Origin of the sequence: Duganella levis, assembly GCF_009857605.1 — a bacterium.
Classification (GTDB): Bacteria; Pseudomonadota; Gammaproteobacteria; order Burkholderiales; family Burkholderiaceae_D; genus Rugamonas; species Rugamonas levis.
This window is the reverse complement of the sequence record NZ_WWCT01000022.1, coordinates 1-115,343: the sequence shown is the minus strand read 5'-3', so window position 1 is coordinate 115,343 and position 115,343 is coordinate 1. Positions and strand designations below refer to the sequence as shown.

Annotated in this window: 93 protein-coding genes, 1 tRNA gene and 1 pseudogene (1 of these 95 running past the window's edge); 43 read left to right on the top strand and 52 right to left on the bottom strand. The window is 62.5% G+C overall.

What is annotated here, in order from left to right; translation table 11 throughout:
- The 4 genes from GTP69_RS23515 to GTP69_RS23500 all read left to right on the top strand — a co-directional run.
- Window positions 1-719, top strand: the 3' portion of a protein-coding gene (locus tag GTP69_RS23515; protein WP_161057144.1) for a DUF2169 family type VI secretion system accessory protein. 610 nt of this gene lie to the left of the window's left edge; the window shows 719 of its 1,329 coding nt (coding positions 611-1,329); the start codon falls outside the window, past its left edge; the stop codon is at window positions 717-719.
- Window positions 720-725: 6 nt separating this feature from the next.
- The gene (locus GTP69_RS23510) at window positions 726-5,855 is read left to right on the top strand and encodes a PAAR-like domain-containing protein (RefSeq protein WP_161057143.1); all 5,130 of its coding nucleotides are present in this window, start codon (window positions 726-728) and stop codon (window positions 5,853-5,855) included.
- Window positions 5,843-6,328: a hypothetical protein gene (locus GTP69_RS23505; RefSeq protein ID WP_161057142.1), complete on the top strand. Its 486-nt coding sequence runs from the start codon at window positions 5,843-5,845 to the stop codon at window positions 6,326-6,328. Before GTP69_RS23510 ends, GTP69_RS23505 begins: the two co-directional genes overlap by 13 nt.
- A gap of 97 nt (window positions 6,329-6,425) precedes the next feature.
- Window positions 6,426-8,369, top strand: a complete 1,944-nt coding sequence (locus tag GTP69_RS23500) for a GAF domain-containing sensor histidine kinase (RefSeq protein WP_161057141.1) — start codon at window positions 6,426-6,428, stop codon at window positions 8,367-8,369.
- Here GTP69_RS23500 and GTP69_RS23495 read toward each other — a convergent pair.
- Window positions 8,356-8,733, bottom strand: a complete 378-nt coding sequence (locus tag GTP69_RS23495; protein WP_202424540.1) for a helix-turn-helix domain-containing protein — start codon at window positions 8,731-8,733, stop codon at window positions 8,356-8,358. The two genes, GTP69_RS23500 and GTP69_RS23495, sit on opposite strands and share 14 nt — an antisense overlap.
- A gap of 234 nt (window positions 8,734-8,967) precedes the next feature.
- On the opposite strand from GTP69_RS23495, the gene GTP69_RS23490 reads away from it, so the two are divergent.
- The 4 genes from GTP69_RS23490 (at window position 8,968) to GTP69_RS23475 (ending at window position 11,673) form a co-directional block, all read left to right on the top strand.
- Entirely contained in the window at window positions 8,968-9,609 is a 642-nt protein-coding gene (locus tag GTP69_RS23490; protein ID WP_110846526.1) for a hydrolase, read from the top strand.
- Between the two features lie 94 nt (window positions 9,610-9,703).
- Window positions 9,704-9,988 (top strand): nuclear transport factor 2 family protein, encoded by a 285-nt coding sequence (locus tag GTP69_RS23485; RefSeq protein ID WP_371868084.1) that lies wholly within the window; start codon window positions 9,704-9,706, stop codon window positions 9,986-9,988.
- Between the two features lie 78 nt (window positions 9,989-10,066).
- Window positions 10,067-10,642, top strand: a complete 576-nt coding sequence (locus tag GTP69_RS23480) for a hypothetical protein (RefSeq protein ID WP_161057140.1) — start codon at window positions 10,067-10,069, stop codon at window positions 10,640-10,642.
- 125 nt (window positions 10,643-10,767) lie between these two features.
- Entirely contained in the window at window positions 10,768-11,673 is a 906-nt protein-coding gene (locus GTP69_RS23475; RefSeq protein ID WP_161057139.1) for an AraC family transcriptional regulator, read from the top strand.
- A gap of 33 nt (window positions 11,674-11,706) precedes the next feature.
- Here GTP69_RS23475 and GTP69_RS23470 read toward each other — a convergent pair whose 3' ends face one another.
- The 4 genes from GTP69_RS23470 to GTP69_RS23455 all read right to left on the bottom strand — a co-directional run bounded on the left by GTP69_RS23470 (window position 11,707) and on the right by GTP69_RS23455 (window position 17,156).
- The gene (locus GTP69_RS23470; RefSeq protein ID WP_161057138.1) at window positions 11,707-12,612 is read right to left on the bottom strand and encodes an SAM hydrolase/SAM-dependent halogenase family protein; all 906 of its coding nucleotides are present in this window, start codon (window positions 12,610-12,612) and stop codon (window positions 11,707-11,709) included.
- A gap of 13 nt (window positions 12,613-12,625) precedes the next feature.
- Window positions 12,626-15,061 carry a TonB-dependent receptor plug domain-containing protein gene (locus tag GTP69_RS23465; protein WP_229261117.1) on the bottom strand — a complete coding sequence of 812 codons (2,436 nt, stop codon included), beginning with the start codon at window positions 15,059-15,061 and terminating at the stop codon, window positions 12,626-12,628.
- An 83-nt stretch (window positions 15,062-15,144) separates the two neighbouring features.
- Window positions 15,145-16,650: an HD domain-containing phosphohydrolase gene (locus GTP69_RS23460; protein WP_161057137.1), complete on the bottom strand. Its 1,506-nt coding sequence runs from the start codon at window positions 16,648-16,650 to the stop codon at window positions 15,145-15,147.
- A 248-nt stretch (window positions 16,651-16,898) separates the two neighbouring features.
- Complete coding sequence (locus tag GTP69_RS23455) at window positions 16,899-17,156, bottom strand: hypothetical protein (protein ID WP_161057136.1); 258 nt, start codon at window positions 17,154-17,156, stop codon at window positions 16,899-16,901.
- A 357-nt stretch (window positions 17,157-17,513) separates the two neighbouring features.
- On the opposite strand from GTP69_RS23455, the gene GTP69_RS23450 reads away from it, so the two are divergent.
- Complete coding sequence (locus GTP69_RS23450; RefSeq protein WP_161057135.1) at window positions 17,514-17,894, top strand: hypothetical protein; 381 nt, start codon at window positions 17,514-17,516, stop codon at window positions 17,892-17,894.
- A gap of 27 nt (window positions 17,895-17,921) precedes the next feature.
- On the opposite strand, the gene GTP69_RS23445 is transcribed toward GTP69_RS23450, so the two are convergent.
- Both GTP69_RS23445 and GTP69_RS23440 read right to left on the bottom strand, forming a co-directional pair.
- On the bottom strand, window positions 17,922-18,995 hold the full coding sequence (locus GTP69_RS23445) for a PQQ-dependent sugar dehydrogenase (protein ID WP_161057134.1): 1,074 nt from the start codon (window positions 18,993-18,995) through the stop codon (window positions 17,922-17,924).
- A 168-nt stretch (window positions 18,996-19,163) separates the two neighbouring features.
- A complete protein-coding gene (locus GTP69_RS23440) occupies window positions 19,164-21,092 on the bottom strand; it encodes a PhoX family protein (RefSeq protein ID WP_161057133.1) in 1,929 nt (642 codons plus the stop codon).
- Window positions 21,093-21,342: 250 nt separating this feature from the next.
- Here GTP69_RS23440 and GTP69_RS23435 point away from each other — a divergent pair, with 250 nt between their 5' ends.
- Window positions 21,343-21,834 carry a DUF3016 domain-containing protein gene (locus tag GTP69_RS23435; RefSeq protein ID WP_161057132.1) on the top strand — a complete coding sequence of 164 codons (492 nt, stop codon included), beginning with the start codon at window positions 21,343-21,345 and terminating at the stop codon, window positions 21,832-21,834.
- 6 nt (window positions 21,835-21,840) lie between these two features.
- On the opposite strand, the gene GTP69_RS23430 is transcribed toward GTP69_RS23435, so the two are convergent.
- On the bottom strand, window positions 21,841-22,284 hold the full coding sequence (locus GTP69_RS23430) for a thioesterase family protein (RefSeq protein WP_110846536.1): 444 nt from the start codon (window positions 22,282-22,284) through the stop codon (window positions 21,841-21,843).
- Between the two features lie 120 nt (window positions 22,285-22,404).
- Between GTP69_RS23430 and GTP69_RS23425 the strand changes: the two genes are divergently transcribed.
- Window positions 22,405-22,908, top strand: a complete 504-nt coding sequence (locus GTP69_RS23425; RefSeq protein WP_161057131.1) for a DUF2306 domain-containing protein — start codon at window positions 22,405-22,407, stop codon at window positions 22,906-22,908.
- On the opposite strand, the gene GTP69_RS23420 is transcribed toward GTP69_RS23425, so the two are convergent.
- From GTP69_RS23420 to GTP69_RS23410, 3 genes are all read right to left on the bottom strand, one after another.
- Window positions 22,905-23,606, bottom strand: coding sequence for a dienelactone hydrolase family protein (locus GTP69_RS23420; RefSeq protein ID WP_161057130.1), 702 nt, complete (start codon window positions 23,604-23,606; stop codon window positions 22,905-22,907). The two genes, GTP69_RS23425 and GTP69_RS23420, sit on opposite strands and share 4 nt — an antisense overlap.
- A gap of 78 nt (window positions 23,607-23,684) precedes the next feature.
- Window positions 23,685-26,936: a DUF6701 domain-containing protein gene (locus GTP69_RS23415; protein ID WP_161057129.1), complete on the bottom strand. Its 3,252-nt coding sequence runs from the start codon at window positions 26,934-26,936 to the stop codon at window positions 23,685-23,687.
- A gap of 68 nt (window positions 26,937-27,004) precedes the next feature.
- Entirely contained in the window at window positions 27,005-28,612 is a 1,608-nt protein-coding gene (locus GTP69_RS23410; RefSeq protein WP_161057128.1) for a M28 family peptidase, read from the bottom strand.
- Window positions 28,613-28,676: 64 nt separating this feature from the next.
- Between GTP69_RS23410 and GTP69_RS23405 the strand changes: the two genes are divergently transcribed.
- The 3 genes from GTP69_RS23405 to GTP69_RS23395 all read left to right on the top strand — a co-directional run bounded on the left by GTP69_RS23405 (window position 28,677) and on the right by GTP69_RS23395 (window position 30,072).
- A complete protein-coding gene (locus GTP69_RS23405; protein ID WP_161057127.1) occupies window positions 28,677-29,480 on the top strand; it encodes an SDR family oxidoreductase in 804 nt (267 codons plus the stop codon).
- Between the two features lie 108 nt (window positions 29,481-29,588).
- On the top strand, window positions 29,589-29,798 hold the full coding sequence (locus tag GTP69_RS23400) for a hypothetical protein (protein ID WP_161057163.1): 210 nt from the start codon (window positions 29,589-29,591) through the stop codon (window positions 29,796-29,798).
- A gap of 43 nt (window positions 29,799-29,841) precedes the next feature.
- Window positions 29,842-30,072, top strand: a complete 231-nt coding sequence (locus GTP69_RS23395) for a hypothetical protein (protein ID WP_161057126.1) — start codon at window positions 29,842-29,844, stop codon at window positions 30,070-30,072.
- Between the two features lie 90 nt (window positions 30,073-30,162).
- Here the strand turns inward: GTP69_RS23395 and GTP69_RS23390 are convergent, their stop codons facing one another.
- Window positions 30,163-31,143 carry an alpha/beta fold hydrolase gene (locus tag GTP69_RS23390; protein WP_161057125.1) on the bottom strand — a complete coding sequence of 327 codons (981 nt, stop codon included), beginning with the start codon at window positions 31,141-31,143 and terminating at the stop codon, window positions 30,163-30,165.
- 69 nt (window positions 31,144-31,212) lie between these two features.
- On the opposite strand from GTP69_RS23390, the gene GTP69_RS23385 reads away from it, so the two are divergent.
- Window positions 31,213-31,707, top strand: coding sequence for an OsmC family protein (locus GTP69_RS23385; protein WP_161057124.1), 495 nt, complete (start codon window positions 31,213-31,215; stop codon window positions 31,705-31,707).
- A gap of 21 nt (window positions 31,708-31,728) precedes the next feature.
- Here the strand turns inward: GTP69_RS23385 and GTP69_RS23380 are convergent, their stop codons facing one another.
- From GTP69_RS23380 to GTP69_RS23345, 8 genes are all read right to left on the bottom strand, one after another.
- The gene (locus tag GTP69_RS23380; protein WP_161057123.1) at window positions 31,729-32,610 is read right to left on the bottom strand and encodes an AraC family transcriptional regulator; all 882 of its coding nucleotides are present in this window, start codon (window positions 32,608-32,610) and stop codon (window positions 31,729-31,731) included.
- Between the two features lie 89 nt (window positions 32,611-32,699).
- The gene (locus GTP69_RS23375) at window positions 32,700-33,200 is read right to left on the bottom strand and encodes a hypothetical protein (RefSeq protein ID WP_161057122.1); all 501 of its coding nucleotides are present in this window, start codon (window positions 33,198-33,200) and stop codon (window positions 32,700-32,702) included.
- Complete coding sequence (locus GTP69_RS23370; protein ID WP_161057121.1) at window positions 33,197-33,751, bottom strand: nucleotidyltransferase family protein; 555 nt, start codon at window positions 33,749-33,751, stop codon at window positions 33,197-33,199. The genes GTP69_RS23375 and GTP69_RS23370 overlap by 4 nt, the downstream gene beginning before the upstream one ends.
- A gap of 185 nt (window positions 33,752-33,936) precedes the next feature.
- The gene (locus GTP69_RS23365; RefSeq protein WP_161057120.1) at window positions 33,937-34,452 is read right to left on the bottom strand and encodes a DUF4304 domain-containing protein; all 516 of its coding nucleotides are present in this window, start codon (window positions 34,450-34,452) and stop codon (window positions 33,937-33,939) included.
- A gap of 456 nt (window positions 34,453-34,908) precedes the next feature.
- Complete coding sequence (locus GTP69_RS23360) at window positions 34,909-35,448, bottom strand: hypothetical protein (protein WP_161057119.1); 540 nt, start codon at window positions 35,446-35,448, stop codon at window positions 34,909-34,911.
- A gap of 925 nt (window positions 35,449-36,373) precedes the next feature.
- A complete protein-coding gene (locus GTP69_RS23355; protein ID WP_161057118.1) occupies window positions 36,374-36,586 on the bottom strand; it encodes a hypothetical protein in 213 nt (70 codons plus the stop codon).
- A gap of 10 nt (window positions 36,587-36,596) precedes the next feature.
- Complete coding sequence (locus tag GTP69_RS23350; protein ID WP_161057117.1) at window positions 36,597-37,067, bottom strand: DUF4844 domain-containing protein; 471 nt, start codon at window positions 37,065-37,067, stop codon at window positions 36,597-36,599.
- A gap of 407 nt (window positions 37,068-37,474) precedes the next feature.
- The gene (locus tag GTP69_RS23345; RefSeq protein WP_161057116.1) at window positions 37,475-37,813 is read right to left on the bottom strand and encodes a hypothetical protein; all 339 of its coding nucleotides are present in this window, start codon (window positions 37,811-37,813) and stop codon (window positions 37,475-37,477) included.
- A 288-nt stretch (window positions 37,814-38,101) separates the two neighbouring features.
- Between GTP69_RS23345 and GTP69_RS23340 the strand changes: the two genes are divergently transcribed.
- The 9 genes from GTP69_RS23340 to GTP69_RS23300 all read left to right on the top strand — a co-directional run bounded on the left by GTP69_RS23340 (window position 38,102) and on the right by GTP69_RS23300 (window position 51,367).
- Window positions 38,102-40,312 carry a DEAD/DEAH box helicase gene (locus tag GTP69_RS23340; protein WP_161057115.1) on the top strand — a complete coding sequence of 737 codons (2,211 nt, stop codon included), beginning with the start codon at window positions 38,102-38,104 and terminating at the stop codon, window positions 40,310-40,312.
- Between the two features lie 344 nt (window positions 40,313-40,656).
- Window positions 40,657-42,480 (top strand): TnsB C-terminal domain-containing protein, encoded by a 1,824-nt coding sequence (locus tag GTP69_RS23335; RefSeq protein WP_161057114.1) that lies wholly within the window; start codon window positions 40,657-40,659, stop codon window positions 42,478-42,480.
- A gap of 335 nt (window positions 42,481-42,815) precedes the next feature.
- Window positions 42,816-44,315 (top strand): flavin monoamine oxidase family protein, encoded by a 1,500-nt coding sequence (locus GTP69_RS23330; protein ID WP_229261122.1) that lies wholly within the window; start codon window positions 42,816-42,818, stop codon window positions 44,313-44,315.
- Window positions 44,312-44,725, top strand: coding sequence for a c-type cytochrome (locus GTP69_RS23325; RefSeq protein WP_161057112.1), 414 nt, complete (start codon window positions 44,312-44,314; stop codon window positions 44,723-44,725). The genes GTP69_RS23330 and GTP69_RS23325 overlap by 4 nt, the downstream gene beginning before the upstream one ends.
- Before the next feature lie 11 nt (window positions 44,726-44,736).
- Window positions 44,737-45,234: a RidA family protein gene (locus GTP69_RS23320; protein WP_161057111.1), complete on the top strand. Its 498-nt coding sequence runs from the start codon at window positions 44,737-44,739 to the stop codon at window positions 45,232-45,234.
- Window positions 45,235-45,296: 62 nt separating this feature from the next.
- Window positions 45,297-47,744 carry a TonB-dependent receptor plug domain-containing protein gene (locus GTP69_RS23315; protein ID WP_161057110.1) on the top strand — a complete coding sequence of 816 codons (2,448 nt, stop codon included), beginning with the start codon at window positions 45,297-45,299 and terminating at the stop codon, window positions 47,742-47,744.
- An 87-nt stretch (window positions 47,745-47,831) separates the two neighbouring features.
- Complete coding sequence (locus GTP69_RS23310) at window positions 47,832-48,737, top strand: alpha/beta hydrolase (RefSeq protein WP_161057109.1); 906 nt, start codon at window positions 47,832-47,834, stop codon at window positions 48,735-48,737.
- Window positions 48,683-49,396, top strand: a complete 714-nt coding sequence (locus GTP69_RS23305; protein WP_161057108.1) for a hypothetical protein — start codon at window positions 48,683-48,685, stop codon at window positions 49,394-49,396. Before GTP69_RS23310 ends, GTP69_RS23305 begins: the two co-directional genes overlap by 55 nt.
- 81 nt (window positions 49,397-49,477) lie before the next feature.
- Window positions 49,478-51,367 carry a DUF3857 domain-containing protein gene (locus GTP69_RS23300; RefSeq protein WP_161057107.1) on the top strand — a complete coding sequence of 630 codons (1,890 nt, stop codon included), beginning with the start codon at window positions 49,478-49,480 and terminating at the stop codon, window positions 51,365-51,367.
- Window positions 51,368-51,376: 9 nt separating this feature from the next.
- On the opposite strand, the gene GTP69_RS23295 is transcribed toward GTP69_RS23300, so the two are convergent.
- Window positions 51,377-53,260, bottom strand: coding sequence for a sensor histidine kinase (locus tag GTP69_RS23295; protein ID WP_161057106.1), 1,884 nt, complete (start codon window positions 53,258-53,260; stop codon window positions 51,377-51,379).
- Window positions 53,260-53,622: a nucleotide pyrophosphohydrolase gene (locus tag GTP69_RS23290; protein WP_161057105.1), complete on the bottom strand. Its 363-nt coding sequence runs from the start codon at window positions 53,620-53,622 to the stop codon at window positions 53,260-53,262. Before GTP69_RS23290 ends, GTP69_RS23295 begins: the two co-directional genes overlap by 1 nt.
- A gap of 127 nt (window positions 53,623-53,749) precedes the next feature.
- Here GTP69_RS23290 and GTP69_RS23285 point away from each other — a divergent pair, with 127 nt between their 5' ends.
- A complete protein-coding gene (locus tag GTP69_RS23285; RefSeq protein WP_161057104.1) occupies window positions 53,750-54,616 on the top strand; it encodes a GIN domain-containing protein in 867 nt (288 codons plus the stop codon).
- An 8-nt stretch (window positions 54,617-54,624) separates the two neighbouring features.
- Here GTP69_RS23285 and GTP69_RS23280 read toward each other — a convergent pair whose 3' ends face one another.
- The 3 genes from GTP69_RS23280 to GTP69_RS23270 form a co-directional block, all read right to left on the bottom strand.
- Complete coding sequence (locus GTP69_RS23280) at window positions 54,625-56,124, bottom strand: methyl-accepting chemotaxis protein (protein WP_161057103.1); 1,500 nt, start codon at window positions 56,122-56,124, stop codon at window positions 54,625-54,627.
- Between the two features lie 25 nt (window positions 56,125-56,149).
- Complete coding sequence (locus GTP69_RS23275) at window positions 56,150-58,417, bottom strand: putative bifunctional diguanylate cyclase/phosphodiesterase (RefSeq protein WP_161057102.1); 2,268 nt, start codon at window positions 58,415-58,417, stop codon at window positions 56,150-56,152.
- A gap of 97 nt (window positions 58,418-58,514) precedes the next feature.
- Window positions 58,515-59,150, bottom strand: coding sequence for a GIN domain-containing protein (locus GTP69_RS23270; RefSeq protein WP_161057101.1), 636 nt, complete (start codon window positions 59,148-59,150; stop codon window positions 58,515-58,517).
- A 177-nt stretch (window positions 59,151-59,327) separates the two neighbouring features.
- On the opposite strand from GTP69_RS23270, the gene GTP69_RS23265 reads away from it, so the two are divergent.
- Window positions 59,328-60,602, top strand: coding sequence for an MFS transporter (locus GTP69_RS23265; RefSeq protein ID WP_371868078.1), 1,275 nt, complete (start codon window positions 59,328-59,330; stop codon window positions 60,600-60,602).
- An 18-nt stretch (window positions 60,603-60,620) separates the two neighbouring features.
- Here the strand turns inward: GTP69_RS23265 and GTP69_RS23260 are convergent, their stop codons facing one another.
- Window positions 60,621-63,062 (bottom strand): chemotaxis protein CheW, encoded by a 2,442-nt coding sequence (locus GTP69_RS23260; protein WP_229261116.1) that lies wholly within the window; start codon window positions 63,060-63,062, stop codon window positions 60,621-60,623.
- 220 nt (window positions 63,063-63,282) lie between these two features.
- Window positions 63,283-63,573: a PsiF family protein gene (locus GTP69_RS23255; RefSeq protein ID WP_161057100.1), complete on the bottom strand. Its 291-nt coding sequence runs from the start codon at window positions 63,571-63,573 to the stop codon at window positions 63,283-63,285.
- A 133-nt stretch (window positions 63,574-63,706) separates the two neighbouring features.
- Here GTP69_RS23255 and GTP69_RS23250 point away from each other — a divergent pair, with 133 nt between their 5' ends.
- On the top strand, window positions 63,707-64,240 hold the full coding sequence (locus GTP69_RS23250; RefSeq protein ID WP_161057099.1) for a superoxide dismutase family protein: 534 nt from the start codon (window positions 63,707-63,709) through the stop codon (window positions 64,238-64,240).
- A 13-nt stretch (window positions 64,241-64,253) separates the two neighbouring features.
- Complete coding sequence (locus GTP69_RS31755; RefSeq protein ID WP_161057098.1) at window positions 64,254-64,997, top strand: MGMT family protein; 744 nt, start codon at window positions 64,254-64,256, stop codon at window positions 64,995-64,997.
- On the opposite strand, the gene GTP69_RS23240 is transcribed toward GTP69_RS31755, so the two are convergent.
- Complete coding sequence (locus tag GTP69_RS23240; protein ID WP_161057097.1) at window positions 64,994-65,737, bottom strand: SDR family oxidoreductase; 744 nt, start codon at window positions 65,735-65,737, stop codon at window positions 64,994-64,996. The two genes, GTP69_RS31755 and GTP69_RS23240, sit on opposite strands and share 4 nt — an antisense overlap.
- Before the next feature lie 109 nt (window positions 65,738-65,846).
- Between GTP69_RS23240 and GTP69_RS23235 the strand changes: the two genes are divergently transcribed.
- Window positions 65,847-66,737, top strand: a complete 891-nt coding sequence (locus tag GTP69_RS23235; RefSeq protein ID WP_161057096.1) for a LysR family transcriptional regulator — start codon at window positions 65,847-65,849, stop codon at window positions 66,735-66,737.
- Window positions 66,738-66,822: 85 nt separating this feature from the next.
- Here GTP69_RS23235 and GTP69_RS23230 read toward each other — a convergent pair whose 3' ends face one another.
- The 5 genes from GTP69_RS23230 to GTP69_RS23210 form a co-directional block, all read right to left on the bottom strand.
- The gene (locus GTP69_RS23230) at window positions 66,823-68,337 is read right to left on the bottom strand and encodes a tryptophan halogenase family protein (protein WP_161057095.1); all 1,515 of its coding nucleotides are present in this window, start codon (window positions 68,335-68,337) and stop codon (window positions 66,823-66,825) included.
- Window positions 68,338-68,347: 10 nt separating this feature from the next.
- Entirely contained in the window at window positions 68,348-69,361 is a 1,014-nt protein-coding gene (locus GTP69_RS23225; protein ID WP_161057094.1) for a cupin-like domain-containing protein, read from the bottom strand.
- Entirely contained in the window at window positions 69,345-70,046 is a 702-nt protein-coding gene (locus GTP69_RS23220; protein ID WP_161057093.1) for a SapC family protein, read from the bottom strand. Before GTP69_RS23220 ends, GTP69_RS23225 begins: the two co-directional genes overlap by 17 nt.
- Before the next feature lie 11 nt (window positions 70,047-70,057).
- Entirely contained in the window at window positions 70,058-71,593 is a 1,536-nt protein-coding gene (locus GTP69_RS23215; protein ID WP_161057092.1) for a tryptophan halogenase family protein, read from the bottom strand.
- Window positions 71,594-71,692: 99 nt separating this feature from the next.
- Window positions 71,693-74,596 carry a TonB-dependent receptor gene (locus GTP69_RS23210; RefSeq protein WP_229261115.1) on the bottom strand — a complete coding sequence of 968 codons (2,904 nt, stop codon included), beginning with the start codon at window positions 74,594-74,596 and terminating at the stop codon, window positions 71,693-71,695.
- A 245-nt stretch (window positions 74,597-74,841) separates the two neighbouring features.
- Here GTP69_RS23210 and GTP69_RS23205 point away from each other — a divergent pair, with 245 nt between their 5' ends.
- Window positions 74,842-75,657: a polysaccharide deacetylase family protein gene (locus GTP69_RS23205; RefSeq protein WP_161057090.1), complete on the top strand. Its 816-nt coding sequence runs from the start codon at window positions 74,842-74,844 to the stop codon at window positions 75,655-75,657.
- Window positions 75,644-76,657, top strand: a complete 1,014-nt coding sequence (locus GTP69_RS23200) for a LacI family DNA-binding transcriptional regulator (RefSeq protein WP_161057089.1) — start codon at window positions 75,644-75,646, stop codon at window positions 76,655-76,657. Before GTP69_RS23205 ends, GTP69_RS23200 begins: the two co-directional genes overlap by 14 nt.
- On the opposite strand, the gene GTP69_RS23195 is transcribed toward GTP69_RS23200, so the two are convergent.
- From GTP69_RS23195 to GTP69_RS23185, 3 genes are all read right to left on the bottom strand, one after another.
- Window positions 76,611-76,907, bottom strand: a complete 297-nt coding sequence (locus GTP69_RS23195; RefSeq protein WP_161057088.1) for a HigA family addiction module antitoxin — start codon at window positions 76,905-76,907, stop codon at window positions 76,611-76,613. The genes GTP69_RS23200 and GTP69_RS23195 overlap by 47 nt on opposite strands.
- A gap of 12 nt (window positions 76,908-76,919) precedes the next feature.
- Window positions 76,920-77,204: a type II toxin-antitoxin system RelE/ParE family toxin gene (locus tag GTP69_RS23190; protein ID WP_161057087.1), complete on the bottom strand. Its 285-nt coding sequence runs from the start codon at window positions 77,202-77,204 to the stop codon at window positions 76,920-76,922.
- Window positions 77,205-77,291: 87 nt separating this feature from the next.
- On the bottom strand, window positions 77,292-79,262 hold the full coding sequence (locus GTP69_RS23185; RefSeq protein ID WP_229261114.1) for an alpha/beta hydrolase family protein: 1,971 nt from the start codon (window positions 79,260-79,262) through the stop codon (window positions 77,292-77,294).
- A gap of 236 nt (window positions 79,263-79,498) precedes the next feature.
- Here GTP69_RS23185 and GTP69_RS23180 point away from each other — a divergent pair, with 236 nt between their 5' ends.
- A complete protein-coding gene (locus GTP69_RS23180; RefSeq protein WP_161057085.1) occupies window positions 79,499-80,413 on the top strand; it encodes a LysR family transcriptional regulator in 915 nt (304 codons plus the stop codon).
- A 5-nt stretch (window positions 80,414-80,418) separates the two neighbouring features.
- Here GTP69_RS23180 and GTP69_RS23175 read toward each other — a convergent pair whose 3' ends face one another.
- Together GTP69_RS23175 and GTP69_RS23170 are read right to left on the bottom strand one after the other, a co-directional pair.
- Complete coding sequence (locus GTP69_RS23175; protein WP_161057084.1) at window positions 80,419-81,687, bottom strand: Nramp family divalent metal transporter; 1,269 nt, start codon at window positions 81,685-81,687, stop codon at window positions 80,419-80,421.
- A gap of 83 nt (window positions 81,688-81,770) precedes the next feature.
- A complete protein-coding gene (locus GTP69_RS23170) occupies window positions 81,771-83,027 on the bottom strand; it encodes a cupin domain-containing protein (protein ID WP_110846584.1) in 1,257 nt (418 codons plus the stop codon).
- A gap of 184 nt (window positions 83,028-83,211) precedes the next feature.
- Between GTP69_RS23170 and GTP69_RS23165 the strand changes: the two genes are divergently transcribed.
- Window positions 83,212-83,691, top strand: coding sequence for a hypothetical protein (locus GTP69_RS23165; protein ID WP_161057083.1), 480 nt, complete (start codon window positions 83,212-83,214; stop codon window positions 83,689-83,691).
- 48 nt (window positions 83,692-83,739) lie between these two features.
- Window positions 83,740-84,603: a substrate-binding periplasmic protein gene (locus GTP69_RS23160; RefSeq protein WP_161057082.1), complete on the top strand. Its 864-nt coding sequence runs from the start codon at window positions 83,740-83,742 to the stop codon at window positions 84,601-84,603.
- 46 nt (window positions 84,604-84,649) lie between these two features.
- Here the strand turns inward: GTP69_RS23160 and GTP69_RS23150 are convergent, their stop codons facing one another.
- From GTP69_RS23150 to GTP69_RS23140, 3 genes are all read right to left on the bottom strand, one after another.
- A complete protein-coding gene (locus GTP69_RS23150) occupies window positions 84,650-85,921 on the bottom strand; it encodes an acetamidase/formamidase family protein (protein ID WP_202424536.1) in 1,272 nt (423 codons plus the stop codon).
- Between the two features lie 91 nt (window positions 85,922-86,012).
- Window positions 86,013-87,356, bottom strand: coding sequence for an NHL repeat-containing protein (locus tag GTP69_RS23145; RefSeq protein WP_161057080.1), 1,344 nt, complete (start codon window positions 87,354-87,356; stop codon window positions 86,013-86,015).
- Between the two features lie 234 nt (window positions 87,357-87,590).
- A tRNA-Phe gene (locus tag GTP69_RS23140) sits at window positions 87,591-87,666 on the bottom strand.
- A gap of 122 nt (window positions 87,667-87,788) precedes the next feature.
- Between GTP69_RS23140 and GTP69_RS23135 the strand changes: the two genes are divergently transcribed.
- A complete protein-coding gene (locus GTP69_RS23135) occupies window positions 87,789-89,189 on the top strand; it encodes a M20/M25/M40 family metallo-hydrolase (RefSeq protein ID WP_161057079.1) in 1,401 nt (466 codons plus the stop codon).
- 4 nt (window positions 89,190-89,193) lie between these two features.
- Here the strand turns inward: GTP69_RS23135 and GTP69_RS23130 are convergent, their stop codons facing one another.
- The 5 genes from GTP69_RS23130 to GTP69_RS23110 form a co-directional block, all read right to left on the bottom strand.
- Window positions 89,194-90,162 carry a DUF3616 domain-containing protein gene (locus GTP69_RS23130; protein ID WP_161057078.1) on the bottom strand — a complete coding sequence of 323 codons (969 nt, stop codon included), beginning with the start codon at window positions 90,160-90,162 and terminating at the stop codon, window positions 89,194-89,196.
- Between the two features lie 95 nt (window positions 90,163-90,257).
- Window positions 90,258-91,550: an alpha-amylase family glycosyl hydrolase gene (locus tag GTP69_RS23125; protein WP_161057077.1), complete on the bottom strand. Its 1,293-nt coding sequence runs from the start codon at window positions 91,548-91,550 to the stop codon at window positions 90,258-90,260.
- Window positions 91,551-91,558: 8 nt separating this feature from the next.
- Entirely contained in the window at window positions 91,559-93,928 is a 2,370-nt protein-coding gene (locus tag GTP69_RS23120) for a S9 family peptidase (RefSeq protein WP_161057076.1), read from the bottom strand.
- A 72-nt stretch (window positions 93,929-94,000) separates the two neighbouring features.
- Window positions 94,001-95,446, bottom strand: coding sequence for an MFS transporter (locus GTP69_RS23115; protein ID WP_161057075.1), 1,446 nt, complete (start codon window positions 95,444-95,446; stop codon window positions 94,001-94,003).
- Window positions 95,443-96,552 carry a GlxA family transcriptional regulator gene (locus GTP69_RS23110; protein ID WP_229261113.1) on the bottom strand — a complete coding sequence of 370 codons (1,110 nt, stop codon included), beginning with the start codon at window positions 96,550-96,552 and terminating at the stop codon, window positions 95,443-95,445. The genes GTP69_RS23115 and GTP69_RS23110 overlap by 4 nt, the downstream gene beginning before the upstream one ends.
- A gap of 107 nt (window positions 96,553-96,659) precedes the next feature.
- Between GTP69_RS23110 and GTP69_RS23105 the strand changes: the two genes are divergently transcribed.
- The 3 genes from GTP69_RS23105 (at window position 96,660) to GTP69_RS23095 (ending at window position 102,187) form a co-directional block, all read left to right on the top strand.
- On the top strand, window positions 96,660-98,117 hold the full coding sequence (locus GTP69_RS23105) for a M20 family peptidase (RefSeq protein WP_161057074.1): 1,458 nt from the start codon (window positions 96,660-96,662) through the stop codon (window positions 98,115-98,117).
- The gene (locus GTP69_RS23100; RefSeq protein ID WP_161057073.1) at window positions 98,114-99,310 is read left to right on the top strand and encodes a glutamate carboxypeptidase; all 1,197 of its coding nucleotides are present in this window, start codon (window positions 98,114-98,116) and stop codon (window positions 99,308-99,310) included. Before GTP69_RS23105 ends, GTP69_RS23100 begins: the two co-directional genes overlap by 4 nt.
- Before the next feature lie 96 nt (window positions 99,311-99,406).
- Window positions 99,407-102,187, top strand: coding sequence for a TonB-dependent receptor (locus GTP69_RS23095; protein WP_161057072.1), 2,781 nt, complete (start codon window positions 99,407-99,409; stop codon window positions 102,185-102,187).
- On the opposite strand, the gene GTP69_RS23090 is transcribed toward GTP69_RS23095, so the two are convergent.
- The 3 genes from GTP69_RS23090 to GTP69_RS23080 all read right to left on the bottom strand — a co-directional run bounded on the left by GTP69_RS23090 (window position 102,184) and on the right by GTP69_RS23080 (window position 104,467).
- The gene (locus GTP69_RS23090; protein WP_161057071.1) at window positions 102,184-102,747 is read right to left on the bottom strand and encodes a hypothetical protein; all 564 of its coding nucleotides are present in this window, start codon (window positions 102,745-102,747) and stop codon (window positions 102,184-102,186) included. The genes GTP69_RS23095 and GTP69_RS23090 overlap by 4 nt on opposite strands.
- A gap of 364 nt (window positions 102,748-103,111) precedes the next feature.
- Entirely contained in the window at window positions 103,112-103,819 is a 708-nt protein-coding gene (locus GTP69_RS23085) for an SDR family oxidoreductase (RefSeq protein WP_161057070.1), read from the bottom strand.
- Between the two features lie 69 nt (window positions 103,820-103,888).
- On the bottom strand, window positions 103,889-104,467 hold the full coding sequence (locus GTP69_RS23080) for a TetR/AcrR family transcriptional regulator (RefSeq protein ID WP_161057069.1): 579 nt from the start codon (window positions 104,465-104,467) through the stop codon (window positions 103,889-103,891).
- A 96-nt stretch (window positions 104,468-104,563) separates the two neighbouring features.
- Between GTP69_RS23080 and GTP69_RS23075 the strand changes: the two genes are divergently transcribed.
- From GTP69_RS23075 to pepN, 3 genes are all read left to right on the top strand, one after another.
- Window positions 104,564-104,815, top strand: coding sequence for a hypothetical protein (locus tag GTP69_RS23075; RefSeq protein ID WP_161057068.1), 252 nt, complete (start codon window positions 104,564-104,566; stop codon window positions 104,813-104,815).
- 126 nt (window positions 104,816-104,941) lie between these two features.
- Window positions 104,942-106,999, top strand: coding sequence for a S9 family peptidase (locus GTP69_RS23070; RefSeq protein WP_161057067.1), 2,058 nt, complete (start codon window positions 104,942-104,944; stop codon window positions 106,997-106,999).
- Between the two features lie 85 nt (window positions 107,000-107,084).
- Window positions 107,085-109,706 carry an aminopeptidase N gene (pepN, locus tag GTP69_RS23065; RefSeq protein ID WP_161057066.1) on the top strand — a complete coding sequence of 874 codons (2,622 nt, stop codon included), beginning with the start codon at window positions 107,085-107,087 and terminating at the stop codon, window positions 109,704-109,706.
- Between the two features lie 125 nt (window positions 109,707-109,831).
- Here the strand turns inward: pepN and GTP69_RS23060 are convergent, their stop codons facing one another.
- From GTP69_RS23060 to GTP69_RS23050, 3 genes are all read right to left on the bottom strand, one after another.
- Window positions 109,832-110,248 (bottom strand): LolA-like protein, encoded by a 417-nt coding sequence (locus tag GTP69_RS23060; protein ID WP_161057065.1) that lies wholly within the window; start codon window positions 110,246-110,248, stop codon window positions 109,832-109,834.
- On the bottom strand, window positions 110,245-111,234 hold the full coding sequence (locus tag GTP69_RS23055; protein ID WP_161057064.1) for a hypothetical protein: 990 nt from the start codon (window positions 111,232-111,234) through the stop codon (window positions 110,245-110,247). Before GTP69_RS23055 ends, GTP69_RS23060 begins: the two co-directional genes overlap by 4 nt.
- 72 nt (window positions 111,235-111,306) lie before the next feature.
- The gene (locus tag GTP69_RS23050) at window positions 111,307-112,473 is read right to left on the bottom strand and encodes a TIGR04552 family protein (protein WP_161057063.1); all 1,167 of its coding nucleotides are present in this window, start codon (window positions 112,471-112,473) and stop codon (window positions 111,307-111,309) included.
- A 223-nt stretch (window positions 112,474-112,696) separates the two neighbouring features.
- Between GTP69_RS23050 and GTP69_RS23045 the strand changes: the two genes are divergently transcribed.
- Together GTP69_RS23045 and GTP69_RS23040 are read left to right on the top strand one after the other, a co-directional pair.
- Window positions 112,697-114,511 carry a glycosyltransferase 87 family protein gene (locus tag GTP69_RS23045; RefSeq protein WP_161057062.1) on the top strand — a complete coding sequence of 605 codons (1,815 nt, stop codon included), beginning with the start codon at window positions 112,697-112,699 and terminating at the stop codon, window positions 114,509-114,511.
- Between the two features lie 160 nt (window positions 114,512-114,671).
- A pseudogene (locus tag GTP69_RS23040) lies at window positions 114,672-115,343 on the top strand (GntP family permease); the annotation flags it as partial.

The following is a 115,343-nucleotide window of genomic DNA, read 5'->3' as shown; positions in this document are numbered from 1 at the left end:
ATAAGGGACTGCATGAGGCTTGTCAGGGCAATCCTTTGGGGCGCGGTTTTACGCGGAGCTGGTATTTGAAGAGGCTCGGCGAGACAGCGCTCGCCGCGCCGCAAATATTCTATATTTCGCAGCCGATATCCGCGCGCCAGTTCCAGGATTGTGCGGCTGGAAATGGCGAGCTTCAGCCAGCGGGGATGGGGCCGATTGGGCGCGCCTGGATGCCACGGCGCTCACTGATCGGCGCCATTGCGGAGAAATCGGAATGGCAACGCAATGAGGTACCGTCGTTGCCGGAAAATTTCGACTTTGGATATTGGAACTGCGCGCCGTTCGACCAACAATGCGGTTATTTGCATGGTCAGGAATGCTTGACGCTGACTAATCTCTGCGCGCCAGACGCCGAGGCCGCGCGCGTAGATCATCAAGGCAATACTGTACTGCGTTTCGATTTGCCTCAGCAGGCCATGTTTGTGCTTGTTGCCGACATCAGCAAGCGATTAATCGTGCTGCCGCTCGTCATAGATACGGTGATCATCAATCCGCAAACGCAGCGCGTCGATCTGGTGTGGCGCGGTTGTCTCGCAGCGGATGGGAATTCGGTTGAGGCGCGGCTTATGCACATTGTAAAAAGTGACCAGATAGCGCGCCTCGATCAGCTAATTCAACATCAATGGACGGATCGTCCACAGCATCTTGCAGATCCGCCAGATGATTCAGGCAAGAAGTAAATCGCCATGGCCAAAGAGACAGCTACCCAATCCAAGCGGTTCTATTGTGTCAGCTTGCTGCCGGATATATGCAAGACGCCCATCGGCCCGGCGACGCCTCCCATACCGTATTCGATCATAGGTGAATTCTCGGAGGCGACGAATGTATCCCCAAACGTCAAATCACTGGGAGAGCCGGTAATTCTGTTCCAGCGCAGCACCATACCCAGGGTCAAGGGCGACGAACCTGGCACGGCCGGCGGCATTAAGAGCGGCACCTGTGGCAAGTCCGTGGAAACGAAGACGCGAAGTGCCACGTTAAGGGCGAACGGAACGGCGACCGTGCAGGAGGGGTGCGAAGTTTGGATGAATAATCGCAATACCATCGGCAAAATATACGAGCGTGGCGGCGCCACGCCACGTACTCGGCTTCAGCAAATCGACGCGTTGATTGGCGAGGCAGTGACTGCGGGAACGGCGCAGGTGCGTGAGGTTCTAAAGCCAATTGCCAAGCAATACAGAGACGATATTTCGGCCCCACTACATCAAGTTGGAAGTGAAGCCATGACCCGTGGTGGTCAATTGCTGGCAGGCAGTGCAGTCGTAGGTGTTGCCGGGATAGGGGTCGGTGCAACCGGTATAGGCTTGCCAGCTGCCGCAGCGATGGAGGCTGCTGCTACCACAGGTGGCGCAATAGGTACGGGCCTTGTCGTTAGGGGAGCTGCGGTAGAGATATCGGCGACCGTGCTTGACCAGGCTGCTGATTTCGTTTTGACTGGCAAAACGCCGGGGATGGTGGACGCATTGGTAGGAGCAGGGACCCAACTGCTTGAGAGGGCCGCGATGGCGCGGTTTGGTGGCATGGGGCAGTGGATGATGAAGAAACTCCCCTCATTGGGCAAGCTTTGGAAACATAAGCCAGGTGTGGGCAAAAAACAGTCGCCACCACCAGCGCGTCCACCGGACAAGCCCTCGGGGGGCAAGAGTAAAGGCGCCAGAAAGGAACCGAAGTCGGATAAACCATCGGACTGCTGTCCCAAGAACGCGGCGCCGGCTGGCAAGCCTGTGAGCGGCCGCAAACCCGTACACTTCGGCACTGGCGAAGAAGTGCTCTATCAGACTGACTTTGTGCTGGAGGGACCGAGTCCGCTTGCCTGGACACGCTGCTATCGCTCCGGCTCCGAGCACGAGGATTGGGGATTGCTCGGGGCGCGGTGGGCATCGCCATTTACTTCAGCGCTTTTGCTGACCGCGCGCGGCATAGTTTATGTGGAAGACAGCGGCAGGGGAATCAGGTTGCCTCTGTTGGAGGTCGGGCAGTCGATTGATCGCCGGGATGAGGGCTTCGTCCTGATCCGCGAAACGGCGGACTCTTTCGAGTTAACTTGGCGCGACGGAAGTCGGGATACATTTGCCCGTGACGCCTGCCGGGAACATAGTTGGCTGCCGCACGGCTATGACGGCGTGAACGCCATGCTCGAGCCTGGCGAAGCGATGCGCGCCGAACGCTTCTCCTTGCGTCGCTCCGCTGGTCGTGATGGCAATGGCGTGTTCATTGAGTCGTTCAGGGACGTCCAGCCTGGTTGTCTGCTGCTCCGTGTCCGTCAGAATGACGGGCAAATGCTGGAAGCGATGCGTGAGCAGACTCTAACGCCATTGCACGAGCCTCGCATCGGTCAGGTTGATGAGGTCAGGCCGGACGGAAAGCGTATATGCCGCGTCCGTTATGTCTACGAGGCCGAGGCGGCGATATTGACCGAAGCACCATCTGCGCTGCCGGAACGGTTCAATCTAGTTAGCCAGACGAACATTGCTGGCCATGCGCGCCACTATCGCTATCGGCATCACTTGCTGCAATCCTGCACCAGTTACAGCGGCTTTAGACACATCCTTAGCTGGGTCAGCCTTGAGGAATTGCGTGCGCGCTGGCGTGGCGACAACGTTCAGGACGGCATTGAAAAAATGCTCTTCCCTATTACCCTGGACAACAGTTATCAGGCCCGTGCGACCATGACCGCAGGCGAGGATGGCAGTGATGCTTTGCAACTTGACTATCCGTCCATGGATGCCACTCGCGTTACCGATGCCGTCGGTGACGTGCTTGAATACACTTTCGATAAAAACTGGCTGGCAGTCGAGGTTCGCCGCATCAATCTGGACGGTACTTCGGTCTCATTGGGACGCCGTCAGTGGGACCGTGATGGCATGCTTACGGCCGAGATCAATGCCGCAGGAAATAGCACGCGCTATACCTACGATGCTGCCGGTAATTTGACCAGCAGTATAGATGCCCTGGGGCGTATCTCGCGCATCGACTACGATGAAGACAACCAGCCGATCGCGCTTACAGATCCGTTAGGTCACACCAGCCGACTGCGTTACGACGCAAGCGGGCGCATCACAACCTATGTTGATGCCCTCGGCTGTGTGACCGAATATCTGTACGATGGCGCTGGTCGGCTAACACAGGTCCGTGATGCAAAAGGTGGCATCAAGCGGCTGGACTATAATCCCGTCGGGAGGCTAATCGCCTACACCGACTGCTCCGGCAATCGCAGCGAATATCGGTACGATGCGGAAAATCGTCTGAGCGAAGCTATCGATGCTCGGCAGCAGAAAATTCGCTACGAATATGACTTGCTGGGACGGGTTTTACGCGTAACCCGTGCTGACGGCACCGGCGATGCTTACGCCTACGATGCTGATGGCAATCTACTCACGCATACCGATGCTCTTGGTCATAGCACGACCTACCATTACAACGGTCAAGGGCTACCTCTCAGTCGCACAGACGCGCTGGGCCAGACATTGGGTTACCGTTACGATGCGTCGCTGAGATTAGTCGAGCTCATCAATGGCAACGATGAGCGCTATCTGCTCAAATACAGCAGCGACGGTTGGCTAGCCGCCGAAACCGGCTTCGATGGAAAAACCACTCGCTACAGTTACGACAGCGTCGGTCAGCTGACGGCCAGTGATTGCCTCGGCCAACATGTCGCGCTGCTGCGCGATGTCTGCGGCCAACTGCTCGTGAAGCAGACCGGTAGTGGCGTTACCCGATTTGCCTACGACGCGGGCGGCAGGTTGACGGCGGTAGCCGCCCCGCACGCTGAGCAACGCTTTGTCTATGACGCTCTAGGGCAGTTAGTGGAAGAGCGTACGGCCTACTATCTGAAGCAAGCGGTGATTGCGACCGGACCACGCGTTGCGGACGTCAGCTTCATGATGACGCATGCATACGATGAGTTGGGAAACCGGATTCAGACGATTCTTCCCAACGGCAGACGCCTTGACATTTTGCGCTACGGTGCAGGACATTGGCATGGAACACTTTGGCAAGGCCAGCAACTCGTTGCAATCGAACGCGATACGCTGCATCGGGAAACCGTCCGGCGCATCGGGTCCGGCGTTCGGCCACTTCGGGCAGAACGTCGCTACGACCCACAATCGCGCCTGTCATCAATCACGTTGCGTAACAGCGATAACGAGGATGCGCCGCCATTGCGCGAGCGCTACTTCAGTTACGATCCGGTGGGCAATTTGCTGTCGATCGAGCATGGAGACCGTGCGAGTCTGGATAATCCTGGAACGTACCGTTACACCTATGATCCCATCGGACAGTTGCTATCGGCGGTTCAACCAGGCCTGACTGAGATTTTCGCATTCGATCCAGCGGGGAATCTGATCGAAGCGCCGTCAGCGGCAAAGGTAGCTAGTTCGGAAACCTCTTCCCACGTTGAACACAACTTGCTCAAGTCGTATCAGGGTTACAGGTATAGCTACGACGAACAAGGCAATGTCGTGAGCAAGCGCCCCGACAACGGTAAGCCACGAACATCCGCCCGTGAACTTGAGCTGGCCTACGATGACGAAAACCGCCTGATTCGCTCTGGCTGTCGGGATGCGGGAACGCGCAGCGTCACCAGTTATCTGTACGACGCCTTTAGCCGCCGCATCGCGAAGACAGTCATCAGGGAATCTTGGTTTGGCGATCAAAATCCTGAAATGGATATGCCCGCTCAGACCGAGGAACACGCTGTCAGGTTTGTGTGGGACGGCGATACGATGGTGCAGGAACTTCGTGACGATGGAACTGTCACATACGTATATGAACCGGAAACTTTTGTGCCGCTGGCGCGAGTTGAATCGAAAGAATCCTTGCTGGGCAAGGCTGGCGGGGACTTCGTGGTCGAACAGTTCGTTCATATTTGGCCAGTTGATGACTGGCTCCCGCCAAGTCAGCGGGAAAATCAACAGGAGGGGACACGGAGCGCATCAGATATTTTGCGATGCCGTAGCGGATGGCAGCAATGTGTCGCGGACGCAGAGGTCAAGGCGGCGGTAGACAGCGTCGCTCATTACAATTGCGATCATCTTGGTACGCCACGCGAGTTAGTCGATACTAGTGGTAAGTTGCTATGGAGCGGTCGTTTTCAAGCTTGGGGGAAAATACTTCCTTGGGATGTCGCTAACCTTAGCCGAAGCGCCACTCGAAGCCCGATAGATCAACCAATAAGGTTTCAAGGCCAGTACGAAGATTCAGAAACGGGACTGCATTATAACCGTTATCGCTTTTACGATCCCCACTCAGCGAGATTCGTCGGACAAGATCCGATAGGCCTTATAGGTGGAGAAAATGTTTATGCCTACTCGGGTAATCCCATAGGGGCCACTGATCCACTTGGGCTGTCAAAATGTTCAAAGAACAGTGCTTGTAATCCTTGTGATGGAAGAGATCCCTCTGCGGTGGCAAGGAGCTGGCAAGGACCAAAAAATCATCCTTATATTGGTCAAGATAATTACATCAATACAGTACTTAAAAAAGGTACGGTTTTATATACTCTTTACCCACATGGGCCTGCGCCAGGAAATTATTTTGTAAAGGGTTCGACAGTATTGGCAGCAGATGGAGCAAGAGATTTCAATGATTCAGTTCAAGTTGCTCACAAGGAAAATTATGATAAGCCTGATGTTACAATGAGGGAGATGAGAAGGAAACTTCATGTTTATATACTTGGCCAGGATGTCTGTATGGCAAAAGGTAAGGCTTTGAACAATCCAAGTTTGGGTGCTGGTGGAGAGACGCAGTTTTTTATTGAAAGTCGTGACAAAAAATATTTGATTGATACGGGTAGGATATTATCTTGGAAGAAATGAAAACTATAAATATCAATGTTGTGTCAGGAAGTCTAGATGCTGCCGGAGTAGTAATTGCACCTTTGAACTTAGATATGACTCGTGTCGCTCTTGAAGAGGCGGGAATTGTCTTTAATGAAAATTCGAAAGATGGGGGGTGGACTTCCATTAGTGCTATTGTCTCTATGGCTGGCCAAAGCTTTGGGATGAATATTGAATTTAAAGGAAAAAAATTATTTTCAATTGACTTGAGGTGGCGTGATGGCGCAGCGGAAAAAAAAGGATATGATGCATCTGAAAAAGATTTAATAGCCGATAAAAATTCATTATCTAGGTTAATTGAGAAAAAAATCGCTAAATTTTCGCCGCAGGAACCGAGCTATAATGCGGATGTGTTTAACTATGATTGGGGTTTTATTTCTGCGTCGGCATCAATACGCTCATCAATCGTAGTTATGGGTCTAATGTATATAGATAGTAAAGCTATGTCTTGAAATTATGAATTTTAGCCTTGTATGTTGAAGATGTCTCCCCATACATCAGCCAACCTGCTAGTATTTCCTATGTGCATGTACCAACATAGGAAACCTGATGGAAAGTCGTCTTACCCGGCTGGAAGCCGTTCAAACCATGCTGCTGGAAATCGGACAAAAGTCCAGCAGCTGCACCGATATCAGTGAATTCCTGCAGGCGGTCCATGCGGCGCTGGGCCGCATCATGTACGCCGCCAACTTCTTCGTGGCGCTGAGCGACCACGAAGGGCCGGCCAACCAGGTGCGCTTCGTCTATTTTGTCGACGAGGTCGACGAGGCGCCCAGCCGCGACGAGCTGTTCGAGCTGGTGCCGGGCGAGTCGCCGACGGCGGCGGTGATCCTGAGCCGCGAGCCGATTGTCATGACGGCAGCCGAGCACGTCTCCAAGCGCGAGGACAACGCCGGCTTCGGCATTGGCACCATCGCCGAGCACTGGATGGGCAGCCCGCTGCTGGACCAGAACCATCAGGTGCTGGGCGCGGTGGTGATCCAGAGCTACGACAAGCAACACACTTTCAATGAGGAAGACCAGGCGCTGTTCAAGCTGATCGCCAACCACGTCTCCAGCGCCTTGCAGGGCTTGCAGAGCATGGACCGGCTGGAACGCGCGGTGCAGGAGCGCACCGTGCAGATGCAGCACGAGGTGGCCGAGCGCCGCCGCGCGGAAAACATTCAGCGCGCGCTGTACGAGCTGGCCAACCTGTCGGCCACGGCCACCGGTGGCAGCCGCCTCAACCATCAGCTGCATGAGATCATCAGCCAGCTGGTGCCGGCCAAGAATTTCCTGATGGCGCTGTATCACCCGGACACGCAGGAAATCAGCATTCCGTATTTTGTCGATGAAAAGGATGAGCATGCGCCGGTCAAGCGCTTTGACTATGGCGTTGGCATGTCCTCGTACATCCTGCAGCGCAAGCAGGCGATGTTGCTGGACCGGATCGGCTTCCAGGCGCTGGTCGATAGCGGCGAGATGGAACATCCGCTGGGCAATGTCGAGATTTCCAGCTGGATGGGCGCGCCGATGCTGCTGGGAGATCAGGCCTATGGCGTGATCATCGTCCAGAGCTACGACGACAAGGTGCAGTACACCCAGAACGACCTCGATATCCTGGCCTTCATGGCCAGCCACGTCGCGGTGGCGATTGCCCGCATGCAGGCTGACCGCCAGATCCGCCATGCCAAGGAAACGCTGGAGCAGCAGAACGCCGCGCTGGAAAACGCGCTGACCTCGCTGAAGGATGCGCAGGGCGAACTGGTGCGGCAGGAGAAGCTGGCCTCGCTGGGACGGCTGGTAGCCGGTGTGGCGCACGAAATCAACACGCCGCTGGGCATTTGCGTCACCGCCACCAGCCACCTGGTGGAAGAGCTGAAGCTGACCCGCGAAGACCTGGCCAACGGTGTGCTGGATGAAGACGGCCTGAACCAGTTCTTCGACATCATCGACCAGTCGCTGAAAATCATGACCACCAACACCCAGCGGGCGGCGGCGCTGGTGCGCAGCTTCAAGCAGGTGGCGGTGGACCAGTCGTCGGACGATATCCGCAGCTTCAACCTGCGCAAGTACCTGGACGAGGTGCTGCTGTCCTTGCAACCGAAGCTGAAGGGCAAGCCGATCCAGATCGAGATCAATTGCGACGAGCAGATCAACATGGCCAGCTTCCCCGGCGCGATTTCGCAGATCGTCACCAATATGGTGGTCAACTCGCTGGTGCACGGTTTTGAGGAAGGGCAGCCGGGCAAGATCAAGATCACCGGCAAGGTGGAGGGCGATAACGTCGAGTTCGACTACAGCGACGACGGCGTCGGCATGGACAGCGCCACGCTGGGGCAGCTGTTCGACCCGTTCTTCACCACCAAGCGCGGCTCCGGCGGCAGCGGCCTCGGCGCGCACATCCTGTACAACCTGGTGACCGGCGCCTTGGGCGGCACCGTCAAAGTGGTCAGCGCGCCGGGCATGGGGCTGCACTACAAGCTGCGCTTCCCCAAGGTCAAGCGCAAGTAAGCGGCCGGCGGCGACGCCAGATACCGGGCGTGAGGCCGGACAGTTTGCGGAACGTCCGGCCGAAATGCACCGCGTCGGCGAAGCCAGTAGCGACGGCGATCTCGCTCAAGGGCGCCTCCGAATGCATCAGCATGGCTTGCGCGCGGCGGATGCGCGCATACAGCTGCCACTGGTAGGGCGCCAGCCCGGTGGATGCCTTGAACGCGCGGCTGAAGTGCGCTTGCGACAGGTTGATCAGCGCGGCCAGCGTTTCCAGCTCAACCCGCTGCGGCAGGTGGCATTCCAGATAATCGATCACCCGCCGCAGCTGCCACGGCGCCAGCGTGCCGGGCCTGTCTGGAAAATTTTCCGGTAAAGCAGGCAACGGGGTGGACTGCGTAGAAATGGTTTTCCTTCCAAATGGGCCGAGCGCCCGCGCTTCATCAGATAATTCTACGCATCTTGGCGGCGCATGGCACCCGTGCCTTAAGCAGTAAGGGCGAACAGCAGAATCAGACTGTCAATAGCAGGAACCGTCATTGTCGGGCCATTCATGGGTTGCTATCGTTTTGGCTCCAACGCGCATCCCCGCCGCGTGGCAAAACAAAGGACAGACACCATGAGCAAGACCGGACTCGCTGCACTGTTACGGCCCGAAGACAGCATCCTCGTTCTCATCGATCACCAACCGTTCCAGTTCACCAACCTGCACAGTCATGAGCCGAGCATGATCATCAATAACGTGGTCGGCCTGGCGAAAACGGCCAAGCTGTTCGGCGTGCCGACCATCCTGTCGACGGTGCTGGCGGAGCGTGGTGGCCACATCATCAAGGGCTTGCAGGATGTGTTCCCGGAGCAGAAGCCGATCGACCGCACTTTCATCAATACCTGGCAAGATCCGAACGTGACCGAGGTGGTCAAGAAGAGCGGCCGCAAGCAGCTGGTGCTGGCCGCGCTGTACACCGAGATCTGCCTGGCCATGCCGGCGATCCAGGCGTTGGCGGAAGGCTACGACGTGTTTGTGGTCACCGACGCGTCCGGCGGCGTGACGCTGGAGGCGCATGAGATGGCGGTGCGCCGCATGGTCGCGGCCGGCGCCGTGCCGATTACCTGGATGGCGGTGCTGGGCGAGTGGCAGCGCGACTGGGCGCGCGAGGAGACGGCCGGCGGTGTCGGCGGCATCATCCTCGAACATGGCGGCGGCAGCGCAGTGGCCCTGGCGTGGGAATTGCAACTGCTGGCCAGCGGCGGCGGACACTGATATGGCGACCGATTCCATCGATTATGACGGCTTGATGCAGGCTAACCTGACCGAGGTGTTCGGCAATCGCGACGTGGTCCAGCGGGGCTAGGCCATCAAGCGGCTGTATGCCGAAGACGCCATGCTGTATGAGCCGGAGGCTGCGGTGCAGGGGCATGCGGCGATCGCCGCCGCCGTCAGCCAGTTGCTGGGCGGGCTGCCGGCGGATTTCGTCTTCAGCGCCGTGGCGCCGGCGGACGGGCATCATGGTGCGGGCCGCCTGTTTTGGCGCCTGGGGCCTCCCGGCGGCCCGCCGGCGGTCAGCGGCATGGATCTGGCGCAGATCAGCGAGGGACGCATCCAGTCGCTGTTCGTGTTCCTCGACCCCGCAGGCGCATAGCGCCGGCGTGAGCTTGGTTTAACGAAACAGCTGGTCGTGTCGCCTTTTTGAGTTGACCAGCCTTTCGAGAGAACCGCCATGCTTGCCATATCCGCCTACCGCCCCTCTGTCAGCTTCGATGCTGGTAGTGACGCTTATCAGAACCTGCTGCAAAAGAAACTGGAGATGGCGAAGAAAAACGCGGCCACCATCGATGGTCTGTCACGCCGGGCTGATCTGGATCAGAAAGCAGCGGCGCGCATGCGCATCGACGAGATCAAGAAGCAGATCGAGATGCTGAAAAAGATGCTGGCGATGTTCGGCGGCAAGGACGCCAAGGCAATGTTGCAACAACTGAAACAGTTAGCCAGTCAGCTGAAACAGGCGGCCGGCGTGCTGCGTACCCCTGCCGACAGCAACGTGCCGGATGTGGCCGCCACGCCAGCCGAAGACAGCGCCTCCTCCGCCACCGCCGACGATGGCTACGCCGAGGGACGTAGCGCCTACGCCGCGCAACAGGCATCGGCCAATGTCGACGCGTTCCAGGTACCCACCCTGAGCATCGACCAGCAGGGTGCGGCAGACAGCAAGCTGGTGGAAGGCGCGACGGTCGCCCTCAAATCGCTGCGCGCCACGCTGGAAAAAATCGTCAAGAAACAGGAAGGCCACCTTTGAGGTGACAACGGGCCAGTGGCTGGAGGACGAGGTCATCTGCGGGCGTGGTTGAGATGCTGTATCCTACGGCGAGTGCTGCCGATGCCGGTAGCGCCATCCTCTCAGCCTGATGCCGAATCCTCCAAATGAACCGCTTCGCCGAATTAGCTGCGCTGATCGCCCGCCACGCCGATGAAGACGGCCAGCGCCCGAGCGCCATCGACACCCTGTTCTTCGGCCGCCGCTCGGGCCGGACGGTGCCGGTGCATACTTCTCAGCAGCCGTGCTTTGCGCTGGTGGCGCAGGGCGAAAAGACGCTGACCATCGGCGAGCATGTGATGCGCTACGGCGTCGGCGACTTCCTGCTGGTGGCGATGGACGTGCCGGTCGCCTCGTGCGTCACGCTGGCCACGCCGGAACAGCCGCACCTGGGCGTCGGCATCATCATCGACACCACCAAGCTGAAGGAGCTGATGGGCCGCATCAGCATGCCGCCGTCTGCGCTGGCTGCCGCGCGCGGCTTGAGCGTGACCGTCAACCGCGCCAGCGATGCGCTGCTGGACGCCGTGCTGCGGCTGGTGCGCCTGCTGGACACGCCGGAAGCGATCCCGGCGCTGGCGCCGCTGATTGAACAAGAGATTTTGTATTACTTGCTGACCGGCCCGTGCGGACCGCAGCTGATGCACATCGCCCAGGCTGATACGCCCGGCAACAAAGTCGCCACGGCCGTCAGCTGGCTGCGCGCCAATTTCCGCGAACCGCTGCTGGTGGAGACGCTGGCGGCGCAGGCCAACATGAGCGCGTCGTCGCTGCACCAGCACTTCAAGGCGATCACCGGCATGACGCCGATGCAGTATCAAAACCAGTTGCGCCTGCACGAAGCGCGGCGCCTGATCGCGCTGGAGCACCGCGATGTTGGCACAGCCGGTTATGAGGTGGGCTACCAGAGCCCATCCCACTTCAGCCGCGACTACAGCCGCATGTACGGCCTGCCGCCGCAGCGCGATATCGAACGCCTGCGCGATCCCCAAACCGTGACGGCCAGGGCCTGATCCCGCAAGCAGTCAAACCCCTTCGGCAACGCTTTATTTTTTGGCTTTGGAGATTTCCACTTCCCAATCAACGCCGGACTCGATTTTGTTTTTCTCCGCATAGCTGCCCTGGTTCAGCGCGACCGCCACATCCAGCAGGCTGTTCAGGTAGACCAGCGGCTTGCCCTTGGCGACGCCGCCAAACGTGTGCTCGTACGGCGCTACCACGGTGTTCACCAGCTTCTTGTTATGGAAGAAGCGCACCTGCACCTGCTCGTGTTCTTTCACGCCCAGCTGTTCAAACAGCGCCTTCGGCACATTGGTCCAGACGTTGCCGTATTTGATGTCCAGCACCGGGATGATGCCGCGCAGCTTGCCGTCGCTCAGGGCCGCCTTCTGATACGGGATCTTGATCACGGAGTCGACCGGCAGCGACGGTCCCACCTGCTCATAGGTGATGGTGCCCGATGCCAGCCGCGCGCCGACATAGGCGTACACGTCGCGGCCGTGGAAGGTGTAGGATTCGCCCGAACCGGCGCGGCGGTTGACCTTCTCGTCGATCTCGCGCAGTTCGGCCACGCCGTCGCGCTCGGCGATCAGCGTGAACTGGCCGTTGTCCGGGCCGACGAAGTAGCGGCCTTCCCTGGTCTTCAGCACCACCGACTTGCGCGTCGTGCCCACGCCCGGATCGATCACAGAGACGAATACCGTGCCTTCCGGCCAGTAGTTCGCGGTCTGGAACAGGCGGTAGCCGCCGACCCAGATGTCGTAGTCGGGAATGTTGTGGGTCAGGTCGGCCACCGTCAGGTTCGGATCGACGCCGTAGGCCACGCCGTGCATGGCGGAGACGGCGCCGTCAGACGTGCCGAAGTCGGTTTGCAGTACCAGCGCATTCTTGGCGGCGAAGGCCGGCGCAGCGAATGCAGCGCTCAGGCAGAGGGCGATGAGGATTTTTTTCATGGTGTCCTTTGGGTCAGAAGGTGTAGCGCAGGCGGCCGTAGAAGTATGCGCCATTCACGCCGATGGGGTTGATGAAGTTGTAGGGCAGGGCACCGCCGTAGGTGGCGTTGTTGGTTTCGCGCACGCGCTGCGGATAGCGGTCGAGCAGGTTGTCGGCGCCGACCGCCAGTGTCAGCTGTTTGGTCAGCTTGTATTGCGCTTCCAGGTCCAGCGTCCAGACGGCGGCGAAGCGCTGGATGTGGACGCCGTCTTCCACCGGCGCCTCGTCGTCATACGAGAAGTCCTTCAGTGCGCCGAAGCGGGTGGCGCGCGCCAGCAGGCTCCATTGCGCGGCCTGCCAGTCGGCGCTCAGCACCAGCTTGTTTTTCGGCGAGGCGTTGCGGATGCGGAACAGGCTTTCGTTGGTCAGCACGGTCAGGTCGGGATCGATCTTCGCCAATGCGGCCGAGCTCTGGTGCACGCTGTCGATGCGCGTTTTGTTGAGGTTGAGCGCGGCGTTCAGGTCCAGCTTGCCGCCGGCGAAGGACAGGTCGTGGTTCAGCACCGCGTCCAGGCCGGTGGTGGTGGTGTCCAGCAGGTTGGCCAGGTAGGCCACCGACTGGATATCGCTGCGGCCGATGCCGGCCAGGTAGGCGGTGGCGGCGTCGCTTTGCAGGTCGCTGGTGCGGGTGATGCGGTCCTTGATCTTGATGCGGTAGCCGTCCAGCGTGAAGCTGGTGTTGCGCGCCGGCTTCCATGCCAGGCCCAGCGACAGGTTGGTCGATTTCTCCGGCTTCAGATTCTGGGCGCCGAAGGCGCGCGCCAAGGGATCGCTGGCCGGCAGCAGCGACGCGGTTTGCAAGCCGGTGCCGTCACTGTTGAAGTTGAGCGTGGAGAAGCGGAAGCCGGTCTGCACCAGCGCCGGTGCGCGGAAGCTGTTCGACACGGAGCCGCGCAGCAGGAAGTCGTCCGTGAACTTGTAGCGTGCCGACAGCTTGCCGGTGCTGGCGTTGCCGAAGTCGCTGTAGTCCGAATAGCGCGCGGCGGCACCCACCAGCAGTTGTTTGGTGAGGTCGCTTTCAATGTCTGCGTAGACCGAGCGCAGGTTGCGGCTGCCGTCAAACACGTCTTGCGGACGCAGGCCTGGACCGGCTTGCGCGCCCGGCGGTGCATCGGTGAACGGACCGGCCGCGTACGAGGCGGCGTCGCCCGGCGAACTGACGTAGGTTTCGCGGCTGAATTCCGCGCCGACCGCCAGGTTGACCGGCACGCCCCAGTCCAGTTCGCGCGTCACGTCGGCGTTCAGCGCGTTCTGGCGATAGTCGAAGGTGGCCAGGTGGAAGCTGCTTGGGCTTTGCGCGCCGAGCGAGGCGTTGAGCGAGTTGTTGACGTCGTAGTTGAAGATGTTGCTGCCGTGGCGGGCGCTCAGATCCCAGTTCCAGCCGCCGCTGGCGATGCGCACGCCGGCTACCACGCTGAGGTCGCTGGCGTCGCCATGCGTCACCGGACGGTAGCCTTTCGGATAGACCGCTTCCACATTCGATGGATCGCCCGGATAGCGGAAGTAGGCGCTGCCGTCCGACTTGCGTTTGTTGGCGGTGGCGAAGGAGTACAGGTCGACGCCGTCGCTGAGCGGCAGCAGGGCGTTGTAGAACAGGTAGTTGTTGAGCGATTGCGAGTCGCCGGATTTGAACACCACCTTGCCGTCCAAGGCCTGGTCGGCCGGCGTGTAGTTCCATGAGGTCCAGCCGGCGTCGCTGAAGCCGGCGCGCTGGGTCGGATTGCGGCTGCGGCTCTCGGCGCCGAAGCGGAAGAAGCCGGCGTCGCCCAGCGGCACGCCGTAGTCGGCGTTGACGATTTTGGTCTGGCCGTCGGTCTTCTTCTCGTCGGTCGGCTTGAAGTCGGTGTGGTTGGCGCCGTAGCTGACCGAAGCCGAGCCGCCGCTGCGCTGCTGCTTGAGCACGATGTTGATGACGCCGGCCACGGCGTCGCTGCCGTATTGCGCGCCGGCGCCGTCGCGCAGGATTTCGATGTGGTCGATGGCGCCCGGCGGAATCGCGTTGACGTCGACCGGCACGGTGCCGGCGAAGCTGCTTTCGGTGTCCAGCACGGCGCTGGCGTGGCGGCGTTTGCCGTTGATCAGCACCAGCACCTGGTCCGGCGCCAGGCCGCGCAGCTGCACGCCGCGCACCGAGTCGGAAGCGCCACTGGATTCGATGCGCGGGAAGTTGATCGACGGCGACAGCGCTTGCAGGGCGGCGCCGACTTCGCCGCTGGACAAGGCATTCTCCACCTCGCGCGCGCCGAAGCGGTCGATCGGCACGGTGGAATCGAACACGGTGCGGTTGCGCGCGCGCGAACCGACCACTGTGACTTGATCGATGGCGGCGGTATCTTGGGCTTGGGCGGACGGCAGCGCGGCCAGCAGTTCGGCGAGCAGCAACAGCGGTGGGAGGACATTTTTGTGCATCGTAAGATCCTGGTCTGAAAAGCAGACCATGATCTTACGGGCTAGCAAATCCAGCCCCTACGAACGATTGCTAATATGCTTATTCAATCTGGCAAGCGTTCATTGATCGCCAGCGCGCGGTCGATATTCTTGATCAGCAGATCGACGTACTTCGGATCGAGGTGATGGCCGGCCACTTCGCGCAGATGCTCGATGACTTTTTCGATTGGCCAGGCTTCCTTGTAGCAGCGCTTGTGCATCAGCGCGTCGAACACGTCGGCCACGGCGACGATGCGCGCGTACAGGTGGATGTCTTCGCCCTTCAGGCCTTGCGGATAGCCGCTGCCGTCGTATTTCTCGTGGTGCTGGTGGGCGATGACGGCGGCCGCCTTCAGGATCGGGCGCTGCGAGCCATCCAGGATCGACAGGCCGACGGCCGGGTGCTGCTTCATGATTTCCCACTCGGCCGCATCCAGCTTGCCCGGCTTGAGCAGCACCGCGTCCGGCGTGGCGATCTTGCCGATGTCGTGCATCGGCGCGGCGTGGCGCAACACCGCCACTTCGTCTTCCGGCAGGCCGGCTTCCTGGGCCAGCAGGTGGCACACCTCGGACATGCGGCGCACGTGGTTGCCGGCTTCGTTGGAGCGCGATTCGACGACGTCGCCGAGACGCATGATCAGCTCGGCCTGGGTGTCGGTGATTTCCTGGCTCAGCAGGATGTTGTCGAAGGCGATGGCGACGCCGGAGCAGAATACTTCCAGCAGCTTGGTGTCGATTTCCGAAATTTCCGCCACGCCCTTGAGCACCAGCAGCGACGCCTTGCCGCTGGCGTTGGGGAAGTAGCCGATGTAGGTGTCGCCTTCCACGCGCGAAATCTGGTTGCTCTTGGCGGCGTCGATCTGCGCCAGCACTTCCGGTGACAGCAGGGTGCCGTCTTCATCGCCGATCTTGGCCAGGATTTCGTAATCGTTCTCGCCGCTGATGGCGGTAGCACCACGCAGGCGCAGCAGCATGCTGTGTTCCAGGCGCAGCAGCGCCACCACTTGTTGCAGCAGGCCGTTGGCGAAGTCTTTCAGATTGCGCTGGCGGAAGATGTGCGAGGAGGCGGCGATCACGCGCTCCAGGCCTTCGCGGTAATTGATCTGGGCGCGGTGGGCTTCCTCCACCTTCATGATGTCGCGGTAGGCGCGCAGCGCGGCGAAGGTGGTGGTGAACAGCTTGGTGCGGTCCAGCTCGGTTTTTTCTTTGTAGTCGTTGATGTCGTAGTTGACGATCACGCGTTCTTCCGGCGCCTGGCCGGGCTGGCCGGTGCGCAGCACGATGCGGGTGAACTGGTTGTCCAGGTCTTCGCGCATCCAGCGCGCCACTTCGAGGCCGCTGTCTTCCTTTTCCATCACGACGTCGAGGAACACCAGCGCGATGTCGGACTCGCGCGCCAGCACTTCCTTGGCTTCGGCGCCGCTGTAGGCGTGGACGAAGCTCAGCGCGCGGCCGTCGAGACGGAAGCGGCTCAGCGTCAGTTTGGTGATGTCATGAATGTCCGGTTCATCATCAACCAACAGGACTTTCCATGGTGCTAACTTGGGCGAGGCAGATGACAGAAAAGACATATGAACAGATTCCGCAAATTGTTTCAGCTGAATGACACCCGATTGTAGTCTGACCCACAGCCATTAACAACAGGCAATAAATATTCCCGTTGCTCTGCACAACACCTTGGCGGCGCTACTGTACGCTGCGATACATAACTGCAGTGCAGCATGGCACTTTTAGCGCTGAAGTGCACACACAACAATACTTCGTTTTTGGCAATATTACTATCGAAAAACAAAGATTTTTGAAAAGTGTGGTGGGGATGCTAGTCACCCGGGGATTTTTGTGGCGCGCGCAGTTGGTCGAGAATGGTCTCGGCCGCCTGTTCCGCATGCGCTTGCGCGTCCGCTTCGCAGGTGCAGGGCTGGTCGGCCATGACGCGCTGTTTGGGGTAGACCTCGTCCAGGTGCATCGGGTTGGCGGACGGCGCCAGGATCGCCACGTAGGCGCCCCAGTGGTCGGTGCCCGGCAGCGGCTCGGCGGTAAATTCGATTTCGTATCCGTCTATGGTTTTGGTCGGCATGGTTGCTCCTTGCTGGCGGCCTATGGGGACATGCTACTCCAGCCAGCAAATCGGCGACGCGCGCAACGTGTATAGTTGCGAGAATATCATTGCATAATTTATTACATGAGGCATCGGGCTTGGCCGCTGGGTTTTGCGGTACTAATACATGGTGTGGCTGTGCTGCTGCTTGTGCGTTCGCCGCCGCGCGCTGTCGAGCCGCCTCGGCCGGCGCGTGCGTCCAATCTGGTTTTGCTGACGTTGCCGAAGGCCGTGACGCAGCCGCAGCGTAACGCCCCGGCTCCGGCGGCACGGCCGTCAGCGCCACCACGTCGGAACGAGGCGTCGCCCGCCAGCTTGGTGGCGGTACCAGTGCCCATGCCGGTGGCGCCTGACCCGTCCGAGGCGCTACCGGAGAAAGCGCTGCCCGCCGCTGCCGACATCATGGCGCAGGCCCGGCGCGATCTGCGCAAGATCGACAAGGAGATACTGGGTCGAGCGCCTGCCATCCCGGCGCAACGGCCGGACAGCATGCAGGCCCGGCTGGCGCGCGGGATCGAGAACGCCTTCGTCGGCGACACGGCCGAAGTCACCGATCACTACACGTCGGCTGACGGCGTGGTGTATTCCCGCGTCACGCGCGGTTCGCGCTCCACCTGCTTCATGAACGGCGCATCCACGCTGGCGGCCGCAACACGCAGCGGCGGCAAGTGGATGCAGGTGAATTGCCCGCCAGCCGATAGCGGCTGGGTGCGCTAGCCGGCGGCGTGGGAGAAAGGCCGCGCGTTAAAGAGCGGGAGCGCTTAACAGGCGGTCGTCGCCGGCTTTCGGTGTGCCGCGGCCGTCGGTGTTGTTGGTGATGATGTAGAGCCTGCCGTCGGGTGCGACGCTGACGTCGCGCAGTCGGCCGTATTGCTGGACGTAGAATTCCGATGAGGTGCCGGGTGCCGAGAGCGGCACCTTGCGCAAGCGTTCGCCGCGCAGGTTGGCGATGTAGATATTGCCGCCGCTGATGGCGATGCCGCTCGGGCTGGCCTCGGCGGTCGCCCATTGCTGGAGCGGATCGATGTACAGGCTGTTGCCGGCCTTGCCTTCGACCGTAGGCCAGCCATAGTTGCCGCCGGCTTTGATCAGATTCAGTTCGTCCCAGGTGTTCTGGCCGAACTCTGATGCGTACATGGCACCATCGCTGGCCCAGGCTATACCTTGTACGTTGCGGTGGCCGTAGCTGTACACGTAGGAGCCGGCAAAGGGGTTGTCGGCTGGCACGCGGCCGTCCGGCGTCAGGCGCAGGATTTTTCCGCCCAGCGAGTTGAGATCCTGCGAACGGCTGGTAGTGCCGGCGTCGCCGGTGGAGGCGTACAGCATGCCGTCCGGGCCGAAGGCGATGCGTCCGCCGTTGTGATTGCTGCCGGATGGAATGCCCCTCAGGAGTGTTTGCGCGGCGCCGAGGCGGGTGGCGGCGCCGGAGCCGGTCAGCGGATAGCGTTCGATGCGGTTCTCGGTGTCGGCGGTGAAGTAGGCGTACAGGTAGCCGCCACGCACGGCGATGCCGAGCAGGCCGCCTTCGCCGGTGCCGCTCACGCCGTTGATGGTGGCGATGGCGGTCAGCGCGCCGTTCGCCCCCACGGCCTGGATGCGCGCCGTGCCGCGTTCGCTGATCAGCGGCGTGGTGCCGTAAAAGGCGATGGACCAAGGGATTTGCAGGCCGGTGGCCAGCACGGTGGGGCCGCCGGAGGGTGTGGTCGGCGTGGTGGGCGTGGGTGGCGGCAGCGGCGTTGTCGCGCTGCCGGAACCGGAGCTGCCACCGCAGCCGGCGATGTTGAATGCGAGGAGGACGGCGCAAGCGTGTTTCAACATGATAGTTCTCCGTTGGCGAGCTATCTGCGCATTATCGGCCGCATCGGCCGGGAAGCGCCGCACGGTAGCTTGCGGTCACCCCAAAACGGAAGGGTCTGACCCCGTACGGGGTCAGACCCTGGCGCCGGCGGTGTGCGGGTTATGCAGGTGCCGCTAGAGCCGGATGGATCAGCTGAAGGTCAGGCCCGGGAAGCCGGTCAGGTAGCCGACTGCTGCGCCGTAGCGGCCGCGGTAGTTGGCGCGGATCAGCGGATCGAGCGTGGCCTGCACTTTTCCGTGCAGCGCCGCTTCCCAGTCACCGGCGTGCTGGAAGTTGCTCATGATGTAGGCGAAGCCGTTGATGTCGTCCACCGCATGCAGGCCGGTCGATTCGGCGCCAGACGGCGTCGACAGGATGCGCGTCAGCGCCTTGGTGTCGACGTTGTACGCCCACAGGAAGTTGTTGACGTGGGTGCCGCTGTCTTCGCCGATGAACAGCGTGCGCAGCTTCTCGGAAAACTTGATGTTGTCCGGGTTAGCCACTTTGTCCGGATTGGCCAGGTTGCCCAGCGCATCGGCGGTTTTCAGATCTTCCGACAGCAGCGCCGGCACGGCGGCCATGTCGACCGGCACCCATTCGCTGTTGATGGCGGCGCCGGTGTCATCCACCTGGCCGGCCTTCATGTTCAGCGCGTAGACGGCGCCGGCGCTTGGGCCTTTGATCGAGATGCCGCCCGAACCATTGGTCATGGCCGAGCCGATCGCGGCAATCGCCGAGTAGGCGATCTTGTCCTTGGCGTTGACGGTGGTGCCTTCCATTTTGGTGAAGCCCATGCTGCCGCCCTTGAACGCGGCGTAGCGGTGGGTTTCCAGGAACGCCGCAGCCTTCTCTTTGCCCGGCACGATCTTGATCCAGTTGAATTTGCCGTTGAACGCGATCTTGGTGTACGACGCATCCGACGGGTCGGCGGTTTTCACGTCCATGATGTCGGCTGCTTTCAACTGGTCGGCCAGGGCCTTGATCTCGGCCGAGGTGGCGCTGCCCAGCTTGATCCACGACAGCGTGGCCGAGCCGCCGTTGTCGGTGGTTTTCTGGTTCCACTTGGCGACGTACAGGACGCCGCTGGACAGGTCCTTGGCCTTGTCGGCCACGAACATGAACAGGCCGCCGTTGGTGGCGTCATCGCCCATCAGCGTGGTGCGTTCGTCCGGCATCACTTGCACCAGTTCGTGCGAGATGCGGCCCAGGCAGTAGTGCTTCTTGCAGCTGCCGGTGCCGTCCGGGTTGACGGTGATTTCCGGCAGGTGGCCGTAGTGGTACGGGTTGGCCTTGGTGGCATCGCCGTACAGGTTGGTGCTGAAGTTGGCGAACTGGGTATTGGTGCCGATGACGGTTGCATCCGGCTCGTACTCTTCGCTCGACAGGTGGGTGTTCCATGGCGAACGGCTGGCGCCGCAGGTGATCCACAGGCCGTTGGCCGGGCTGGTGTCGACGTTGTGGTATTTCACCAGCGTCAGCGCGCCGGTGGCCTTGTCCTGGTCCAGCGTCAGCACGGCGATCGGCGACGGCAGCATGCCGTACACCGAGTCGCCCTTGACATTGCGGGTGGTGTATTCAAACTGCACTACGGCGAACACGGCGTTGCCCTTGATGCCGGACACGGTGGTCGAGGCCAGCTTCAGCAGCGAGGTGCCGTCCGGCGCGTCGGAGAAGAACTGGCGCGAGTTGGCGTCGGTTTTATCCAGGATCGGCTTGTTGTTGATGTCCCAGTAGCCGCCCGCCAGGGTCGTGCCGCCGCTGCCGTTCGGCACTTGCGCGCCGGTGATGAAGAAGGTCTGGTAAGCCAGGCTGTACGGCACGGTCTTGCCGTCCGAGTACAGCGCCTGCATGGCCGAGGCGACCGTGGTGGTGGCCATTTTCGGCGCGTCGGCCAGGCTTGGCGCGGCCATGCCGGAGAAGCTCACCGACATCAGTTGCGGCGCCGGCGAGGCGGTGTCGCCGCCACCGCAAGCGGCCAGCAGGGCGGCGGTGGCGCTGCCGCCAGCCAACGGCAGCAATGGAGCGCCGGACAGGAATTTGAGGAGGCTGCGACGGGAGGAATCAAGTTGCTCGGTCATGGTAAATACCCTGTTGTAGTTTGTAGGCCGATCCATGTGCCTGGCTGGCATCATGCGAAGCAGTGGCTGGGCTTCGACGGCGGCAATCTTAACGATTTGGTATGACAGGACTGTGACATTACGATACAAAGCGATACATAACGTCACGTTGATGGCGGCCGCAGGCGATTGGTAACAAACTTATTCAGCGCGGGCGCGTGGCGGCGAAAAGGTCTATATTGACTGCATCAACTATGCAAGGAGAGGCAAAATGCGCCCAATGACCCGAACCGTGCTGGCCGCTGTCGTGGCGTTGCTGGCCTCCAGCGCCGCCCTGGCGGACGTGACCGTCACTTACACCAAGCCGGACGACTACACCGACCTGGCGCGCGGCGAATATGACCGCGATCGCGTGCTGAAGCAGTTCAGCGAGTATTTCGCCACGCTGGAGAAGAAACTGCCGCCCGGCGAGAACCTGAAGATCGACGTGCTGGACATCGACCTGGCCGGCCGCATGTACCCGCGCCGCAATGGTGAAGAGATCCGCGTGATGAACGGCGGCGCCGACTGGCCGCGCATGCATCTGCGCTATACGCTGGAGAAGGATGGCCAGGTGCTGCGCAGCGGCGACGACAATATCGCCAACATGAATTACCAGCAGAGCCGTTCCAGCTATTTCGACAGCGATCCGCTGCGCTACGAGAAGCAGATGCTGGATGACTGGTTCAACAAGGCGATCGTGCCGAAGGTGGCGGCGAAATAAGCCGGCTCAGTCGAGCCGGTTCACCTTGGGAAACTTGGCCAGGAACGCCGGCGGCATCGGCGTCACCTGGCCGCTGTTGTAATTGAAGAAGACAAAACCGTACTTGGCCAGCGCCACCAGCTTGCTGTCCTTCGGCCGGCTGACGCGGAACACGATGTCGCCGCCGTACTGGTTGAAATCCATCACGCCCACGTCAAACACCAGCTGGTCGCGCGCATGCGCCTCGGCCTTGTAGGTGGTGGCCAGGTCGGTGACGATGATGCCGACGCCGTCCGGCCCGGTCTCCTGCACGCCGTATTCGAACAGGAAGCGCGCGCGGGCTTCCGAAATCATCGAGATCATCGAATCGTTGCCCAGGTGGTTGGCGCCATTGATGTCGGTAGCGCGCACGGTCAGCTGGGTGGAGAACAAGAACAGGTGGTCTGGAAAATCCAGTTTGAGGCGGGCCATGACGGGTGCTTCCTTGACGGTGATGGGCTGATTCTTGCCTGGCAGATTACCCTTTTGGGGTAAGAGGGGCACTGTATTTGTGTGTACGATCAGGGTTGTCAACTTTGAAAGGGACACACCATGATCTACGGTTTAACTTACCTCGGTGTCATTCACACCCTGATCAGCCTGGTGGCGGTGTTTGCCGCGCTGATTTCCTTCGTGCGCTACAAAGGCATTGTAGCCAACAGTACGCTGGGACGGACCTATATCTGGACCACCGTTTTCACCTGCCTGACCGGCTTCGGCATCTTCCAGCATGGCGGCTTCGGCAAGCCGCATGTGCTGGGCATTATCACCCTGGTGGTGCTGGGCCTGGCCTGGCTGGCGGACCAGCGCAAGTTCGGCGCCAAATCGGCCGCCGTGTCGACGGTCAGCTACTCGCTGACATTTTTATTCCACATGATTCCGGCGGTGACGGAAACCACCACCCGCCTGCCATTGGGGGCGCCGTTGCTGTCGAGCGCCGAGGCGCCGGAGCTGAAGACCATCACCGGCATCATGTTCCTGTTGTTCCTGATCGGCGTGGTGCTGCAGTTGCGGCGCCTGAAGAAGGGCGCCGCAACCGGCCTGGCCGCTGCTTAGAGCAGTTCGCCCAGGAACACCAGCGAGTGGCCGTGCGCCTGCGCGCTGGCGCGCTGGTGGTAGGACTCGCGGTGGTTGCAGTTGAAGCCGTGCTCGGCGCCTTCGTAGACGTGGATCTCGACTTGCTCGTTGCTGTCGAAAGCTTCGGCGATGCTCTTCACGGCTTCCTGCGGGATGTGGCTGTCGGCGGCGCCGAAGTGCATCAGCAGTGGCACCTTGATTTCCGGCGCGCGCTCCAGTGAATTCTGGATGCCGCCGCCGTAGTAGGCCACGGCCGCATCCACCAGGCCGTTGGCGGCGGTGTGATACGACAGGCGGCCGCCGAAGCAGTAGCCCAGCGAGGCGACCTTGGCGCTGCCGACCGCGTCCAGGCCGCGCAGCACTTTCAGCGTGGCGGCGATGTCTTGCTGGGCGGTGGCGAAGTCGGTCGCCTGCATCAGTTCAACGGCGCGCTTCCAGCCGGCTTCGTCGTAGCCCAGCTCGATGCGGGCGCCATGGCGCCAGAACAGGTCCGGCGTGATGACCACGTAGCCGTCGGCGGCGTACTGGTCGGCGACGTTGCGGATGTGCTGGTTGACGCCGAAGATTTCCTGCAGCAGTACGATGCCGGGGCCCTTGCCGCCGCGCGGCAGCGACAGGTAGGCGCCGAACTTGCCGTCGGCTGTTTCAATATCGATCCACTGGGAATTGGTTTCCATGATGTCCTTGGTTGGTCTGGTTCAGAAAACGGCCATCGTACCCCGTTTTGCGCGGCTTTGCAGCGCGGCTCTGTAACATCAGTTATACACTTCGCGGGTATAGATCACCGGGCCGGAACGGAAGTTGCCGAAGGTAAGGGTGGCTGGCGGGTCGTACAGCGGCAAGTACGGGAACAGCGCCTGCAGCGACGCCTTCAGGCTGAGCTTGGCCGTGCCGGAGGCCTTGGGCATGGCCACCAGCAGCAAGCCTTTGCCGTTCTTGAGCGTGAGCGGGTTGTTCACCAGCCGCAAGGCGGTGCAATCCAGCGCGCCGGTGCAAGTCTTGAAGTCGCCGTCGGTGGCTTGCAAGGCCGCGCTGAAGGACTGCTGCGCCGACGGAAACGCCGGATTGAACAGCCAGGCGCCGGCGGCGCCGGAGTAGTACATGGCCTTGGCTTCGACCGGCAGATTGGTGGTGGGCGGGCCGAAGGCGTTGGCCAGCGTCAGGCGGCCGCTGACCACGGTGAGCGGCGGCTCGGCCGACCCGGCGCGCGCCGAGCTGGCGCCGTCGGTATCGGTGACGCGCAGGTAGATGGTGGTCGGCGGGCTGGTGGTGACGGTGGTGTTGGGCGGCGTCGGCGGCGCCTGGGCGGCAAGGAATTCCAGCGCCGGCAGGGACGAGGCCGGCGTGACGACCAGGGTCCCCACGCCGGTGTTCGGATTGGTGGCAAACAGGAATGTGGAAGGCGCGATCAGCTTGAAGCTGGTGTTGGCGGCGCCGTTCGCCGCCTGCGCGGGCGACAGGGTAATGCTGCGCACCACGTCTTCCGCATCGGCGGTGCCGACGGTTTTGAGGCGATAGTTTTCGGAGCCATTGGTGGCGTCCTTGTAGGCCTTGACCTGCACCGCGAACGGCTGCCGGGAATATACGAGGCGGCCGGTGCTGCCGTCCGCACAGGGATTGCTGTAGCCGCCGACATTGGCGCAGCTCATCGGTGACCCGGCCGGCAGCACCACGTCAAAGTGATGCGGCGCCAGGCGCAGGTCGAGGGTGCCGACCGTCCGGAAGCTGTTGAGTCCAGTCTTGCCCATGTAATAGCTGCTGCTGTTGGCCAGCTTGGCATTCAGCGTAATGACGCCGGTTTCGTTGTAGATCCACAGGCCGTTGTTGCCGGCCGTGCTGGCGCCGACGCCGTCGACGATCGGCGCGAAGGTGCCGATGGTGGCGGTGGGATTGCGGCCGTCGCTCGGCAGCTTCAGCACGATCGGACTCATGGTGAACGACTCCGCCGACTTCTCCTTGCCGAAGTTGGGCGTGACCTTGTTGGCGGCGTTGAACGCTGTCACGGTGAGGCGGAACGGATCGCCGGCGCGGGCGAAGGCGGCTGCCGAACCATTGAGGGCGGCGCCGCCCAGCGTCACCACCGGATCGGTGGCGGCGACGATCTGGAATGTCGCCGGCGCGGCGGTAAAGCTGGTGCTGCCGGCCACGTCGATGCTATTGGCGCTGTAGGCGGCCGCCACATTCATCAGGCCGACGTCCGGATATTGCAGCGGTACGCTGGCCAGGCCATTGGCATCGAAGCTGACGTTGACCGGCGTCGGGCTGCCGTTGCAGGCGGTCGCAGTCGGCGTGCTGCCAAGCGTCAGCGGCTGTGTGCCGCTGACCGGGTCCGAATAGCTGCAACTGAATTTGAGCGTGGCGCTGCCCTGCGCCAGCGGCACGCAGAAGGCGTTGTTGGGACCGGCCTTCTTGATCTGAATCGACAGCGTCGCGCTGGTCATCGACACGTGGTCCGGCGCGCTCATGGTCAGGCCGCTGGCGGCGAACACCATGTCGCACGGCTTGCCGCCGCTGGTGTTGACGCAGGTGGTGCCGGTGCCGGCCGACAGCGTGGCGGTGCCGGCGCTCGACTGGCTGACCGTGGCATTGGTGTCGCCGTTGATCGTGACCTGGCCGCCGCCCGGCGTCAGCGTGATGGTGGTGCTGCCGGTGTAGGCGATCGAACAGTCGCTGTTGGCGCAGGCGCGCAATTTCACCGTGGCCGGTTCGCAGGTCAGGCCTTTGCCGTCGTGGGTGATCTGGATGTGGTCGGGGCCGCTGGGAGCGGGGGCGCCGCAGGTCGGCTGGTAATTGGAATCGGCCTTGGTCACGCAGCTGCAGCCCTTGGCGCCGGGGCCGGTGCAGGTGATGGTCTTGCTGACGCTGTTGCCCCAGTCGATATAGATGGCATTGACCGACGCATTGCCGTTGATGATGGCGTTGCTGGAGCGGGTGACCACGTTGCGCGCCGACAGGTCGCCGTTGATGGTGGTGCCCGAGCCCATGTCGACATCGCCGGTGACGGTGGTATTGCCGTTGATGACGGCGTTGGAGGCGCGCATGGTCAGCGTGCCGGTGCCGACCTTGCCGGTGATGGCGGTGCCGCTGCCCATGTCGAGCGAGGTGGTGGCCGTGATGTCGCCCTTGACCGTGATGTTGGAGGCATTCAGCGTCACCACCGGCGAGGTGATGTTGCCGGTGACCGAGCTGCCCGAGCCGAGCGTGAACGAATTGCTGGCATTGACGTCGCCGTTCAGCGTGGCCGGCGAGTTGGTCTGGACCGTATAAGCGGTGATGCTGCCGTTGACCTTGATGCCCGAACCGAGATCGGCCACGCCGTTGCTGTTTTTAGGCAGCGTGATCGAGCCGTTGATGGTCACGCTGGAATTGGTGGTGATGCTGGTGGCGCTGACCGAACCGTTGATGGTGTTGCTGGAGCTGAGGTTGATGCTGCCTTTTACCGTCACCGGTCCCAGCGTGGTGCTGGAGCCGGTGGTCAGCGAGCCGGTGCCGGTGGTGGTGACCGCGCCGGTAATGGTGGTGCTGGAGCCGAGGTTGATGTCGCCGGTGGTGGTGACGGTGCCGCCGATGTAGGTCGAGGCGCCGGCGGTGGTCAGCGTGGCGGCGGTGACGTTGGCGGTGATGCTCTGCGCGCTGGCGCCCAGCTTGAAGTTGCCGGCGGCGGCCAGGGTGCCGCCCGTGACGTTGAGGCCGTTGGAGGCGGACAGGTCGATATTGCCGGTCGATTGCAGCACGGCGCTGCCGCTCATGCTCAGGCCCTGGGCGTAGGCCAGCGAGACGTCGCCGCTGACGATCACGGTATAGCCGCTGCTGATGACGGCCGTGTCATTCGTTCCCAGCGGCAGCGCGGCGCATTTGTAGACGGTGCCGGTGAGCGGGCAGATCGGCACGGTGTTGCTGCCGTTGAAGTTGACGTTGGCGGCCGAGGCGGCGCCGGCCAGCAGCAAGGCCGCAGCGGCCATACCCCAGCGGCCGCGCCGCAACATGATCAAAACATTAAGCCACACGAATATCCCCGGTTGTACGCCTTGCCTGAATTATAGGCGGACACGAGGAGTTTCCGTGTGGCAGTTTTTTAACGTTTAACCTTGGCGAAGGCGTCGCCGGCCTTCCAGGTTTGCATTTTGGGCGTATTGGCCACTTCGTAGCCCAGGTTGAGCGTGAACTGCGCCTGCTGCACCATGCCGGACAGGTCCCAGTCAGCGTGGTATTCATCCGACGGCTGATGGTAATCCTGTTTAAAAGCTACCAGGCGCGCGCGCGACTTTTCCTGGTCCTTGATGAAATCGAAGTAGCCGTCGCCCGAGAACACCGCCGAACCGACGTTGAAGGCCGGGATGCCAGCCTTGGCAAAGTTGAAATGGTCGGCGCGGAAGTAGGCGCCCGACAGGTCCGGAATGGCCGGCGCCAGCGTCAGGCCCATCTTTTTGGCCACCACGCCGGCCGCCTCGTACAGGCTGCTGCGCTCGGCGCCGGCAACGCCGATATCGCGTGTCTTGCCGACGAAGTTCATGCTATCGAGGTTGAGGTCGGCCGTGGTCTTGTCCAGCGGCCAGGCCGGATTCTTGACGTAAGCGGCGCTGCCCAGCAGGCCGGTTTCCTCGGCCGCCGGCCACAGGAACACCTGCGTGCGCTTGGCCGGATGTTTGACGGCTTCCTGCGCCATCGCCAGCAGCGCGGCCACGCCGGAGGCGTTGTCGATGGCGCCGTTCCAGATATGGTCGCCCTTGGCGGCATCATCGATGCCCAGATGGTCCCAGTGGGCCGAGTAGACCACCGCTTCCGATTTCAGCGTGGCGTCCGAGCCGGGCACGATGCCGACCACGTTGAATTGCTCGATCTGGCGGATCTTGCTTTTCAAATCCGCGTGCAGCTTGACCTTCAGGTCGACCGGGCGGAAGTCGCGGCGCTCGGCGTCGGCGCGCAACTTGTCGAGGTCGAAGCCGCCGGCGGCGAACAGCGCGCGCGCCGTGTCTTCCTGCACCCAGCCTTCGATCGGATTGCCGCTGCCGGCCAGGTGGAAGCGCTCGTGACTGAAGCTGGTGGCCGGCACGCTCCACGCGTAGGAGGCGGACGGCGTGGTGTGGATCAGCAGCGCGCCGGCGGCGCCCTGGCGCACCGCTTCCTCAAACTTGTACAGCCAGCGGCCGTAGTAGGTGTAGGCCTTGCCGGCGAAGCGGTTCGGCTCCTCGGCGGTCGGTTGTGGATCATTGACCATCATGACCAGGATCTTGCCCTTCATGTCGATGCCCTTGTAGTCGTCCCATTTTTCTTCGGGAGCGACCGCGCCGTAGCCGACGAATACCAGCGGCGCATCGATGGTGACGTCTTCCTTGCCGCCGAAGGTGCCGTAGACGATTTCGCTGCCGTTGGCCGGCGTCAGGATCTTGCCGCCGTCGGCGGTGAAGCGCACAAAGCTGGAAGGCAGCAGCTTAGTGCCTTCCATTTTTACGGACTGGCGGTAGGTGCCGTCGGCCAGCGGCTTGAGGCCGATGACGGCGGCTTGCGTCTCCAGATAGCGCACGGCGAGATCGCCACCACGCTGGCCGGTGCCGCGGCCTTCAAACAAATCGTCGGCCAGGAAGGACAGGTGAGCGCGCAACGGCGCTTCGGCGACAACCGGTTGCTGGGCGTGGGCTTGCAGGGCCAGGCCGGCGGCCAGGGCGATCAGGGAACGACGCATGTTTACTCCATAGTCTGATGCGGAAAGCGGTAATCTTACTGTATATCCCACAAAAAGGAGACCTATGAACACCATCATCATCACCGGCGCTTCGGATGGCATCGGCGCGGAAATCGCCCGGCAACTGGCGCGCAAACAGGGCGCCGGCGTGGCGCTGGTGCTGGCGGCCCGCAACGCCGCCGCATTGGAGCAAGTGGCGGCGCAATGTGCGGCGCTCGGCGCGCAGACGCTGGTGGTGGCTACCGACGTGGCGGTGCAGACGCAGTGCGTGGCCTTGATCGCCGCCGTCGTGGCGCGCTTCGGCGTGATCGATGCCTTGATCAACAACGCCGGACGTTCGGCGCACGCGTTGTTTGCCGAAGTGCCCGACCTGGCCTGGTATGAAGAACTGATGCGGATTAATTTGTGGGGCAGCGTGTGGTGCACGCATGCGGCGCTGCCGTACCTGACGCAGTCGCGCGGACGCATCGTCGCGGTTTCATCGCTGGCGGGGCTGATCGGCGTGCCGGGACGTACGGCCTACAGCGCCACCAAGTTTGCCATGGGCGGCTTCTTCGAGGCGCTACGCGCGGAGCTGAAGCCGGCCGGGGTCAGCGTGACGACTGCCTATCCCGGCGTGGTGGCGACGCAGATCCGGCATCGCGGCTTTAACGCAGCCGGCGGTCAGCTGGGCAGCAGCAGCCTGAAAGAAGACAAGGCCATGTCGGTGGAGGAGTGCGCGGCGCTGATCATCGCCGGCATGCAGTCGCGTCAGCGCGAGGTTGTGATGTCGTCCAAAGGCAAGCTGGGACGGTGGCTGAAGTTGATCGCGCCCGGGCTGGTGGAGAAGATGGCGCTGGCGGCGTTGAAGGACGACGTAAAACCATGATTGTAAGCAATTGTAATGGTCGTCAACTGGGTGATCTTGCGTCGCGTTTTCTGCTCATGCGACACAGGAATTGTCCTGATGCCGAAAACTCCGAAAAGGAAATCAATCATGTCCAAAGTTATCGCTACTCTGATCGCCGGCCTGTTCGCAACCGCAGCATTCGCACAAGCTCCTGCCACTCCTGCCGCCGCTCCAGAAGCCAAGCCAGCCGTGGAAAAAACCGAAGCGAAGCCAGTCGCCAAGAAAAAGCATCACAAGGCCAAAGAATCCAAAACGGCTGAAGCACCAGCAGCAGCCGCACCAGCAGCAAGCAAGTAATTAATTAACGATATAAACCGTATAAATTAAAGAGGACTGAATCATGAAAAAAGTAATCGCTACCCTGATCGCCGGCCTGTTCGCTTCCGCTGCTTTCGCTCAAGCTCCAGCACCAGCCGCTTCGGCTACCGCCGCTGCTTCGACCCCGGCTGCCTCGGCTCCTGCCGCTTCGGCGCCAGTCGCCAAGAAAGCCAAGCATCACAAGAAAGAAAAAGCTGCTGCTTCGGCAACCGCTTCGGCACCGGCAGCTTCGGCGCCAGCCGCCAGCAAGTAATTAAGCCTCGCGCTTGACGTACCGCCCCGGACCCATCGGGCCTGGGCGGTGCAAGAGAGAAGACGGATTCCAACTCCGTCTTTTCTGCGTTTAGCGATTCAGTTCCTCCAACAGCGTGCGATGGAAGGCCACCGGGTCTTCCATCTGTGGCGCGTGTCCCATGCCCTTGAACTCCACCAGCCGGGCGCCTGGAATCTTCTTCACCGTTTCCTTGCCCAGCACGTTGTAGTGGCCGATCTTGGCCTTCACGTCAGGCGGCGCCACGTCCTTGGCGATGGCGGTGGTGTCGGCGTCACCGATCAGCAGCGTGGTCGGCACCTTCAGCAGCGGGAATTCGTACACCACCGGCTGCGTGAAAATCATGTCGTAGATCAGCGCCGAATTCCACGCCACCAGCTTGTGGCCCGGACCCGCATTCAGGCCGGCCAGCATGTCTACCCATTTTTCGTATTCCGGCTTCCAGGTGCCGCCGTAGTAGGTGGCGCGTTCGTAGGCGCGCACGCTGTCGGCCGACAGCTTCTGCTCACGCGCATACCATTGATCGACGCTCGGACCGGGCACGCCGAGCGCTTTCCAGTCTTCCAGCCCGATAGGATTGACCAGCACCAGCCGCGCCACCGCATCCGGATACATCAGCGCATAACGCGTGGCCAGCATGCCGCCGGTGGAGTGGCCGATGAAGATCGCCTGCTTGATGCCGATATTCTTCAGCAGCGCATCGGTATTGGCCGCCAGTTGCTGGAAGGTGTACTGATAATGCTCCGGCTTGCTCGACGCGCAAAAGCCGATCTGGTCCGGCGCCACCACGCGGTAGCCGGCCTTGGTCAGTTCGGTGATGGTCTGGTCCCAGGTCGCGCCGCAGAAATTTTTGCCGTGCAGGAGGACGGCGGTCTTGCCATTGGCGGCAGCGGTCGGCGCCACATCCATATATGCCATCTCCAGCTTGACGCCCTGCGACGTGAAACTGTATTTCTGCACCGGATGCGGGTAGTTGAACCCTTCCAGTTGCGGGCCGTAAGTAGCGGCGGACGCCGAGCCGGCAAGCAGGGCAGCGGTGAGCAGGATGCGCATGGGGGAAACTCCGGGTAAGCAAAACACTTACTATAATCGAAGCTCCGCCAACATGAGGAACCAGTCGAAATGACAACACACCAACATACCTACCACGTGACCGTGCAATGGACCGGCAACCAGGGCAGCGGCACGTCGAGCTACCAGGCTTACGGGCGCGACCACACCATCAGCGCTGGCGACAAGCCGGCGATTGCCGGTTCGGCCGACCCGGCGTTTCGAGGTGACCGCAAGCGCTGGAATCCGGAGGATCTGCTGGTGGCGTCGACGTCGGCATGCCACAAGCTGTGGTATTTGCACTTGTGCGCCGAGGCCGGGATTGTCGTCATTGCTTATGACGATGAGGCGGAAGGCACGATGGTGGAAGGCGATCAAGGCCACTTCACCCGCATCGTGCTGCGCCCGTACGTCACCATCCGCACCGGCGACGATGTTGAACTGGCAGCCCGCCTGCATCACGACGCCCATGAGCAGTGCTTCATCGCCAACTCGCTCAACTTCCCGGTGGTGTGCGAGCCGGTGATTGATACGTCAGATAATCTTGACGGCGCAGTGACGCGCTAAGGCGAGGCCGGTCCGACGATGCTATTTCAGTGGCAAGAACAGCTCGGCAATCGCTTCGTGTTCTGGCACCTCTGGGAATAAGCTCAGCCGCTGGCAGTAAAGCGGAAAGTCGCCCGCCTCTTCGCCGCTGGCGGGAAGCCAATCGCGATAAAGGTAAAGCGCGGCATGTTCCAGATTGTCGGTATTGCCGACGACGCGCAGCACTGCGCAACGCCCGCCTGGAATCTGACTTGCTTTCATCTCCCCGCCGCTGACCTCAAACAGCGGAGGCACGCCGACACAAAGGTCAACGCTGTAGTCAGCCGGCGATTCGGGGCGTCGCTCGGAGCGCCAGACATTAAAGGTCGGGCTCGTTTTGGGATGCAAATTAAATGCGCGGCGCCACGCGATGAAACGCTGGATGGTGGCGCCGAGTGTTGCCGGATGACCTCGATGTTCCAGCATCGCGACTGGCGTGGGAGGGACATCGCGTATCGTTACATCAGCAGTGGTAAAAGTCTTTTGCATGAGTTTGTTCCTTGCATCGTCGAGAGGTGTAAACGCGAAATGCCACGGTTCCCAATCGGGAGACTTGCGGAACGCCGACGGCGATTGTCCAAACCGCTGCCGGAAAGAGCGGGCGAAGGCATCCGGCGCGTCATATCCAGCGTCCATCGCAATATCCGTGATGCTTTGCGTACCTCGATACGCCAGCCTGTATGAAGCGCGCTTCATGCGGGCAAGCAGAATATAGCGATGGACAGACAACCCGAAGGTCGCCGTGAACTGCCGGTGGAAATGATATTTGGAGTAGGCTGCAACACTGCACAGTAAATCCAGGTTCAGATTGTCATGGAGATGCTCATCGATGTAATCGCGTACCCGCTGCATTCGTGCCTGATGTTTTTGAATCGCCGTTGTCATTACCGTTGTCATGTTTTCCGTAGCAGCGCCAGTTTCGCATTTGACGGCACGACCTACTCGACCAATCTTGCGGTTCTGATCGATTCAATTTAGCTGTGTCTGTCTACTTCCGGTGCATCAACGCCGTCTTTGAAACGTACTTGCTGAATGTAGTCGTCGCGGCTGCATTTGTTCAGGTCTTCATCAAAGACCAGCTTATCGTTGCGCCAGACGCTGGCATGAACGCCATTGCTGGCGCCACACATCCACATCGCGTTACTGGCGCCTGGAATGCCTTCGAATTGAATCTTGTAGTGATTGCCACCGACGTTGCATCGTCTTTCTACCGTCTCTACCTTTTCCAGGTTATACGTTGTTGGGTTGAACTTCACCAGATCGGCAATATTCCACAAATCCATGCGTTTAGTCGGCGGATTGGCCGGAAAGAACAGGCCAATCTCCCACGTCAGATTTCGATGATGGCACTCCATGCCAACAAGAACCACACCATCTCTTTGTGTTTGATGGAGATCGTAGGTTGGAACCTCGGCACGACAAAGCGACGAGACAAGGAGTGGAAAAATGAGTGACGATAAGCGGAGGATATTCATATAGTTTGGATGGCGACACGAAGCCACGGCCAGCGGCCACGGTACGATGCGGCCTTGGCCACGAAGAGATCCTGGTAGGGCGTCAATGGATTGGTGGTGAGCAGGCCTTCGTAGAGCATTTCAATCCCGTTTGGCGCATAGACCGATTCCGGGCTCATGCCAACGCAGGTGGCTGGCATGAGGAAGCGGTCGATGCCATCGCGGGCGTTATGTAGTGCCGGGTACGGATGGCCAAAGTACGATTCATACCAAGTGTGGACGCGGGCCTGGTTCGACACTTCAACGGACAAGCCCAAGTCGGCGAGAATGTCATTTGCACGTGCTTGCACGTTCTGCTCGGCGTCCTGACTCAGGTCGGCACTATCGAAATAAAACAGGTCGTAGTCTTTGATATCGGCCTCCGGTGCGCGGCCAGTCTGGAGATTCCATATCGTCTGAAATAAGCAGCCGGCAACCAGCCAGCCATCAGGAAGTGCCAGGTCATCCCAGCGATCGACGATCGTGCGATTGTTATAGTTTTTCAGTACATCGGTGCGAAATCGATCTTGCATAGCGTTGAAAATATTCCAGCAAAAAGTGATGAGCTACGGAAGGATGACGGATTTAGGATTCACCGACTAGCGCCCGTTAGAATAAATGAGCTTAGTCCTACGTCTGGTGACCGACAGCTTGCGCCCCATCTCGGACTGTCGCGATTTTCCGCAACGAACCTAGTCAACAAGATTTTCTGAGCAACTTAGACTTCACCAAGAAGAAATCGGGCACTTTGGCTAGAAGGAGTCGGCACTTGCCCAATTTTAGGAATATACCCGCTAAGCTTCGCAATCCCCTCTAAATCAGAAATTCGATTCAAGTATGGAAGCGCGTATTCGCGTATCGCTTGCTCAACATCGAATGCAACGCTGCGAACCTCATTTGATGACACCACATTCCACCAAAAGTCCTCTTGAATAGGCAATAAGTGACCGATTCTTATCCCTGCATGACCACGTTGCTTTTGGGGGTCAGAAATCAAAGCCTCGCCATTCTGTACTGCGACCGCTGGCAGGTACGAATAAAGGTTGATGGTAAAACGAGTCCGATCTGGCGCGTTAAATTGGCTAGCTTGAACAACTAGATGAAGAGTAGCCTCTGAGGTTTGCCGAAAGAAATGGCGACGTAATTTCTTATATCCGTGTTCGCGTAGGATTGGTGAAATGCCCAATGCAACAACTTCATCAATAAGTTGAGTAGAAATAGTTTTTTCAGGCATTCTGCTCTCACATTGTTCTTCGATGTCTGCTGCTGGCCGTTTCCTGCCCGCAGCAAACCAAATAATTTCTAGTTACATTACGGGGAACCAGACCGATTTTTCCCATTTAGCATCAACTAAGACGATTAAGTGGTCGGGGTCCATTACCGCTACAGTTGCATCCGAGTTCACTATATTGAACAATATTGACCAGTAAGAAAACCCGAGCCCAAGGACATCATGGTCAAATCCGTCCTCTTCCAGGCGAGCGCTTGCACCTCCAAGTCTCAGTAGTAGATTCCTTTTACGGTACTCCGACTCAGCAAATTCACTCGCCACGAAAATTGCGCGTTCTTCAGAAATGCTCATTAGCTCTCACTTGATGGAACTGATAATGTTGCCAGCCTGAGGGCCGTCTGCTTTTGGCCGGGTGCTGTCGGCGGATAGTTTGGCTATTGACGAATTTGACGCTGTCGTCTAGCGTTCCAATTTGACCGGATCGCTAAGGCAAGCATCCAGAAATCTGCGAGTCGCTCCCTGTTCCTCTAAATCGCAAACATTGGAATTCGGTGCTTCAGGCAATTTCTTCAATGGCATATTCGCCAAATAAACGATCTGATCATCTTTCGAAAAAACGAACGTGCGCAGGTTTTTTGGTTGATGCACATTACCCATGATGAGCTTTTTAGCATACTTTTTTAGTCGAATTAAGTCATCAGGCTCAAATGGATAACGAGGCGAATACGTTGCCGAGCGAGGCGTTCCCCCATCCATCCACAGATCGGCATAGTCGCGATGCGCTTCTCCACTGATTGCATACTGCTCAAGCATTGTGTTTGGCGCACCGCTCCTTTCAAGACAGCCGCAGATGCGGTGCCCACGTTGATAAAACGTATAGCGCTGTTGCACCACGTAAGTAGTTCCGGAAAGCTCGGTTGTCCCCTTGTATTCCCAGACGCCAGAAAAATTCGACACCGCCACTCCCCCCGTCTGCGCGAGAACGAAGGTCGGAAGCAATAATCTTATTCCTAGAAAAATTCGATTTATCACTTCACCGCCTCTAAAACGATTGATCACCTAATCGATTGACCGCTACTGGCCGGTTGCAGTCAACTGCAATCAGAATAACATTGGGACAACCAACAAAACTCACAGAGTCCCACGTTTGGTTGTAGCGCTATTGGCCCGTACCATCGAACGATTGAACTCATGTGTCTTTGTTAGCGCTTGGTTTGAGTATAAGGGGCAATAAGAGCATTGCTACCATCACTAATCCCACTATTCCGACAATCACCGTTGCCCCTAGCCATGGGGTAAATTTTCGGAAATAGCCCACAACTGGGCCTGCAAAAAAAGCGCCAATAATGCAGCCTGCAATCACGCCAAGTATGGTACGGCAGAGAGCGCTACGTGACAGCCCAGCCTCGTATCGATTTAATTTATCCACAAAAAATCTCGTAAGTTTTGTTCTGATAAGGTGCATCATTACCGGCCGCTATTGGCCGGTTTCGGTCAACAATTTTATTGCACTAAAGCTGAGTGGGAGCTTTTCTCGCAAGAAATACACTTCTAACGATCGACCATAATCCCACAGATAGCCATGCTAAGCACCAGCCAACGGCGAAATAGCTTATCAAGCCGGAGAAAAAAAAGGGCCAAATCCATGCTGGGCCAGCGCCTACAGCGAGCAACATCAAAAAACCACACAGGGCGGCAACGATAACTATCGGCAATCCAAGACCTTGAGCAATATAACGCAAAATGCATCCCAGTCGTCCATGCCCACCGGCTCGAATTCTTTCCAGTCGTGAATTGAGAAATGACCAAGCCATAGCTACTGGTAACGACAAGAAAATTGCGGCCAACGCTACCACGCTAAAAATTGTAGTTGAATTCATTTTTTGAAATTTGAAGGTCCGCTATTGGCCGAAAGGAGTCCGCATCAGCGATGCGGATCCAACTCAGGGTAGTGCCTCAAAATCGGCCGGAAAAGGTGCTCATCGCATGCCGCCATCATGGGCCCCATATGCCGGTCCAGGCTCAGGCGGTCGGACTCTGGGGTGACTTCCTGAATTTTATGGATGATCACGTTCAGCTGCGCGGTCAGCTTCAGTACTTCTTGCATGAGTTCAGCAGCAATCTGCTTTTCCATCATTTCACCTTGTTTACATGAGCCAACCGTAGGGGAAGCCGTAACGCCACACATTGAATAGCTCATCGGAACTGTCCACTCCGCAAACAGCCATCACTTTGGTGAGGTACGACAGAATCTGGTCGCGCTCTTCGGACTCGGACGTACCGGGACGGGCCAGGGTGTGCTTGATTGTCCGCAGCACCGTGGAGCGTTGTGGTCGCGCAGGCAGTTCGGTAATCAGCGACTCAATGGTCGAGTCTACGGACGTTTGGGCGATGAGCCGTTCGCTTTCATGCATCGCCCCAGGGTAGAAGGCGGCCGGATCGGGGCCGAACTTGTGCTCTGACTTCAAACTGCGCAAATGCTGTATGACTTCGGGTGTGATGGCCAATTCATGGTCATGCAGACCTGTCGGCCAGACATAAAACGTGAGACCGGATACTCCGCCTACGACGATGGCTGCCACCAGCGCGGCGATCCCGGCCAATATTCTGATAAACAATTCTGCTCCGCTGTTGGTTAATTAGCACCAGGATAGCAGTTCGCATGACGGGAAAATCCGTTAATTCTCACCAATGTGGCGAGCGGCATGCCAGAACCACAGTCTGCTACCGTGGGCAAATTGATGCGCAACCCGCAGCATCCGCAGCAAGGTGGCAGCCGTTACGTGATGGGAGCCAAAGCAGTTCAAGTATTATTCCAACTGGAACTGACGGCCGACGTTCATTTTTCAGACCCCAGATCGCAAAAACAGCAAGGGCCAGACTCATGCCAATGCTGCAGGAGACCAGACTTAAAAACCAGTCTGAGGGAATCCACAGGGTGCAGGCTGCGCCTGCGATCGCCGCCCCGAATAGATACAACGCAGATGGCGGCTGAAATGATTTGTTGTCTGGCACACGTCTTCGGCTAATGCTGGTTGAGAAGGTTGTGCTTGGCCCCTGACCAAGCGCCTCTTAGATAAGGGACTAGTTCGGCATCCTTTTCGGCCAGCACCCATTGAGCAATTGACGGAACAAAACCATCAGGGCAGGTTCCGTTCAGAAGTTGGGACAGGCACGCTGTCACCCGGTGCTGAATTTCATTGACGCGGCGAAGTTCAGCCGGTGCGATCAGTTCGTTGGTTCCCGCTTCATAGCTGTTACGCCCGACGATCGTTATTTCAAAACCGAGCCGAGCCAGAAAGCGCAGCTTGTCGTCCAGGTCCAGGCTCTCCAGCCAAACGCCTTCCTCCTCGATGCTGGACATGATGCTAATGCCCGTTCGCGCGGCCCGTGACGATAATTGCCCAGTGGTAGATACTGAAGGCGCCCATGCTATTTCCTCGTAAGTTGCGATAACGATCAGAATAGCAGTTTGCTTATCAAAAAAATCCGTGAATTCTCACCGAGGCTTGGTCCTTGGCCCGGATTGCGCGAAAAGACGGCTTTTCGGGCCGATTTCACGTAAAAAACCGCGAGTACCGTCCAGACAGAGTAAACTACGCATCAATTTCTTTCGCAATTAGGCGATTCGAACAATTTTTTGAGTGACGCCATGTCTGCATCCCCAGTATCCCCTATTACCCTTTTTTCCGAGCTTAACCTCGGCGCGCCGCTGCTGCAGGCGTTGAACGACGTCGGTTACGAGTCGCCGTCGCCGATCCAGGCCGCGACCATTCCGCTGCTGCTGGACAACCGCGACGTGCTGGGCCAGGCCCAGACCGGCACCGGTAAAACCGCCGCCTTTGCACTGCCGATCCTGGCGCGCATCGATATCAAACAGACCACGCCGCAAGCGCTGGTGCTGGCGCCAACCCGCGAACTGGCGATCCAGGTCGCCGAGGCGTTCCAGACCTACGCCAAGCATATTCCCGGCTTCCACGTGCTGCCGATCTACGGCGGCCAGAGCTACGGTCCACAGCTGTCGGCGCTGCGCCGCGGCGTGCACGTGGTGGTCGGCACCCCGGGCCGCGTGATCGATCACCTGGACAAGGGCTCGCTCGACCTGTCCAAGCTGAAAACGCTGGTGCTGGACGAAGCCGACGAAATGCTGCGCATGGGCTTTATCGACGACGTCGAGCGCATCCTGCAAGAGACGCCGGAGTCGCGCCAGACCGCGCTGTTCTCGGCCACCATGCCGTCGGCCATCCGCCGCATCGCCAATACCTACCTGAACCAGCCGAAGGAAGTGACGGTTGCCGCCAAGACCGGCACCAACGAGAACATCCGCCAGCGCTACTGGCTGGTGTCCGGCATGCACAAGCTGGACGCGCTGACCCGCATCCTGGAAGCCGAGAATTTCGACGGCATGATCATTTTCTCGCGCACCAAGCTGGGCACCGAGGAACTGGCGCAGAAGCTGCAAGCACGCGGTTTCTCGGCCGCCGCCATCAACGGCGACATCCAGCAGGCGCAGCGTGAGCGCACCGTGCAGATGCTCAAGGACGGCAAGATCGACATCCTGGTGGCGACCGACGTCGCCGCCCGCGGCCTGGACGTGGAGCGTATTTCGCACGTGGTCAACTACGACGTGCCGCACGATCCGGAAAGCTACACCCACCGTATCGGCCGCACCGGCCGCGCCGGCCGTAGCGGCGAGGCGATCCTGTTCATCACGCCGCGCGAAAAAGGCCTGCTGAAGATGATCGAGCGCTCGACCCGTCAGGCGATCGACCAGCTGGAACTGCCGACCATCCAGGCGGTGAACGATGTGCGTATCGCCAAGTTCAAGCAGCAGATCACCGAGACGCTGGCTGAAGGCGGCCTGGAGCTGTTCCAGTCGCTGATCGAGGACTACGAGCAGGAGTACAACATCCCGGCGGTGGAAATCGCTGCAGCGCTGGCCAAGCTGGCGCGCGGCGATGTGCCGCTGCTGCTGGACAAGAAGCAGAAGACCGAATGGGAAGAGCGTCCGGCCCGTCCGGCCTCGGCCTCGTTCGACCGCCCTGAGCGCGGCGACCGTTTCGGCGACCGCGCCGAGCGTGGCGATCGCAGCGAGCGTTTCCCGAAAAAAGAACGCATCGCGCGCGATTCCGAGCCAGGCATGCGCACCTACCGCATTGAAGTGGGCTACCAGCACGGCGTCAAGCCGGGCAACATCGTCGGCGCCATCGCCAACGAAGGCGGCATCGATTCGAAGAACATCGGCCGCATCGAGATCTTCGATGACTACACGGTGCTGGATATGCCCGATACGCTGAGCCGCGAATCGCTGGAAATGATGGGCGGCATCCGCGTGGCCGGCCAGGCGCTGCGCATCAGCGTGGACGGCCAGGGCGCTCCGGCGCCAGCCGCCGCACCGGCAGCGGCCAAGCCGCGCGCCGTCAAGCCGGTGGCTGCACCGGCGCCAGTGTCGTCCGGTTCGCCGCTGGAAAAAGCCGCCCGCGTGACGGCCGACGAGCTGGTGGAAGACGCGCCAGCCAAGAAGAAAAAGGAAAAGCCAGGCAAGCAAACGGTGCCGATGAGCGCTTTCCGCGTGGAAGTGGGCCGCAATAACGAGATCACGCCAGCCAACATCGTCGGCGCCATTGCCAACGAGACCGGCCTGGAAGCCAAGTACATCGGCCGCATCGAGATCTTTGAGGACCACAGCATGCTGGAGTTGCCGGATGGCATGCCTGAAGACATGTTCCGCAGCCTGGGCAAGGTCTGGGTCGGCGGCGCGCAGCTGAAGATCAGCCAGGTCGACCGCATGCCGCCGGAATCGGTCAAGCACACGCCGCCGAAGAAACCGGCGCCGGGCGCCAAAGCCAAGAAGAAGTATTAATCACCACGGGGCCGCAAGGCCCCGTTTTCATTCCCCATGCTGGTGCTGCATTGCACCAAAACCAAGCCTGCCGAATCACCATCACCGTCACTCTCATAGAGCAAGCCCGGCTGGCCCACTTATTGCATATGTGATAGCACAATCGTGATAAGTGGCGGCAACATCAGCGCCTTCAACCTGGAGACGTTAAGCGTGGGAGCGTGGCAAATGACTTCATTCAGGAAGCTGTGGACTACCTTTGTAGACGCGATCAAGCCGCAGGTGATGCGGAACTCGGCTGCCGGAGGGCTGCATTCGATTTACGTCGATAGCCGGCCGTTCAGCTCTTCGTTCCGGGAGCGCTAATGCTGCTGCGGAACGACCTGCTGCACTACACGCATCCGTCGCCGCGCACCGTCCGCATCCTGTGGATCTCTCCCGAGCAAAGCCACGTCTACGTATTCGACGTGGCGGCGCACTCGGCGGACGTTGAGATGATCCAGCTATCGGCGCTGCACGCCGACCTCCGGGCCGGCCACGTCAGCGTGCTGCCGGCCGACCCTTACCTGATGGTGGTCAGCCAGGAGCTGCTGCCACCCAAACACCTGCAACTGCGTGCCCGCGCCTGGGAGATCATCGAGGCGCTGGTGGCGCAGGAGCCGGCCATCTACGAAGCGCGCCAGCGCGGCCAGCTGATTGCCCAGGCTACCGCGCAGCACCAGGTGTCGCATCCCACCATTTACCGCTACCTGCGGCGCTACTGGCAGCGCGGGCAAACCCCCAATGCGCTGCTGCCGGATTACGGCAATTCCGGCGGCCGTGGCAAGGTGCGGCAGTCGTCGGCGGGCGTCAAGCGCGGCAGGCCGCGTAAAAACGGCGCAGACGCCGGTCCGGGCCTGAATGCGGACGAGGACATCCGCCGCACCTTCCGCGTCGCCACGGCCCGCTACGCGGCCGCCAACGCCAAGTTCTCGCGGCTGGGCGCCTATCAACAAATGCTGGCCGACTTCTTCATCGAACGCCGCATCGACGCCGACTCGGGCCGGGTGCAGGCCACGGCGTTGATGCAGCTGGAAGTGCCGACCTTCGGTCAGTTCAATTACTGGCTCGATCACGACGACGACCGGCCGCCGGAAGTGGCGCGCCGTCAGCCGTCCGATATGGCGGCCGGCGCGCAGGAACAAGCCATGCAGCCGCCGCTGGCGCTGCCATTGCAGGGCCGTCCCGGCGCCGGCTTCTATCTGGACGCGGTGCGCGCCGAGGTGCAGCTGGTGTCGCGTGCCGACCGCCAGCAGGTCATCGGCCGGCCGCTGGTGTATGTGGTGACGGACGCCTTCAGCCGCATGGTGTGCGGCGTCTACATCGGCATGGGCGAGGTGCAGTGGCCGCACGCCATGCTGGCGCTGGCCCACTGCGGCGCCGACAAGCAGCGCTATGCGCAGCAGCATGGCCGCCGCATCGAGGCCGAACAGTGGCCGTGCCGCCATCTGCCGGAAACGCTGTTTGCCAACGCCGCGCTGACGCTGGGCTGGAACGGCGACACGCTGCTCAACAACTTCAACCTGCGCTGCGTGGCGGCCGAGCATGGCGTGGACGACTGGCGCGGCGTGCTGGAAAAGCGTTTCCGGCTGCTGGCGCCGAATCTGCACGGCGCCCCATGCCGGCTGGATGGCGTGCTGGATCTGGACCAGTTCACCCGCATCGTCATCGACTGCGTCCTGTACTACAACAACCGCCAGCAACTGGCGCACGCGGACGGTGCAACGCCGCGCCGCTTGTGGGACTGGGGCGTGGAGCATCGCGGCGGCGGCTTGAAGATCTATCCCGAGCACCTGATCCGCTGCAGCCTGATGCCGGTGGCGCAAGCCACGGTGACGGCCGAGGGCATCACGCTGCATGACAGCGTGTACACCTGCACGCGCGCCGTCAACGAGCGCTGGTTCGAGCGCGCGCGTCAACGCGGCGAGTGGCAGGTGCGGGTGGCTTACGATCCGGCCAACATGGACATGGTTTATTTGCTGGACGCAGCTGCGCCGATGCAGTTCCATGCTTGCCACCTGGCCGATGCCAGCGTCGCGCACCAGCATCTGTCGACGGCGGAAATTGCACTGTTGCCGCGCACGCAGACCGCCATGCCCGCAGCTGCGCTACGTAGCACTACGCAGGGATACGTCAGCCTGGTCGGCTGATCTGCGTCACGGCCATCGTGCACTGCATCGTAAAGGTGCAGTGCATTTTTTTCGCGTGAATAAAGTATGAACATTGTTTTATATCGTTTATCCAGTTATCTGCAATAAAACCTGTTAGCCGAAAGATGTTTATTTTTTGACTACTTGGTGGCACGCCGTTTGCTAGATAGGAACTATGGGTTAGCAAGTCGCCCAAGGGTTTTTTCAGTAGACCGGTGAGGATGCAGATGGACAGTAAAACGGTAAAACAATTTAAATCGTTTAGCTCATTTACGAGGAGGGATTTCCTGTATCGTGCCGCCGCTGTGGGTGGCACGGGACTGCTGTTGACCACCATGGACGCCTGGGGCATGGGGATTGCCTCCACCGCGTCCGCGCCGCCGGCCCTGAGCGGCAGCGGCAAGGGCAAGAAGGTGCTGATCCTGGGCGCCGGCCTGGCCGGCATGACGGCGGCCTTTGAACTGGAGAAGCTGGGCTACAAGGTGCAGATCCTGGAGGCGCGCGCCTTCGCCGGTGGACGCTGCCAGACGGCGCGCAAGGGTTTCAGCCTGACCGAATTGGGCGGCGAAAAACAGACCTGCGCGTTTGACGACGGCCATTACATCAATCACGGACCATGGCGCATTCCGCTGCACCATCAGTCGACGCTGCATTACACCAAGCTGTTCGAGGTGCCGCTGGAAGTGATGGTCAACGAAAACGACCACGCCTACGTCTATTCCGAGAACGCCGGCCCGTTCGCCGGCAAGCGCCTGCGCCTGAAGGAAGTCAAGGCCGATATGCGCGGTCACGTGTCGGAGCTGCTGGCCAAGTCGGTCAAGAACCATCAGCTGGATCAGGAACTGAGCCCGGACGACCAGCGCCTGCTGCTGGACTACCTTCAGCACGAGGGCGCGCTGACCGCCAACGACCTGCAATACAAGGGCCGTAGCGGCCGTGGCTTTGCGGTCAATCCTGGCGCCGGCCTGAATCCTGGTCCGGGCACGCCGTCCGATCCACTGGGCTTCAAGGATCTGCTGGCGTCGAAGCTGGGCAACGTCTACAGCGCGGTGCAGGATTTCCCGATGCAGAACACCATGTTCCAGCCGGTCGGCGGCATGGACGCTATCGCCAAGGCGTTTGAAAAACGCGTCGGCAAAAACATCCGCTACAAGTCGGAAGTACAAACCATTCGTCAGAACGACAAGGGCGTGACGGTGACCTACAAGGACACCGGCACCAACAAGGTCAGCTCCATCAGCGCTGACTACTGCCTGTGCGCCATCCCGTTGTCGGTGCTGCGCCAGATCGATACCGATTTTTCGGACAAATTCAAGAAGGCCGTCGCCACCGTGGCGTACGCGCCGGTGGGCAAGATCGGCCTGCAGATGAAGCGCCGCTTCTGGGAAGAGGACGACCATATCTACGGTGGTCACATCATGACCGACCTGAAAGGCATCAATCAGATTTCGGTGCCGTCGTACGGCTTCCAGAAAAAGAAGGGCGTGCTGCTGGGTTATTACCAGTACCAGACGGCCGCGATCGAAACCAGTGCGCTGTCGCTCAAGGAGCGCGCCGAGTTTGCGCTGGCGGCCGGCCAGAAGATCTTCCCGCAATACACGGAGAACTTCGAGACCTCGTTCTCGGTGGCATGGCACCGCGTGCAGTACAACCTGGGGGGCTGGGCCGAGTGGACCGACAAGACCCGCGCCGCAGCCTATCCGACGCTGGTGGCGGGCGAGGGCCGCATCCTGCTGGCCGGCGAGCACCTGAGCTACCTGACCGGCTGGCAGGCCGGCGCCATCGAATCGGCGTGGCAGCAGATCGCCCAGATCCATGAAAGGGCCAGCGCATGAAAGACACCTTGATCAAGGCTGCACTGGCGATCATCGCGACGATTGCGGCGGCGGCATCGTCGCCGTCGCGGGCCCAGGAGACCGATGGCAAGGCGCTGTTCCTGAAGAACTGCGCCGCCTGCCATCAGGCCACCGGCAAAGGCATCCCCGGCGCCTTCCCGGCGCTGGCCGGCAGCAAGTTCGCACAAGGGCCGGGCAACGAGGTCGCTTCCGTGCTGCTGAAAGGGCGCGGCGGCATGCCGGACTTCAGCGACTCATTAAGCGACAGCGATATCGCCACCGTGCTGACCTTCGTGCGCTCCAGCTGGGGCAACAAGGCAGATGGCCTGAACGCAGAGCAGGTCGCAGCGCTGCGCACCACGCTGGGCGTCGACCCGTTTGGCAATTCCGCCATGTCCAATAAACACTGAAAGAGCCATTCATGAAAAAGACCATCGCCACCCTGTTGATCTGCGCCGCTTTCGGCAGCGCGCACGCCGCCGCGCCGAAGGCCGACATCGTGCGTCACAAGATTCCTAATTCCGATTTCCCGATTGCGCTGGCGGTGTCGATTCCGCCGACCGCCACCATCCACTTCATCAGCGGCCAGGTGCCGGCGGTGGTCAACAAAGACGCGCCGGCCGATTCGCTGGAAGCCTTCGGCGACACCAAGGCGCAGTCGGAGTCGGTGCTGAAGAAGATCAAGGAAATCCTGCAAGGGATGAAGCTGGAGATGTCGGACGTGGTGAAGATGCAGGTGTTCCTGGTCGGCGATCCGGCCAAGGGCGGCAAGGCTGACACCAAGGGCTTTATGGAAGCCTACACGCAGTACTTCGGTGGCGCCCAGCCCAACCTGCCGGCGCGCGCCGTGGTGCAGGTGGCGGGCCTGAGCAATCCCGGCTGGTTGGTCGAGATCGAAGTGGTCGCCGCTAAAAAATAGAAATCAGCTGTTTTGTTTTTGGGTCTTACTTTCGCTTTTATTCAAAAATGGGGAATTAAAATATGCATAAGGCCACACTGAAGATCGGCGTCGCAGCCGTGTTGTCCACCCTGGCATTGAGCGTCTACGCCGCTGAAGACGATACTGTCGCAGCACCGGCCGATGCAGCCACGCCTAACGTCGGGGCGGTGATCGTGACGGGGACGCGCTCCAGCGGCATCAAGGTTGAAAACAGCGCCTCGCCGATCCAGGTGCTGGATTCGGCTTCGCTGGCGCGTACCGGCCAGCCGGACCTGATCCAGGCGCTGGCGCAGAATCTGCCATCCTTCACGGCGCAGGCCTTCGGCGGCGACACCGCCAACCTGACGTTGTCGGCGCGCCTGCGCGGTCTGAGCCCGAACAATACGCTGGTGCTCATCAACGGCAAGCGCCGTCACGGCACCGCCAACCTGGCCGTGCTGGGTGGGCCATACCAGGGTGGCGCAGCGGCTGACCTGAACTACATCCCGGTCTCCGCCATCGATCATATCGAGGTGCTGCAGGATGGCGCGGCCGCGCAGTACGGCTCCGACGCGATCGCCGGCGTGATCAACATCATCCTCAAATCGAATAACCATGGCGGCACTGCCACCGTCAACGGCGGCGGCTATGTCGACGGCGGCGGCCGCACGCTGGACGGCAGCGCCAACATCGGCGTCGAACCGTTCCAGGACGCGTTCCTGAGCCTCACCGCAGAATCGAAATACCACGGCTACAGCGACCGTGGCGGCATTGATCCGCGCGTCATCACGCCGGGGAATATCGCCGCCTATCCAGGCATGTTCCAGGAACCGGGCTACCCGCACGTCAATCACATTTCGGGCGACGCGCAGTATCACCTGAACGTCTTCGCCGCCAACTTCGGCTGGGACGTGTCGCCTGACAGCCAGCTGTATGCGTTTGCCACCGCCGGCCGCAAGGAAGCGCGCGCGTATGAAAACTATCGTCTGCCGAGCCGCCTGCCGCTGATCTATCCAACCGGCTTCTCGCCGAAGGAAACCATGAAGGAGGACGATTTCGCCTTCACCGCCGGCTACAAGACCAAGGCGGCGGGCTGGAACATCGACCTGAGCTCGACCTATGGCCGCGACAAGTCGCGCATCGGCGTGGCCGATTCGGGCAACGTCTCGCTGTTCACCGACACCGGCACCACCCCGACCGTGTTCAGCGCCGGCGCCTTCATCGCCAGCCAGCTGACCACCACGCTGGAAGCGTCGAAGGAATTCGATATCGGCTGGGCCAAGCCGCTGAATATCGCCGGCGGTATCGAGCACCGCATCGACAAGTATGAAATCCAGGCCGGCGACGAAGCCTCGCGCTACAAGGAAGGTTCGCAATCGTACCCTGGCTTCTCGCTGACCGACGCCGGCAGCCACCGCCGCACCAACCAGGCGGCCTACCTGGACTTCGCCGGCAATCCGATCACCGACCTGACGGTGGATCTGGCGGCGCGCTATGAACACTTCAGCGACTTCGGTAACGCCAAGGTGGGCAAATTCACCAGCCGCTACGACTTCTCGCCGGTGGTGGCATTGCGCGGCACGTTCTCGAATGGTTTCCGCGCGCCGACGCTGGCCGAGGAATACTACTCGGCCACCAACGTCGGCCCGACCACCGCCTTTGTGCAGCTGGCGCCAAATTCGGCCGGCGCCAAACTGGTGGGCGTGGATGGCCTGAAGCCTGAACGTTCGACCAACTTCAGCCTGGGCCTGGTGCTGAATCCGGCGAACAACGTGGCGATGACGCTGGACGTTTACCAGATCAAGATCCGCGACCGCATCGTCGGCTCGGGCGCGCTGTATGGTTCCGGTGGTTCGGTGAATTCGCCGGCGGTGCGCGCGGCGATTCTGGCCAACGGCAATGTGCTGGATAGCACGGTGAGCCAGACCGGTATCAACATCTTCTCGAACGCGGTCAATACCCGTAGCCGCGGCCTGGAATTCGTGACCACGGTGAACTCCAGCTACGGCACCGCCGGCAAGGTGGACTGGTCGATCGCCGCCAACTACAACAAGGTGGAAGTCACCAAGATCAACCAGGCGCCGACGCAGCTGCTGCCGCAAACGCTGCTGGACAAGACCGCGATTTCGGATCTGGAAACCGCGTCGCCAAAAGTGCGTGTGAATCTGGGTGCGCTGTGGAAGATCGGTAACTGGACCGTCAATCTGCGCGAAGCGATCTACGGCAAGTCGTCGGAGTATGGTAGCGAAGACGGCTCGGTGTATCACCTGACCGAGATCAGCGCCAAGGCGATCACCGATCTGGAAGTCGGCTACAAGATCAACAACGCCTGGTCGGTGGCGGTGGGAGCCAACAATCTGTTCAACAAGTATCCGAATGGCGTGAATCCGGCCCTGCTGGCTGACCAGCGCGCGGCGGGCGACAACGCGGCAGTGACGGTGCTGCCAAGCTTCTCGCCGTTCGGCATCAATGGCGGCTACTACTACGCGCGCGCCAACTACAAGTTCTAAGCGGGGGCTTAGTTGCTTTGGGGTCGTCCTTCGGGGCGGCCCTTTTTTTTGGTGTAGCATGGCGGCTCTCGTTGGAGGATTGCGTGCATGTTGAAGAAGATCGGTAGAACTTTGCTGGCGGCAGCGCTGGCCGGCAGCGTGGGCGGTGCTGTTGCGGCGCCCATGTCCTTGCAGGATTATCTGGCGCTGAGCGGCCCGGCACCGACCCGCCATGTGGCGTATGGCGCGGCGCCGTCGCAGTTTGCGGAACTGTTCCAGCCGAATGGCGACGGCCCGTTCCCGGTCGCGGTGATCATTCACGGCGGCTGCTGGACCAAGGAATTCGGCGGCATCACGCAGATGCGCAATATGGCCGGTGATCTGGCCGGGCAGGGCATCGCGGTGTGGAATGTGGAGTACCGCCGCTACGACGAGGAGGGCGGCGGCTATCCGGGCATGTATCACGACGTGGCCACGGCCATGGACCGACTGCGCGTGCTGGCGGCGGAGCACAAGCTCGATCTGTCGCGCGTGGTGCTGGTCGGGCATTCGGCCGGTGGCCATCTGGCGCAATGGGCGGCGTCGCGCGCGCGGCTGCCGCGCAGCAGTCCTTTGTATGTGGCCGATCCGCTGCCGGTGCCGGTGGTGATCAGCCTTGGCGGCCTGGCCGATTTGCGCAACGAGCAGGCGCTGATCAAATCCAGCTGCGACCGCGACATGGCGCAGCTGGCCGGCGTGGCCAGTGCCGAGCGTCCCGATATTTTCAGCGATACGTCGCCGGCGGAGCTGCTGCCGGTGGGCGTGCGCACGGTGCTGATTCACGGCGAGCACGATAACATCTCGCCGCTGCGCGTGGGCCAGGATTATGCGCGTCGCGCGCAGGCGGCCGGCGATGCGGCGGAAGTGGTGTCGCTGCCGGGCGGCAGCCATTACGACGAGGTGGCGGCGACGTCGCCGTCATGGCGCATCGTGTCGGCGCACATTCGCAAGGCATTGGGGCTGCCGCCTCGATGAACCAGGGGCGCGCGGCCAATATCGCGTTCGTCGTCCTGCTGCATCTGGCGTTGCTGTGGGCGTTTACGCGTCCGCTGGCGCAGCGTGTTGAGTACGATGGTCGGGTATGGATCCATTGGCTGAAGCCTGTGGCGCCAAGGCCGCAGGAGAGGACCGCGCCAGCGGTACGGCAGCCGGTGATGGCGCCGCCGGTGGCGCGCTTGCCGGCGCGGCAGGAGCCCATGCCGGCGGCCGTCGATCAGCCTTCTGACGCTGCCGAGCCACCCCGTGACGATCACGCACTGTTTGCCGAGTCGCCGGCGCCGGACAGGCTGCCACCCGATGTCATGCAGCAGGCGCTGAAATCCATCGGCGACATCGACCGCCAGCTGCGCGCCGAACATCCGCAAGCCTTGAGCGCGCCGGCCAACTCCCCCAATGCGCGGCTGGCCAAGGGCATCGCGGCTGCGCATGCGGCGGTCAAGCCCAAATGGTTTGAACCGGCGCGCATCGAGTTGATCAGCCCACCTAACGATCCAAACCGCATCTACCGCGTGACCACCGCACTGGGCGACTACTGCTTGTACTATGCCGACAAAAACAGCGCCATCGGCTCTGCCAAGAGCGGCCAGGTTGGCTTCGGCCAGCCGAAAGCGGCGCCTTGTCCGATACCGTTCTAGCGCTACCTAACCCAGCGGTAATTTGACAAAAAAGCAAAAGATGCCAAGAATGCACGCTCCTGCATTCTTCTGACTTTGTCCATGAAATTGAAATTGTTTGCCCTGCTGTGCGCCGCCGCGCTGTGGTCCCAGCCCGCGCTGGCCGCCGATGATGGCATCGATACCTCGGTGACCACGCTGAAGAACCAGCAGACCTTTGTGGTGCAGCGCGACGGCAGCTATGTCCAGGATTTTGAAGAACTGGTGCAGATCAACGAGCAGCGCGCCGTGGCGCATCAGTCGCAACGCCAGTTCCATTTCAACCGCACGCTGGAAGATGTGGAGATCATCGAGGCTTACACCGAAAAGCCGGATGGCCGCCGCATTCCGGTGCTGCCGGAGCAGATCAAGCTGCAAAATGAACCGGCCTACAGCGGCGCGGCCATGTTCCAGGACATGCAGGTCAAAAGCGTGATCTACGCCGACGTGGCGGTCGGCGACAAGCTGTATTCAAAGACCCACAAGATCCGCCGCAGCGCTTATTTCCCCGGCCAGTTCAGCGACATCACCTATCCGCTGTTCCGCCGCACCGGGCAACTGACGCTGATCTACGATATGCCGGCCGGGATGCTGCTGAAGGCGGACGATCCCGGCTTCAAGGCCAGCACGCCGCAGCAGCACGACGGCCGCACTGTCTACCGCTGGGACTACGTGCAGGCGCCGACACCGCGCATCGAGGTCGGCGCGATCGCTTACTCCGACTATGGGCGCCATCTGATCGTCTCGACCTTCAACAGCTACGGTGAAATCGGCCTGGCCTACGACCGTACCGCTGCGCTGGCGGCGGCGGTGACGCCGCGCATCACCGCCAGGGCGCGCGAGGTGGTAAAGGGGTTGAACGATCCGCGCGCGCAGGCCATGGCCATCGACAACTGGGTGCGCAAGAACGTGCGCTATGTCGCGGTGTACATCGGCAACGGCGGCCTGGAGCCGCACAGCGCGGAGTCGATACTGGACAACCGCTACGGCGACTGCAAGGATCACGTGGCGCTGATGGAAGCGATGCTGCACGCGGTCGGCATCGACAGCACGCCGGCGCTGATCAACCTCGGTTGGTCATTCAGGCTGCCGCCGGTGGCGCAACTTGGCCAGTTCAATCACGTCATCACCTACATCCCGGCGCTGGACCTGTATCTCGATTCGACCGCGGACAGCATCGCCGCCGGCTACCTGCCGGGCGATGATCTGGACAAGCCGGTGATCCTGACCCGCAGCGGCCAAATGGGGCACACGCCGGTGACACAGCTGATCAAGATCAAGAACCACTACACGGTGAAGATTGCAGCCGATGGTTCGGCCACGTTCAACTTCACGCGCGACCAGTTGGGCGCGTGGGAAGAGGCGGTGCGCAACGAGCATCGCAACTGGGGCAAGGTCGACCAGGAGCGCTTTGTTGAAGTGCTGCTGAAGTCTGCCACCATCAAGGGGCGTGGCGAGGTGGTGCTGGGCGACCTGAGTGAGGCGGCCAGCGGCAAGGGATATCGCTTTACGCTGAAGGGCAGCGGCGACAACTGGGTGTATCTGCCAGGTCCGGTCGGCGTGCCGGCGTACAGCAGCCTGTATGTGGGGCTGGCGCAGCAGGTCCTCGGCCTGACTAACGAGACTACCCGCACCCAGCCCTATCTGTGTCCGGAAAACGATTACGAGGAAGATGCGAGCTACGAATTTCCGGCCAACGCCACGCTGCTGGCGGTGCCGCCGGATGTGCACCTGGCCAGCCCATACTTCCAGTACAGCGCGGAGTTCCGCCAGGTGGACGGCAAGCTGCTGATCAAGCGCGCCTTGAAGAGCGGTAAGGCCGGCACCCGCGTGTGCACGCCGGAAGACTATCTGGCGATGCAGGGCGATATCAGGAAAATGGTGCGCGACATGCGCAGCCAGTTTATCTTGCAGGTGCCGGAAGCGGCCGATATGGCGGCCGGCGCCAACTAGGCTGCCGGCTCAGGCGCGCGCCAGCGGCAGCCACAGGGTGAAGCGCGTGCCGCTACCGTCGCACGCCCAGTCCACGCGGCCATTGACGCTGCGGGCGCGCCGCTGCTGATTGCGGATGCCGCGCCCGCCCGGTGATTGCAGCGTGGCCGCCAGGTCGAAGCCGCCGCCATTGTCGCTGACGGTCACCTGCACGCCATCGCCTTCAATGTCGTGCCGGGTGCTGAGGCGGATTTCAGTCGCCGGCGTGTGGCGCAGGATATTGGCGATGCTCTCCTGGATGATACGCAGAATACTCAGCGCGCTGCCCGGCTCCAGCCATGGCAGCGGCGGCACGTCGCGGATTTCCCAGTGCAGCGTGATGCCGGTGCCTTCCAGCCTTGGCTCCAGCCGGAAGCGCAGGGATCCCAATAACATCAGCAGGTCCGCTTCGATCGGTTCCATCGAGTCGATGGTCAGCTTCAGGTCATCCAGGCAGTCCTTCAGGATCTGCGAAATCTTCTGCGCGCTGATACCGGTCTGGTCGACCGAGCGGATGGCGTTGATCAGCGACGAGCCCAGGCCGTCGTGCATGTCCTGCATCAGCCGCTGGCGTTCGTCGCTGATGGTCTGCTGCTGGGCGGCGTCGCGCAACTGGCTGTGGATGACTTCCAGTTCCGCTTCGCGCTTTTGCAGCCGCTGTTCCAGGCTGGCGTTGCTGTTTTCCATGCCGCGGATGGCGTTGACGTAGCGGCGCGCCATCAGTATGCCGAACATGCAAAAGGTGACGGCGTTGGTATAGGCGCCGGTGAACCAGCCTTCGGCACTGGCGACATGGTTGTGCATCAGCCAATCGGGTACGCCCAGCAGCGTGCACAGGCCCAGGCCCGCCGCCAGCAGCAGGCCCTCGCGCGAACGGCGCCACGAACAGGCTGCGGCGACGATGCAGACGGTGGCCGCCATCACCACCACCACCGCGTACACCAGCGGCACCAGCACGGAGGTGGATGGATAGACCGGCAGGATCGCCACGAAGGGCATCGACAGCACGCTGATGGCGGCGCTGACGCCGACCAGCACCCGCGTCAGCCAGGCCAGCGGGCGGCCGTGCAGCTTGCGCAGGAACAGGTGCAGCACCGTCACCAGCCAGAACAGGGCGTTGGCAGTGAGCCAGGCGAACCAGCCGCCGGTGACCGGCAGGCTGAGATAGTAGTGCAGGTGGCCTAGAAACGAGGTCGCGGCCAGGTAGAAGAACAGCAGGTATTCGTAGCGGTGGCGGCGGAGCAGCCACACCGCCAGCGAGAACAGGCCGACCAGCAGGAAGGCGGCGTTGAGTGTGGCCGGCAGTTCGCGCTGCAACCACAGGCGCGTGTAGTAGCGGCTATGCAGCGCGTCGCTGGCGCCGAACCATAGCGAGGACAGTGCTACGCGGGTGGGGGCGCGGTGTTCCAGCCGCACCAGGATTTCGCGCACCGGGGCGGCATCGGTGTCGGTGTCCAGCGTGATCCACAAGGGCGTGAACGGGCTGTCCCACAACGGGCCTTGCTGCTGCGCGCGATGCGCCAGCCGGCCGTTGACGTAGACCGCGATCGTGCCTTCCACCGTGACGCGGGCGCCGTAGATCGCTAGCGGGCCGCTGGTCTGCGCGCTTGCCGGCACAGTCACCCTGATCCAGGTGGTGTCGATGTCGTCGGCACGGCGGTCGCCTGGTGGAAGGGTTGATGGTAATGTCAGCGGATGCCATGGGCCGGGCAGGTTGCCGCTGTCGATGCTGGCCGGGGGCGCGCTGTAGCGGTCGGCCGTGGTCACCAGCCAGTTGGCCGCCGCCAGGTGCTGCGGCTCGGCGCTGGCCGGCGCGGCCAGCAGCATCAGCGCGCAAGCCAACAACGCAGCGGCGATATCCAGTAGGCGCCGCATCAGTATTCGTTGTATTTGCGGGCGTCGCCGCGCACGGTGTCGGCCGGATATTTGACGGCGTTGAGCGCCATTTTTTCGACGGCGGCGGCATGCAGGTCGACTTGCATCTTGTCCGCCAGCTGGACCAGGTAGAGCAGCACGTCGGCCAGCTCGTGGCGGATGGCGGTGCGCTTGCCGTCATCCAGTTCGGCGGCGCCGCCGGTTTGCAGCCACTGGAAGTGCTCCGCCAGTTCGGCCACTTCCACCGACAGCGCCATGGCCAGGTTTTTTGGCGTGTGGAACTGCTCCCAGTCGCGGGCTTGGGCGAATTGGCGCGTGCGCTCGCGCAGGTCTTGCAGGTCGGGCAGGTTGGAGGTTGTCATGACCGCTATGGTACACCGCCGATTATGCGTTTCATCCCTCTTTTTCGACCGTTTATCGCATCGGCGGGACGGGCGGCGAGGGCGCTGGCTATAGTGGCAACACTTTACTATTTTAAGGACACCCATCATGCGCCGCACTGTCATCGCTCTCGCTTCCCTCGCCATCCTCGCCGGCTGCGCCGTTATCGTGGTGCCGGATGGCGATGGCGGCATGTCGTACAAATCGGCGTATGGCGGCAACGCGGTGCAGGGCGATGGCAAGCTGGTGGTGGAAAACCGCGAGATCGCCACGCTGGATGGCTTCGACGTCAATGGCCCGATGCAGGTCGACGTGCGGGTCGGCCAGGCCACCGGCCTGCAACTGGAAGGCGACAGCAACATCCTGCCGCTGATCCGCACCGATGCCAGCGGCGGCACGCTGCGCGTCTGGATCGAAGGGAATATCCGCACCAGCAATCCGATCCGCATCACCTACAGCACGCCGGTGCTGCGTCACCTGTCGGCCAACGGTTCCGGTTCGATGGTGGTCAACGGCCTGAATGGCGCGCCGCTGGAGCTGGCGCTGAACGGCTCGCGCTCGGTGCGTCTGAGCGGTAAAGTCGAGTTGCTGGATGCGCGCCTGAACGGCTCCGGCGGACTGAATGCCTCGGGCCTGGACAGCGGCTCCACCGTCGCCCGTCTGAATGGTTCCGGACGACTGGACCTAGGCCGCATCAATGGCGAATCGCTGAACCTGGACCTGCGCGGCTCCGGCGGCGCCAACGCCAGCGGCAACGTGCGCAATGTCACGGTACGTCTGAACGGCTCCGGCAGCGCCGACCTGGCCAGCCTGACCAGCCAGAGCGCAGACTTGAACAGCAATGGCTCCGGCGGCATTTCGGCCACCGTCACGCAGTCGGTGGTGGCCTACTCCAACGGCTCCGGCGGCGTGACGGTGTACGGCAATCCGGCCCAGCGCAATGTCAGCGGCAAGCACGTCACCGTCGTGAATTAACAGCTGATCTAACGCACCTTGAAGAACGCCATCGAGCTTTGCAGCTGCTCGGCCTGACCGCTCATCTCTTCGGCGGTGGCGGCGAGTTGCTCGGAGCTGGAGGCGTTCATTTGCGTGGTCTGGCTTAACTGGCTCATGGCGGAATTGATTTGCCCCGCGCCGGCCGATTGCTCCTCGGATGCCGCCGTAATTTCCTGCACCAGGTCCGAAGTGCGTTTGATATTCGGCAGCATGGTGTCCAGCAGCGCGCCGGCCTTCTCGGCCAGGCTCACGCTGCCCGACGCCACCTGCTCGATTTCCTGCGCCGCCACCTGGCTGCGTTCCGCCAGCTTGCGCACCTCGGCCGCCACCACGGCAAAGCCCTTGCCATGTTCGCCGGCGCGCGCCGCTTCGATCGCCGCGTTCAGCGCCAGCAGGTTGGTCTGATAGGCGATATCGTCGATGATGCCGATTTTCTTGGCGATCTCGCGCATCGCCGTCACGGTGGAGCGCACCGCCGCGCCGCCTTCTCCCGCTTCCTGCGCGGCCTTGCCGGCCATGCCGTCGGTGACCTTGGCGTTCTCGGTGTTCTGCGCGATCGAGGCCGACATCTGTTCGATGGCGGCGCTGGATTCTTCCGCTGCCGCCGCCTGTTCGCTGGCCCCCTGCGACAGCGACTGCGCCGTGGCGCTGACTTCTTCCGAAGCGCTGGCCAAAGCCTCGGCGCCGTCGTTGACTTCTCCTACCACGCGCGACAGATTGCCGACCATGCTGTGCATCGCCGCCAGCAGGCTGGTGGTGTCGCCCGGCTTGATCTGCACCGTCACCGTCAGGTCGCCATTGGCCACGCGGTTGACGATGTCGGCGGCGTAATCCGGTTCGCCACCCAGTTGCTTGAGCAATGCGCGCGCGATCAGGGCGCTGATCAGCGCCACCACCACCAGCGTGCCGGCGGCGATGAAGATGGATGTGCGCGCCGCCGCTTTCTTGGCGGCCGCGCCGCGTTCCGCACCTTGCTGTCCCAGTTCGACGTTGTAGTCGAAGTGGTTGTCGAGCAGCGCCTGCATCACCTGGATTTCCGGCCGCGCCGCCTCCAGCGCGATGCGCGCCTTGTCATTGTGGTTGCTGCGCGATTCGGCCAGCACCGCTTCGATCTGCGGCTGTATCTTGGCCCACGAGGCTTTTTCCTTGTCGAGGATGGCCTTGTCCTTGTCGTCGGCCAGCAGCGGCTCGTATTTCTTCATGCTGTCGTCGACCAGCTTGCGCATGTCGGTGACGGCGGCGTCCAGCTCCGGGAATTTCTTGTCGTCGGCATTCAGCACGTGCTGGTTGACGCGGATGCGCATGCGCAAAAAGCTGTCGCGCAGCTTGTCGATCACCACCAGGCTGGGCACCGTGTTGACGGTGGAGTAGTTGGCTGCATCGTAGACTTCTTCCATCTGGTACTGGCTCAGACCCGCCATCAATACGATGCCCGCCAAGGCGGCTGCGGCCAGCAGTCCCATTTTGTGCGCAACACTCAGTTTCATTGCATCCCCCATTTATAGTAGGTGGCTAGACGACGGCTGCCACGACCGTACTGCTTTGTAAACTTGTGATGAATGACGCCAGCGGCATCGGCCGCGCGTACAGGTAGCCTTGCATGCAGGCGCAATCGTGGGCGATCAGGAAATCGGCCTGGGCCTGCGTCTCCACGCCTTCGGCCACCACGCGCAGGCCGAGATGGCCGGCCATCGCCAGGATCGATTGCACCAGCGCCTTGCTGCTGGCGTCTTCCGGCGTATCCATGATGAAGCTGCGGTCGATCTTCAGCTCATACAGCGGCATCTTCTTCAGGTACGCCATGCTGGAATAGCCGGTGCCGAAATCGTCGATCGAAAAGCGCAGGCCCATTTCGGTCAGCCGGTGCATGCGGGCGATGGTGTCTTCCATCTTGTCGATCAACAGGCCTTCGGTCACTTCCAGTACCAGCAGCGCGGCCGGCGCGCCGGTATCGGCCAGCACCCGCTGCACCTGCTCGACGAAATCAACCTGGCGGAATTGGGTCGGGCTGACGTTGACCGACAGCGGCATCGCCAGTCCGGCCGCCTGCAATTCCAGCACGGCGTGGCAGGCCTGGCGCAAGGCCCACGCACCCAGTTCGACGATCAGGCCCGATTCCTCGGCCACCGGGATGAAGACCGAGGGCGGGATCATGCTGCCATCCGTCAGCGGCCAGCGCATCAGCAGTTCGCCGCCGACTGCGTGGCCGTGACGGTCGACCTGCGCCTGCACGTGCATCTGCAATTCGCCGTTGGCCAGCGCGGCGGCCAGGTCGTGCTCCAGCGTCAGGCGGTGTTCGACTTCGGCCTGCATCGCCGTCTCGAAGAAGGCGATGCCGTTGCGGCCATTCGACTTGGCGCGGTACATGGCGGTATCGGCTTCGCGCAGCAGGTCTTGCGCGGTCTGGTTGGGTGAGCCGGGGCGTGGCAGCATGGTCACGCCGATGCTGGCGGTGGAGTTGTAGTTCTGGCCTTCGATGTCGAGATCCTGGCCGATGGCGTTGCGGATTTTCTCCGCCACCGTCTGCGCCGCGTGGGTGGCGCCGGGCAGCTCGTGCGACAGGTGGCCGAGCAGCACCACGAATTCGTCGCCGCCGATGCGCGCCACCGTGTCGGCCTTGCGCATCAATTTGCTAAGGCGCGCGGCGGCGTTGCACAGCAGGGCGTCGCCGATGGCGTGGCCGCGCGCGTCGTTGATGGTCTTGAAGCGATCGAGGTCGATGAACATCACCGCGCTGTAGGTGGCGCCGCGCTCGGAGCTGGCCAGCAGCTTGTCGATGCGGTCCATCAGCAGGCGGCGGTTGGGCAGGCCGGTGAGTACGTCGAAGAAGGCAAGGCGGTGGATGTCGTCCTGCGATTTTTTGCGCTCGGTGATGTCGCGCTCCACCGCCACCCAGTGCGTGTTGACGCCACCTTCGTCGGCAAACGGCACCAGCTCCGTCTCCACCCAGTACGCGGTGCCGGTCTTGGTATAGTTAAGCAGTTCGGCGCGCACGGTTTCGCTGCGCGCCATGGCGCGTTCGATGGTGTCGACCACCGCCGGGTCGGTGTCGGGGCCGCGCAGCAGGCGCAGGTCGCGGCCGATCACTTCGTCGCGGCGGTAGCCGGTGCGGCGTTCAAACGCTTCGTTGACGAAGATGATGTGCTGGTCGTCGTCCTGTCCCACCTGCGCGATCAGCACCATGTCGTTCAGGCGCGCCACGGCGGCGGAGGTCAGGCGCAGTTCGGCGTTGAGGTCGGACAGCTTGTCGAACGAGCGTTCCAGGTGTTGCAGCAGCACCGCGCACGACAGCGTCAGCACCGCCGTCATGAAGCTGAAGTTGAGGGAGATGATGGCGGCGCGCAGGAAGCCATCGTCCGGCAGGCCGGCGAGGTGCAGGTTGGCGTTGTCGTTAAAGCCCAGCACCATGACGATCAGCGCGGTCAGTACCAGCGTGACCAGCGCCGGGCGCAGGCCAAGCAGCAGCGCCGCCAGCACCGGCACCGCCATCAGGTAGATCTGGCTGACCGGCCCCACCTTGAACAGCAGGGCGATGCCGACCACGATGGCGACGCTGAGGAAGTTGACCACGCGCGCCGTGTACGACAGGCGGCGCCAGCGCCAGATGGCGCCGATCCACGCCAGCGCCACGACATCCACGATGGCGATCGACCACATGCCCTCGCTGGCCGCCAGCAATGCGCTGGGGATGGCCGTGAATAATCCGAGCACAAACACCACCAGCAGCAGCTTGGCAAAAATCTGTGCGCGCCAGTGTGCGATGTCGTTTGCCACAGCCACGAAGCGAGTCTCCCGGATGCGTTGCGAGGGTCATGCGTTATGCAACTGATAGTACCCGCATTCGCTACCGGTGTCACCGAGCAACTTACTCAGTCACTTAGTCGCCGGCCTTGACGTTGCCGATACCGGACACCGACTTGTTGACGGTTTTCGGATGGCCGTAGTAGGTCAGTTCGCCGATGCCCTTGGCCACGGCGTTCAGCAGGTCCGTGGCATAAACGCTCACATTGCCGATGCCTTCAAAGCTGACGTCCACGCGGTCGGCCAGCAGTTTGCTGGTATCGACTTCGCCGACGCCGCGCGCGTTCACGCGCAGGTATTTGACCTTGCCGTTGGCGGCCAGCCGGCCGGCTCCCTGGTAGCTGATGTCCAGGCGGTCGGTATTGACCTTGTTGAGCAGCGTTTCGCCGGCGCCTTCCACCTTGACGCGGCTCAGCGCCGGCAGGGTGATGGTGATGCGCGGGTCTTTCAGCGTGCCCTTGTAGACCTTTTCCGGCAGCGTGATTTGCAGTTCATTGTCGATGACCTCGGTCTTCAGGTTGGAGACGAATTTGTCCTCGCCGCTGATCACTACCGACTGCGTCTTGCCCACTTCCACCGTCATGGCAAACGCGCCCTTGGCGTTGATGGCGATGAACGACGGCAGCGCGCGGGTGGATTCCGCCGCCTGCAGATTCGGGGCGCTCAGCGCAAACAGGGCGGGGATCAGGACGGCGGCAGCGGTACGGCGCATGATAATTCCTCGGTAAAGTTGTTTAATTCGACATGGTTGATTTTACTGAACTTGTTTGCCTCTGCCGAAAGTTTTGTGACGAACTGCCGAAAATGGGGGCTGTGTTGTTTGCCGGCGACTATTTCCTCTATAGTTAGGCGGACGCGGCCGTTCGCCGCAGCTTTCAGTGAGGACGATGTGGCTACCCAAACCGGCACCGTGATCCGCGTGGTCAGCGGCAATTTCATGGAAATGTTCGATTTCTTCCTGTTCGGCTTTTACGCCAACGCCATCGCCGCCGCGTTTTTCCCGGCCAGCGACGGCGTGGCGTCGCTGATGCTGACCTTTATGACCTTTGGCGCCGGCTTCCTGATGCGGCCCCTCGGCGCCATCCTGCTGGGCGCCTATGTCGATCGGGTTGGCCGCCGCAAGGGACTGATCGTGACGCTGGCGCTGATGGCCACCGGCACGCTGCTGATCGCCTGCGTGCCGGGCTACGCCAGCATCGGCTACCTGGCGCCGGCGCTGGTGCTGACCGGCCGTCTGCTGCAGGGCTTTTCGGCCGGCGTGGAACTGGGCGGCGTGTCGATCTACCTGTCGGAGATGGCGACGCCCGGCAACAAGGGCTTTTATGTCAGCTGGCAGTCGGCCAGCCAGCAGGTGGCGGTGGTGGTGGCGGCGGCGCTGGGCTTTGCCTTGAACGAGTTGATGGCGCCGGCCGAGATCAGCGCCTGGGGCTGGCGCATTCCGTTCTTCGTCGGCTGCATGATCGTGCCGGTGCTGTTCTTCCTGCGCCGCTCGTTGCAGGAGACGGCGGCCTTCCAGGCCCGCAAGCGCCGGCCGGAGCTGCATGAAATCTTCCGCTCGATGGTCAGCAACTGGGGCCTGGTCCTGTGCGGCATGATGCTGGTGTCGATGACCACCGTGTCGTTCTACCTGATCACCGTCTACACGCCGACTTTCGGCAAGAGCGTGCTGCACCTGAGCAGCACCGACGCGCTGGTGGTGACGGCGCTGATCGGCATCTCCAACTTCATCTGGCTGCCGGTGATGGGGGCGCTGTCGGACCGCATCGGCCGCCGCCCGCTGCTGCTGGGCGTGACCGTGCTGACCATCCTGACCGCCTATCCGGCGCTGCACTGGCTGGTGCAGGCGCCGAGCTTCGGCCGCATGCTGGAAGTGGAGTTGTGGCTGTCCTTCCTGTACGCCAGCTACAACGGTGCGATGGTAGTGGCGCTGGCCGAGATGATGCCGGAGGATGTGCGCACGGTCGGCTTCTCGCTGGCGTACAGCCTGGCGACGGCGCTGTTCGGCGGCTTCACGCCGGCCATCGCCACCGGCTTGATCGCCTACACCGGCGACAAGAGCGCGCCGGGATGGTGGATGACGCTGGCCGCAGTGTGCGGCCTGTTCGCCACACTGGTGCTGTATCGCCGCCAGGAGCGCCGGCTGCTGCATGTCGCCGGCGCATAGCTGACGCTCAGTTCAGCATCAACCGCGCAGGCGCGCCATCAGGCGCTCGATGTCGAGCTCCTGGATCAGCACATTGCCCTGATTGGCCTTGATCAGGCGCGGCGCCAGCGCCATGTCGCCGCTGCTGAATGGCGACTCGGTCATGTCGGCGCTGTCGAACTGCTGCACGGAATGCAGGTCGTCCACCAGCAGGCCGATGACGGTGGCGCCGCTGTGCACCAGCATCACCTGGCTGTTGTCGGTGACCGTGCCGGCCTTGCCGGTGGCCAGCAGCGCCAGGTCGAACACCCAGACGAAGTGCTTCTGGCCGCCGGCCAGCGGCACGTCCAGCATGCCCATGCGGGCCGGGTGGCCGGCGCTGGTGGTGCGCTGCACTTTGGCGAACGGCACCGCCTCCTGGATCTGCGTGGCGCGCAGCGCCATCAGCGTGCGGCCGGCGTAGAAGATGGCGAAGTCGGGACCGGTGTCGCGCAGGCGTTCGATGCGCACGGCGGCGCGCGCCGGCAGCTCGTGGCGCACCGGGCCGAAGGCTTGCAGCAGCACCGCAATCACCGGTTGCTCGATGCCGTCGACGGCGCGGAATTCGCGGTAGCCGGCGCTGCGGGTGCAGGCGGCGATCACGTACTGGCCGTCGTGCTGCATGATGCGCGAGACGCTGGCGCCGTTGCCGGCATCGGCTTGCGCCAACAGGCCCGCATCCAGTTGCAGCACATCGCCCGGCGAACAGGCGGCGTCGGTGCTGGACAGGATCTGGCCCTGCGGCGTGACGAAATAGGCGCGCATATTGGCGCGGCTGGCGACACCGCTATGCAGCATGTTGAGCAGCTCCGGTTTGGCGTCGAACACGATGCCGATGCCGCCCACCACGGTACCGCTTTGTTCCGGATGGCGGATCGCCGCATGGTAGATGTAGGTGGCGTCGCCGCCGTAGAAGGCCGACGGGCCGAAGGTCTCCGGGTAGTGATCCAGCTCGCTGCGCAGCGCCGCCACGCGGCCCAGCGTCTCGCCGCTGATGTACTGGCCGACGATCTCGTCGCCGCCGGTGCTGGCGATGATGCGGCCGCCCCGGTCGTAGACGAACAGGCGCGCATACACGGTGTACAGGCTGTTGATGTAGGCCAGCACGTCGGCGATGGCCTTGGTCTGCGCATCGGACGGTTGCGCCAGGCCGCGCCGCAACTGCGCCGACAAGGCCCACCAGCGGCAATCGTTGGCGCGTTCGTACAGGTTGCGGTCCAGCATATCGACCAAGAGTTGCGAAGTCAGCTCGGCTTCGCTGATGCTGGAGGCCAGCACGGTCTGGTACAAATCCTGGATCGAATGCGAGAACAGAGCGTCGCTGCGCTCGCCGGTTTCGGTGATCTGGTCGAGTACCGTGTTGAGTTTGTTGATACCGCCCGAGTGGCTGCCGTCGGCGTTGACCTGGTCGTTGGCGGCGCTGGTGACCTTGCCGTTCCAGACGATGCGCTCGATGGTGCGGGTGGTACGGGTGACGGAGCTCATCAGCTCATGCAGCGACGGGCTGAACGCCTGCGCGTGCGACAAAAGGCCTTGCATCAGTGATGGCTCGACGTCGGCCAGCGACTGGCCGCCGCTGGTGCGGAACGCCAGGTCGACCGGAATCATCAGCTGCGCCTTCCAGCCGGCCGGGCCGGGGTACCCCTGATAGCCGTCCGAACAGAAGGTGCGCACCAGGTATTCGCGGCCGCCGAACATCAGCAGCTGCGGCTGGCCGTCGGCGTTGGTGGGCACACGCACGCCGGGCGGTATCCACAGCGGATCGGCGCTGCTGATCACATGGTCTTGCGCGTCCAGCAGCAACATGTTGGCGCGCTGCGACGGGTCGCGATAGGCGGCGAAGATGGCGTCCATCTCCTGCTCGAAATTGAAGCACAGGCACAGCACGCCCGCCGGTTCGCCGGTGTCCGGATGCAGCATGCGGTGCGAGTAGACCAGCGCGCGCGATTTGCCGGGACGCAGGTCGGTGGCGCGGAAGGTTTCGACGTAGCCTTTGGCGTCCAGCGACTGTTGCAGCAGCGGGTCGCGGCTGTAGGTCACCGGGGTGGCCGGATCGGCTTGCACCATGACGCGGCCGTCGAGGTCCAGCAGCAGGATTTCATCGTAGACGGTGTACTTGTCGCGGTAGTCGTGCAGACGCTGGCGGGCGGCGTCCTTGTCGTCGACGAGGCCGGCGACGAAGCGGCACAAATCGGCGTCGGTGGCGAGGAAGCCGACATCGGCGGTGCGCTCGAACAGGTTGCGCACCAGGATGTCGATCGCATAGCGCGCCTGGGTGCCGAGTTCGGCCAGCACGTGGCGGACTTTCTCCTGCACCAAATTGGCCACCAGCGCTTGTTCCAGATGCGCGAAACCGGTGCGTGTGGCTACCATGGCCGGCAGTAACAGGCGTGCTTCGGCCGGGCAGTTCATCTTGGCGGACGACTCGATAAGTCGCCACATCTGATTCAGTTCCCGCAGCGAGAGTTCACAGCGGGCTACGTCGGGCATATGGGGTAGGAATATGTCCGCGTCAGCTTTAGGGTAATTGGTCATTACGTAGGCTTGAACACAAAAAAGTATATTCAGAGCAAGTAATGTGCCAAGGCAATAATGACTATTGGTAAAAAGACGCCGATAAAAAACGCCATCCGTGGATGGCGTTGATGGCAGCGGCGATGGCTTATTTGTTGCTCAGGCATTCCTTCATGAAGGCCTTGCGCTCGTCACCTTTCTTGCCGGTGGCGTCGCCATTACATTTTTTCATTTTCTCTTGCTGGGTCAGCTTAGGCGCTTCGGCGGCGGCCGGCTTGGCGCTCAGGCATTCCTTCATGAAGGCTTTGCGTTCATCCCCCTTCTTGCCGGTGGCGTCCGCATTACAGGTTTTCATCTTGTTCTGCTGCGCGGTTGGCTCGGCCGCGAATACAGCGCCGCTCAGGGACAGGATCAGGCTGGCTACAAACAGTTTTTTCATGAGATATCCTTGCAAGGTCGGCGCGGCGAAGTGCTTGCCTGAGAAGGACTATAACTGAAGTGTAAAGGTGTGCACAGTCCCGAGAAAACAATGCAACAATAAGCTTTTGGCTTTTATTATGGAGACTCTCACTATGCGAAAAATCTCGATTTCTTACCTGCTGGCGGTTGGCGTGGCGTTGGCAGCGACCGGCGCGGCGCAGGCGGCCGATTCCACCGCTGACGTGGTGCTGAAACCGACCGCTGGTAGCACCACCGCCGGTTCGGTACGCTTCACGCAGCAGGGCGACCAGTTGCGGATCGACGCCGACATCGCTGGCCTGGCGCCGGGCGTGCACGGCTTTCACCTGCATGAAAAAGGCGATTGCAGCGCGCCGGATGGCACCAGCGCCGGCGGCCACTTCAATCCAGGCAACCATCAGCATGGCGGCCCGCAAAACACGGCCCATCACGGCGGCGACTTCGGCAACATCACCGCCGATGCCAGCGGCAAGGCGTCGCTGCACCTGAGCGTGCCGACCAGCCAGATTTCGCTGGACTCCGGCGCCGCCAACAGCATCGTCGGCCGTGGCCTGATCGTGCATGCCGATCCGGACGATTTCGTCACCCAGCCAACCGGCAACTCCGGCAAGCGTCTGGCGTGCGGCGTGGTGGTGGCTGGCAAATAATTCCCCTGACTGTGTGACCGGACGGATTGAACGTCTGTACCTGAAGCCCGCGCGCGGCCAGCCGCTGCGGGCGTTGGGGCAGGACGAGGCGATGGTGTGCGAGGCGCGTCTGGGCATCCATGGCGATGCGCATGCGAATCGGCTCAGCCCCCGGCAGGTGCTGGTCACGCTGGCCAGCGAGCTGCGGGCGCTGGAGATTGCGCCCGGTGCGCTGGGTGAGAATATCGTGATTTCCAGCGATCAGCCTGCGCTGTTCCGGCCGGGGACGGCGTTGCTGACGTCTTCCGGGGTTGAGATCCGTTTGACGATGTTTTGCGAGGCGTGCCGGCGCATCAGCCATGTGGTGCCCAACCTGCGCCAGTTGCTGCGGCGTCGTGGCGTGCTGGGCGTGATCGAGGCCGGCGGCGCACTGCGCATCGGCGATGCGGTGACGCTGGTCGAAAGCCGTTATCCGGCGCTGCCCGAATCTTCCTATCAAAAATTCCTGGATTTTGTGCCGACCATTCCGCGTGGGCGCGTGGTGCGCTACAGCGATGTGGCGGTCGCCATCGGCGTGGCCGATGGTTTTGTGCGGGTGCTGCCGGGCTACATCAAGCGTAGTCCCGCGTTGCCGGCGCATCGCATCGTCAACGCCCGTGGCGAGCTGTTGAACTTCCTGCCGGAGCAGGCGGCGCGCTTGCAGGCGGAGGGCGTGGTCAACCACGGTGCTGCCGTGGTTGACCTGTCCCGCTACCTGTGGCGCGGTGAAGCCGTTTAGAACTCCTGCACGGTCGGACGCAGCACGATTTCGTTGATGTCGACGTCGGCCGGCTGTTCGATGGCGTAGGCAATCGCGCGCGCTACCGAGTCGGCCGGAATGGCCAGCTTGTAGAACTCTTTGACGAACTGCGAGCTTTGCTCATGCGAGCTGCCGTGCTTCAGTTCCGTGTCGACCGCGCCCGGTTCGATGGTGGTGGTGCGGATCGAGCCGCCCACTTCATGGCGCAGGCCTTCGGAAATCGCGCGCACCGCAAACTTGGTGCCGCTGTACACGGTGCCGCCCGGGCTGAACACTTTCACGCCTGCCACCGAGGCGATGTTGATGAAGTGGCCGCTGTTCTGTTTGCGGAACTGCGGCAGCGCGGCGGCGATCCCGTACAGCACGCCCTTGACGTTGATGTCGATCATGCGGTCCCACTCGTCCACCTTGACTTCGTCCATCGGCGCGATCGACATCAAGCCGGCATTGTTGATCAGCACGTCCACGCGGCCGAACACGCGCACGGCGGTGTCTATCAGCGCCTGCACCTGTTCACGGCTGGTGACGTCAGTGGCGACCACTTCGGCCTTGCCACCTGCGGCGCGGATGTCGGCGGCGATCTGCTCCAGCTTGTCGGTGCGACGCGCACCCAGCACCACGGCAGCGCCGCGTGCGGCCAGATGGCGGGCGGTTGCTTCGCCCAGGCCGCTGCTGGCGCCGGTGATGACAACAACTTTGTTTTCGATGTTGGTGCTCATGTCGTAACTCCTTGTGGTTGGTTGATGAAGCAAGTATAGGAAGCCCGACTATGCAAATAAATGGAAATGATATGATTTGAGAATTCCATTTTCTGGAATTATAAAAATCATGCTCAATCGATTGGAAATGTTGCGCATCTTCGTGGCGGCAGCGGAAGCGCGCAGCTTCAAGGAGGCGGCGGTGCGGTTGCGGATTTCGCCGCAGGCGGTGACGCGCGCGGTGCAGGATCTGGAGGCGGCGCAGGGCGAGTTGCTATTCCACCGGAATACGCGCGGGATCCAGATCACCACTTACGGCGAACTCCTGGCGGCGCAGGCGCGCGACAGCGTGCAGCGGGTCGATGCGCTGTTCCAGCCGCCGGCCGAAGTGGCAACGGCGCAGATGGAAGGACTGGTGCGGCTGACGGCGCCGGTGGCGCTGGGCCGCATGCTGATGCTGCCGGTGCTGAGCGCGCTGGGTCGCGACCATCCGCAGCTGCGCTTCGACGTGCAGTTCAGCGATACCCATGCCGACGTGGTGGACGACCGCATCGATATCGGCGTGCGCTTCGGCTCAATGCGCGACAGCCGCTACGTGGCGCGCAGCGTGGCGCCGCAACCGTTTCGCACGGTGGGTACGCCGGAGTTGATTGCGCGGCACGGCAAGCCGAAGCAGGTGGAGGATCTGCATGCGTTGCCGACCACCTCGCTGCGCGATCACAGCACGGGCAAGGCGTGGCCTTGGTACTTTGCCGGCGGCTTGCATATCTCGCCGGTGAATCCGCGTTTCCTGAGCAGCGATTCGGAAGCGGAGTTTGACGCCATCATGGCTGGTCTTGGATTCGGCCAGCTACCGGGCTTTATGGCCGATCCGCATATCGCCAGCGGCTGGCTGGTGCCGGTGCAGCAAAAGCTGCAATCGGACCCGTGGGATATTTATGTGTATCGGCCGCAGCGCGGGCCGGTACCGGCCCGCATCCGGCTGGTGTTTGACCAGCTGGTGGAGCGGCTCGGTTCATAGACCCGCACCGCCAGGTGGGGTCTGACCCCGTACGGGGTCAGACCCCTAAGTGGTAAGGCTTGCGTATCACTAAAGGCTCGTGGGGTCAGGCGGCTTTCGCGCCTTCGTCCGGGCGGCCACAGTAGCGCTGCACGTAGGCCTGGTGGGTCGGCAGCTGCACCACGGTGCGGTCGATGCGGCTCTTGATGTTGCCGAGGAAGGCTTTCAGTTCCTCGTCGCCCATCAGGTCGGCCGTCGAGTGGTGCGACTTCGGCATGATGCCCTGGCCGATCATCACCTGGATCCACGAGTTTTCCGCGAACAGTTCGTTCGGCACGCGGAACACGCGGCCGGTTTCGCGGAACAGGTCGATGCGGTGCTGCAGCGAGGCCGGAATCTTCATCTCGCGCGCGTCGATCCAGAACTGCGAATCGGTGCGGTTGTTGGCGTGGTAGTGCAGGATGATGAAGTCGCGGATGTGGTTGATCTCGCTGTTGCACTGGTTGTTGTACTCGTCGATGTCGGCCTGCTGGATGCCGTCGGACGGGAACATTTGCATCAGGCGGATCACGCTGCGCTGGATCAGGTGGATGCTGGTCGATTCGATCGGCTCCAGGAAACCGCTCGACAGGCCGATCGCCACCACGTTGCCCTTCCACGTCTGGCGCCGCTGGCACGGCTGGAACTTGATCACGCGCGGCTCGATCAGGGTCTTGCCTTCGACGTTGGCCAGCAGCTGCTTGTGCGCGGTCTCTTCATCCAGATAGCGGCTCGAATAGACGATGCCGTTGCCGACCCGGTGTTGCAGCGGAATGCGCCACTGCCAGCCGGCCTGGTGCGCCATGGAGCGCGTCAGCGGTACGGCGTCGGCAATCGCCGTGGTCTGCACCGCGATGGCGCGGTCGCAGAACAGCCATTGCGACCATTCTTCCACCGGCTCGTCCATCGCCTCGCCGATCAGCAGCGCGCGGAAGCCGGTGCAGTCGATGAAGAAGTCGCCTTCGATTTCCTGGCCGGAGGCCAGCACCACCGAGCGCACGTCGCCGTTGTCGTGCTTGTTGAAGCGGACGATCTTGCCTTCGATGCGCTGCACGCCGCGCGGTTCGCTCAGGCGGCGCAGGAACTTGGCGTAGCGGCTGGCGTCCAGATGGTAGGCGTAGTTCATGCCGTTGTTGGGCAGGTGGGCGAAGCGGTTTTCCTTCGATGCCTTCAGCTCCAGGCAGTAGTCGCCGAAGTCGCCGGCCAGGCCGCGCTGCACGCCCTTGTGCCAGAAGTGCTGGAAGCCGGCGGTCCAGTGGTCGATGCCGGTGGTGCCGAACGAGTGGATGTAGTCTTCCTTGAGATTGCGCCAGCTTTCAAAGCTTATGCCGAGCTTGAAGGTGGCCTGGGTTTCGGCCATGAATTCCTGCTCGTTAATCTCCAGCACGTTGTGGAAGTTGGTCAGCGTCGGGATGGTGGCTTCGCCGACGCCGACGGTGCCGATTTCTTCCGACTCGATCAGTTTGATGTCGAGCTGTTTGCCCAGCACTTTGGCGATGCCGGTGGCGGCCATCCAGCCGGCGGTGCCGCCGCCGCAGATGACCACCCGGCGCACCGGCTGGCGATTGTTTGGATCTCGCATTGTGTCTCCTCTAGCGATTTAATTTTTTAAGCAAATGCCCGCGCAGCGCGCGTGCACCATCGGCTGTCAGTGGCGACAGCACGCCGCGTGCGTGTGCCGGAATATGGGCAGCCGTTTCTGTGTCGGCTTCGAATATGTAATGACGGAAGATTTCCTGCCATGCCTTGCGCTGCTCTAACGGCAGGTCGCGCATGGTGAGGAAGGCCGCCATCAGGGCGTTGGTCGGCGTGTCCATGTACTCGGGCGACTGCCGCCACCAGTAGTTGACCAGCACATTGAACGGCGACAGCGCCTCAATGTGATGCCACCACATGCTGGGGATGAAAATGGCGTCGCCTGCTTCCAGTTCGGCGCTTTGCGCGTGGCGCAGCGCTTCGGCGAATTTCGGATACTTGTCGAAGTCCGGCTGGTGGAAATCGACCAGGCTGATGGCCTGGCCGGCCGGCGTGAAATCGATCGGGCCGACGTACAGGTTGGGTAGCTGCTCCGGCGGGAACAGCGTGAAGCGGCGACGCCCGGCCGCCACCACCGCCACATTGTCCGGCAGGTCGTAATGGGCGGCGATGCGGGTGCGGTTGCCGATCCAGATGCTGGCCAAGGCGTCGCGCTGGCCGAGGTCGAGATCGTTCTGCTGGCGGAAGCCGGGCAGGCAGGTGTCGATGGTGGTCGAGCCGACGTAGATGGTCGGCGCCGGGTCGAGCGCCAGCTTGTTCTCGATTTCCTCCAGCACGCCGGTCAGCTTGGCGTGCACTGGCTGGAAGTTGAAGCCGTCCACGGTGTCGTTGTAGAAGAAGCGGCCACCGGCGTCGGCACCGCCCAGCATGGCGCCGACGGTGGCGTCCTGGTAGTGCTGGCGCAGGTAGTCGAGGCCGGCACGGTCGCCTTCCCGCGCGGCGCGCACCATCGGCCAGCTGGCGGCCAGGCCGCGCAGCACCAGCGGCTGGGTAGAGGTCAGGATCGCGTCAGTGAGATCGGCCGGGCCCAGGCCGGCGATCTCGCGGATGGGTTCAGGCGAGGCTGGCATTCTTGCGGTCGATCAGCATGCGGAAGTTGGACAGCGACGCCAGGATCAGGTAAATCGCCTGCAGGTGGCCGGCCTGGTGCAGCTTGACGATGGCGTCGCCACCCAAGGTTTGCAGACGGTCTTCGTTGATGGTGTAGAAACCGATCAGGCGGTTCTGCGAACCGTCGTCCAGTTCGACATCGAGTGTAAAGCTTTCCAATAATTCGTTATCAAGCAGCGCCTGCAAGAAACCAGGCAGCGCCTGCATGCCTTCGTGGATGGCGAACAGCAGCGAGTTGGCGCGGTCGAGGTAGTCGGTGGTGCCGCCGTGCGGCTTGAATACTTCCTCGCCTTCGCTGCGGCTGACGCGCGGGTGGTCGAGGTCGACATTGACCATTAGTTCGGCGCCGTTGAGGCCGATCAGGAAGGGCTGGCGCTCGACCATCATCGGGATATACGGTGCATCCCAGCGCTCGCCTTGCAGGAACAGGTTTTCACCGTCCTGGAAGCCGAACAGCGCAAGCGGCTCGAAGCCGAGGCCGTCCGTGGTCTTGTGGAAGACGATCGGGTAGCAGGCTTGCACGTCGCGGAATTCCGACGGGAAGGTGGGCACGGCCATCAGCTGGTCGCCATAGGCGGCGCCGCGGCGGGTGATGACGCGCAGATCCTTGTGATCGATATTGTTCAGTAAAACCGGGTTAGGCATAGTGTCTCGTTCTATATTTTTTGCAAGCCGTGAAGCTTGATATGGTTAATCAGCGACCGGTTGTCCGGTAGCCCGTGCAACATTTTTTTCGTTAATGTAGCAGCTTCCTGGAAGTACGCGTCAGATTGTGCGGCCTCGTGCGGTTTCGGCGCGCGGCTGAAGTCGCTGCGGAAGCCCATGCCGTACAGGATGTACTGGTAGCTGGCGGCCGGAAAGACTTCTTCGATGCGGTTGAAGTCGCTGCGCGACGGCGCGCGGTGACGCCACAAGGTCAGCAGCTCCGCCAGGCGTTCCGGCGCGTCGGCGGTGTTGTCGCGCCAGTAGGCGCTGTCGCGGCGCTGGCTCAGCACGTAGTGCAGCTTGAGGAAGTCGATCACCCGTTCCCAGCGGTAGCGGAAGGCTTCGTTGAAGCGCCTGGCGACGATGTCCATCGCCTCGCGGCTGGCCGGCAGGTCGTCACTGACCATGGCAGCCGACATTTCGACGATGGCCAGCGCCGATGCTTCCAGCGGTTCGATGAAGCCGGCCGACAGGCCGATGGCGACGCAGTTGCGATGCCAGAATTTTTCGCGGTAGCCGGGATTGAAGGTCAGTTTGCGCGGCTGCGGAATGTCGTGCGGGCCGCCGGTCTGCACGATGTAGGCGTGCAATTCGGCTTCGGCCTGGTCGTCGCTGATGTAGCCGCTGGCGTAGACGTGGCCGACGCCGCGCCGGGTCGGCAGGCCGATGTCCCAGATCCAGCCGGCGCTCTGCGCGGTGGACGAGGTCTGCGAGGCGATCGGATAGTCGTCGGCCGGGTAGGGGATCTGGACCGCCAGCGCCGAGTCGTTGTACAGCACGTGCTTCTGGCTGATCAGCGGGATGCCGTAGTGCTGGCCCAGCAGCAGCGATTGCATGCCGGTGCAGTCGATGAACAGCTCGCCTTCAACAGCGCCGTGCTTGACCGTTTGCAGCGAGGCGATGTCGCCATTTTCATGCGAATTGACGGCGGTGACGTGGTCCGGCACGTAGTGCACGCCGAGCTTTTCCAGGCAGTGCTTGCGCAGGAACACGCCGAATTTTCCGGCGTCCAGGTGGTAGCCGTAGTTGGCCACCGAGGCGTATTCCGGCGTCACGACCTGTTTCGGCGCGCGGCCCGCCACGCACAGGTGCGGCTGGAAGCTGACCAGGTCCGCGAACGGGATGTGTGGATGCTGCGCCAGCCATTGCTCGGGCAGGTTGACCTCGCCATGGCCTTGCGGCAGCGAGAACGGGTGGAAGTAGGCGTCGTCGTCGCTGCCGGTGCTCCAGCGGTTGAAGCGCGAGCCTTGCTTGAAGGCGGCGTCGCACTCGCGGAAGAAATCGGATTCGGACACGCCGATGCGGCGCAGCGTGTCGCGCATGCTGGGCCAGGTGCCTTCGCCGACGCCGATGGGCGGCACGTCCGGCGATTCGATCAGGGTGATGTGGAGGCCGTCCGGCGCGGTGGCGCGGTGTTCTGCCGCGATCAGGCCGGCCGTGAGCCAGCCGGCTGAACCACCGCCGACGATCACGATGCGTTGCAGCATAGCTTGCCTTGTCAGTGAGTTGCAGGAAGTGTAACTGAAAAGCCGCTGCGGGTTAAGCTGATCCGCAGCGGCTTTTCGTGGTGAAGTTACAACAGTGAGTTAGAACTTGTAGCGCGCGCCGACCATGTAGCGCGGTCCGGCTTGCGTCACCGATTCCAGCTGGTTCTGGGTACGGCTATGCACGCGCTGGATCGAGTTGCCGACGTTGATGCCCTCGATCTGGAAGCTCAGCTTGTCGTTGTAGTTGTAGCCCAGGCTGATGTCGACCTGACCGTACGCTTCCACATACTGCGGGTTAGGACCGGAGCCGTCGAAGGTCGACGACAGGAACTCGCCACGCCAGTTGTAGGCCACGCGCGCGGTGAACTTCTTGTCCTCGTAGATACCGACCACGTTCGACGAGTTCGACAAGCCCACCAGCGCAAACTGCTCGCCCACCTTGTTGTTGTCGTAGCGCAGGCCCGAGTGCACATAGGTGTAGTTGGTCGACACGCCAAAGCCGCTGTCGCCGAACATGTGCTGCAAGTTCAGCTCGACGCCGCTGAGGCTGGCCTTCTTCTGGTTGGAGAAGGAGGTGATGCGGAAGTTGGCGATCGGGTCGCTAGGCTGGCCAACGATGGTGCCGTTGACGTTGCCGTTCACGCCTGGCGCGGTGACGCCCGGTGCGGTCGGGTGGTTGGCGAAGATGTACTGGCGGATGCAGGTGGTATCCGACGCCAGGCACTTGCCGGCCGACAGCGCCTCGTTCCACAACGCACCGCCGACTGGCGTGTGCAGGTTGAACGGAGTGGCGTCGATCTGCGATTGACCGGCGTAGTTTTCCAGGTCTTTCTTGAAGTAGCCGACCGAGAAGAAGTTCTGCTTGCCGTAGTACCACTCGTAGGACAGGTCCAGATTCTTGGACTTGACCGGTTTCAGCGCCGGGTTGCCTTGCGAGCCGGTGCCGCCGTCGGTCCGTACCAGCGAGTTCAGCGTCTGGCCGCCCTGGATCTGGTCATAGCGTGGACGGCCGATGGTTTCGCCGGCGCTGAAGCGCAGTTTCTGGGTCGGCGTCAGCTCGATGTCGGAGTCGAAGCTCGGCAGCACGTTGTGGTAGGAGCCGCCCAGCGTGGTGAAGGTCGGCGCGCCGAAGGTGATCGGGAACTCGTTCTGCGAGACCCAGCTGATGGCGGTCGCGGCCGGTACCAGCGCGGTCGAGATGACGTCGGTCTTCTCGTAGCGCACGCCGATGGCGGTGCGGATCGGGAACTTGGTGTCCCAGTCGGTATTGAACTGGACGAAGGCCGACTTGGATTTTTCCTGGGTGCGGGCGTCGTTGTCGAAGGTGCTCTTCGGCATGTACAGCGCCGGCAGGCCGGACGCGGTAGCGGCGATCTGGCGCACCTGGGCAAAGTTAAAGGTGTAGAACTGATTGAACAGGTTCGGGTTGGCGCTGCCGTTGATCTTGTCGAAGTACTGACCGATCGAGTTCGGGTGCCAGACGCTGCTTGGGTAGTCGGCCGGGCTGGTGGCGCCGCCCCAGGTGTCGCGCTGCTGGTTGGAGAAGGCGGAACGGTTCTCGACCTTGTTGAAGCTGCCGCCGAATTTCAGCTCGGACGCTTCCAGCACTTTCCATGCTCCCTTGACCTGGGTCTGGTCCACTTCACCCTTCATGTAGGAGTTGGTGAACACCGAGCCGGTGACTTGCTGGCCGGCCTTGACGAAGTCGGCGCCCTGGATGCTCAGCACCGGGAAGTCCTTGCTGAAGTCGACCGTGGTGTTGCCGCGGCTGAAGCTGGCGGTGCCCAGCGTGTTGCTGGAACCGAACGGGCTGTCGGCGCCGGACTCGGCGGTCGAATGGTGGGTATCCAGCTCGAAGCGCAGGGTGTTGGTGGCTTTCCAGACGGCGTTGAAGCCCAGCGATTTGTTCTGCGTCTTGGTGGCGAAGTCGGCGGCGCCCATGGCGATGTCGCTGCCGGAGACGAACTCGGTCCAGCTGGTTGGGCTGGTTGGCGAACCCTTGGTCCACGAGCTGGCCGACGGGCCGAAGTTGAACCAGGCCGAGATGTCGTTGCGCTTGGTCTGGATCTTGTTTTCCGAGTAGGTGTAGTCCAGCGTGGTGACCAGCGAGTCGACCGGCTTGTATTGCAAGGTCAGCTGGGCGTTGGTGCGCTGGCGTTTGACGCCGTTGAAGTTGTAGTTCAAGTTTTGCGGCAGCGAGTACAGGTCGGTCGCACCGGGGGCGTTGGTGACCTGGTTGCCGGCACCGATCAGCGGGCCGGTGTTGCCGGCGTACGGGCCTTTCCAGCCGTTGGAGACGGCGGCGGTGTTATAGCCCAGGTTGCGTTCCTGGTAGCTGCCGGTCAGCGCCACGCCAATCGTGTTGTTGGCGAAGGTATTGGAGTACAGGCCCGAGACTTCCGGCGTTAGCGAACGGTTGGCTTGGACGTCGGACGGCAGGTTGTCGTTGGAGGTGTCGTACACCGCCTTGGCGCCGATGCTGGCGTGCATGCCAGGACGGTCGAACGGCTTGGCGGTCATGACGTTGACGGTGGCGCCGATGCCGCCGGTGGCGTTTTCCGCGCGGCTGGTCTTGTAGACCTGGATCTGCGAGATGGCTTCCGACGCCAGGTTGGCGAAGTCGAAGGCGCGGCCGTTCAGGTCGCCCAAATTGGAGGTCGGCATCTGGCGGCCGTTCAGCAGCACCAGATTGAAGTCGGGACCGACGCCGCGCACGGTGATCTTCGAACCCTCGCCGATCGAGCGGTCGATGGAGACGCCGGAAATGCGTTGCAGCGACTCGGCCAGGTTGGTATCAGGGAACTTGCCGATGTCTTCGGCGACGATGCCGTCGACGATACCGTCGGAATTGCGTTTCAGGTTCATCGACGAAATCAGTGACTGGCGCAGGCCGGTCACGACGACGCTCTGAACATCCGTTGCTTCCGCCGCTTTGACCGGGGCGTCTTGCGCCATGGCTGGCACGGCGGCGGCCGCGCATGCGCTGGCTACTGCCAGGCTCATCAATGTTTGTCGTGCCTTCGGATAATGCATGTCATCTCCTGTGTTTTCTGTGTTTTTATCAACCGCCTGCCTGCTACTTTTTACCGTGTTCTTGGAAACCTTTCCAATTAACATGGCGAATATAGCATTGATCGAAATTCAAAGTCAATTTGGCATGCCTTAAAATTGTGCACCCGTTTTGGTTGACATAGGAAGATAAGGCGTGCAACATGATCTGGGAACGTTTCCAAAAAGAGACACTTTTGATGAAAATATCGACTTTGCAGGTGCTGGCGGCGGCGTGGATGAGCGTCTTATCGGGCGTTGTTGCGGCGCAAAATGGATTACCTTTCCAATGGCCGCACGGCGCCCAGGCGGCGGTCAGCCTGGCGTATGACGACGCGCTCGATTCGCAGCTGGATATCGCCATTCCGGCGCTGGACCGTGCCGGGCTGAAGGGCAGTTTTTACCTGCAACTGTCCAATCCGGCGGTGGACAAGCGGATGGCGGCATGGCGCGCGGCGGCCCGCAACGGTCACGAGCTGGGCAATCACAGCCTGTTCCACCAATGCTCGCGGCGCGCGCCGGGGCATGAGTGGGTACAGCCGCAGCGCGACCTCGACACCACCAGCGTGGCGCAAATGCAGGACCAGGTCATGCTGGGCAATACCATGCTGTACGCGATCGACGGCAAGCGCGAACGCACCTACACCGTGCCGTGCGGCGATACGCTGGCGGCCGGCGCCGACTACCTGAAAGCGGTGGCGCCGGCGTTTGTCGCTATCAAGGTGGGAGGCGAGGCGGTAACGCCGTCGATGGCCACGCTGAATCCGTCGGCGGTGGGCGTATATGCGCCGGAAGGCCTGAGCGGCCAGCAGCTGATTGCGATTGTGCAGCAGGCGGCGGCGAAGGGAACCATGGTCAATTTCACCTTTCACGGCGTCGGTGGCGACTATCTGACGACCAGTGCCGCTGCGCACGAGGAACTGTTACAGTACCTTGCGGCCAACCGGCAGCGCTACTGGACCGATACTTTCCTGAACATCATGACTTATGTGAAGACTCAACGTGGCGACCATTAAAGACGTAGCCCGCCTGGCGGGCGTAGGGCTTGGCACGGCATCGCGGGTGGTGAGCGGCAAGGGTTCGGTGTCGCCGGCCACGCTGGTCAAGGTGCGGGCCGCCATCGACCAGTTGGGCTTCCGGCCGTCGCATGCGGCGCGCACGCTGTTGTCCGGCAATAGCAAGATGGTCGGCGTGTACATTCCGGTGCTGAGCGGGACGTTTTATACGCCTATCCTGCAAATCATCGACAACGAATTGCGCGCGGCCGGGCTGCATATGGTGGTGGCGTTTGGCGCCGGGCTGGGCGGGGCGCGCCAGCAGGCCATCGAAGGGCTGGCGTTTCTGGTCGAGCGCGGTTGCGATGGGCTGATCCTGATGACCAATGTGTTGCAAGAGGAAGACTTGAGCGTGCTGGGGCCGCGTCCCAAGCCGATGGTGGTGCTCAATCATTATTTCGACAGCATCTCCGGGCAGTGCTTCACGGTCGATCACAAGCTGGGCGGCAAGATCGCTGCGCGCACCTTGCTGGATCATGGGCACCGCGAGATCGCGCTGGTGTCCGGGCCGGCCAGCTTGCCGGATAACGTGGCGCGGGTGGCGGCGTTCAAGGTGGAGCTGACGGCGGCCGGCATCGACACGGGCACCATGTGGGCGGTGGAGAAAGACTTCTCGCCGGCGGGCGGCTGGTCGGCGGCCAAAGAACTGGTGGAATCCGGGCGGCGCTGTACCGCGATGTTTTGCGCCAACGATGAGATGGCGGCGGGTGCGCTGTCGTACTTCCAGGAAGCGGGTATCCGCGTGCCGCACGAGATTTCCGTCATCGGCTACGACGACACGCCTAGCGCCGAGTTCTTCGCTCCGCGCCTGAGCACCGTGCACATGCCATGGCGTGAGATGACGCAGAACGGCGTCAGCGACCTGCTGAACCGCTGCTACGACCTGCAACGCCCCGTCACCCGCAACTACCCCGTCACGATGACACTGCGCGCGTCGCTGGCCAGGGCTGGCCAGGTTTAAGCTGGGTGATTTTCTCGTCGTAGCTTTGCTGAAGGCGTAGCCAGAAATCCACGTGCCCACCAAAATGCCGCACGATATGCGCGGCAATTTCGGTGGATACGCTGCGTTTCTCTCCAAGCACTTCGGCGACTACCGCAACCGGCAAGTCGAGCATATTGGCAAACGCCACAGGCTTCATTTTTAACGGCACCATGAAATCCTCGCGCAGGATTTCGCCTGGATGAATCGGGCGCATTTTATCTTCAAGCATGCTTACCTCCTTCTAGCTGTGATAATCCACCACCTCGACTTCAGACGGTCCAGCGGCGGTCCACACGAAGCAAATCCTGTAGCGCTTATTGATCCGGATACTATGTTGTCCTTGGCGTGTACCGGCCAGCGCTTCCAGGCGATTTCCTGTTGGAACTCTTAAGTCATCAAGGTCGTTCGCAATATTCAGTTGCCGCAGCTTTCGTTCAAGCGCGGACCGAAACTGAACGAACCTCGGCACAGCAAGGTTGTTAAACACTTTTTCCGTGTCTCTGCATTTAAAGGACTGTATCGGCATTGTCGACCATCGCTGGCGGCGGGGGAATACCGCCAGCGTATCGTGCGTGCCTCAGTCAGCTACTGAGGCAGCACAAGGGTGATGGTCTTACTTGATGGCGTCCGCCAGGCCGGGGGCGAATTCGGCGCCGTGTTTGACTTGCGCGGTCGAGGCTTTGAGGGCGCCGCCGATCGGTTCGGCGCGGCCGCTCAGGCATTTGGCCAGGAAGTTTTCGGTCACGGCGTTGAAGGCGATGTTGTTGACCGGCCGCGCAAAGCCGTGGCCTTCATCCGGGAACTCGACATACGTCACCGGAATATTCTTGGCCGCCATCGCCGCCACAATCTGTTCCGACTCGCGCACGTTGACGCGCGGGTCGTTGGCGCCCTGGCCGATCAGCAGCGGCCGCTGGATGTCGGCGGCAAAGTTCAGTGGCGAGCGTTCCTTCAGCAAAGCCTTGCCGGCGTCGGTGGTCGGGTCGCCCATGCGCTTGTAGAACTGCTGCTTGCCTGCCTCCCAATACGGCGGAATGGTTTGCAGCAGCGTGAACAGATTGGACGGGCCGACGATGTCGACGCCGCAGGCAAAGGTGGTCGGCGTGAACGTCAGGCCGGCCAGCGTGGCGTAGCCGCCATACGAGCCGCCCATGATGGCCACTTTGTCCGGCGTGGTGACGCCGCTCTTGACCGCCCAGTCCACCGCATCGATCAGGTCGTCATGCATCTTGCGGCCCCATTGCAGGTCGCCGGCCGAGATGAATTTCTTGCCGAAGCCGGTCGAGCCGCGGTAGTTCACCGACAGCACCGCGTAGCCGCGGTTGGCCAGCCACTGGTGGTAGCCGTTGTAGCCGAAACCGTCGCGCGCCCATGGCCCGCCGTGCACCAGCAGCACCATCGGCACCGGCTTGCTGGCCTTGCCGCTGCCGTTGGCGTCCACCGATTTCGGCAGCGTCAGGTAGGACACCAGCGTCAGCCCATCGCGCGACTTGATCTCCTGCGGATGCATGGCCGCCAGCGGCGCGCCGTCCAGCTCCGGCCGGCTGACGTAGAGCTGGGTCAGCTTCTTGGCCTTGCGGTCGTACAGCCAGGTCGAGGCCGGCGCGGTGACGGGATCGACCGCGACCAGCCACTTGTCATCCGCATCGGTGCGCGAGGTGATGGTGAACTGGCCCTTGGCGTTTTTCTTCAGGAAGTCCAGGTCGGCTTTCAGGTCGTTGGTCAGCGCGACATATTCCGGCTTCAGGTAGTCGACGCTGTAGGCCAGCAGGCGGCCGGTCTGCTTGTCCGCCAGGGCGCCGCCGATATCGGCGCGGACATCCTCGGCGATGACGGTGTTCTTGCCAGTGGCGACATCCTGGGCAATCAGCGCGGCGGTATTGCGGTTGCGCGCATCGGTCCAGTACAGCGTTTTGCCGTCGGCGGTAAAGCTCCAGGCATTGGTGGTCTGCGAATCGTCCAGGCCTACTTCGGTCAGCGGCGTGGTGTCGATCTTGCCGTCGGTGATGCGGTAGTAAGTGGTGCCGCCGTCGTTACGGGCTTTCTCGGCGATGCGCAGCTTCAGTTGGTCGTCGGCCAGATAGCCGGCGTAGCCGTCGTTCTGCAGCACCAGCGTCAGCTTGCCGCTGGCCAGGTCGAGGCTGTAGACGTCGTGCCAGCGGGCATCGCGGTTGTTGACGCCAATCAGGATGCGGTCCTTGATCTTGTTGCTGATCTGCAGAACTTGTGCGCGGGTCTTTTCAAACGGCGTGTAGTTGGTCTGCTTGCCGCTGGCGACGTTGACGCCGTACAGCAGGAAGTTTTCGTCGCCGCCCTTGTCCTGGATGAACAGCACGACCTTGGAATCGGGCGACCAGAAACTGTTGCGGATCGGCCGGGTTTTTTCGTCGGTCAGCGGCTTGGCGTCGGACAGCTTGTCGGCCGGCGCCACCCACACATTGAGCACGCCGTCGCGCGGCGCGATCCACGACAGCCATTTGCCGTCCGGGCTGATCTTGGCGGCGGTCTTGCTGGGGTTGCCGAAAATCTTGCCGCGCTCGATCAGCGGCACATCGGCGGCGGCAGTCTGGGCATAAACTGGCAAGACACTCGCCAGAAGCAGGGCAGGCAGGGCGTAGCGGATCATGGATACCTCATCGTCAGTGGATGGAAAACCAAGGATAGCAATTTAACACGCTGGCGCCACGCCGGAGCGACAGCCTGCAGCCTGTTGCGATGAATGGTCTAATAGCTGGAATGAGTGGTTACCGCTAGCCAAGCGGGAGGGGCCGCTCAATTCAAAGCTGCCTACACTGGCTGCGGAAGGAGACTGATCCACCTATGAAGCACATAACACTACGCCAGATTAAAATCTTTGAAAGTGTGGCGCGCAACCTGAGTTTTTCCCGCGCGGCGGAGGACTTGCACCTGACCCAGCCGGCCGTGTCGATGCAGATCAAGCAGATGGAGGGACTGGCCGGCTTGCCGCTCTTTCAACACAGCGGCAAGCGCATCGCGCTGACCGAGGGTGGCTCACTGGTGCTGCGCCACTGCCAGGTGATCCTGGCCGATCTGAACGCCGCCGAGCAGTCGCTGGCCGACCTGATGACTGGCGCCGTGCAGCGCCTGCGGGTCGGCCTGATCACGTCCGGCAGCCGCTTCTTCCCGCACATGATTAACGCGTTTCTCCAGCAGCATGCCGGGCTGGAACTGGACATGCAGGTGCGACCGCGCGAACAGCTGGTGTCGATGCTGCGCGCCGACCAGCTGGACCTGGCGGTGATGGTGCGCGCGCCGTCCCTGCCCAGCCTGGCCGCAGAACCGTTTGCCGCCAATCCCTTCGTGCTGGTGGCCTCGCCCATGCATCCGCTGGCGGCCGAACGCGAGATCCCGGTGGCGCGCATCGCCAGCGAATGCCTGCTGGTGCGCGAAAGCGGCACCGATACCCGCATCGTCGCCGACGACATCTTCCTCAGCCTGTCCAATCCGCCGCGCTTCATGGAGCTGGGGTGCAGCGAGGCGATCAAGCAATCGGTGATCGCCGGCATGGGCGTCAGCCTGCTGTCGGCGCAGGAGGTGCAGGCCGATGTGCGCGCCGGCCTGCTGACGGTGCTGGCGGTGCAGGGCTTGCCGGTCAAGCGCCAGTGGCATGTGGTGCATTGCGGCGACCGGCCGTTGCCGTCGGTGGCGCGCAGCTTCCGCCAGTTTTTGCTGGACGAGGCGGCGCTGCGGCTGGCGCCGTTGGCCGTGCTGTAAGCGCATCATGCCAGCGCCTGCCACAGCAACGCCAGGTTGAGGCCGATGATGGCGGCTGTGGCCAGCACCGCCATGCAGGTCAGCTTGCGGCCGGCGGTAAAGCGGCCCATGATCGAGCGGCGCGACGACAGCACCACCAGCGCAATCAGCGGCACCGGCAGCACGATGCTGAGCACGATCTGGCTGTCGATCATGGCGGTCATCGGATTGGCGGTCAGGCACACCAGCACCGCCGGCACCATGGTGATCAAGCGCCGCGCCAGCATCGGAATGTGGAAACCGACAAAGCCCTGCATGATGTTCTGGCCAGCCATGGTGCCGACCACCGAACTGGAAATGCCCGACGCCAGCAGCGAGATCAGGAACAGCAGCGCGGCGCCGGCGCCCAGCACCGGTGTCAGCGTGTGGTAGGCCACGGTGATGTCGGCGATACCGGGCGCGGTCTTGCTGAAGGCGCTGGCTGCCATCGCCACCATGGCCATGTTGACCAGTCCGGCCATGCCGAGCGCGATCATCACTTCGCGGTTGGAGAAGCGCACCAGCCGCAGGCGCTGTTCGTCGTTGCGTGCCGGCGCGCGGTTCTGCGTCAGGCCGGAATGTAGATAAATCGAGTGCGGCATGATGGTGGCGCCGACGATGCCGACCGCCAGCATCAGCGCGTCCTTGCCGTGCAGCTCAGGCACCACGCTGTGGAACAGCGCCGCGTGCCAGTCCGGCGGCGTGATGATCATCTCGGCCAGATAGCTAAGACCGATCACGGCGACCAGCGCGCCGATGACGATTTCCAGCGGCCGGAAGCCGGCCTTGTCCAGCGACAGGATGGCGTAGGTGACGATGCCGGTGATCATCAGCGCCCAGCCCAGTGCGATATGAAACAGCAGCGAGATGCCCAGTGCACCGCCCATGAATTCGGCCAGGTCGGTGGCCATCGCCGCCACTTCCGAACCCAGCCACATGGCGATCACCACCGGACGCGGAAACTCGTCGCGGCACAGTTCCGCCAGGCTGCGGCCGGTGATGATGCCGAGCTTGGCCGACATGGCCTGGAACAGCATCGACACCAGGCTGGCCAGCAGCACTACCCACAGCAGTTGATAGCCATAGGTGGAGCCGGCCTGGATATTGGTGGCGAAGTTGCCGGGGTCCATATACGCCACCGAGGCGATCACGGCCGGGCCGGCAAACGCCAGCAGCCCGCGCGCGCCGCGCTGGGGATGGTCGAGACTGTCGCGCATGGCGGCGACGGTGGCCTTGCTATCGATGGCGGCAAACATGGGGCGGCTCTCCTGCGGTAGCGTGGTTCAGTCAGCCGCGCCCGCTTGGACGGGCGCGGCGGCGGGCGGGTGGCGCCGGGGCTTCAGGCCAGCACGTCGCGGCGGTCTTTCAGCTTGTGGATCACGTCGAGCGTGGCGTCGTCCACGCGCAGGTGCTCTTTGACCAGCTGACGCGGCGTGTTGGCCAGCCATTGCGACAGCGTGACTTCCGAGAAGTGATCCGACTTGAACAGTTCCAGGAACACCAGGTCGGTGCTGCCGGTGTTCTTGACGTAGTGGCCGAGGTTTTTCTCGACATAGCCGACGTCGCCGGGGTTGAAGTCGACCGTCTGCGCCGCCGGGCCGGCGTTGAACACCGTCATGCTGCCCTTGCCCTGGATGAAGTATTGCCACTCATCGGCATCCGGATGCCAGTGCATCTCGCGCAGGCCGCCCGGCCGCAGCGTGACCAGCGCCGCCGCCACGGTTTTGGAGATGGGGAAGTTGCGGGTGTCGATAATCTTCACTTCGCCGCCCGGCTGGCGCAGCGTCGGCGCCATGGCGCCGGTGCGGAAGATGAATGGATGGTCGGGACGGCCGGCGGACGAGGCTGAATACGCCTGGGCGGCGGCCAGCGGGCCGGCGGGTGCGCCCTGGTAAATCCATAGCTGCTCCAGCGGGATGTTCTTGAACTTGTCGGCCGGGATGCCGAAGTTTTGCGCCAGGATATCCGGCGGCGTGTGGGCCAGCCATTCGGACACCATCAGCGTGTTGAACTCGCCGGCGGCGCCGTTGTCGAAGGCCAGCACGAACTCGCCGCCGTCGGCGCCCAGGCCTTGCAGCGAATGCGGCAGGCCGGGCGGGAAGTACCACAGGTCGCCGGTCTTGACGTCGGCCACTTCTGCGCGGCCCAGGCTGTCGATGGTGGTGATGCGCACCTCGCCGCTGACCATGATTGCCCATTCCGCCTGCTGGTGCCAGTGCAGTTCGCGCACGCCGCCAGGGCCGAGGCGCATGTTGACGCCGGCGATGTCCTTGGAAATCGGGAAGGCCTTGGTGGTGACTTCGCGCGCCCAGCCGCCGTCCTGGATGCGCTTGTGCGCCAGGTTGAACGAGGCCCACGGAATCGCCATGCCGCCAACGTCGGTCGGCGGCGGATTGGTGAACGATGGCATCTGGTCGCGCAGTATCGTATTTTTCGGGCCGGGCTCGGCGTTGGCGATGGCGCTGGAGTTGATCGCACCCTGCAGCGGACGGTCTGGGTTGCCGAATTCGGCGGCTTTGACGGCGGCGGTGGCGCCCAGGGCGACGGCGCCAGCGGCGGCATTGGCCAGGACGCTGCGGCGTTTCAAGTCAGTCATATTGGTTCTCCTGATATCTGGATGTCGGAATGCACCCGGTAAGGTCATAGTAGGGGCCGCACGCGACAATGAATATTCAGTATTTCTTTGGCGCAGCCATAAGCGAGATTGATAGATGGCTTGGACTTGCTCGAAGGCAATGTCCTGCGGTATTGTGTGTGTTCTATTTTGACTGGAGCCCGCAATGACCGCACCGAGACTGGAGATCCCTGAAGCTATCGTCAGCGCGCTGGGCGACTGGGTGCAGCAGGCGGCGGAAGCGGCTGTGGCCGGACCGCGCGAGATGCTGGCGCGCACCGAAGAGGAATTGCAGGCGGCCCGCGCCGAACTGGCCGACACCGCCGCCGCGCGCGACCAGGCCAAAGCGCTAGCCGACGAGCGTGACGAGGAAATCGCCCAGCTGATGGCCGAGCTGCGCAACGCCCGCAGCATCGCCACCGACGCGCTGGTCGGCAAGGCCAAGGACCAGCTGGCCATTGAAGGCAAGGATGCGCAACTGGCCGACCTGCGCGCGCAGATCGAGCGCAATGTCGCGGCGGCGGCGGCGCTGTCCGACGCCCGGCTGACGGCCGAGATGGAACTGGTGGGCGCGGTCACCGCGCGCGACAACTACGCCGCCGAAATCAAGGAGCTGCGTGCCAAGCTGGCGGCGCGCCATGGTTGATACATTTCGTCATTTTACGTTGACTTGCTTTTAAGTTAATATTCGGTCATGTTCGACCGTAGACGATTCATTCTGGGCAGCGCGCTGGCGCTGGGCATCACACCGGCGCGCGGCGCCACGCTGGTGCGGCATCCGCAATCGGAAGCGGAAGGGCATGGCGACGGCGCCGAGCATTATCCGGTGCGCCTGCTGCGCATGGCGCTGGCGCGTTCCGGCCACGACTACGCGCTGCAACCGACCGCCGTGATGATGCGGCAAAACCGCGCGCTGGCCGAGTTGCAGGCGGGCCGCGTGGTCGATGTGTTGTGGACCATGACTTCGCAGACGCGCGAGCGCGACCTCCTGCCGGTACGGATTCCGCTCGACATGGGCCTGATCGGCTGGCGCCTGCTGCTGATACGCCGAAGCGACGCCGCGCGCTTCGGCGCCATCCGCCAGGCCAGCGAGTTGCAGGCGCTGGACGCGCTGCAAGGGCACGACTGGCCCGACGCCGATATCCTGCGCGCCAACCACTACAAGGTGCAGACCGCGTCCGACTACGCCGGCATGTTCAAGATGCTGGAGTCGGGCCGGGTCGATTACTTTCCGCGCGCCGTGTTTGAAGTCTGGCACGAGGCGGCCGCGTTTGCGCAGCAGGGACTGGTGGTGGCGCCCGGTCTAGCGCTGCACTACCCGAGCGCGTTCTACTTCTTCGTTAAAAAATCCAATGCCGCACTGGCGGCGGCCATCCAGCGCGGGCTGGAAAGCATGCTGGCCGATGGCAGCTATGTGCGGCTATTCCAGGAGTACTTCGGCGAGATGACGGCGCGCTCGACGCTGGGTGCGCGCCGCGTGTTTGAGTTGCGCAATCCGCTGCTGTCGGCCGCCACGCCGCTCGACCGGCGCGCGCTCTGGTATCACCCGGTCAGGTAGCTCAGGCTGGCCGGGTCGTCATTATCATCACGGCGTCATGTTTTTGTCAGTTGCGGATTTTTATGCTGGCTGCTACCGGTGCGGTGAGACCGGCAACCCCGGCACTCTGGTGACACCCAACATGAACCATCACTCTTTCAGGCCAGGCCCGAGGCTTGCCGTCGCGCTGCATGCCGGCGCGGTGGCCATTACCATCAATATGCCGCTGCTGAAGGCAGCCGACCTCGTCGCCGTTCAGACCGCGCACGGCGGCCTGTTGCGGGTGATTAGCCGATTGTGGGCTTGATTGACGGTATCGCCTTTCAGACCAATATTCTGGCATTGAATCTGGCGGCGACGCCGACGCTGCGGCCGGCCAGATTGGCGTGCTGCCCAGCAGGATGGCGCTGTCGGAGAGGCTGAGGCCGTAATCTTGTTGCAGCCATTGCGTCATGCCGGCGGTGGCGAGGCGCAGGGCGTCGTCCAGTGAGCCGGCCTGGCCCAGCGTCATGATGTGCGTCGGCGATTCGATGCGTGGCATGCCGATGGCTTTGCCCTTGATGAGTTCGACGCGGAACTCCACCGCCATCGACGAGGTATTGCTGGGTTGTTCGGGACTGGCCACGCCGCGCTCACGGTCCAGCTTCCAGCGCACCGGTTTGCCGAGGTTGCTTGCGCGGCTGGCCATGCCGGCGGTTTGCGCACGGCCGACGATGGCATCCAGACTGTCGGCGTAATCGCGGTTCGGTTTTAATTTCAGCAAATGGACCACCAGCGTGTCGCCAGCCTCCGCGCCCATCATGAAGAAAGGGCCGGTTTGCGGATTGCCATACAGCGCGCGCGTGACGCCGTGCTCGTCGACGCCGCCGGAATCGATGGTGGTGGTGTGGATGGTGTCGCCGGGCCAGACCTTCAGCACCGGCAGACGGTTGGTGCTGAAGGTATTCGAGTAATCCTTGGGCACGTATTCATACCGCTGCGGTGTAGCGGCCGTGCGTTCCGGCAGACGGCGCGCGCTGAAGGGGTGATTGGCGCGCGCGTTGCTGTCATTCGTATCGGGAAAGTTCGCCGTGCCCTGCAGGCGATCGACGCTGGTGCTGCCCTTGTATTCGTAGCGCTTGCCTTGCTTGTCGATGACGCTCAGCACCAGTTGGCCGTTGCTGCGCGTACCAGTCAGCGCATCCCCGTCGAGCGTACCGGACAGCTTGCCGTGTTCATCCTGAAAATGCAGTGTCATGTAGGATGGATTGCCCCAGCGATCCAGTTGCAGCAGCCAATCTTCCGCCGCCTGCGCCGACAGCGCGACGCCTAGTAAGGAGAGAAAAAGTGCTGCACGCATGGCCCGCTCCAGCTCGTATCGAAAAGAAAAGTCAGGCCATGGATGCTGGGAAACTCCGTATCGCTGCTTCCTGGAACGAGCTGCCTCGCGCTTATTGCTGAACGATCTTGCGCACCCGTCCGCCCATTCGGTCGCCAACGTACAGGTTGCCTGCCGCGTCGACCGCGATACCATGCGGCGTGCTGAAGGTGGCCACGCTGCCGACGCCGTCCGTGTCGACCCTGCCGACCGCGCGGTTTTTGCCGGCCACGGTCGCCACATAGCCTGATGGCGAAATCGTGCGTACCGTACCGCCCTGCTCGGCGACGTACAGGTTGCCCGCGGCGTCGATCGCCAACCCGTATGGCTGGTTGAAGCTCGCTTTCAATCCCTGGCCATCTTCGCCGACGTCGCTGCCGCTGCCGGCGAACGTCGACACCGTGCCGGCCGGCGTCAGTTTGCGGATCAGATTGCTCTCCGAGACGAACACGTTGCCGGCCTGGTCGACAGCGATGCCGATCGGGTTGGCGAAGCTCGCCTGCAGCGCCGCGCCGTCCACTGAGCCGCGCACGCCGCTACCGGCGATGGTGGTGACCACGCCGGCCGGCGTGATTTTACGGATGCGCAAGTTCAGCGTGTCGGCCACGTACAGGTTGCCTGCGTCGTCGACCTTGATGCCGAGCGGCGTGTTGAAGCGCGCTTGCGTGCCGGTGCCGTCCGCATAGCCGATTGACGGCGCGCCGGCGAGCGTCGTGATCACCCCCGCTCTGGTGATCTTGAAAACCATATGCTGGCCCACCGCGTAAAAATTGCCGTCCTTGTCGCGCGTGATGTCCTCGATTTTGCCAAGTACCAGATCGGCGTCGCTCGGCGCCTCACCAGGTGTTCTGCCAACGAAGGTGGTGACCACGCCGGCCGGCGTGACCATCGCGATACGCGCGTTGTTCTGATCGGCGACGAAGACGTTGCCGGCGTCGTCGAGCGTCAACCCTTGGGGATGGTCGAACACCGGCTCCGGCAAGCCAGTGGGGAGCTTGGTGGGATTGTTGGTGCCGGCCAGCGTGCTAACCACAGCAACTTGGTCGCTGCAGCTGACGCCGATATTGGTGACGTTGGCGTTGCCTATCGTGCCGCTGCCATTGACCAGCGCGCACATTTGCGTAAAGCGCGGCGGCTGGTCGGCGATAACGACGTTGTAGGCGGTGCCGGCGGTGAGGGCGGTCGGCAGCACGAAGCTGGTCGCCGCCGGCGCCACGCTGAGCTTGTCGGCGCCGGAGGCCAGTATCATGCCGCCGCTTTTGAGTCCGGTGATGGCGCCGCCGACCGTGTAGATCGGTACGGGCGGGGCCACCGGGACCGAGGGCGTTGGCGTCGTGCTATTGCCGCCACCGCAAGCGGCCAACGCCGAGAGCGCGATGCCTGACAGGATGACGCGCGGTGAATTGCTCTTCTGCATGATCTCCTCCGGGGTTATCAAAAATATAGTATTGCACAATATTCAGTTGCGAGGAGTAAATTTGGGGGGCGGCCCGGACGAAAGCATAGACACAAGCTCCTGAGCTGGTGTTTGCCCAAGCTTGCTGATAGGCGTGAATCTGTAGCGTAGCGGAAATGGACCGGAGCCGAGGACTGTGAATCCTGGAAATACAAACGCCCACTTGCAAGAGTGGGCGTTTTGATTTTTTATTCTTGGTGGCCCGGGGCGGAATCGAACCACCGACACAAGGATTTTCAATCCTCTGCTCTACCAACTGAGCTACCAGGCCAAGGGCCGCAATTATAGCGACCACTCGCCGGGTTTGGCAAGGGGCTGAATCCATTTTATTGACAGCAATATGGTGGAGGGATAAATTTAGTCAATTAGACAATCTCATCAGACAGGGACGATATGAATAAGGCGGCGTGGTGGTTGGGGGTGTTGACGGCGGCAGGCGCGGCGCACGGGGCGGAGTTGACGTCGGTGCAGCAGCAGATGCGGTCGATTTACCAGGAGCTGGTGGAAACCAATACCACCAATTCGGTCGGTTCCTGCACCGTGGCCGCGCAGAAGATGGGCAAGCGCCTCAAAGCCGGCGGTTTCAAGGATAGCGAACTTCAGATGATCATCCCGCCCGGCGGCCCGCAAAAGGGCAATCTGATTGCGCGCCTGAAGGGCGACGGCAGCAAAAAGCCATTGCTGCTGCTGGCCCATATCGATGTGGTCGAGGCCAAGCGCGAGGACTGGGAGCGCGATCCGTTCAAGCTGGTGGAGGAAAACGGCATGTTCTACGCGCGCGGTTCGTCGGACGATAAGGCCATGGCCGCCGCCTTCGTCAACAATATGCTGCTCTACAAAAAAGAGAAGCTGCCGCTGAAGCGCGACATCATTCTGGCGCTGACCTGCGATGAGGAGCTGGTGCCATCCAAGTTTGACGGCGCCGAATACCTGGTCAACCACCACCGCGCGCTGATCGACGCCGAGATCGCGCTGAACGAAGGCGGCGGCGGTCTGCTGGACAAGGACGGCAAGCCGGTGCGCCACGGCATCCAGGCCGGCGAAAAAATCTACCAGAGCTTCCAGCTGGAGGTGACCAGTCCCGGCGGCCACAGTTCGGCGCCGTTCAAGGACAACGCGATTTATCATCTGGCCGATGGCTTGTCGCGGCTGGGACAGTTCTCGTTCCCGTTCAAGCTGTCGCCGGTCACGCGCGCTTACTATGAGCGCATGTCGACGATTGAGAAGGGCCAGGTGGCGCAGGACATGAAGGCGATCCTGCAAGATCCGCCGGACCAGGCGGCGCTGGACCGTTTGTATGCGGTAAGCCCGGTGCACAATTCCACCGTGCGCACCACCTGCGTGGCGACCAAGGTCGATGCCGGCCACGCCGACAACGCGCTGCCGCAACGCGCGCGGGCCACGGTCAATTGCCGTATCCTGCCGGGCGAGCCGATCGCCGAGGTGCAGGCGACCTTGCAGCGCGTGGTGGCCGATGACAAGATCAAGATCACCCGCGTCGGCGATGGCGTCGATGGTCCGATGCCGCCCATGACGCCGGTGCTGATGTCGGCGGTGGAACAAATCAGCAACGATATGTGGCCGGGCGTGCCGGTGGTGCCGACCATGTCGACCGGCGGCACCGATGGCCGCTTCCTCAACAACGCCGGCATCTGGACTTACGGGATCAGCGGCATGTTCCACGGCCCGGAAGGCAGCGGCGCGCACGGTTTGAATGAACACATCCGCGTGAAGTCGCTGTACGACGGCCAGGAATATCTGTATCGCCTCGGCAAGCGTCTGGCGACCGAGTAAGCGGCTACGGCTTGATGGTGATGCTGCGGAATTTACCCTCGCAGTTATCGCCGTCGTCGCTCAGCAGCTTGAAGCTGACGCCGTCGGCCAGCGCGAATAGCGCTTCCGGCCGGAAGCCGCGGGGTAGTTCAATGTTGAGTGGTTCCGGCTTCGCCTTGCGGTCGCCGGACCATTTGTAGAGCTTGAAATCTTCTTTTGAACCTTCCGATCCGGCGACGATCAGGTAGGCGTGAAGCTTCGGCGCATATTCGATGCTGCGGATGCCGCGTTTTCCAAGCTTCAGTTCCGCCGGTTCGCCAAATTGCAGCGCCGGCGATGCGTCCATCAGCGCCTGCGGATTTTTCAAGGTCACCACCAACGCCTTGTTTTTAAACAGCGGGCCGCGCAGGCCGATCAGCAGATGGCCTTCCGGCGACGCCGCCAGGCCTTCGATATTCAGACCGTGTTTTTCCTCAGGCGCTTTTTTCGCGACGTCGAGCAGTTGGTATTTTTTCAGGGCGGGGTCGGCATCCATCGCTTCCAGCAAGCCGGTGTAGCGGCCTACCCATGTGACGCTGACCTTGCCTTGCGCTTCGTCGATATCCGTAGCGAAGATCTGCCGCCGTTTCGGGCGTTTTTTGCCCTTGGTGTTGGTGCCGTGAGAGCCGATCCAGTAGACGCGATTGCCGATCCGTGCCGCGCCCTCGATATCGACTTCCCGTTCTGTATTCTGGCCGTGAAGATCGAGCGCGGCGGATTGGTCGAAGCAATTTTCCTGCTGCGCGGAGCATTCCACTGTGCTGGAGCGGTCGGTGTGATACAGGCGCAGGATGTTGTCGTTGTCGTCGGCCACGAGGAAGCGGTCCTGGCCGATCAGGACGGCGGCGGAGGCGTTGCACATGCCGAAGTGCTCGATCGGGTCAGCGGCTTGGGCGTGTGCCAGACCGGTGCATAGCAGGGCAGTGCAGGCACACCATTTGAATCCGCTCATCATGCTCTCCCGTTGAGATGCTCAAACCAGATTAGCAGAGCGATGCAAAATATTCAATCATAATAAAAACGCCAGACATTGCGGTCTGGCGTTTTGTTTTACTCCGGCACGATGATGCGCCAGCGCCACGGCTTCAGCGTAGACTGGCCCGGTTCGCCGGGCACTTTGTATTTCTGCGGCTGGGCGGTCGGGTTGACGATCACGCGCACGTTGTTGGCGCCTTGCTGGCGCTTGAAGGCAAACACTTGCGGGTTGCCGACGTCCAGCAGCTGTACCGCGCCGCCGGCCGTGCCGCTCCACAGCGCCGGGTTCTGTTTCTTCAGCGCGTTGAGGCCGGCGAAGAAGCCTTCCAGTTCGTAGTTCTTCCAGTCGATCGGATCTTTCTCGAAGAATTCCAGCTTCTTGTCCAGCCTCGCTTCCTGGCCGTTGTAGACCAGCGGGATGCCGGGCAGCGTGTAGCTCAGCACCGTCATCGCGCCCCACGCCGGGCCATACAGATCCTTGTCCGCACCTTCCCACGAATTGATGTCGTGGTTGTTGGTGAACTGGAGTCGGTAGGCGTCGCGCGGGAAGGCTTTCGGCGGATTGCTCACGTAGTCGCGCAGCTCGGCGGCGCCGGCCTGGCCTTTGCCGATCTTCTTCATGATGCCGTTCAGCGGCCAGTCGTAGCTGGCGTCGAAGGCTTTATCGTGCAGCGCCGGATCATCCGCTTCGGCCAGCATGAACACCGGCTTGATCTTGTCCAGCTGCGCGCGCGCCTGGTCCCAGAACGCGATCGGCACCATGCCGGCGGCATCAGCGCGGAAGCCGTCGATGCCCACGTCCTTGACCCAGAAGGCCATGGCGTCGGTCATGCCCTTCCACAGTTCCTTGTTGTCGTAGTCGAGGCCGACGACGTCGCTCCATTCCTCGCTGCCGCCGGCATCGTTCTTGATGGTGACCGAGTAGATTTCACCCTTGTCGTTTTTCTTGAACCAGTCCGGGTGCTGCTGCACCCACACGTTGTCCCACGCCGTGTGGTTGCCCACCCAGTCGAGGATCACGTGCATGCCCAGCGCGTGCGCTTGCTTGACCAGCTTGCGCAGGTCGTCGACGCTGCCGTAGTCCGGGTTGACGGCGGTGTAGTCCTGCACTGCGTAGTAGCTGCCCAGCGTGCCCTTGTGGTTCTTCTGGCCGATTGGGTGGATCGGCATCAGCCAGACGATGTCCACGCCCATCTGCTTGAGGCGCGGCAGGCTGGCGGCGACCGCGTTCAGCGTGCCTTCCTTGCTGAACTGGCGCGGATTGACTTCATACACGTTGGAACTGCGCGACCACGCCGGGTGTTTCGGCTCGGCGTGGGCGGCGGTGAATAACGTCGCCAGGATCAGCGAGGCGGCAAGCTTTTTCATAGAGTCCCTTATTTCAGCGTGCGTTCAAACAGTTCATAGATGCGGCGGTATTCGTCGTACCACGATTCCGGATGCACGAAGCCGTGACGCTCCAGCGGGTACGGCGCCAGTTCCCAGTTGGCTTTTTTCAGTTCGATGAAGCGCTGGGCCATGCGCACCGAGTCCTGGAAGAAGACGTTATCGTCGATCATGCCGTGGGCGATCAGCAGGTTGCCTTTCAGCTTGTCGGCGTATTCGATCGGCGACGACACCTTGTACGCTTCCGGGTCCAGCTCCGGCGTGTTCAGGATGTTGGCGGTGTATTCGTGGTTGTAGGTGGTCCAGTCGGTGACGGGACGCAGCGCGGCGCCGGACTTGAACTGGTCCGGTGCGCGCAGCAGCGCCATGAAGGTCATGAAGCCGCCGTAGCTGCCGCCGTAGATGCCGACGTTTTTGACGTCGCCCTGTTGATTGGCCACCATCCAGTTCAGGCCATCGACGTAGTCTTCCAGTTCCGGGTGGCCCATCTGGCGGTAGATCGCGGTGCGCCAGTTGCGGCCATAGCCGAGCGAGGCGCGGTAGTCCATGTCGATCACGATGTAACCCTTCTGCACCAGCAGGTTGTGGAACATCTGTTCGCGGAAGTAGACCGGGTAGCGCTTGGTGACGTTTTGCAGGTAGCCGGCGCCGTGCACGAACATCACGACCGGATATTTTTTACCGGCTTCCAGCGTGGCCGGGCGATACAGCTTGGCCCACACCGGGTCGGCGCCGTGGGTCGATGGCACCGGCACGATTTGCGGTTCGATCCATTCACGCGCTTTGTAGTCGGCGGTGCGGGTATCGGTCAGCTGGGTAATCGCGCCGCCGCTGCTGCTGATGGTGCCGATCTGCGCCGGCATGTAGGCGGTGGAGTAGCGCACCAGCAGCTTGCGGCCGTCCGGCGACAGCGCGAAGCTTTCGACGCCGCCCAGCGACGTCAATTCCTTCAGTGCGCCGTCCCTGGTGTTGGTCGAGCAGACTTCATAAGTGCCCGGCAGTTTCGGGTTGCACATGAAGTAGGCGGTCTGGCCGTCGCCCGACCAGGTGACGTTGGACTCTTCCCATTTGCCCGAAGTGAGCGGGCGTGCCTTGCCGTCTGCGGTGCGCAGGTAGAGGTGCGAGTAGCCGCTTTCTTCCGATTCGTACCACAGCGTGCTGTTGTCAGGCTGCCAGCCAAAGTCGTTGCCGCGGTTGTTGACCCAGGCGGCGTCGCTCAGGCGGTGCAGCGGTTGCAGCTTGGCGGCGCTGAGGTCGACGGCGGCGATCCAGCGATCCTTGTTGTCGATGGCTTGCGCCAGCACGGCCACGCGCGCGCCGTTGGCGCTCCAGCGGATCGAGTCTTCGCGGCCTTCGAAGCGCACGGCGCGGTTGCCTTTCAGCGCGTCCAGCTTCTGCGCCACGCGCATCGCGGCCAGCGGGTCTTCCTTGATGCCGGGCAGGTCGTCCAGCGACAGCTCGGTCACTTTGCGGGTGGCGACTTCAATCAGTTTCAGGTGATGCGCCAGCGGGCCGGCTTCGCTGACGCGCTTGCGCTCTTCGTCGGTTTCTTCGTAGCCCGATTCGGTGACGTATTTCGGCAGCTTGCCGATGCGGCGTTTGTCGCCATCCTTGGCGGCGGTGACCACCAGCAGGTAGCGGCCGTCCGGCGACAGCGAGCTGGTTTCGATGGTGACTTTGTCGCCGAGGTAGATCGGCAGCGGCGCGCGGGTGGCGTCGGCGGCGCGGTCGGTGTTGCGCTGGTCGCGGGTGTCGTCCTTGTCCTTCTTCAGCTGCGCCAGCGTGGTGATGAGGCGCAGTTGCATGTCGCGGCGGAAGTCGGAGTCCGGGGCGGCGTCCGGGTCTTTGGCGGTGCGTAGCAGGGCGACCGGCGACACCAGGCGTTCGCTGCGGCTCCAGCTGAACCAGTCGCTGCCCACGCGGAACTGCACGTGGTTGCCGTCGGCGGCGTATTGGGCGTCGGACGCCGGCGTGGTGCCGCGCACGATCTGCGTCAGCGCGCCGGTTTTCAGGTCGCGTTCAAACAGGTCGCCGTTGCGCAGCAGGACGGCGCGGGTGCGTTCGCGGTTGTAGACCGGGTCGGCGCTATCGAGATTGGCCAGCTGTTTTTCTTCCACCAGCTTGGCGGCGGCGCCGGCGATCTGGTAGGTGTCGCGCACGGCGGAGGCGCTGCGTTTCTGCTTGAAGTAGACCTGGCGGCTGTCCCAGCCCCACCAGGCGGATTCCACCGGGTTGCCGATCCAGTCCGGATTGGCCATGGCTTGATCGAGGGTGATGGGCGTTGGTGCAGGAGTGGCTGCATTGGCGGCAGTGGCGTGGACCGCCATGGCGGTGGCCAGGAGTGGCAATACAAAACGCATCGATAGTTTCGCTTGTAGGTTGGGTGAACGGGAGCGCCGGATCGCAGCGCCTCCCAGATTCTAGCCCAACCGTTAGCTGCGGGCCATCTTGTCGGTTTGGCCATGGCCGGCGTCAGGGCCGCCGTGGCGTGGCGCCAGCCGCAATGCCAGTAACAGGATGGCGCCGGCCGCCAGATAGAGGGCGATTAGCGCGGCCAGCATGGCGGCGCTGTCGCCCCAGGCCAGCAGGCGTTCGCTGAGCGGTGGGCCGAAGGCGCCGCCCAGCAGGCCAAAGCTGCCGATCAGCGCGATGCCGGTGGCGGCGCGGCGCCGATTCAGCATGCCGGTGACGATGGAGATCAGCAGCGGCGAGGCGGCGGCGATGCCCATTGATGCCAGCGTCAGGCCGGCCAGCGACCAGGTGAGGCGGTTGTCGCCGGCGATGGCGAGTCCGAGGCCGCCGGCCGCCAGCACCATGCAGGCGATGAAGTGGCCGCGCCGTTCGCGCCGGCGGTCGGAGTCGTAGCCGATCAGGATCATGCCGATCACGCCGGCCAGGTTGGGGATGGCGGCCAGCAGGCCAAGCTGCATATGGCTGCCCGCGCCCCAGCGCTGCATCAGCGTCGGCGACCAGAATATCAATGCGTAGCTGGCGCCCATCAACAGCAGGTTGGCGACGGCCAGCAGCGCGATGGTGGGCTGGCGCACCAGCGACCAGATGGTGGCGAAGGCGGAGGGCGGCTCGGCATCATCGGCGGCGCTGGCGCTGGCGCTAGCCTTGCCGTTGCGGGCCTCCTGCGCGTGGGCGTCGCCGCCGGTGGCTGCGTTGAGCGCCGCTTCGTCGCGCTCCAGGTCCTGTTCGATCATCTGCTGTTCAAACGACGACAACCAGCGTGCATCTTCCGGTTTGTCGTCGAGGTAGAAGTAGGCGACCACGCCGAGCAGCACGGCCGGCAGGCCTTGCAGCACCAGCAGCCATTGCCAGCCTTGCAGGCCGCCGTATTGGTGCATGTATTGCAGCGTGGCGCCGCACAGCGGGCCGGCCGCCACGCCGGCCAGCAGCGCGGCCGAGGCGAAGAGGGCGATCACGCGGGCGCGCCGCGCCGCCGGATACCAGTAGGTCAGGTAGAGGATCACGCCGGGGAAGAAGCCCGCTTCAAACACGCCAAGCAGGAAGCGGATCACGTAGAACTCGACCGGCTCGCGCACGAAGGCGCCGGCAGCGGCGGTCACGCCCCAGCACAGCATGATGCGCAGCAGCGTTTTGCGCGCACCGATTTTTTCCAGCAGCAGGTTGCTGGGGATCTCGCACAGGCAGTAGCCGATGAAGAAGATGCCCACGCCCCAGGCGTAAGTCTGGTTGCTGAAATCGAGGTCGGCGCCCATTTGCAGCTTGGCGTAGCTGACGTTGACGCGGTCGAGGTAGGCCACCGCGTAGCACAGCATCAGCAACGGCAGGAGACGCCAGCTGACTTTGCGGTAAATGGCGTTCATGCCGGCAGCGCCGCGCAGGTGCAGGATTTTGGCGCCGTGGTTCATGTGAGTGCCTCTTGCGATTTTTGTTCGACCTTCCAATGCGGCCGGCGCGCGCGCAGCGTGAAGCGTTCGCGGTAGACGCTGGGATTCATGCCGGTGGCCTGCTGGAACAGGCGGCGGAACGAGCCGGCGTCCGCATAGCCGCAGGCGGAGGCGATGGTATGGAAGTTGTGCAGCGAGACTTCCATCATCACCTTGGCGCGCTCCACGCGCAGCTTGTGCAGGTATTCCAGCGGCGTCATGCCGACCGCCTGGCGGAAGTGGCGCAGCAGCGTGCGTTCGCTGGTGGCGGCGGCTTCGGCCAGTGCCTGCAGGTTGTACGGCTGTTCCAGATTGGTTTGCAGCCATTGGGTGGCGCGGTAGACGGGGCTGTCGGAAGTGGGCGTGAGCCAGACGCCGCTTAGTTCGGAAGTGATCTGCTGGCGGCGCTGCTGGTATTGCAGCACTTGCAGGCAGCCTTCCATCAGGTCGGGGTCGAGCAGACGGCCCAGCAGCGCGGCGATGAATTCGGTTTGCAGGCCGGGCGCGACGCAGGTCGATACGCGTTCGTGGAAGGACATCGGTTCGTCGGTGTCGAAGTCGCCTTCGGGGAAGTGCAGTTTCATCCACGATTGATAGGCCCACGGCGGCGCGCAGGGAGCGCCGGTCAGCAGGCCCAGACGCGCCGGGAACACCATGCCGGTGAAGCAGGCGGCAATCAGGCCGCCGTGCAGCGCGTGGTCGTGCAGCAGTTGCAGCACGTCGGGATGGCGCTCGGCGATGTCGCCCAGGTGCGGCGCGTTGCGGGCGGCGAGGCCGGGTACCACGATCAGCGTGCGTTGCGGCGGCAGTGTTTGCGGCGGCAGTTTCTGCATGCCGGCCATGGCCTCGGCGTTGAGTGGGGATGGGATGCCGGGCGGGGTGATCACGCGCCACGTCAGCGGCGCCGGCAAGTGCGGTTTGCGCAGTTGTAGTATCCCTGCCGCCACATTCAGCACATCGATGGCGGCAAATAAATTACCCGGCATCGCTTCCGGTAGCCATAGCAGCTGCACGTCAAGTGGTGCGAGGTCGGTGGCGGGATTGGTCTGCATATTGGCGATATTAGCTGCACGATATTGCTTAGGCAAGCTTTAGAATCGTTCGCAAGAAATCAAAACAACAGTGTCCGAAAAGGGCAACGCAAGGTCGCGTTGCGCACCAATCTGGCGCACTTTTTTACATGGATTTTCATTTTATGTTGAAGCGACTTTTGTATGCCGCACTGCTGGCGATCGCAGTGGTGATCGCGGCGGTGGCGTGGAATACCTGGCGGCTGACGTCGCGCCAGATTGCGGTGACGCCAGCCGCGCCGCTGGCGCTGGAGCGCGATGCGGTGGCGGGACGGCTGGCCGGCGCGCTGAAGTTCCGCACGATTTCCGATGCGGCGTCCGGCGATGTCAACGCCGAAGAGTTTGAGCGCATGCAGGCTTACCTGGCGCAGGCGTTCCCGCGCATGCATGCGGCGCTGAAGCGCGAGATGATCGGCCACAGCATGCTGTTCACGTGGCAGGGCAGCGATGCGCAGGCCAAGCCGGTGATGTGGCTGGCGCACCAGGATGTGGTGCCGGTGGCGCCGGGTACGGAAGCCAACTGGCAGCAGCCGCCGTTCGACGGTGTGGTGAAGGACGGCTTTGTGTGGGGCCGCGGCTCGTGGGACGACAAGGGCAGCCTGGTGGCGCAGATGGAGGCGGTGGAGTATTTGCTGGCGTCGGGCTATCAGCCGCGCGCCACCATTTATTTCGGCTTTGGCGCGGACGAGGAAGTCGGCGGCCGCCGTGGCGCGGTGGAGATTGCGCGGCTGCTGAAGTCACGCGGCGTGCAGCTGGACTATGTGCTGGATGAGGGCATGCTGGTCACGGAGGGCATCATGGCTGGCGTCAGCAAGCCGGTGGCGCTGATCGGTGTGGCGGAGAAGGGCTACGCCAGCGTCAATCTGGAGGTGACCACGGCGCCGGGTCATTCGTCGATGCCGCCGCATAACACCGCCATCGGCATGATGAGCGCTGCGCTGACGGACCTGGAGCACAAGCAGATGCCGGCCGAGTTAAGCGGCGTGGCGCGCGACGCCTTCGACATCATCGCGCCGGAAATGCAAGGCATGAACCGGGTGGCGCTGTCCAATCTGTGGCTGTTCGGGCCTCTGGTGAAGAAGCAGCTGGAGCAGGCGGCCGGCACCAACGCCATGCTGCGCACCACTACCGCGCTGACGGTGGTCCATGCGGGGAACAAGGATAACGTGCTGCCGGGCCGCGCCGACGCGGTGGTCAATTTCCGCATCCGTCCCGGCGATACGGTGGGCGGCGTGATGGAGCACGTCAAACAGGCCGTCAATAACGATGCGGTGCGTGCAGCGCTGGATGTGGGGGCATCCGATCCGTCGCGCATTTCGCCGATCGAGTCGGCACAATATGCGCTGATCAACCGCACCATCCGCGAGGTATTCAGCGATGCGGCGGTGGCGCCGGGCATCGTGATCGGGGCCACCGATTCGCGCCACTACAAGGACGTGAGCGAGCATGTGTACCGCTTCTCGCCGGTGCGCGCCGGGCCGGATGACCTGCCGCGCTTCCATGGCACGAATGAACGCATCGGCATCGATAACTATCTGGAAGCGGTCCGCTTCTATGTGCAACTGGCCAGGAACGGTAAATGAAGAAGCTGATACTCGCGGTGGTGTTGGGTGGCGTTCTGCATGGCGCAATGGCGGCCGATCAGGGCTTGCTGGAGGCGGCGCGCGCGCAGCAGGCGCCGTTGCTGGCGACGCTGAAGGAGCTGGTGCTGATTGAATCCGGCAGCAGTGATACGGCCGGCGTGGCGCGCGTGGCCGATGTCAGCGCACTGCGGTTGAAGGCGCTGGGGGCGGCGGTGGAGCGCAAGGACGATATCGTCACCGGCCGCTTTACCGGCAAGGGCAGCAAGCGGCTGATGCTGATCGCGCATATGGATACGGTGTACCAGCCCGGCATCCTGGCCTCGCAGCCGTATCACGTGGACGGCAACCGTGTGTATGGTCCCGGCATTGCGGACGACAAGAGCGGCATTGCGCTGATCCTGCATACCATCGAGATGCTGCATGCACGCGGCTGGCGCGATTATGCGCAGCTGACTGTGATCTTCAATCCGGACGAGGAAGTCGGTTCGCGCGCGTCCGGCGAGTGGATCGCCACGCAGGCAGCGCAGCATGACTTTGTGTTTTCGTGCGAACCGAATGGCGCGCAGATGGAGGGCATTCTGCTGAGCGCCAGCGGCATCGCTACCGCGACCATGACGGTGCAGGGCCGTGCGGCGCACGCCGGCGTGGCGCCGAAGGTTGGCCGCAATGCGCTGATCGAGCTGTCGCATCAGCTGCTGCAAACGCAGGATATCAATGTGCCGGGCGCGCAGTTGAACTGGACGCGCGCCAATGCCGGCCTGGTGACCAATCAGATTCCCGCCAGCGCCACCGCGCAGGGTGACGTGCGCTTGAGTGCCGCCGACGGTGCGCAGCGCTTGCAGCAGGCGCTCAGCGAGAAAGTGGCCAAGCCGCTGGTGGCGGATACCGTCACCACGGTGGCGATCGAGCAGGGACGGCCGCCGTTCATCGCCACCGATGCGGCGCGCGCGTGGGCGGCCAAGGCGCAGGCCATCTACGGTGAGATCGACCGCAAGCTGGCGCTGTATCCGGGCACCGGCGGCGGCACCGACGCCGGTTACGCCGGCCGCTCCGGCAAGGCCATTGTGCTGGAGGCCTTTGGCCTGGCCGGCGATGGTGTGCATGGCAAGGATGAATACATCACCATCGATTCGATTGTGCCGCGACTGTATCTGCTCAGCCGCATGATGCAGGAAGCAGGCGCCTCTCAGTAAAGCTTTACCACTAAACAGTAGCCATGTACCGGACGGCCCTCCAGCCGTCCGGCGGGGACTGCTGCATTCTAAAAAAATCAATTAAAGGGAGTAGGCATGATGAAGGAAACCGTATTGGCGCAGGCGTTGCGCATGATGTTCGCCGGCGGACTGGCGGTGCTGGTGGCGCCAGCCATCGCGCAGGAGGACGGCGAGAAGATGCAGCGTGTGGAGGTGACCGGTTCGTCGGTCAAGCGCGCCGATTCGGAGACCGCGCTGCCGGTGCAGATGATCAGCAAGCAGGATATCCAGCGCATCGGCGCCACCAGTACGGAGGGGCTGCTGGCGTCGATCGCGTCGCTGTCGTCGGCGGGGGCGACCTCGAATGCGGCCGGGGCGTCGAGCGGCACCTTTGGGCTGTCGTCGATTTCGCTGCGCGGGCTAGGCGCGCAGCGCACGCTGGTGCTGGTCAATGGCCGCCGGCTGGCGGCGTTTGCGGGCGGCGGCGGGGCCACGGTCAACGTCAATGTGATTCCGCTGGCGGCGATCGAGCGCATCGAGGTGCTGAAGGATGGCGCATCCGGCGTGTATGGCAGCGATGCGGTGGCCGGTGTGGTCAACTTCATTTTGTCGAAGAGCTTTGAGGGCATTGAGGTCAGTGGCGGCACGGGTTCGCCGACCACGCATGGCGGCGGACAGAATAACAAGGCGTCGGTGACCGGCGGCCTGGGAAACCTGGAGCGCGATGGGTATAGCGCGGTGGTGTCGGCGTCGTGGGAGAAGGAGAAGGCGCTGTTCGGGCGTGATCGCGACTACGCCAAGTCGGGCAACAATATGCCGTACTACGTGTCCGGCGCGACGGGGCAGGGCAATATCGAGGGCGTGGTGATTCCGGGCGCGTATCCGAACGATCGTGGCGCGGGTTTTGGGGCGTCGCCGGCGACCGGCTACGGCAATCCGCTGGCGGCGCAGGGCAAATGCGCGGATATTCAGATGTTCCAGAATCCGACGCCGAGCAGCAAGGGCGCGCCTTACTGCGCGTATGACAGCGCCTCGGCCACCAATCTGATTCCAGCGCGTGAGTTGGGCAACCTGACCGGCAACCTGACCTTCAAGATCAACGAAGATCACCAGCTGTTTGCCGATGCGCTGCTGTCGCGCAGCGTGGTGACGAACACCATCCAGACCAGTCCTGAACGGCGCAGCTTCCTGGTGGTGGACAGCGCTTTCGTGAAACAGAAGGTTGATCCGTCGCTGATTCTTTATCCGAGCAATCCGGTGTACCAGTCGATCGTGGTGCCTTATCTGACGGCGCAGGGCTTTACGTCGATTATCGGCCAGCCGCTGGCGATCACCAGCCGCGTGTTCGATTTCGGACCGCGCCAGTCGCGTGATGTAGCGACGCAATCGCGCTTTGTCGGCGGCGCGCGCGGCACGGTGTGGGGGCAGGATTATGAGGTGGCGTTTACCTCCAACCGCAGCAAGGTGTCGGGATCGCTGCCGTCCGGGTACTTCCTCCAGGTGGAGTACGCGAAGATCATCAACGACCCGGCCAATAACTGGAACCCGTGGGCGCCGGGCGGCGTGCAGACCGGCGCGCTGGCGGAGAAGCTGAAGGCGGCGCAGTACACCGGCAAGACCATCGACGGCTGGTCGGACAGTGATCTGATCGACAGCAAGATCACCGGCGATCTGTTCAAGCTGGATGGCCGCGCGGTGCAGTACGCGGCCGGCGTGCAGGCGCGGCATGAGAGCTACAAGATTTCGCCCAGCGCGGCGATTCTGAGCGGTGACGTCGGCGGCGCCGGCGGCGCGCTGGCGGCGGTGGATCGCAGCCGCACCATCCGTTCGGTGTTCGGCGAGATCAACGCGCCGCTGCTGAGCAGTGTGGAGGCCAACCTGGCGCTGCGCAACGACCATTACAACGATGTCGGTTCGTCGACCAACTACAAGGCCAGCCTGCGCTGGCAGCCGGTGCGCAGCCTGCTGTTACGCGGCTCGCTCGGCAGCGGCTTCCGCGCGCCGACGCTGAGCGACCTGTGGACGCCGCAGGTGCTGGGCACCACGGTGGCGTTCAGCGATCCGAAGACGGGCCAGAGTTCATTGCAGGTGAATGGCCTCACGGGCGGCAATTCGCAGCTGAAGCCGGAGGAGTCGCGCCAGGCATCGGTGGGCGTGGTGTGGTCGCCGGCCAGCTGGCTGAATGCGGGCGTGGACTGGTTCCGCATCAAGGTCAGCGACATCCTGGCGACGCCGTCGGCGCAGGAGGTGGTGTCGCGCTACCGCGCCGGCGATCCGGCGTATGCCAATCTGGTGGTCCTCAACGGTAACGATATCGATCTGGTGAAGACGGTGCTGGCGAATACCGGCAACGCCACGGTGCAGGGCGCGGATGTGTTCATCACCAGCCGCCAGGCCTTCGGTCCGGGCAAGCTGGATGTGGCGCTGAACGGGACGTATATGGACAAGTTCGACCAGACCAGTCCGGGCGGCGTGCTGTCGCACAAGGTGGGCACGCTGGTGGACAGCAAGGGCACGCCGGTGATCGGCGCCGATGCCGGCGGCGTGGTGCTGCGCTGGAAGCATACGCTGAACGCGACCTGGACCCAGGGCGCGCTGGCCACCACGCTGATCCAGAACTACCGCGCGCGCTACGAGGCGGCGCACGATCTGCTGGGGCAGCGGGTGTTCATGGGGGCGATGGCGACCTACGATGCCAACATCGCGTGGCGTGGGCTGAAGAACACCACGCTGACGCTGGGCGTGCGCAATCTGTTCGACCGCCAGCCGCAGACCTTTGTGCCGGTGGCGGCGCAGTTCCAGTATGGCTATGACGTCAGCACCTACGATCCGCGCGGGCGCTTCGTTTACGTCAACGCCAGCTACGCCTTCCGTTAAACGGCGGCGCCGCTGGGGTAGATGCGGCTGCGGACCGGCCGCAGTTCCGGGCGCGAGGCGGCGTCGTCGTCGTCCTGTGCCAGGAATTTGCTGCCGATTTCGAACCACTCTTCGCTGGAAATGACTTTTTGCGCCAGCGGCAGCAGTTCCTGTTCTTCCTTGTCGAGGCGCTTGAGCAGGTTCTGGCAATACAGGTCGATGGTCTTGCACAGGAAGTTGCCCTGCGAGGCGCTGCGGCGCATGGCGCGGCGCAGGCAGCGGTAGACGGCGTTGAGCATGGCGCTGCCGCGCTTGCTCAGCGATTCGAGGTCGTTCATCAGCGGCGCGCAATTCGGTTCGGCGGCGCGCACGGCCGGCATCAGGCAGGCTTCCACTTTGCGCTGGTGGCGCGATTCGGCAAAGCTGGTTAGTTCCTTGAGCTGGGATTCGATGAACACAGGGTCGATTTCCTGTGGACGGCGCGCGATCGTCTGCACGTACTGCAGCAGCCGCGAGATGAAGTGGCGTTCTTTCTTCTGTTCGATGGAGAGTGTCAACAAGACATAGGTGGCAGTAAGCATAGCGTTTCCCGTGGTTCCGTGTGACGTCGGCTGCGCGGAGGTCGTCGCAGAGGAGCCGACACGCCCGAGGTTCAAGCTGCTACCTTAGCGTGATAAACGGGCTCATACAACGCCGATTTACAATTGTTCACAACTAGTCGTGAGGCAATACAAAGCGAAGCATTACCGGCGGGGAAAACGAATTGCGCACACGTCAAGCCGGCTTGCTACGCGCGCTTTTCACCTGGCTGCGAGGTAGATTATGCCCGGTTTCGTCACGCGAAAATACGTCATTTCTTGCACGTTACAATAATTTTTTCTATCGGGGGCAGTTCTGCCATTGGTACATGAGGTCGTGTGCATTTGGCAGAACTGACCCCGGGTTTCAGGCGCGGGGGGCGCCCAGGTAGAAGGCGCGTGGGGCGGCGAAGCTGGCGCGTACTTGTTTCGAGACGTCGTCGGTCAGCGCTTCGTCGGCGCCGGCTTCCAGCGCGGTGAAGATGGCGCTGGCGATGTCGGCTGGCTTGGATTTCGGGGCGTCGACGTCGGCCGTCATGTCGGTGTCCATATAGCCCATGTGGGCGCCGACCACTTGCGTGTTCTGGGCGGCCAGTTCGCCGCGCAGGCCGTTGGTCAGGGCCCAGGCGGCGGCCTTGGAGGCGCTGTAGGTGCCGGTGCTCGGGAAGCTGGCCCAGCTTAGCGCCGACAGGATGTTGATGATGGCGCCGCCGCCGTTGCGGCCCAGTACCGGAGCGAAGGCGTTGCTCAGCGCCAGGGGACCGAAGAAGTTGGCTTCCAATTCGGCGCGGGCCGCTTCGGTGGCGTCGGCGCGGATCACGCCGCCCACCACGTGGATGCCGGCGTTATTAATCAGGATGGTCAGGTCGGGGATGGCTTGCACGGCGGCGGCGATGTCGGCGGCGTTGGTCACGTCCAGCTTGATCGGGGTGGTGCCGGCGATGTCCACGGTTTCCGGTTTGCGGGCGGCGGCGTAGACTTTGCGGGCGCCGGCTTTGACGGCGGCTTCGGCCAGGGCTTTGCCCAGGCCACGGTTGGCGCCAGTAACGAGGACGACGGAGTCTTTGAGGTTCATGATGGTTCCTTTCGAGTGGTTTAAGTAACTGCAATATGACCGGTCATCTTAAAAATGGCCGAAAAAAAATTACGACAAGATATTGCTCAATACCATGCGGGCAAAACGGTCCAGCGGGGTGCGGCTTTGCTCGGCTTTGGCGTGTAATACCGCGCCTTGCCAGGCGTCGTTGATGAAGGCGGCCAGCTCGGCTGCCGGCATTTTGTTGCCGATGCTGCCGTCCTGCTGGCCTTCTGCAATGACCGCCGCCAAGGTCTCGGCGCCGGCGGCAAAGGCGTGCTGCATGGCGCTGCGGATGGCCGGAATTTGGTTGGACAATTCGGTGCTGAAATTGCCCAGCAGGCAGCCGCTGTGGAAGTCGTTGGCGGCGTTGCCGGCGATCATGTTGTCAAAATACTGTTGCATCCGGGCTTTGGGTGGCAGCGTGCGGTCGTGCAGCACGGCGCCGAGGTCGGCCACGGCGGCCAGGTAACGTTGTAATACTTCCATCCCCAGCGCTTCCTTGCTGATGAAGTGGTTGTAGAACGAGCCTTTCGGCACCCCGGCAGCGTCGGTGATGTCTTGCACGCTGGTGGCGTTGAACCCTTTGCTGTGCAGCAGGGTGACGCTGGTGGTGAGGATTTGCTCTTTAACGTTTGCTTTAGCCATATGTGTAATATGACCGGTCGTCTTAATAAAGTCAACGGCTTTTTTCTATGAAACTGATAGTATATGAAAGTTAGTTACTTTCTTTGGAGGAGAAGTATGAAGGCAGTTCTGTTGAGCGGTGTGTGTCTGGTGCTGGCGGCGTGCGCGTCGCAGCCTGACGTGGCGGTCGATCCGGCGGCGCCGGTGACGGCGGAGGTCAAGTGCAAGCCGAATCGCTCGGACGATGCGCCGACCGGCAGTTCGATCAAGCGCCGTGACTGCTCGGCCGGCAATGGCGTGCAGAATGCCAATGCCGAAGAGCTGCTGGACCAGCGCCGCTTCACCATGCCTACGGGTAATAACCGCTAAGCGTGCAGTTTAAGTAGCGTAAAGTAACAATTTCCTGAGGATATGTCGCAGCAGGCGGCGCTCTTGGTATGATTCCCGATGCCCGGCCACAAGCTGGTATATTTTTTATAACATCGGAGAGATCGAATGAGATTCCCCTTGCTGCTGCTGGGCGCCGCCATGGCCTCCAGTGCAATGGCCGCGCCGCGCGGTTTCACTGTCGAAGACATGGTCAAGATGGAGCGGGTCGGCAACCCGGTGCTGTCACCGGACGCCACCCGCGTGGTGTACACCGTGCGCACCACCGACCTCGATAAAAACCGCGGCAATACCCAACTGTATCTGCTCGACCTGCGCCATCCGCAGGCGGCGCCCGTGCGCCTGACCCAGGCCGCCGCCAGCAGCGCGGACCCGGAATGGGCGCCGAACGGCGAGGCGATTTATTTCCTGTCGGGCCGCTCCGGTTCGTCGCAGGTATGGCGTCTGCCGCTGGGCGGCGGCGAAGCCAGCAAGGTCACCGACCTGCCGCTGGATGTCGATAATTTCCGGCTGTCGCCGCAGGGCGACCGGTTGCTGTTCAGCATGGCCGTGTTCCGCGATTGCGCCGACCTGGCGTGCACCAAGCAGCGTCTGGACGAGCAGGCCAAGGTCAAGGCCAGCGGTAAGGTGTTCGACAAGCTGTTCGTGCGCCACTGGGATACCTGGGCCGATGGCCGCAACAATGTGCTGTACTCGGCGCCGATCGACGCCAGCGGCAAGGTCAGCGTGCAGCCGGTCAGCCTGACCGGCAAGCTGGATGGCGATGTGCCGTCCAAGCCGTTCGGCGACCATGACGAATATCACTTCAGCCCGGACGGCAAGACGGTGGCCTTCTCGGCCCGCATCGCCGGCCGCACCGAGGCCTGGTCGACCAACTTCGATGTCTATACGGTGCCGGCCGCCGGCGGCGAGATCAAGGATCTGACCGAAGACAACAAGGCGTGGGACGCCAAGGCGATTTATTCGCCGGACGGCAAGACGCTGGCCTATGTGGCGATGGACAAGCCGACCTTCGAGGCCGACCGCTTCCACCTGGTGCTGATCGATGTCGCCAGCGGCAAGAAGCGCACCGTGGCAGACAGCTGGGACCGCTCGATTGCGGACTACCGCTGGACCCCGGACAGCAAGGCCATCCTGGCCACCGCCGATGATGTCGGCCAACACCGTCTGTTCTCGATCGATGCCACCAGCGGCAAGGTGACGGCGCTGACCGGCAAGGGCTATGTGGCCGGCTTCGACGTCGCGCGCGACACCATCGTGATGGCGCAGGCCAATCTGTCGGCCGGGGCGCAGCTGTTCAAGTTCAAGCTCGGTGCATCGGGCGAGAAGGCTGACCAGTTGACCCATTTGAACGAAGCCGCGCTGGCCGACGTCAAGTTCGGCGAGTACGAGCAGTTCTCGTTCACCGGCGCCAATGGCGAGACCGTTTATGGTCACGTGATGAAGCCGTGGAATGCGCAGCCTGGCCAGAAATATCCGATCGCCTTCCTGGTGCACGGCGGCCCGCAGGGCAGCTTCGGCAACTCGTGGAGCTATCGCTGGAATCCGCAGGTGTATGCGGGCGCCGGTTATGCGACGGTGTTTATCGATTTCCACGGTTCGACCGGCTACGGCCAGAAGTTCACCGATTCGATCAGCGGCGACTGGGGCGGCAAGCCGCTGGAAGATTTGCAGAAAGGTCTGGCGGCGGCAGTGGCGAAATATCCATGGCTGGACCGCGAGAACAGCTGCGCGCTGGGTGCGTCATATGGTGGCTTCATGATGAACTGGATTCAGGGTAACTGGTCGGATGGCTTCAAGTGCATCGTCAATCACGACGGCGTGTTCGATGCGCGCGGCATGGCTTACTCGACCGAAGAGATCTGGTTCACCGAGTGGGAAAATGGCGGCGCGTATTACGATGTGCCGGAGCTGCATGAGAAGTTCAACCCGGCGCTGAAGGTGAAGAACTGGAAGACGCCAATGCTGGTGGTGCAGGGCGATATGGACTTCCGGATTCCGACCACGCAGGGTCTGGGCGCGTTCACCGCGTTGCAGCGTCGTGGTATTCCGAGCAAGTTGCTGTTCTTCCCGGATGAGAATCACTGGGTGCTGAAGCCGGCCAACTCGGTGCTGTGGCATCACACGGTGATCGACTGGCTGGACACCTATACCAAGAAAAAATAACCACCGTCATTCCCGCGCACGCGGGAATCCATGCTGAGTATGGGCTCCCGCTTGCGCGGGAGCGACGACGATTTCGGGAGAGTCAATGAAAAAGTATCTGATCGCCGCTTCGGTGGCACTGGCCTTTGGCGCGGTACATGCGGCTGACGTGGCGCCGCGCGCGGAAAACGCTTATCTGTCGCAGACCGACGCTGCCGCCCGTTCGGCGCGCGTCAGCAATGTCGATTACACACTGGCGTTCGCGCTGACCGGCAAGGAAAGCTTCAGCGGCACCACCACGCTAAGCTTCGACCTGAACGATGCGTCGCAGCCGCTGACCATCGATCTGGACAAGGCGACCATCGCCAGCCTGACCGTAAACGGCAAGGCCGTAACGCCGCAATACAACCAGTGGTTCATCACGCTGGCTGCCGCCGATCTGGTGGCTGGGCGCAATACCGTCACCATCGCTTACAGCCGTCTGCACAGCACCAATGGCGAAGGCCTGCACCGCATGGTCGATCCGGTCGATGGCCGCGTCTACACCTACTCGCACTTCGAGCCGGCGGCGGCGCACCAGATGTTCCCGGTGTTCGATCAGCCGGATCTGAAGGGCACGTATCAGGTCACCGTCAGCACGCCGGCCGACTGGGTGGTGTCGTCCACCATGCGCGAGACCAGCGTCAAGGATGCCGATGGCGGCAAGCTGTGGACCTTCCCGCGCTCGAAGAAACTGAGCCCGTATAACTTCTCGATGCACGCCGGTCCGTACAAGGTCTGGGAAGACAACAGCGGCAAGTATCCGATGCGTTTGTTCGCGCGCCAGTCGGTGGCGTCGCAGGTGTCGCCGCAGGACTGGTTCAAGTACACCAAGGCTGGCCTGGGCTTCTTCGACCAGTACTTTGGCGTGCCGTATCAGTTCGAGAAGTATGACCAGCTGCTGGTGCCGGACTTCCTGTACGGCGCGATGGAAAATGCGGCCGCGATCACCTTCGGCGAAGGCAGCTTCCTGCACAAGGAAGAGATGACCACGGCGCAGAAGGAATCGCTGGCTGGCGTCATCATGCACGAGATGGCGCACCAGTGGTTTGGCGATCTGGTGACCATGAAGTGGTGGAACGGCTTGTGGCTGAACGAGAGCTTCGCGTCCTTCATGGGCACGCTGGCGACGGCCGAGTCGACCGAGTTTGGCAATTCGTGGCAGGCCTTTTATTCGGGCGGCAAGCAGGCGGCGTATGTGCAGGATCAGCGCGTGACCACGCACGCGATCGAGACGCCGGTGCCGTCGACCGCGAATGCGTTCGATAACATCGATGCGATCACTTATTCGAAAGGCGCGTCGACGCTGAAGCAGTTGCGTCACCTGCTGGGCGAAGAGGTGTTCCGCAAGGGCGTGCATAACTATCTGGTCAAGTACCAGTATCAGAATGCGACGCTGGATAATTTCATCGGCAGTCTGGCGGAAGCGGCCAACCGCGATCTGAGCGGCTGGACCAAGGAGTGGCTGTATGAGCCGGGCGTGAATACCATCGCGGCCGATTTCAGCTGCGCCGGCGGCAAGGTCAGCGCCTTCACGCTGCGCCAGAGCGCGCCGAGCAAGGAACTGCCGACGTTGCGTGAGCAGCGCGTGCAGGTTGGCCTGTTCAATCTGACGGCGCATGGTCTGAGCCTGAGCAAGAATGTGGCGATCACCTACAAGGGTGCGGCGACCGAGGTGCCGGAGTTGAAGGGCGCGGCGTGTCCGGACCTGGTGTATCCAAACTATCAGGACTGGGGCTTTGCGCAGGTGCAGCTGGATAAAAAATCGTTTGCGACGGCGCAGTCCAGCCTGAGCAAGGTGGACGATCCTCTGTTGCGCTCGATGCTGTGGCAAAGCTTGTGGGATGGCGTGCGCTCGGCGCAGCTGCCGCTGAACGATTTCCTGAAAACCGCGCTGGCCAATGCGCCGGCCGAGAAGGATTACACGCTGCTGGGCAGCATCGTCGACAAGGTGCGCGCGTCGAAGGGCTATCTGGAGGCGCAAGGCCCGTCGGCGTACCAGACCAAGGTGGGCGTGCAGCTGGAGCAGATGGCGTTTGCAGCGACCAAGTCTGCTACCGACAGCAACTTCCAGCGCCGCTGGTTCTCGACCTATGTTGGGCTGGCTTCCAGTCCGGCGGCGTTGCGTCAGCTGGCTGATATCCTGAACGGCAAGCTGGTGGTCAAGGGGCTGAACGTGTCGCAGGATGTGCGCTGGGAGATCATCCGCCGCCTGAGCCGCATGGCGTATCCGGGCAGCGAGGCGCTGGTGGTGGCCGAGCAGGCGCGCGACAAGTCCGATAGCGGCCAGCAGGCGGCGATTGCGGCGACCGTGGTTCGTCCCGAAGGCAAGGTCAAGACGGAGTGGGCGACGACGATTGCCGATCTGCAGACCAAGCTGCCGTTCTCCAAGGTGCGCACGGCGATGGGCAGCATGTATCCGCCCGAGCAAGGCGCGCTGAATGAGCTGACGGCACAGCAGCGTCTGGACACGCTGGGTGCGGTGGACAAGGCGGCTGGTCCGGTCTACATGCGCGCGTATGCGGCGTCGATGATTCCGGCGACTTGCACGCCGGCCAGCGTGCAGCGTCTGGATGCGGCGATTGCCAAGTTGCCGGAGCTGTCGAACGGTACCCGCCGCGCGCTGCTGGTTACGCGCCAGGAAGATGCGCGCTGCGTCGCCATCAAGCAGGCGATGACTGCGCACTAATCCGCGCGGGTTGTTGCGCCTGAAAGCCAGCCGTTTTTCGGCTGGCTTTTTTTTATTCAAATGCGATGTCTTCAATACAGAAGCGCATTTTGCGGCGCTCCGTAAAGTTCCACCCTTGGCCGGAATTATTTTCCTGGCGGCGGGGCGATGTCGTGGGCGGTGAGGACGCAGGTGCCGGCGCGGCAGGTGGCGCCGGGGTCGCTGGTGGCCATGCAGGTGGACATGGTGCCGTCGCGGTTGTTGTCGGCGCGGCGGGCGGACGAGTGCAGCTCCACCAGCGATTTGAGCTTGGCGCCGTCGTTGTTTTTGCTGGACCAGGCGAGGTAGTTTTCCGGGCCGCCGCAGGACTTGGCGCCGACGCCGATGCTGTGGCATTGGCTGTCGTTGTCGCAACTGAGGTTGCTGTTGGCGGACTGGATTTGCTGCCACAGCGCGGCCGTCGGGCTTTCAGGCGCGGGCGCGGTCGGGCGGGCGCCGGCGCAGGCGGTGAGGACCAGCAGGCTGGCGGCGGCCAGGCGCAGAGTGTGGGACAGTTTGGTCATGGCTTCGGTCCTGTTTCAAGAGTGGGTTCGCGCAGGCGCGCCTTGCGCGCTACGCCGTCGGGGCCGAACAGGATGGTGAATTCTGCCGGCTGTTCGTTGTTGCGCGCTGGTGGGTAAGTGTAACGCCAGATCTGGTAGCCGCTATCAAAGCTGATGGTTTGCGCGGGGCCGAGGCGCTCGCGCATCTGGGCGGTGGTGGCGTGGTCGGCGGCGATAGCGGTGTCGCCGGGGCCGGGCGGGCTGTCCATGTCGTCGAAGGCGAGCAGGGTGTCGTCGGACCAGCTGCGGTCCCAGATGGGGGCGTAGTAGCTGCGGTCCAGCAACACCTGGCAGTCGCAGTAGGGCAGGGTGGACGGCGTTTGCGTGCCGCCTGCGTACAGGGCGCGCAAGGGCAAGGCGGCGCTGCGGTTGCCGTCTTGTAACGTGATGGCGAAGACGGGGCGGTCGGCAAAGAACAGGTAGTTGCCTTCGGGGCTGTTGCAGATGCGCTCGGGACTGGTGAACAGGTCGCCCAGCCAGGCGAACATTTGGGCGTTGTTGGAGAGCAGGCCGGCTTCGACGCCGACCATGCATTCCAGTCGCAGGTCGCCGAGGCGGCGCATGCCGTCCGGGACGTTGGGGCTGCGGACTTGCGCGCGCCAGGTAAGGGTGCTGGTTTTGCGGCTGGCGATCAGGGCGGCGTCTTCTTGCTGGGCCTGGGCGTTGCGGTCCAGCGTGAAGGTGTGGTCGGCGGCGATGGGGACAGGCAGCGAGACCGTGTCACCGGCGACGCGCAGGGTGATGCCGTCCAGTTGCGTGGTGGGCAAACGTGGCAGCAACTGGAAGCGCAGCGTGGCTTGCGGCGCCAGTGCGTGGTTGCGTTCGAAGATGTCGATGCCGGCCAGCATTTTGCGGTAGGACTTGTCGACCGGGTCACGCGTGGCGGCCACGGTGACGCTGGGCGCGGCGGTTTGGGCAGCGGCGCTGCCGGCCAGCAAGAAAGCCATCAGAAAAGTCAGGGTACGCATGAGGCCAAAGCGTAAAGCATTGCCGCCAGCGACGGCGCACCGCTGGCGGCGTCAGGGTGCTGGCGGCGCCTGGGCGGGCGGCTGGTGTTCGATCCAGCGCAGCAGGTCGCGGCCGAAGACGCGGGTGCGGGCGGTGTCGACCTGGCGCTGCTTGTAGGCCGTGTGGCTGGCCGGGCCGCTCAGGCTGCGCTGGTAGCTGGCTTCGTCCATCAGCTGGATTTCGTATTCGAAGAAAAAGCCGACGTCGTAGTCCTGTTCCGGCGCCGCGTCGAGCTGCTGGACGTGGATCATCTTGCGCACCGTGACCTGGATGCTGTTGAAACCACTGCCGCTGTGCGGGTTGTCGCAGCGCGTCTGCGGCTGGGCGATGTCGGCCAGTTCCGTATCCATCTGCCGCAGCAAGTCCAGCGGATAGTTGTCGGCACGCTCCAGCTGCGCGCGGTATTTGCAGAACACCTGCTTGGCCGCGTCCAGGTCCAGCAGCGTGTTGCGGCTGCGCTCGGCATCGACATTGGTCACCGACAGCACATGCGCGCGCTGCAGGGTGCGCAGGGCCAGCAGGCATTCGGCGCGGGTGGCGAACACCAGCCGCACGCCCAGATGGTCGAAGATATCGGCGGCCAGATACGCGGCCTTTTGCAGCAGCTTGAGCAGGATGCTGTTGCGGCCCTTGTTGTCCTTGCGGTCGTAGTGCAGCAGCGGCAGGCAGACTTCGCCGTCGGTCAGGTAGTGCTGTTCGCCCTGCTGGCGGATCACCTCGTCCAGCGTGCCGAACACCTGGGCGCGGATCGCGTGGAAATGCCGCAGCTTCAGGTTGTTGTCGATGTAGAAGATGCCGTGCATCACCTTCAGCACCACGCAGGCCCACATGCGCCGCACATCGACCTGCTGGCCACGCAGCGAGGCATACACCAGCAGGTTGAGCGGATCGTCCGGCGTGGCCACTTCGGGCGGGATCAGGTCGGCCTGCTCTGGCGTCAGAAAGGTGGCGCGGATGAAGTCGACCGCCTCGGCATGGGCATGGCGGATCAGCGCGGCGGCGGCCGGCTGGTCGAGGTCGAAACCGTATTCGCGCACGAACTGACGGGCGTCGTGCAGATTGCGCAAGGCCAGCGCGCCGAGGTCGATCGCCGACTTGCCGTTGGCGATGGCGTCCAGATAGCTCCAGTTCAGCGACAGCTTGCCCTTGCTCTTCAGCGAGGGGTGCAATTCAGGCATGGCGTGTGTCTCCTGCGACCGCATTACTTTTATAATAATAGATTGTCGGTTGGAACTATAATAACGGCTTTATTTGTGCTCAGCAGCTTATGACGCTTCCCGGCACTGCCCGTGTTGCCATTCTGCTGCCTTGTTACAACGAGGCACTGACCCTCGGCGCCACCGTGCGCAATGTGCGGTGAATTTCCTCAGCGCCAAATTGTTTGTCTTTACATCCTGATTTATGAAACTGCCTCGCTTTGCTTTCCTGAACCACCCGCGCGCCGGCCTGGTGGCCGCCGTGCTGGTCCCGCTGCTGTGCGGCCTGCTGTCGGTCATGAACGGCCAAGACGACGGCTGGGACATGCGCAACTATCACCTGTACAACGTCCATGCGCTGCTGGGCGGGCGCATCGGCTTCGATCTGGCGCCGGCCGGCTTCCAGAGCTATTTCAACCCGACGCTGGACCTGCCTTACTATTATCTGAACCAATGGCTGCCGCCGCGCGCGGTTGGTTTTGTGCTCGGTGCGCTGCACGGGCTGGCCTTCGTGCTGTTGTACGGCATCGCCCGTCAATTGCTGGGCAGCGGCCGGCCGCCGCGGCTGGCGCTGTTGCTGGCGGCGGCCGGCATGTGCGCGCCGGGCTTCCTCAGCGAATTGGGCAACACCATGGGCGACAACCTCAGCGCGCTGCCGGTGCTGTTGTCGGTCTATCTGGTGCTGCGCCACTGGGACACGCTGATCGCCTGGCGCGGCGGCGCCATGCTGACCGCCATCGGCGCCGGCGCCGCGATGGGGGGCGCTGCCGGCCTCAAGCTGACCAATGCCATCTACGCGGTGGCGCTGTGCGGGGCGCTGCTGGCGCTGCCGCTGGGCTGGTGGCAGCGGCTGCGCGTGGCGTTCCTGTTTGGCGTCGGCGTGCTAGGGGGCATGGCGCTCAGCGGCGGCTGGTGGATGGCGCGCATGTGGCAGACGTTTGGCAATCCGGTCTTCCCGCAATTCAACAACCTCTTCCGCAGCCCGCTGGCGCCGGAGAGCGGCGTCATCGACATCTTTTTCCGTCCGCAGGGCTGGATGGAAAACCTGCTGTGGCCGTTTATCTTCACCTTCAACACGCGCCGCGTCTCGGAAATTCCGCTGAAGCTGGCCGTGTGGCCGCTGCTGTACGTCACGCTGGCCGCGTTGGTGCTGGCCTGGTGGTGGCGCCGCCTGCGCGCGGCGCCCGTGCAGCCTGCGGTCGCAACGCCGCCCGCGCTGGCGCCGCGCAGCGTGTTGCTGCTGGTGTTCATCGCGCTGGGTTATCTGGGGTGGATGCGCATGTTCAGCATTTACCGCTACCTGGTGCCGCTGGAACTGCTGGCGCCGTTGGCCATCTGGCTGGCTGCGGGATACGTGGCGCCGCGCCTGCAGCAGCTGGCCGGCTGGGCGCTGGCTGTGCTGGCGCTGACCGCGTTGCCGGCCGCCAACTGGGGCCACGCCGACTGGGCCGACCAGGCCTTCAGCGCCCGGGTGCCGGCCATTGCCCGGCCTGCCGACAGCATTGTCTTCTTCGTCCAGCCGGACCCGCCATCGGGCTGGATGGCGGCTTTGCTGCCGCCGGCGACGCAGGTCATCGCGTTGAACACCGGCATGCTGGAAACGCCGGCCTGGCGCGCACGCCAGCAAGCCGCGATTGCGGCGCGGCCCGGTCCGCATTATGTGCTGCTGAGTGCTGCCCGCAACGACCGCGACGGCACGCGGCTGCACAAGCTGGCGGTGGCGCAGGCGCTGGGCCTGACGGACGATGCGGCAGGCTGTGACAAACTCGCGCGTCTGATGAGCAAAGTGCGGCTGCAAGTGGCGCTGCGCCGCCTGCCGGACGCCAGTTGCACCTTCGACCTGTTGCCGCAACACCGCATCGATCTGGCGGCGCAGGACCACGCCACGGTGGCCCAGGCGGCCGAGCGCGTGCGCAATTATGGGCTGACGCTGGATCAGGCCAGCTGCACGACGCAGCCGGCAGCGGTCGGCGCCGAGCCGCGTCCCTTCCTGTGGTGCCGTATCGCCACGCCCGATTAAAATGCCATCCACGCCCTGCGTCGCGCTGCTGTGCTATACCGGCGGCGTGTCCAAGTGCCGGACCTGCCCCCCGGGTTTGCGTGCCCCCGGATTGTCGTTGATGCGTAAGGTTGCCAGAAGTGCTACAGTAGCCGGCATCTGACCACGTCCCGGAGTCCGCATGTCCTTCCTGATCGTCCTTGCCGCGCTGGCGTTCCTGATGCTGGCGGCGTACCGCGGCTACAGCGTGATCCTGTTTGCCCCGGTGGCCGCGCTAGCGGCGGTGCTGCTGACCGATCCGGGCGCGGTGGCGCCGGTGTTCAGCGGCATCTTCATGGACAAGATGGTCGGCTTCATCAAGCTGTACTTCCCGGTGTTTCTGCTGGGGGCGGTGTTCGGCAAGCTGATCGAGTTGTCGGGCTTTTCCGAGTCGATCGTGGTGGCGGCCATCAAGTACATCGGCCGTTCGCGCGCCAACGCCGTCATCGTGCTGGTGTGCGCGCTGCTGACGTATGGCGGCGTGTCGCTGTTTGTGGTGGTGTTTGCCGTGTACCCGTTTGCGGCCGAGTTGTACAAGCAGAGCAATATTCCCAAGCGGCTGATGCCGGGCGCGATTGCGCTGGGGGCGTTTTCGTTCACCATGGATACCTTGCCGGGCACGCCGCAGATCCAGAATATTATCCCGACCACGTTTTTCAAGACCACCGGCTGGGCGGCGCCGTCGCTGGGCGTGATCGGCTCGATCGCCACGCTGGCCGCCGGCCTGGCCTTCCTCGAATGGCGCCGCCGTTCGGCGATGGCGACCGGCGAGGGCTATGAGGCCGCCGCATCTGCCGGCAACGCACCGGCCGCC

Bases quoted from the DNA above. Each gene is read 5' to 3' on its own strand.
- GTP69_RS23470 (WP_161057138.1), bottom strand. From the start codon at position 12,612: ATGAAAAAAATCCTCATCGCCCTCTGCCTGAGCGCTGCATTCGCTGCG.
- GTP69_RS23270 (WP_161057101.1), bottom strand. From the start codon at position 59,150: ATGCGCCGTACCGCTGCCGCCGTCCTGATCCCCGCCCTGTTTGCGCTG.
- GTP69_RS23240 (WP_161057097.1), bottom strand. From the start codon at position 65,737: ATGAGCACCAACATCGAAAACAAAGTTGTTGTCATCACCGGCGCCAGC.
- GTP69_RS23205 (WP_161057090.1), top strand. From the start codon at position 74,842: ATGAAAATATCGACTTTGCAGGTGCTGGCGGCGGCGTGGATGAGCGTC.
- GTP69_RS23365 (WP_161057120.1), bottom strand. From the start codon at position 34,452: ATGCCTGAAAAAACTATTTCTACTCAACTTATTGATGAAGTTGTTGCA.
- GTP69_RS23125 (WP_161057077.1), bottom strand. From the start codon at position 91,550: ATGAAAAAGCTTGCCGCCTCGCTGATCCTGGCGACGTTATTCACCGCC.
- GTP69_RS23325 (WP_161057112.1), top strand. From the start codon at position 44,312: ATGAAAGACACCTTGATCAAGGCTGCACTGGCGATCATCGCGACGATT.
- GTP69_RS23290 (WP_161057105.1), bottom strand. From the start codon at position 53,622: ATGACAACCTCCAACCTGCCCGACCTGCAAGACCTGCGCGAGCGCACG.
- GTP69_RS23150 (WP_202424536.1), bottom strand. From the start codon at position 85,921: ATGCGTGCAGCACTTTTTCTCTCCTTACTAGGCGTCGCGCTGTCGGCG.
- GTP69_RS23450 (WP_161057135.1), top strand. From the start codon at position 17,514: ATGCCGGTGGCGCCTGACCCGTCCGAGGCGCTACCGGAGAAAGCGCTG.
- GTP69_RS23135 (WP_161057079.1), top strand. From the start codon at position 87,789: ATGAATAAGGCGGCGTGGTGGTTGGGGGTGTTGACGGCGGCAGGCGCG.
- GTP69_RS23300 (WP_161057107.1), top strand. From the start codon at position 49,478: ATGAAATTGAAATTGTTTGCCCTGCTGTGCGCCGCCGCGCTGTGGTCC.
- GTP69_RS23430 (WP_110846536.1), bottom strand. From the start codon at position 22,284: ATGGCCCGCCTCAAACTGGATTTTCCAGACCACCTGTTCTTGTTCTCC.
- GTP69_RS23260 (WP_229261116.1), bottom strand. From the start codon at position 63,062: ATGTGGCGACTTATCGAGTCGTCCGCCAAGATGAACTGCCCGGCCGAA.
- GTP69_RS23435 (WP_161057132.1), top strand. From the start codon at position 21,343: ATGCGCCCAATGACCCGAACCGTGCTGGCCGCTGTCGTGGCGTTGCTG.
- GTP69_RS23285 (WP_161057104.1), top strand. From the start codon at position 53,750: ATGCGCCGCACTGTCATCGCTCTCGCTTCCCTCGCCATCCTCGCCGGC.
- GTP69_RS23115 (WP_161057075.1), bottom strand. From the start codon at position 95,446: ATGAACCACGGCGCCAAAATCCTGCACCTGCGCGGCGCTGCCGGCATG.
- GTP69_RS23385 (WP_161057124.1), top strand. From the start codon at position 31,213: ATGACAACACACCAACATACCTACCACGTGACCGTGCAATGGACCGGC.
- GTP69_RS23160 (WP_161057082.1), top strand. From the start codon at position 83,740: ATGTTCGACCGTAGACGATTCATTCTGGGCAGCGCGCTGGCGCTGGGC.
- GTP69_RS23045 (WP_161057062.1), top strand. From the start codon at position 112,697: ATGAAACTGCCTCGCTTTGCTTTCCTGAACCACCCGCGCGCCGGCCTG.
- GTP69_RS23480 (WP_161057140.1), top strand. From the start codon at position 10,067: ATGCTTGCCATATCCGCCTACCGCCCCTCTGTCAGCTTCGATGCTGGT.
- GTP69_RS23145 (WP_161057080.1), bottom strand. From the start codon at position 87,356: ATGCAGAAGAGCAATTCACCGCGCGTCATCCTGTCAGGCATCGCGCTC.
- GTP69_RS23085 (WP_161057070.1), bottom strand. From the start codon at position 103,819: ATGAACCTCAAAGACTCCGTCGTCCTCGTTACTGGCGCCAACCGTGGC.
- GTP69_RS23100 (WP_161057073.1), top strand. From the start codon at position 98,114: ATGAAGAAGCTGATACTCGCGGTGGTGTTGGGTGGCGTTCTGCATGGC.
- GTP69_RS23390 (WP_161057125.1), bottom strand. From the start codon at position 31,143: ATGCGCATCCTGCTCACCGCTGCCCTGCTTGCCGGCTCGGCGTCCGCC.
- GTP69_RS23510 (WP_161057143.1), top strand. From the start codon at position 726: ATGGCCAAAGAGACAGCTACCCAATCCAAGCGGTTCTATTGTGTCAGC.
- GTP69_RS23235 (WP_161057096.1), top strand. From the start codon at position 65,847: ATGCTCAATCGATTGGAAATGTTGCGCATCTTCGTGGCGGCAGCGGAA.
- GTP69_RS23355 (WP_161057118.1), bottom strand. From the start codon at position 36,586: ATGATGGAAAAGCAGATTGCTGCTGAACTCATGCAAGAAGTACTGAAG.
- GTP69_RS23475 (WP_161057139.1), top strand. From the start codon at position 10,768: ATGAACCGCTTCGCCGAATTAGCTGCGCTGATCGCCCGCCACGCCGAT.
- GTP69_RS23180 (WP_161057085.1), top strand. From the start codon at position 79,499: ATGAAGCACATAACACTACGCCAGATTAAAATCTTTGAAAGTGTGGCG.
- GTP69_RS23500 (WP_161057141.1), top strand. From the start codon at position 6,426: ATGGAAAGTCGTCTTACCCGGCTGGAAGCCGTTCAAACCATGCTGCTG.
- GTP69_RS23445 (WP_161057134.1), bottom strand. From the start codon at position 18,995: ATGTTGAAACACGCTTGCGCCGTCCTCCTCGCATTCAACATCGCCGGC.
- GTP69_RS23420 (WP_161057130.1), bottom strand. From the start codon at position 23,606: ATGGAAACCAATTCCCAGTGGATCGATATTGAAACAGCCGACGGCAAG.
- GTP69_RS23340 (WP_161057115.1), top strand. From the start codon at position 38,102: ATGTCTGCATCCCCAGTATCCCCTATTACCCTTTTTTCCGAGCTTAAC.
- GTP69_RS23375 (WP_161057122.1), bottom strand. From the start codon at position 33,200: ATGAATATCCTCCGCTTATCGTCACTCATTTTTCCACTCCTTGTCTCG.
- GTP69_RS23175 (WP_161057084.1), bottom strand. From the start codon at position 81,687: ATGTTTGCCGCCATCGATAGCAAGGCCACCGTCGCCGCCATGCGCGAC.
- GTP69_RS23465 (WP_229261117.1), bottom strand. From the start codon at position 15,061: ATGCACAAAAATGTCCTCCCACCGCTGTTGCTGCTCGCCGAACTGCTG.
- GTP69_RS23080 (WP_161057069.1), bottom strand. From the start codon at position 104,467: ATGGCTAAAGCAAACGTTAAAGAGCAAATCCTCACCACCAGCGTCACC.
- GTP69_RS23170 (WP_110846584.1), bottom strand. From the start codon at position 83,027: ATGACTGACTTGAAACGCCGCAGCGTCCTGGCCAATGCCGCCGCTGGC.
- GTP69_RS23455 (WP_161057136.1), bottom strand. From the start codon at position 17,156: ATGCCGACCAAAACCATAGACGGATACGAAATCGAATTTACCGCCGAG.
- GTP69_RS23440 (WP_161057133.1), bottom strand. From the start codon at position 21,092: ATGACCGAGCAACTTGATTCCTCCCGTCGCAGCCTCCTCAAATTCCTG.
- GTP69_RS23225 (WP_161057094.1), bottom strand. From the start codon at position 69,361: ATGCCAGCCTCGCCTGAACCCATCCGCGAGATCGCCGGCCTGGGCCCG.
- GTP69_RS23370 (WP_161057121.1), bottom strand. From the start codon at position 33,751: ATGCAAGATCGATTTCGCACCGATGTACTGAAAAACTATAACAATCGC.
- GTP69_RS23395 (WP_161057126.1), top strand. From the start codon at position 29,842: ATGAAAAAAGTAATCGCTACCCTGATCGCCGGCCTGTTCGCTTCCGCT.
- GTP69_RS23220 (WP_161057093.1), bottom strand. From the start codon at position 70,046: ATGCCTAACCCGGTTTTACTGAACAATATCGATCACAAGGATCTGCGC.
- GTP69_RS23460 (WP_161057137.1), bottom strand. From the start codon at position 16,650: ATGTCTTTTCTGTCATCTGCCTCGCCCAAGTTAGCACCATGGAAAGTC.
- GTP69_RS23280 (WP_161057103.1), bottom strand. From the start codon at position 56,124: ATGAAACTGAGTGTTGCGCACAAAATGGGACTGCTGGCCGCAGCCGCC.
- GTP69_RS23295 (WP_161057106.1), bottom strand. From the start codon at position 53,260: ATGCGGCGCCTACTGGATATCGCCGCTGCGTTGTTGGCTTGCGCGCTG.
- GTP69_RS23490 (WP_110846526.1), top strand. From the start codon at position 8,968: ATGAGCAAGACCGGACTCGCTGCACTGTTACGGCCCGAAGACAGCATC.
- GTP69_RS23055 (WP_161057064.1), bottom strand. From the start codon at position 111,234: ATGGCTTTCTTGCTGGCCGGCAGCGCCGCTGCCCAAACCGCCGCGCCC.
- GTP69_RS23305 (WP_161057108.1), top strand. From the start codon at position 48,683: ATGGCGCATCGTGTCGGCGCACATTCGCAAGGCATTGGGGCTGCCGCC.
- GTP69_RS23210 (WP_229261115.1), bottom strand. From the start codon at position 74,596: ATGAGCCTGGCAGTAGCCAGCGCATGCGCGGCCGCCGCCGTGCCAGCC.
- GTP69_RS23060 (WP_161057065.1), bottom strand. From the start codon at position 110,248: ATGACCAAACTGTCCCACACTCTGCGCCTGGCCGCCGCCAGCCTGCTG.
- GTP69_RS23400 (WP_161057163.1), top strand. From the start codon at position 29,589: ATGTCCAAAGTTATCGCTACTCTGATCGCCGGCCTGTTCGCAACCGCA.
- GTP69_RS23425 (WP_161057131.1), top strand. From the start codon at position 22,405: ATGATCTACGGTTTAACTTACCTCGGTGTCATTCACACCCTGATCAGC.
- GTP69_RS23345 (WP_161057116.1), bottom strand. From the start codon at position 37,813: ATGTCCAGCATCGAGGAGGAAGGCGTTTGGCTGGAGAGCCTGGACCTG.
- GTP69_RS23095 (WP_161057072.1), top strand. From the start codon at position 99,407: ATGATGAAGGAAACCGTATTGGCGCAGGCGTTGCGCATGATGTTCGCC.
- GTP69_RS23310 (WP_161057109.1), top strand. From the start codon at position 47,832: ATGTTGAAGAAGATCGGTAGAACTTTGCTGGCGGCAGCGCTGGCCGGC.
- GTP69_RS23120 (WP_161057076.1), bottom strand. From the start codon at position 93,928: ATGCGTTTTGTATTGCCACTCCTGGCCACCGCCATGGCGGTCCACGCC.
- GTP69_RS23320 (WP_161057111.1), top strand. From the start codon at position 44,737: ATGAAAAAGACCATCGCCACCCTGTTGATCTGCGCCGCTTTCGGCAGC.
- GTP69_RS23410 (WP_161057128.1), bottom strand. From the start codon at position 28,612: ATGCGTCGTTCCCTGATCGCCCTGGCCGCCGGCCTGGCCCTGCAAGCC.
- GTP69_RS23230 (WP_161057095.1), bottom strand. From the start codon at position 68,337: ATGCGAGATCCAAACAATCGCCAGCCGGTGCGCCGGGTGGTCATCTGC.
- GTP69_RS23255 (WP_161057100.1), bottom strand. From the start codon at position 63,573: ATGAAAAAACTGTTTGTAGCCAGCCTGATCCTGTCCCTGAGCGGCGCT.
- GTP69_RS23090 (WP_161057071.1), bottom strand. From the start codon at position 102,747: ATGCTTACTGCCACCTATGTCTTGTTGACACTCTCCATCGAACAGAAG.
- GTP69_RS23405 (WP_161057127.1), top strand. From the start codon at position 28,677: ATGAACACCATCATCATCACCGGCGCTTCGGATGGCATCGGCGCGGAA.
- GTP69_RS23070 (WP_161057067.1), top strand. From the start codon at position 104,942: ATGAGATTCCCCTTGCTGCTGCTGGGCGCCGCCATGGCCTCCAGTGCA.
- GTP69_RS23165 (WP_161057083.1), top strand. From the start codon at position 83,212: ATGACCGCACCGAGACTGGAGATCCCTGAAGCTATCGTCAGCGCGCTG.
- GTP69_RS23250 (WP_161057099.1), top strand. From the start codon at position 63,707: ATGCGAAAAATCTCGATTTCTTACCTGCTGGCGGTTGGCGTGGCGTTG.
- GTP69_RS23190 (WP_161057087.1), bottom strand. From the start codon at position 77,204: ATGCCGATACAGTCCTTTAAATGCAGAGACACGGAAAAAGTGTTTAAC.
- GTP69_RS23195 (WP_161057088.1), bottom strand. From the start codon at position 76,907: ATGCTTGAAGATAAAATGCGCCCGATTCATCCAGGCGAAATCCTGCGC.
- GTP69_RS23335 (WP_161057114.1), top strand. From the start codon at position 40,657: ATGCTGCTGCGGAACGACCTGCTGCACTACACGCATCCGTCGCCGCGC.
- GTP69_RS23215 (WP_161057092.1), bottom strand. From the start codon at position 71,593: ATGCTGCAACGCATCGTGATCGTCGGCGGTGGTTCAGCCGGCTGGCTC.
- pepN (WP_161057066.1), top strand. From the start codon at position 107,085: ATGAAAAAGTATCTGATCGCCGCTTCGGTGGCACTGGCCTTTGGCGCG.
- GTP69_RS23330 (WP_229261122.1), top strand. From the start codon at position 42,816: ATGGACGCCTGGGGCATGGGGATTGCCTCCACCGCGTCCGCGCCGCCG.
- GTP69_RS23050 (WP_161057063.1), bottom strand. From the start codon at position 112,473: ATGCCTGAATTGCACCCCTCGCTGAAGAGCAAGGGCAAGCTGTCGCTG.
- GTP69_RS23315 (WP_161057110.1), top strand. From the start codon at position 45,297: ATGCATAAGGCCACACTGAAGATCGGCGTCGCAGCCGTGTTGTCCACC.
- GTP69_RS23130 (WP_161057078.1), bottom strand. From the start codon at position 90,162: ATGATGAGCGGATTCAAATGGTGTGCCTGCACTGCCCTGCTATGCACC.
- GTP69_RS23380 (WP_161057123.1), bottom strand. From the start codon at position 32,610: ATGACAACGGCGATTCAAAAACATCAGGCACGAATGCAGCGGGTACGC.
- GTP69_RS23075 (WP_161057068.1), top strand. From the start codon at position 104,564: ATGAAGGCAGTTCTGTTGAGCGGTGTGTGTCTGGTGCTGGCGGCGTGC.
- GTP69_RS23105 (WP_161057074.1), top strand. From the start codon at position 96,660: ATGTTGAAGCGACTTTTGTATGCCGCACTGCTGGCGATCGCAGTGGTG.